At 67.5% G+C, this 111,638-nt stretch carries 103 protein-coding genes and 1 tRNA gene (1 of these 104 cut by a window edge); 59 read left to right on the forward strand and 45 right to left on the reverse strand.

The window, feature by feature from the left end; all coding sequences use genetic code 11:
- Positions 1–99: 99 nt before the first annotated feature.
- From BTE28158_RS05695 to BTE28158_RS05720, 6 genes are all read left to right on the forward strand, one after another.
- Positions 100–1,053 carry a choline ABC transporter substrate-binding protein gene (locus BTE28158_RS05695; RefSeq protein WP_059600224.1) on the forward strand — a complete coding sequence of 318 codons (954 nt, stop codon included), beginning with the start codon at positions 100–102 and terminating at the stop codon, positions 1,051–1,053.
- Between the two features lie 100 nt (positions 1,054–1,153).
- Positions 1,154–2,083 carry a 3-dehydrocarnitine:acetyl-CoA trimethylamine transferase CdhC gene (cdhC, locus tag BTE28158_RS05700; protein WP_124622092.1) on the forward strand — a complete coding sequence of 310 codons (930 nt, stop codon included), beginning with the start codon at positions 1,154–1,156 and terminating at the stop codon, positions 2,081–2,083.
- Positions 2,084–2,170: 87 nt separating this feature from the next.
- Positions 2,171–3,136, forward strand: coding sequence for an L-carnitine dehydrogenase (locus BTE28158_RS05705; protein WP_151047575.1), 966 nt, complete (start codon positions 2,171–2,173; stop codon positions 3,134–3,136).
- A gap of 6 nt (positions 3,137–3,142) precedes the next feature.
- Entirely contained in the window at positions 3,143–3,631 is a 489-nt protein-coding gene (locus BTE28158_RS05710) for a thioesterase family protein (protein ID WP_124622090.1), read from the forward strand.
- Positions 3,632–3,674: 43 nt separating this feature from the next.
- Positions 3,675–4,631 (forward strand): alpha/beta hydrolase, encoded by a 957-nt coding sequence (locus tag BTE28158_RS05715; RefSeq protein ID WP_151047573.1) that lies wholly within the window; start codon positions 3,675–3,677, stop codon positions 4,629–4,631.
- A gap of 22 nt (positions 4,632–4,653) precedes the next feature.
- On the forward strand, positions 4,654–5,850 hold the full coding sequence (locus BTE28158_RS05720; RefSeq protein ID WP_151047571.1) for a TauD/TfdA family dioxygenase: 1,197 nt from the start codon (positions 4,654–4,656) through the stop codon (positions 5,848–5,850).
- Positions 5,851–6,042: 192 nt separating this feature from the next.
- Here BTE28158_RS05720 and BTE28158_RS05725 read toward each other — a convergent pair whose 3' ends face one another.
- From BTE28158_RS05725 to BTE28158_RS05735, 3 genes are all read right to left on the reverse strand, one after another.
- Complete coding sequence (locus tag BTE28158_RS05725; protein WP_059600219.1) at positions 6,043–6,345, reverse strand: DUF4148 domain-containing protein; 303 nt, start codon at positions 6,343–6,345, stop codon at positions 6,043–6,045.
- Between the two features lie 211 nt (positions 6,346–6,556).
- The gene (locus BTE28158_RS05730; RefSeq protein WP_151047569.1) at positions 6,557–7,543 is read right to left on the reverse strand and encodes an oxidoreductase; all 987 of its coding nucleotides are present in this window, start codon (positions 7,541–7,543) and stop codon (positions 6,557–6,559) included.
- Positions 7,544–7,673: 130 nt separating this feature from the next.
- The gene (locus tag BTE28158_RS05735; RefSeq protein WP_044847789.1) at positions 7,674–7,964 is read right to left on the reverse strand and encodes a DUF3331 domain-containing protein; all 291 of its coding nucleotides are present in this window, start codon (positions 7,962–7,964) and stop codon (positions 7,674–7,676) included.
- A gap of 697 nt (positions 7,965–8,661) precedes the next feature.
- Between BTE28158_RS05735 and BTE28158_RS05740 the strand changes: the two genes are divergently transcribed.
- The 9 genes from BTE28158_RS05740 (at position 8,662) to BTE28158_RS05780 (ending at position 17,896) form a co-directional block, all read left to right on the forward strand.
- A complete protein-coding gene (locus BTE28158_RS05740; protein ID WP_059600218.1) occupies positions 8,662–9,426 on the forward strand; it encodes an SDR family oxidoreductase in 765 nt (254 codons plus the stop codon).
- Positions 9,427–9,464: 38 nt separating this feature from the next.
- Positions 9,465–10,307 (forward strand): ureidoglycolate lyase, encoded by an 843-nt coding sequence (locus tag BTE28158_RS05745; protein ID WP_151047567.1) that lies wholly within the window; start codon positions 9,465–9,467, stop codon positions 10,305–10,307.
- Between the two features lie 23 nt (positions 10,308–10,330).
- A complete protein-coding gene (locus BTE28158_RS05750) occupies positions 10,331–11,608 on the forward strand; it encodes an L-fuconate dehydratase (RefSeq protein WP_124622079.1) in 1,278 nt (425 codons plus the stop codon).
- A gap of 81 nt (positions 11,609–11,689) precedes the next feature.
- Positions 11,690–12,466: an SDR family oxidoreductase gene (locus BTE28158_RS05755; protein WP_151047565.1), complete on the forward strand. Its 777-nt coding sequence runs from the start codon at positions 11,690–11,692 to the stop codon at positions 12,464–12,466.
- A 12-nt stretch (positions 12,467–12,478) separates the two neighbouring features.
- The gene (locus BTE28158_RS05760; protein ID WP_151047563.1) at positions 12,479–14,038 is read left to right on the forward strand and encodes a sugar ABC transporter ATP-binding protein; all 1,560 of its coding nucleotides are present in this window, start codon (positions 12,479–12,481) and stop codon (positions 14,036–14,038) included.
- 30 nt (positions 14,039–14,068) lie between these two features.
- The gene (locus BTE28158_RS05765) at positions 14,069–15,106 is read left to right on the forward strand and encodes an ABC transporter permease (RefSeq protein ID WP_059685655.1); all 1,038 of its coding nucleotides are present in this window, start codon (positions 14,069–14,071) and stop codon (positions 15,104–15,106) included.
- A 76-nt stretch (positions 15,107–15,182) separates the two neighbouring features.
- Positions 15,183–16,124, forward strand: coding sequence for an ABC transporter substrate-binding protein (locus BTE28158_RS05770; protein WP_059600212.1), 942 nt, complete (start codon positions 15,183–15,185; stop codon positions 16,122–16,124).
- Positions 16,125–16,172: 48 nt separating this feature from the next.
- Complete coding sequence (locus BTE28158_RS05775) at positions 16,173–17,063, forward strand: L-fucono-1,5-lactonase (RefSeq protein WP_151047560.1); 891 nt, start codon at positions 16,173–16,175, stop codon at positions 17,061–17,063.
- A 71-nt stretch (positions 17,064–17,134) separates the two neighbouring features.
- Positions 17,135–17,896 carry a FadR/GntR family transcriptional regulator gene (locus tag BTE28158_RS05780; protein WP_124622074.1) on the forward strand — a complete coding sequence of 254 codons (762 nt, stop codon included), beginning with the start codon at positions 17,135–17,137 and terminating at the stop codon, positions 17,894–17,896.
- Between the two features lie 16 nt (positions 17,897–17,912).
- Here the strand turns inward: BTE28158_RS05780 and BTE28158_RS05785 are convergent, their stop codons facing one another.
- On the reverse strand, positions 17,913–19,154 hold the full coding sequence (locus BTE28158_RS05785; protein ID WP_124622072.1) for an NAD(P)/FAD-dependent oxidoreductase: 1,242 nt from the start codon (positions 19,152–19,154) through the stop codon (positions 17,913–17,915).
- Between the two features lie 608 nt (positions 19,155–19,762).
- Between BTE28158_RS05785 and yfiR the strand changes: the two genes are divergently transcribed.
- The 9 genes from yfiR (at position 19,763) to BTE28158_RS05830 (ending at position 28,850) form a co-directional block, all read left to right on the forward strand.
- Positions 19,763–20,470: a regulatory sequestration protein YfiR gene (gene yfiR / locus BTE28158_RS05790; RefSeq protein ID WP_151047557.1), complete on the forward strand. Its 708-nt coding sequence runs from the start codon at positions 19,763–19,765 to the stop codon at positions 20,468–20,470.
- Positions 20,467–21,735 carry a diguanylate cyclase DgcN/YfiN gene (gene dgcN / locus BTE28158_RS05795; RefSeq protein ID WP_151047554.1) on the forward strand — a complete coding sequence of 423 codons (1,269 nt, stop codon included), beginning with the start codon at positions 20,467–20,469 and terminating at the stop codon, positions 21,733–21,735. The genes yfiR and dgcN overlap by 4 nt, the downstream gene beginning before the upstream one ends.
- Before the next feature lie 84 nt (positions 21,736–21,819).
- Complete coding sequence (gene yfiB / locus BTE28158_RS05800) at positions 21,820–22,329, forward strand: outer membrane lipoprotein YfiB (RefSeq protein WP_151047552.1); 510 nt, start codon at positions 21,820–21,822, stop codon at positions 22,327–22,329.
- Between the two features lie 363 nt (positions 22,330–22,692).
- Positions 22,693–23,154, forward strand: coding sequence for a hypothetical protein (locus BTE28158_RS05805; protein ID WP_170296372.1), 462 nt, complete (start codon positions 22,693–22,695; stop codon positions 23,152–23,154).
- A gap of 722 nt (positions 23,155–23,876) precedes the next feature.
- Positions 23,877–24,995: a branched-chain amino acid ABC transporter substrate-binding protein gene (locus tag BTE28158_RS05810; protein WP_059534285.1), complete on the forward strand. Its 1,119-nt coding sequence runs from the start codon at positions 23,877–23,879 to the stop codon at positions 24,993–24,995.
- 174 nt (positions 24,996–25,169) lie between these two features.
- Positions 25,170–26,096 carry a high-affinity branched-chain amino acid ABC transporter permease LivH gene (gene livH, locus BTE28158_RS05815; RefSeq protein WP_124622061.1) on the forward strand — a complete coding sequence of 309 codons (927 nt, stop codon included), beginning with the start codon at positions 25,170–25,172 and terminating at the stop codon, positions 26,094–26,096.
- Between the two features lie 11 nt (positions 26,097–26,107).
- Positions 26,108–27,379 carry a high-affinity branched-chain amino acid ABC transporter permease LivM gene (locus BTE28158_RS05820; protein WP_059447699.1) on the forward strand — a complete coding sequence of 424 codons (1,272 nt, stop codon included), beginning with the start codon at positions 26,108–26,110 and terminating at the stop codon, positions 27,377–27,379.
- Positions 27,376–28,149: a high-affinity branched-chain amino acid ABC transporter ATP-binding protein LivG gene (livG, locus tag BTE28158_RS05825; RefSeq protein ID WP_059600203.1), complete on the forward strand. Its 774-nt coding sequence runs from the start codon at positions 27,376–27,378 to the stop codon at positions 28,147–28,149. Before BTE28158_RS05820 ends, livG begins: the two co-directional genes overlap by 4 nt.
- Entirely contained in the window at positions 28,149–28,850 is a 702-nt protein-coding gene (locus tag BTE28158_RS05830) for an ABC transporter ATP-binding protein (RefSeq protein ID WP_006484776.1), read from the forward strand. The genes livG and BTE28158_RS05830 overlap by 1 nt, the downstream gene beginning before the upstream one ends.
- 148 nt (positions 28,851–28,998) lie before the next feature.
- Here BTE28158_RS05830 and BTE28158_RS05835 read toward each other — a convergent pair whose 3' ends face one another.
- The 3 genes from BTE28158_RS05835 to BTE28158_RS05845 form a co-directional block, all read right to left on the reverse strand.
- Positions 28,999–29,406, reverse strand: a complete 408-nt coding sequence (locus BTE28158_RS05835) for a DUF2000 family protein (RefSeq protein WP_124622059.1) — start codon at positions 29,404–29,406, stop codon at positions 28,999–29,001.
- 44 nt (positions 29,407–29,450) lie between these two features.
- On the reverse strand, positions 29,451–30,308 hold the full coding sequence (locus tag BTE28158_RS05840) for an AraC family transcriptional regulator (RefSeq protein WP_151047548.1): 858 nt from the start codon (positions 30,306–30,308) through the stop codon (positions 29,451–29,453).
- Positions 30,309–30,462: 154 nt separating this feature from the next.
- A complete protein-coding gene (locus BTE28158_RS05845) occupies positions 30,463–31,440 on the reverse strand; it encodes an AraC family transcriptional regulator (RefSeq protein WP_151047546.1) in 978 nt (325 codons plus the stop codon).
- A 41-nt stretch (positions 31,441–31,481) separates the two neighbouring features.
- Between BTE28158_RS05845 and BTE28158_RS05850 the strand changes: the two genes are divergently transcribed.
- Entirely contained in the window at positions 31,482–32,231 is a 750-nt protein-coding gene (locus BTE28158_RS05850; RefSeq protein WP_151047543.1) for an SDR family oxidoreductase, read from the forward strand.
- A gap of 84 nt (positions 32,232–32,315) precedes the next feature.
- On the opposite strand, the gene BTE28158_RS05855 is transcribed toward BTE28158_RS05850, so the two are convergent.
- Complete coding sequence (locus BTE28158_RS05855; protein ID WP_151047541.1) at positions 32,316–33,617, reverse strand: aspartate aminotransferase family protein; 1,302 nt, start codon at positions 33,615–33,617, stop codon at positions 32,316–32,318.
- Positions 33,618–33,695: 78 nt separating this feature from the next.
- On the opposite strand from BTE28158_RS05855, the gene BTE28158_RS05860 reads away from it, so the two are divergent.
- Positions 33,696–34,580 carry a LysR family transcriptional regulator gene (locus tag BTE28158_RS05860; protein WP_174919742.1) on the forward strand — a complete coding sequence of 295 codons (885 nt, stop codon included), beginning with the start codon at positions 33,696–33,698 and terminating at the stop codon, positions 34,578–34,580.
- Positions 34,581–34,752: 172 nt separating this feature from the next.
- Here the strand turns inward: BTE28158_RS05860 and BTE28158_RS05865 are convergent.
- Positions 34,753–34,837: transfer RNA gene (locus BTE28158_RS05865), tRNA-Leu, on the reverse strand.
- 141 nt (positions 34,838–34,978) lie between these two features.
- Here BTE28158_RS05865 and BTE28158_RS05870 point away from each other — a divergent pair.
- Positions 34,979–36,301, forward strand: a complete 1,323-nt coding sequence (locus BTE28158_RS05870; RefSeq protein WP_151047537.1) for a leucine-rich repeat-containing protein kinase family protein — start codon at positions 34,979–34,981, stop codon at positions 36,299–36,301.
- Positions 36,302–36,345: 44 nt separating this feature from the next.
- On the opposite strand, the gene BTE28158_RS05875 is transcribed toward BTE28158_RS05870, so the two are convergent.
- The 8 genes from BTE28158_RS05875 to BTE28158_RS05910 form a co-directional block, all read right to left on the reverse strand.
- Positions 36,346–36,975, reverse strand: a complete 630-nt coding sequence (locus BTE28158_RS05875; protein ID WP_151047535.1) for a LysE family translocator — start codon at positions 36,973–36,975, stop codon at positions 36,346–36,348.
- A gap of 92 nt (positions 36,976–37,067) precedes the next feature.
- Positions 37,068–37,244: a hypothetical protein gene (locus BTE28158_RS05880; protein WP_170296371.1), complete on the reverse strand. Its 177-nt coding sequence runs from the start codon at positions 37,242–37,244 to the stop codon at positions 37,068–37,070.
- A gap of 32 nt (positions 37,245–37,276) precedes the next feature.
- Positions 37,277–37,723: a copper chaperone PCu(A)C gene (locus BTE28158_RS05885; RefSeq protein ID WP_059600194.1), complete on the reverse strand. Its 447-nt coding sequence runs from the start codon at positions 37,721–37,723 to the stop codon at positions 37,277–37,279.
- Between the two features lie 52 nt (positions 37,724–37,775).
- Positions 37,776–38,141 (reverse strand): copper homeostasis periplasmic binding protein CopC, encoded by a 366-nt coding sequence (gene copC / locus BTE28158_RS05890; RefSeq protein WP_151047533.1) that lies wholly within the window; start codon positions 38,139–38,141, stop codon positions 37,776–37,778.
- A 199-nt stretch (positions 38,142–38,340) separates the two neighbouring features.
- On the reverse strand, positions 38,341–38,718 hold the full coding sequence (locus BTE28158_RS05895) for a DUF2946 domain-containing protein (protein WP_151047530.1): 378 nt from the start codon (positions 38,716–38,718) through the stop codon (positions 38,341–38,343).
- 104 nt (positions 38,719–38,822) lie between these two features.
- Positions 38,823–39,317 (reverse strand): SRPBCC family protein, encoded by a 495-nt coding sequence (locus BTE28158_RS05900; protein WP_151047528.1) that lies wholly within the window; start codon positions 39,315–39,317, stop codon positions 38,823–38,825.
- Between the two features lie 56 nt (positions 39,318–39,373).
- A complete protein-coding gene (locus BTE28158_RS05905; protein WP_059527056.1) occupies positions 39,374–39,676 on the reverse strand; it encodes a 2Fe-2S iron-sulfur cluster-binding protein in 303 nt (100 codons plus the stop codon).
- A gap of 99 nt (positions 39,677–39,775) precedes the next feature.
- Positions 39,776–41,665, reverse strand: coding sequence for a sigma-54-dependent Fis family transcriptional regulator (locus BTE28158_RS05910; RefSeq protein WP_151047526.1), 1,890 nt, complete (start codon positions 41,663–41,665; stop codon positions 39,776–39,778).
- A 197-nt stretch (positions 41,666–41,862) separates the two neighbouring features.
- Here BTE28158_RS05910 and BTE28158_RS05915 point away from each other — a divergent pair, with 197 nt between their 5' ends.
- Together BTE28158_RS05915 and BTE28158_RS05920 are read left to right on the forward strand one after the other, a co-directional pair.
- On the forward strand, positions 41,863–42,138 hold the full coding sequence (locus BTE28158_RS05915) for a DUF2964 family protein (protein ID WP_239007203.1): 276 nt from the start codon (positions 41,863–41,865) through the stop codon (positions 42,136–42,138).
- Positions 42,139–42,379: 241 nt separating this feature from the next.
- Positions 42,380–42,667 carry a DUF1488 family protein gene (locus BTE28158_RS05920; protein WP_014898618.1) on the forward strand — a complete coding sequence of 96 codons (288 nt, stop codon included), beginning with the start codon at positions 42,380–42,382 and terminating at the stop codon, positions 42,665–42,667.
- Positions 42,668–42,819: 152 nt separating this feature from the next.
- Here the strand turns inward: BTE28158_RS05920 and BTE28158_RS05925 are convergent, their stop codons facing one another.
- Genes BTE28158_RS05925 through BTE28158_RS05935 form a run of 3 tightly spaced genes read right to left on the reverse strand, consistent with a single transcriptional unit; the run spans position 42,820 to position 44,557 of the window.
- Positions 42,820–43,683 (reverse strand): MBL fold metallo-hydrolase, encoded by an 864-nt coding sequence (locus BTE28158_RS05925; RefSeq protein WP_151047524.1) that lies wholly within the window; start codon positions 43,681–43,683, stop codon positions 42,820–42,822.
- Between the two features lie 3 nt (positions 43,684–43,686).
- Positions 43,687–44,013, reverse strand: a complete 327-nt coding sequence (locus BTE28158_RS05930) for a class III extradiol ring-cleavage dioxygenase family protein (RefSeq protein ID WP_059600188.1) — start codon at positions 44,011–44,013, stop codon at positions 43,687–43,689.
- A gap of 13 nt (positions 44,014–44,026) precedes the next feature.
- On the reverse strand, positions 44,027–44,557 hold the full coding sequence (locus BTE28158_RS05935; protein WP_151047522.1) for a sugar ABC transporter: 531 nt from the start codon (positions 44,555–44,557) through the stop codon (positions 44,027–44,029).
- A gap of 199 nt (positions 44,558–44,756) precedes the next feature.
- Here BTE28158_RS05935 and BTE28158_RS05940 point away from each other — a divergent pair, with 199 nt between their 5' ends.
- A complete protein-coding gene (locus tag BTE28158_RS05940; protein ID WP_151047609.1) occupies positions 44,757–45,608 on the forward strand; it encodes a LysR substrate-binding domain-containing protein in 852 nt (283 codons plus the stop codon).
- Between the two features lie 109 nt (positions 45,609–45,717).
- On the opposite strand, the gene BTE28158_RS05945 is transcribed toward BTE28158_RS05940, so the two are convergent.
- On the reverse strand, positions 45,718–47,019 hold the full coding sequence (locus BTE28158_RS05945) for an NCS2 family permease (RefSeq protein ID WP_059600185.1): 1,302 nt from the start codon (positions 47,017–47,019) through the stop codon (positions 45,718–45,720).
- Positions 47,020–47,780: 761 nt separating this feature from the next.
- Here BTE28158_RS05945 and BTE28158_RS05950 point away from each other — a divergent pair.
- Positions 47,781–48,059 carry a hypothetical protein gene (locus tag BTE28158_RS05950; protein WP_006480752.1) on the forward strand — a complete coding sequence of 93 codons (279 nt, stop codon included), beginning with the start codon at positions 47,781–47,783 and terminating at the stop codon, positions 48,057–48,059.
- A 173-nt stretch (positions 48,060–48,232) separates the two neighbouring features.
- Here the strand turns inward: BTE28158_RS05950 and BTE28158_RS05955 are convergent, their stop codons facing one another.
- From BTE28158_RS05955 to BTE28158_RS05975, 5 genes are all read right to left on the reverse strand, one after another.
- The gene (locus BTE28158_RS05955) at positions 48,233–48,607 is read right to left on the reverse strand and encodes a DUF2917 domain-containing protein (RefSeq protein WP_059600333.1); all 375 of its coding nucleotides are present in this window, start codon (positions 48,605–48,607) and stop codon (positions 48,233–48,235) included.
- Between the two features lie 251 nt (positions 48,608–48,858).
- Positions 48,859–49,146, reverse strand: a complete 288-nt coding sequence (locus tag BTE28158_RS05960; RefSeq protein WP_059600184.1) for a hypothetical protein — start codon at positions 49,144–49,146, stop codon at positions 48,859–48,861.
- Positions 49,147–49,234: 88 nt separating this feature from the next.
- Positions 49,235–50,140 (reverse strand): metal-dependent hydrolase, encoded by a 906-nt coding sequence (locus BTE28158_RS05965; RefSeq protein ID WP_059600183.1) that lies wholly within the window; start codon positions 50,138–50,140, stop codon positions 49,235–49,237.
- Positions 50,141–50,174: 34 nt separating this feature from the next.
- A complete protein-coding gene (locus BTE28158_RS05970; RefSeq protein WP_151047520.1) occupies positions 50,175–51,962 on the reverse strand; it encodes an SDR family oxidoreductase in 1,788 nt (595 codons plus the stop codon).
- Between the two features lie 49 nt (positions 51,963–52,011).
- Positions 52,012–52,890, reverse strand: coding sequence for a M24 family metallopeptidase (locus tag BTE28158_RS05975; RefSeq protein WP_124622029.1), 879 nt, complete (start codon positions 52,888–52,890; stop codon positions 52,012–52,014).
- Positions 52,891–53,361: 471 nt separating this feature from the next.
- On the opposite strand from BTE28158_RS05975, the gene BTE28158_RS05980 reads away from it, so the two are divergent.
- A complete protein-coding gene (locus tag BTE28158_RS05980; RefSeq protein ID WP_151047518.1) occupies positions 53,362–54,639 on the forward strand; it encodes an HAD family hydrolase in 1,278 nt (425 codons plus the stop codon).
- 99 nt (positions 54,640–54,738) lie between these two features.
- On the opposite strand, the gene BTE28158_RS05985 is transcribed toward BTE28158_RS05980, so the two are convergent.
- The 3 genes from BTE28158_RS05985 to BTE28158_RS05995 form a co-directional block, all read right to left on the reverse strand.
- The gene (locus tag BTE28158_RS05985; RefSeq protein ID WP_124622025.1) at positions 54,739–55,512 is read right to left on the reverse strand and encodes a slipin family protein; all 774 of its coding nucleotides are present in this window, start codon (positions 55,510–55,512) and stop codon (positions 54,739–54,741) included.
- Positions 55,509–57,065 carry an NfeD family protein gene (locus BTE28158_RS05990; protein ID WP_174919744.1) on the reverse strand — a complete coding sequence of 519 codons (1,557 nt, stop codon included), beginning with the start codon at positions 57,063–57,065 and terminating at the stop codon, positions 55,509–55,511. The genes BTE28158_RS05985 and BTE28158_RS05990 overlap by 4 nt, the downstream gene beginning before the upstream one ends.
- A 121-nt stretch (positions 57,066–57,186) precedes the next feature.
- Positions 57,187–58,221 carry an AraC family transcriptional regulator gene (locus BTE28158_RS05995; RefSeq protein ID WP_151050260.1) on the reverse strand — a complete coding sequence of 345 codons (1,035 nt, stop codon included), beginning with the start codon at positions 58,219–58,221 and terminating at the stop codon, positions 57,187–57,189.
- Between the two features lie 137 nt (positions 58,222–58,358).
- On the opposite strand from BTE28158_RS05995, the gene BTE28158_RS06000 reads away from it, so the two are divergent.
- The 6 genes from BTE28158_RS06000 (at position 58,359) to BTE28158_RS06025 (ending at position 65,919) form a co-directional block, all read left to right on the forward strand.
- On the forward strand, positions 58,359–59,492 hold the full coding sequence (locus BTE28158_RS06000) for an acyl-CoA dehydrogenase family protein (protein WP_124622021.1): 1,134 nt from the start codon (positions 58,359–58,361) through the stop codon (positions 59,490–59,492).
- Positions 59,493–59,730: 238 nt separating this feature from the next.
- On the forward strand, positions 59,731–61,437 hold the full coding sequence (locus BTE28158_RS06005) for an AMP-binding protein (protein WP_151050258.1): 1,707 nt from the start codon (positions 59,731–59,733) through the stop codon (positions 61,435–61,437).
- 107 nt (positions 61,438–61,544) lie between these two features.
- Entirely contained in the window at positions 61,545–63,074 is a 1,530-nt protein-coding gene (locus tag BTE28158_RS06010; protein ID WP_151050255.1) for a CoA-acylating methylmalonate-semialdehyde dehydrogenase, read from the forward strand.
- Positions 63,075–63,092: 18 nt separating this feature from the next.
- On the forward strand, positions 63,093–63,995 hold the full coding sequence (gene mmsB, locus BTE28158_RS06015; RefSeq protein ID WP_059600174.1) for a 3-hydroxyisobutyrate dehydrogenase: 903 nt from the start codon (positions 63,093–63,095) through the stop codon (positions 63,993–63,995).
- Positions 63,992–64,783: an enoyl-CoA hydratase gene (locus BTE28158_RS06020; RefSeq protein ID WP_151050254.1), complete on the forward strand. Its 792-nt coding sequence runs from the start codon at positions 63,992–63,994 to the stop codon at positions 64,781–64,783. Before mmsB ends, BTE28158_RS06020 begins: the two co-directional genes overlap by 4 nt.
- Positions 64,780–65,919 (forward strand): enoyl-CoA hydratase/isomerase family protein, encoded by a 1,140-nt coding sequence (locus BTE28158_RS06025; RefSeq protein ID WP_151050252.1) that lies wholly within the window; start codon positions 64,780–64,782, stop codon positions 65,917–65,919. Before BTE28158_RS06020 ends, BTE28158_RS06025 begins: the two co-directional genes overlap by 4 nt.
- A 71-nt stretch (positions 65,920–65,990) precedes the next feature.
- On the opposite strand, the gene BTE28158_RS06030 is transcribed toward BTE28158_RS06025, so the two are convergent.
- Positions 65,991–66,896 carry a LysR family transcriptional regulator gene (locus BTE28158_RS06030; protein ID WP_151050250.1) on the reverse strand — a complete coding sequence of 302 codons (906 nt, stop codon included), beginning with the start codon at positions 66,894–66,896 and terminating at the stop codon, positions 65,991–65,993.
- Between the two features lie 177 nt (positions 66,897–67,073).
- Between BTE28158_RS06030 and BTE28158_RS06035 the strand changes: the two genes are divergently transcribed.
- A complete protein-coding gene (locus tag BTE28158_RS06035; protein ID WP_151050248.1) occupies positions 67,074–68,627 on the forward strand; it encodes an MFS transporter in 1,554 nt (517 codons plus the stop codon).
- Positions 68,628–68,662: 35 nt separating this feature from the next.
- Here BTE28158_RS06035 and BTE28158_RS06040 read toward each other — a convergent pair whose 3' ends face one another.
- Entirely contained in the window at positions 68,663–69,244 is a 582-nt protein-coding gene (locus BTE28158_RS06040) for an HD domain-containing protein (RefSeq protein WP_151050246.1), read from the reverse strand.
- An 85-nt stretch (positions 69,245–69,329) separates the two neighbouring features.
- On the reverse strand, positions 69,330–69,887 hold the full coding sequence (locus BTE28158_RS06045; RefSeq protein ID WP_151050244.1) for a helix-turn-helix domain-containing protein: 558 nt from the start codon (positions 69,885–69,887) through the stop codon (positions 69,330–69,332).
- Positions 69,888–70,211: 324 nt separating this feature from the next.
- Between BTE28158_RS06045 and BTE28158_RS06050 the strand changes: the two genes are divergently transcribed.
- Positions 70,212–71,615, forward strand: a complete 1,404-nt coding sequence (locus BTE28158_RS06050) for an HdeD family acid-resistance protein (protein WP_151050242.1) — start codon at positions 70,212–70,214, stop codon at positions 71,613–71,615.
- A 426-nt stretch (positions 71,616–72,041) separates the two neighbouring features.
- Complete coding sequence (locus BTE28158_RS06055; RefSeq protein WP_124622007.1) at positions 72,042–72,773, forward strand: ribonuclease T2; 732 nt, start codon at positions 72,042–72,044, stop codon at positions 72,771–72,773.
- Positions 72,774–72,840: 67 nt separating this feature from the next.
- On the opposite strand, the gene BTE28158_RS06060 is transcribed toward BTE28158_RS06055, so the two are convergent.
- Both BTE28158_RS06060 and BTE28158_RS06065 read right to left on the reverse strand, forming a co-directional pair.
- On the reverse strand, positions 72,841–73,476 hold the full coding sequence (locus tag BTE28158_RS06060) for a cysteine hydrolase family protein (protein WP_151050240.1): 636 nt from the start codon (positions 73,474–73,476) through the stop codon (positions 72,841–72,843).
- A gap of 446 nt (positions 73,477–73,922) precedes the next feature.
- Positions 73,923–74,837, reverse strand: a complete 915-nt coding sequence (locus BTE28158_RS06065) for a glutaminase (RefSeq protein ID WP_059600329.1) — start codon at positions 74,835–74,837, stop codon at positions 73,923–73,925.
- A 224-nt stretch (positions 74,838–75,061) separates the two neighbouring features.
- On the opposite strand from BTE28158_RS06065, the gene BTE28158_RS06070 reads away from it, so the two are divergent.
- Together BTE28158_RS06070 and BTE28158_RS06075 are read left to right on the forward strand one after the other, a co-directional pair.
- Positions 75,062–75,772, forward strand: coding sequence for a response regulator (locus BTE28158_RS06070; RefSeq protein WP_059600168.1), 711 nt, complete (start codon positions 75,062–75,064; stop codon positions 75,770–75,772).
- 64 nt (positions 75,773–75,836) lie between these two features.
- Positions 75,837–76,967 (forward strand): ATP-binding protein, encoded by a 1,131-nt coding sequence (locus BTE28158_RS06075; protein ID WP_059600167.1) that lies wholly within the window; start codon positions 75,837–75,839, stop codon positions 76,965–76,967.
- Between the two features lie 6 nt (positions 76,968–76,973).
- Here BTE28158_RS06075 and BTE28158_RS06080 read toward each other — a convergent pair whose 3' ends face one another.
- Positions 76,974–79,394: a patatin-like phospholipase family protein gene (locus BTE28158_RS06080; protein ID WP_174919746.1), complete on the reverse strand. Its 2,421-nt coding sequence runs from the start codon at positions 79,392–79,394 to the stop codon at positions 76,974–76,976.
- A gap of 271 nt (positions 79,395–79,665) precedes the next feature.
- On the opposite strand from BTE28158_RS06080, the gene BTE28158_RS06085 reads away from it, so the two are divergent.
- The 5 genes from BTE28158_RS06085 (at position 79,666) to BTE28158_RS06105 (ending at position 90,513) form a co-directional block, all read left to right on the forward strand.
- Positions 79,666–80,700 carry a rod shape-determining protein gene (locus tag BTE28158_RS06085; RefSeq protein WP_151050948.1) on the forward strand — a complete coding sequence of 345 codons (1,035 nt, stop codon included), beginning with the start codon at positions 79,666–79,668 and terminating at the stop codon, positions 80,698–80,700.
- Positions 80,701–80,905: 205 nt separating this feature from the next.
- Positions 80,906–81,565: a YdcF family protein gene (locus BTE28158_RS06090; protein WP_151050950.1), complete on the forward strand. Its 660-nt coding sequence runs from the start codon at positions 80,906–80,908 to the stop codon at positions 81,563–81,565.
- Between the two features lie 623 nt (positions 81,566–82,188).
- The gene (locus tag BTE28158_RS06095) at positions 82,189–87,777 is read left to right on the forward strand and encodes an autotransporter domain-containing protein (RefSeq protein WP_151050952.1); all 5,589 of its coding nucleotides are present in this window, start codon (positions 82,189–82,191) and stop codon (positions 87,775–87,777) included.
- Between the two features lie 155 nt (positions 87,778–87,932).
- Positions 87,933–90,158, forward strand: coding sequence for an amylo-alpha-1,6-glucosidase (locus BTE28158_RS06100; protein WP_151050954.1), 2,226 nt, complete (start codon positions 87,933–87,935; stop codon positions 90,156–90,158).
- A 103-nt stretch (positions 90,159–90,261) separates the two neighbouring features.
- Positions 90,262–90,513, forward strand: a complete 252-nt coding sequence (locus BTE28158_RS06105) for a hypothetical protein (RefSeq protein ID WP_059600328.1) — start codon at positions 90,262–90,264, stop codon at positions 90,511–90,513.
- A 500-nt stretch (positions 90,514–91,013) separates the two neighbouring features.
- Here the strand turns inward: BTE28158_RS06105 and penR are convergent, their stop codons facing one another.
- On the reverse strand, positions 91,014–91,904 hold the full coding sequence (gene penR / locus BTE28158_RS06110; RefSeq protein ID WP_151050956.1) for a beta-lactamase transcriptional regulator PenR: 891 nt from the start codon (positions 91,902–91,904) through the stop codon (positions 91,014–91,016).
- A 116-nt stretch (positions 91,905–92,020) separates the two neighbouring features.
- Between penR and blaPEN-bcc the strand changes: the two genes are divergently transcribed.
- Positions 92,021–92,914, forward strand: a complete 894-nt coding sequence (blaPEN-bcc, locus tag BTE28158_RS06115) for a PEN family class A beta-lactamase, Bcc-type (protein ID WP_151050957.1) — start codon at positions 92,021–92,023, stop codon at positions 92,912–92,914.
- A gap of 503 nt (positions 92,915–93,417) precedes the next feature.
- Here the strand turns inward: blaPEN-bcc and BTE28158_RS06120 are convergent.
- The 5 genes from BTE28158_RS06120 to BTE28158_RS06140 all read right to left on the reverse strand — a co-directional run bounded on the left by BTE28158_RS06120 (position 93,418) and on the right by BTE28158_RS06140 (position 97,311).
- The gene (locus BTE28158_RS06120; RefSeq protein WP_044847905.1) at positions 93,418–93,618 is read right to left on the reverse strand and encodes a DUF805 domain-containing protein; all 201 of its coding nucleotides are present in this window, start codon (positions 93,616–93,618) and stop codon (positions 93,418–93,420) included.
- A gap of 526 nt (positions 93,619–94,144) precedes the next feature.
- Positions 94,145–94,513 carry an antibiotic biosynthesis monooxygenase family protein gene (locus tag BTE28158_RS06125; protein ID WP_151050959.1) on the reverse strand — a complete coding sequence of 123 codons (369 nt, stop codon included), beginning with the start codon at positions 94,511–94,513 and terminating at the stop codon, positions 94,145–94,147.
- A gap of 36 nt (positions 94,514–94,549) precedes the next feature.
- The gene (locus BTE28158_RS06130) at positions 94,550–94,996 is read right to left on the reverse strand and encodes a MarR family winged helix-turn-helix transcriptional regulator (RefSeq protein ID WP_151050963.1); all 447 of its coding nucleotides are present in this window, start codon (positions 94,994–94,996) and stop codon (positions 94,550–94,552) included.
- A 279-nt stretch (positions 94,997–95,275) separates the two neighbouring features.
- The gene (locus tag BTE28158_RS06135; protein WP_174919748.1) at positions 95,276–96,652 is read right to left on the reverse strand and encodes an ATP-binding protein; all 1,377 of its coding nucleotides are present in this window, start codon (positions 96,650–96,652) and stop codon (positions 95,276–95,278) included.
- Positions 96,649–97,311: a response regulator gene (locus BTE28158_RS06140; protein WP_059685844.1), complete on the reverse strand. Its 663-nt coding sequence runs from the start codon at positions 97,309–97,311 to the stop codon at positions 96,649–96,651. Before BTE28158_RS06140 ends, BTE28158_RS06135 begins: the two co-directional genes overlap by 4 nt.
- A 226-nt stretch (positions 97,312–97,537) precedes the next feature.
- On the opposite strand from BTE28158_RS06140, the gene BTE28158_RS06145 reads away from it, so the two are divergent.
- From BTE28158_RS06145 to BTE28158_RS06170, 6 genes are all read left to right on the forward strand, one after another.
- Positions 97,538–97,891 (forward strand): YgiW/YdeI family stress tolerance OB fold protein, encoded by a 354-nt coding sequence (locus BTE28158_RS06145; RefSeq protein ID WP_124621929.1) that lies wholly within the window; start codon positions 97,538–97,540, stop codon positions 97,889–97,891.
- 63 nt (positions 97,892–97,954) lie between these two features.
- Positions 97,955–98,815 carry a MurR/RpiR family transcriptional regulator gene (locus tag BTE28158_RS06150; RefSeq protein WP_151052200.1) on the forward strand — a complete coding sequence of 287 codons (861 nt, stop codon included), beginning with the start codon at positions 97,955–97,957 and terminating at the stop codon, positions 98,813–98,815.
- Between the two features lie 59 nt (positions 98,816–98,874).
- Positions 98,875–99,312 carry a GNAT family N-acetyltransferase gene (locus tag BTE28158_RS06155; protein WP_151052202.1) on the forward strand — a complete coding sequence of 146 codons (438 nt, stop codon included), beginning with the start codon at positions 98,875–98,877 and terminating at the stop codon, positions 99,310–99,312.
- Positions 99,313–99,431: 119 nt separating this feature from the next.
- Positions 99,432–100,292, forward strand: a complete 861-nt coding sequence (locus BTE28158_RS06160; protein WP_151052204.1) for an isocitrate lyase/PEP mutase family protein — start codon at positions 99,432–99,434, stop codon at positions 100,290–100,292.
- Positions 100,293–100,625: 333 nt separating this feature from the next.
- The gene (locus BTE28158_RS06165) at positions 100,626–100,892 is read left to right on the forward strand and encodes a YodC family protein (protein ID WP_059600151.1); all 267 of its coding nucleotides are present in this window, start codon (positions 100,626–100,628) and stop codon (positions 100,890–100,892) included.
- A 151-nt stretch (positions 100,893–101,043) separates the two neighbouring features.
- Positions 101,044–102,210, forward strand: coding sequence for a cytochrome P450 (locus BTE28158_RS06170; RefSeq protein WP_174919750.1), 1,167 nt, complete (start codon positions 101,044–101,046; stop codon positions 102,208–102,210).
- 28 nt (positions 102,211–102,238) lie between these two features.
- On the opposite strand, the gene BTE28158_RS06175 is transcribed toward BTE28158_RS06170, so the two are convergent.
- The gene (locus tag BTE28158_RS06175; protein ID WP_151049761.1) at positions 102,239–102,565 is read right to left on the reverse strand and encodes a superinfection immunity protein; all 327 of its coding nucleotides are present in this window, start codon (positions 102,563–102,565) and stop codon (positions 102,239–102,241) included.
- Between the two features lie 90 nt (positions 102,566–102,655).
- Positions 102,656–103,075 (reverse strand): rhodanese-like domain-containing protein, encoded by a 420-nt coding sequence (locus BTE28158_RS06180; RefSeq protein WP_151049763.1) that lies wholly within the window; start codon positions 103,073–103,075, stop codon positions 102,656–102,658.
- 111 nt (positions 103,076–103,186) lie between these two features.
- On the opposite strand from BTE28158_RS06180, the gene ftrA reads away from it, so the two are divergent.
- Both ftrA and BTE28158_RS06190 read left to right on the forward strand, forming a co-directional pair.
- Positions 103,187–104,161, forward strand: coding sequence for a transcriptional regulator FtrA (gene ftrA, locus BTE28158_RS06185; RefSeq protein WP_151049765.1), 975 nt, complete (start codon positions 103,187–103,189; stop codon positions 104,159–104,161).
- A gap of 172 nt (positions 104,162–104,333) precedes the next feature.
- Complete coding sequence (locus BTE28158_RS06190; RefSeq protein ID WP_151049767.1) at positions 104,334–105,059, forward strand: tetratricopeptide repeat protein; 726 nt, start codon at positions 104,334–104,336, stop codon at positions 105,057–105,059.
- A gap of 66 nt (positions 105,060–105,125) precedes the next feature.
- Here the strand turns inward: BTE28158_RS06190 and BTE28158_RS06195 are convergent, their stop codons facing one another.
- A complete protein-coding gene (locus BTE28158_RS06195; RefSeq protein ID WP_151049769.1) occupies positions 105,126–107,465 on the reverse strand; it encodes an Orn/Lys/Arg family decarboxylase in 2,340 nt (779 codons plus the stop codon).
- Positions 107,466–107,468: 3 nt separating this feature from the next.
- Positions 107,469–108,995 (reverse strand): arginine/agmatine antiporter, encoded by a 1,527-nt coding sequence (gene adiC, locus BTE28158_RS06200; protein WP_151049771.1) that lies wholly within the window; start codon positions 108,993–108,995, stop codon positions 107,469–107,471.
- A gap of 583 nt (positions 108,996–109,578) precedes the next feature.
- Between adiC and BTE28158_RS06205 the strand changes: the two genes are divergently transcribed.
- Positions 109,579–111,033: a M20 family metallopeptidase gene (locus BTE28158_RS06205; RefSeq protein WP_151049773.1), complete on the forward strand. Its 1,455-nt coding sequence runs from the start codon at positions 109,579–109,581 to the stop codon at positions 111,031–111,033.
- 75 nt (positions 111,034–111,108) lie between these two features.
- A protein-coding gene (locus tag BTE28158_RS06210; protein ID WP_124901204.1) for a malate/lactate/ureidoglycolate dehydrogenase crosses the window boundary here: on the forward strand, positions 111,109–111,638 show its 5' portion. 580 nt of this gene lie beyond the right edge of the window; the window shows 530 of its 1,110 coding nt (coding positions 1–530); the start codon lies at positions 111,109–111,111; its stop codon lies beyond the right edge, outside the window.

A 111,638-nucleotide genomic window follows, 5' to 3' on the forward strand; every position in this document is an offset into this window, starting at 1 on the left:
GTCTTTCGACCAATATGGCTCGTTACTTTTACTCCCACGATGCAGGCCGGGACGCACTCCGCGAACCCGTCGGACATCGGTCCAATCGGGAGAGAAACCATGAAGTCGACAAAGATCGCCGCGTTCGTCGCGGCCGTGCTGGCGACCGGCGCATTCGCGACCGCGGCGCACGCCGAAACGGATGCCGCGACCTGCCGCAACGTACGCTTCGCGGATATCGGCTGGACCGACATCACGTCCACCACGGCGCTCGCCTCGACCGTGTTCGAAGGGCTCGGCTACAAGCCGACGACGACAATCGCATCGGTGCCGATCTCGTTCGCCGGCCTGAAGAGCAAGCAGCTCGACATCTCGCTCGGCTACTGGTGGCCGGTGCAGCAAAAGCAGCTCCAGCCGTTCCTCGACAGCAAGTCGATCAACGTGGTCGAGCCGCCGAACCTGTCGGGTGCGAAGGCGACGCTCGCGGTGCCGAGCTACGCATACCAGGCCGGCCTGAAGAGTTTCGAGGACATCGCGAAGCACCGCGCGGAACTCGACGGCAAGATCTACGGGATCGAACCGGGCAGCAGCGCGAACGCGACGATCCAGAAGATGATCGACACGAATCAATACGGTCTCGGTGGCTTCAAGCTGGTCGAATCGAGCGAAGCCGGGATGCTCGTCACGGTCGAGCGCGCGATCCGCGAGAAGAAGTGGGTCGTGTTCCTGGGCTGGGAACCGCATCCGATGAACATCCAGATCAGCATGAACTACCTGTCCGGCGGCGATGCGAGTTTCGGCCCGAACTATGGCGAAGCGCGCGTGTACACGCTGACGGCGCCCGACTTCATCTCGCGCTGCCCCAACGCAGGCAAGCTCGTCGAGAACCTGCGCTTCACGACGCAGCTCGAGAACCAGCTGATGCAGTCGGTGATGAACAAGACGAAACCGGCGGACGCCGCGAAGGCATACCTGAAGAAGAATCCGCAGGTGCTCGATGCCTGGCTCGCCGGCGTCAAGACGTTCGACGGCAAGGACGGCCTGCCTGCCGTGAAGGCGTATCTCGGCCTGTAACGGCCCGTGCGCGCCGCAAGCGAGCGGCGCGCAGCGACAAATAATCTGCAGTACGACAGAAGTCGAGCGACACGAACCGAATCAAGCGAGGGCATTCAGCATGAACCACGAAGTCATCATCACCTGCGCGGTGACCGGCGCGGGCGATACGGTCGGCAAGCATCCGGCGATTCCGGTCACGCCGAAGGAAATCGCGGCCGCCGCGATCGAAGCGGCGAAGGCCGGCGCGACGGTTGCGCACTGCCACGTGCGCGATCCGCAGACGGGCCGCGGCAGCCGCGACCCGAACCTGTACCGCGAAGTGGTCGACCGGATCCGCTCGGCGGACGTCGACGTGATCATCAACCTGACGGCCGGCATGGGCGGCGATCTGGAGATCGGCCCGGGCGAGGACCCGATGCGCTTCGGCAAGGGCACCGATCTTGTCGGCGGCCTCACGCGCCTCGCGCACGTCGAGGAACTGCTGCCGGAAATCTGCACGCTCGATTGCGGCACGCTGAATTTCGGCGACGGCGACTACATCTACGTATCGACGCCCGCGCAACTGCGCGCCGGCGCGAAGCGCATCCAGGAACTCGGCGTGAAGCCGGAGCTGGAAATCTTCGATACGGGCCATCTGTGGTTCGCGAAGCAATTGCTGAAGGAAGGGCTGCTCGACGATCCGCCCCTGTTCCAGCTGTGCCTCGGCATTCCGTGGGGCGCGCCGGCCGACACCGGCACGATGAAGGCGATGGTCGACAACCTGCCGCCGGGCGCGCACTGGGCCGGCTTCGGGATCGGCCGCATGCAGATGCCGATGGTCGCGCAGGCGATGCTGCTCGGCGGTCACGTGCGCGTCGGCCTCGAAGACAACATCTGGCTCGATCGTGGCGTGCATGCGACCAACGGCACGCTCGTCGAGCGTGCACGGGAAATCGTCGAACGCCTCGGCGGCCGCGTGCTGACGCCGGCCGAAGGGCGTCGCAAGCTCGGCCTGCCGGCGCGCGGCGAGCGTCTGCTCGAACGCCGCGCGGTGACCGAATTCGCGTGAGCGTTCACGGCTGATTCCGATTCAATGCGGCGGCGCGCACGAGCGCGGTCGCCGTCCGATTTCCCTCGATTTGAAGGATGTGTTGACATGGCAGTGAAGACCGACATCAAGACGTTCGCCGCGATCGGCACCGGTGTGATCGGCAGCGGATGGATTTGCCGTGCGCTCGCGCACGGTCTCGACGTGGTCGTGTGGGACCCGGCGCCGGGCGCCGAGGCGCGGTTGCGCGCGAATGTCGCGAATGCCTGGCCTGCGCTCGAACGCGTCGGCCTCGCGCCGGGCGCCGATCCCGCGCGGCTGCGTTTCGAGTCGACGATCGAGGCCTGCGTCGCCGACGCGGACTTCATCCAGGAAAGCGCGCCCGAGCGCGAGGCGCTGAAGCTCGAACTCCACGAACAGATCAGCCGCGCGGCGAAGCCCGACGCGATCATCGCGTCATCGACATCGGGGCTGCTGCCGACCGACTTCTACGCGCGCGCGACGCATCGGGAGCGCTGCGTGGTCGGCCATCCGTTCAATCCGGTCTACCTGCTGCCGCTCGTCGAGGTGCTCGGCGGCGCGCGCACGTCGCCGGAAGCGGTCGAGGCGGCGATGGCGATCTATCGCAACCTCGGCATGCGGCCGCTGCACGTGCGCAAGGAGGTGCCGGGCTTCATCGCGGACCGGCTGCTCGAAGCGCTGTGGCGCGAGGCGCTCCATCTGGTCAACGAAGGCGTCGCGACGACTGGCGAGATCGACGATGCGATCCGTTTCGGCGCGGGCATCCGCTGGTCGTTCATGGGCACGTTCCTGACCTACACGCTGGCTGGCGGCGACGCAGGCATGCGACACTTCATGCAGCAGTTCGGCCCCGCGCTCGAACTGCCATGGACCAAGCTGGTCGCGCCGAAGCTGACCGACGAACTGATCGACAGCGTCGTCGAAGGCACGAGCGAGCAGCAGGGCACGCGCAGCATCAAGGAACTCGAACGCTATCGCGACGAGTGCATCACCGAGGTGCTGAAGGCGATCGCCGCGGTGAAGGCGCGGCACGGGATGCGATTCGAGGACTGAACGAACATGACCGGCGATACCCCGCTGACGATTTACCACGACGTCGTGCGGCCCGAGTGGGTCGACTACAACGGCCACCTGCGCGACGCGTTCTATCTGCTGATCTTCAGTTTCGCGACCGATGCGCTGCTCGACCGCATCGGCCTCGACGACGCCGTGCGTCGCGAGCGGTGCCGCTCGGTCTACACGCTCGAGGCGCACGTGAACTATCTGCAGGAGATCAAGGAAGGCACGCGCGTACGCGTTGACGCGCGGGTGTTCGCGCACGACGCGAAGCGGCTGCACCTGTATCTCGAGCTGTTCGCGGACGGTCATGACGGCGCGGTGTCGGCGAGCGAGCAGATGCTGCTGCACGTCGACACGCGCGACGGCGCGAAATCGGCGCCGTTCGACGACGACGTCGCCGCGCGCGTGGCCGAACTGCATGCGTTGCAGCGCGATTGCGCGGCGCCCGCGTATGCGGGCCGCGTGATCGGGCTGCCACCGCGTCGCTAGCATCGGCGTTCAACTTCCGACCGTCGACTGCGGAGCGCACACGATGCTCGAACCGGAAATCGCGGCATTCGTTGCGGCCGTCGACGCGTGGTATCCAGCCGACGCGGCGGCGCGCTCGCCCGTCGAGCAACGCCGCGTCTACGATCGCTTCGCGGCCGCGTGGACGCCCGCCGTACTGCCGGCCGGCGTCGTGCGGCAGGACGCCGTGTGGCATGCGCCGGACGGGCGCGCGATCGCACTACGGCGCTACGCGCCAGCGCGGGGCAAGCCGCGCGGCACCGTGCTGTTCTTTCATGGCGGCGGCTTCGTCGTCGGCTCGCTCGACAGTCACGCGCTGATCACGGCGCAACTGGCGGCCGACACGGGGCTTGCCGTGATCGCGGTCGACTACCGGCTCGCGCCCGAGCATCGTGCGCCGGCCGCGCTCGAGGATTGCCTGGCCGTCACGCGTGCCGCGCGCGACGCAGTCAACTGGCCGTTCGACTCGTGCGCACGACCGCTGACACTCGCGGGCGACAGCGCGGGCGGCAATCTCGCGGCGGCCGTCGCGACCGCGCTGCGCGACGCTGGCGAAGGCGGCATCGACGGGATCGCACTCGTATATCCGATGCTCGGCATCGAACCGCAATCGCCGGCGCGCGAAACGGAAGCGCGCGCGCCGATGCTGACGCTCGACGACGTCCATCGTTATCGCGCGCTGTACTGGGGCGATGCGGATGAAGCCGCATTGAACGACGATCCGCTGCTGCGTGCATCGGTGCCGCTCGCGGCGTCGCGCTTCGACGGGCTGCCGCCCGTGCTCGCTATCGGCGCTGAACACGATCCGCTGCGCGACGATGCACGCGTCTATGTCGAACGAATCCTTGCGGCCGGCGGCGCCGCGCGTTACTGGAGGGGAGAGGGGCTGGTGCACGGTTGCTGGCGCGCGCTCGGAACGAGCCCGCAGGCGGCGCGGATGCACCGGATGATCGGCGGGTTTCTGCTCGCACCACACGCGTAGCGGGCGTTTCCGGGAGACAACGATGCAGGCAGCGCAACACCGTATCGAGGACTGGCGGACCTATTCCGCCGACGCGGCCATTGCGGCGGCGACGATTGGCGATGGAGCGGTGAACGTCGAGTGGAGCGACACGCGACGATCGCCGTTTCACTTCGACTGGCTGCGCGACAACTGCGCGTGTTCCGCGTGCGTGCATGCGCTCACGCGCGAACAGGTGTTCGAGATCGCCGACGCGCGCGAGGATCTGTCGGCGCTCGCCGTGCATGTCGAAACCGACGGCGCGCTGCACGTCGAGTGGAACGACGGGCATCGCAGTACCTGGTCGCCGGGATGGTTGCGCGCGCATGCATACGACGATGCGTCGCGCGCGGAACGCCAGGCCGCGCACGGGCGGCACGTATGGGCCGGCGACGATGCGACGGCCATCGGGGTGTTCGCGTGGCGTGACGTGATGGAGGACGATGGCGCGTTGCACGCATGGCTCGCCGCGTTGCAGCGCACGGGGTTGACGCTCGTCGAGGGCGTGCCGGCCGAACGCGGCCGGGTCGACCAGATCGCGCGTCGTGTCGGTCTGATCCGCGAAAGCAATTTCGGTGTGCTGTTCGATGTCGAGTCGAAGCCGCGACCGGACAGCAATGCCTACACGTCGCTCAACCTGCCGCCGCACACCGACTTGCCGACGCGTGAATTGCAGCCGGGCGTGCAGTTCCTGCATTGCCTCGCGAACGACGCGACGGGCGGAGACAGCATTTTCCTCGACGGCTTTGCGCTCGCGGAAGCGCTGCGGCGCGACTATCCGGCCGATTTCGAACACCTTGCCTCGACGCCGTTCGAGTTCTGGAACAAGAGTGCGAACAGCGACTACCGCTGTTCGGCGCCGGTGATCGGCCTCGATGCACGCGGCAACGTGACGGAAGTGCGCGTCGCGAATTTCCTGCGCGGGCCACTCGATGCGCCGGCCGGCTCGGTCGCGGCCATCTACCGTGCGTACCGGCGCTTTCTCGGGCTCGCGCGCGAGCCACGTTTCCGGGTGCAGCGCCGGCTGCGGGCGGGCGACATGTGGGCGTTCGACAACCGGCGCGTGCTGCATGCGCGCACCGAGTTCGATCCGTCGACGGGCCGCCGGCATCTGCAGGGCTGCTACGTCGATCGCGACGAACTGCTGTCGCGCTGGCGCGTGCTGTCGCGTGCGGCGCCTGCGGCAGCCGCGGGGCGTTGACCGGCGCATACGGCATCGCCACGCATACCTCGCCGCGGAAAAAGCGCCCGGACGCAGCGCGCCCGGGCGAAGCCACCCGCTGCCGGGCGGCGGAGGTATGCGTTTCACAAAAAAAGACGAGCCCGCATCAGGGGCTCGTCCGGGTACAGCTTCGTCGCGCCGTGCGCGGTGCGCCCGTCAGGGCGCGTCGGCTTACTGGCCGAAGAAGATCGAGTCGCGAGCGTTCGACGACGCTGCGGCAACCGGGGCGCCCGAGTGGACGACCGGAGCCGGTTGCGCGCCGTAGCCGCTGGCGTCGGCACCATGAACACGCGCTTCCGCCGACTGGATGTCGTTCGGGTAATACGGGCTCGACACGCCCGGCTTGTAGCCGGCTTGTTCGAGCTGGACCAGTTCGTTGCGGACTTGTGCGCGGGTCACGGTGCTTTGTGCGAAAGCGCCGAACGAAGCGGACAGGGCGACAGCGGCAACGACTGCGGAAACGAGCGATTTCATGATGACCTCCGGTGTTTTATTGGGTTCGCTTGCGACACCATGTCTGCAGCGATTGACTAAATCTTAGTCACCGGGTGGTTGAGGGTAAACGCTGATTTTGACGATAGATTGTTTCCGGACTGGTAACAGTGGGCTGTCCAATCAGGCTTTCACCAAGCTTTCGTTTCTGTAAGTGTAATAAGTATGATGAATGTTGAGGTGAGGGCGCGATTCAACGTGTCTCGGCCGACGTGTCGAGCGGCGTGGCGGGCAGGCGACCCTCGGCCACGCCCGAGCTCAGGAAACGCACGCCCGTCGCGGCTTCGGAGGCCTCCCACAGCAGCGCGGCGGTCGCCACGTCGCGTGCCGCGCGCGGCACGCTTGCCGGTGCCGGCAGGCCGCGCGACTCGAACCAGCCGGACGGTCCGACGTACGAGCCGCCGGTGAGGTCGGGCGACGTCGCAGCGTGAATCGCGGGAAGCGCACCCTGGTCGGCCGGTTGCGCGAGATAACGGTTCGCCGCGCGCATCAGCGCGGCGCGCGTGGGCGAACGGTCCATCGCGGGGCCCGCGAACTGCAGATTGGTTGCCGCGTAGCCGGGATGCGCGGCGACGCTGATGCCCGCGAACGCCGCGCGCTGGAAGCGGCGCTGCAGTTCGATCGCGAACACGAGGTTGGCGAGCTTGCTGTCGCAGTAGGCGAGATAACGGTTGTAACGGTGTTCGGCCCGAAGGTCGTCGACGCGGATCCGGCCGCCGCGGTTCAAGCCGCTCGACATCGTCACGACCCGCGCGCGCCGCGCGGCGCGCAGCGCGGGCAGCAGATGGCCGGTCAACGCGAAATGGCCGAGGTGGTTGGTGCCGAACTGCATCTCGAAGCCGTCTTGCGTGTGCCGCAGCGGCAGGAACATCACGCCTGCGTTGTTGCAGAGGATGTCGACGCGGCCGTGGCGGTCGGAGACGTCGGCGGCGAAGCGCTGGATCGACGCGAGATCGGCGAGGTCGAGCGGATCGACTTCGACCCGTGCGGCGGGATGGAACCGACGGATCGCATCGGCGGCCTGCGCGGCGCGCGCGGCGTCACGGCAGCCCATTACGACGGTTGCGCCCTTGGCGGCCAGCGTTTCCGCGATGTGCCAGCCGAGCCCGCTGTTGGCGCCGGTCACGACCGCAACTTTGCCGCCTTGCGCCGGGACGTGGCGCGCGCTCCATGCGTGCATGTCTGCCTCCATCGGCGTGGCCGGTGCGCCACGACGCGTAATCGTTACATTGAATGCTGTAACGATAGTCCGCGCGGGCGGGGCAGACAAGCGGGGGAACTAGATCGGTGGTTCTAGGCCGGCTTGCGCGTTACCGGCTGCCGGCCAGGGCCAGCACTTCGGCGGCGGAGATCATCGCGGCCGCGTTCGCCGGTGCCGGGCGCTCGGCCGGGCGGAAGACTTCGTCGCCGCGCTGGATGACCTGGCGCGACAGCGCACAGGTGCCGGTGCGCTGCGCGAAGCGGCGGCGCCAGCGCTGTTCGCCGTAATGACAGCGGCCGGGCTCGACCCAGCGAACGACGAGCAGCGTATCGGAGCGTTCCAGAATTTCGACGTGGACGTCGGCGGGATCGAGCACAGGCAGGGATTTGGAGGCCTTCATTTGCCGTTTCCTAAAGCTCGTGCGGTTTCGGCCGTGGCAGTGGATGTCACTACCCGACGGCGATTCCGTAGCGGTTTCCATGAGTGGTGCGCTAAATGTAAGCGTCTGTGACCGGAAAAAACATCCTGTCTGGCTCAAATTACCTTTTGCCGATTCAGAAACAATCGACGCGCATTTTCTTGAAAAACCAACGACAAAAGCGTGTAAGACCAACGACAAAAGCGCCCCGGACGCGAACGCCCGGGGCGGAAAATCGGCCCGCGCCGCCGTGTCTGCTCGCTCAGTCACGTGGACACCGCGGGGGACGGAGGTGCCCGTCAGGGATCGGCGACGGGCGGGGTGCGGTGATCCGGGAAGCGCGGTCCGGCAACATCATGATCGCGCGCGCCCCCCGTTGACACCCTGACGGGAACATGACTTTTTTGTCAGTTTCGCCGCGACGGCGGCGCGACCCAGGCGCCCGTGGCCGGCGCAAACCCCCGCCGGTATTGGCTTTGCGGGACAGGTGGTTGGGCGCCGGAATCAGAACGAGACGGTCGCCGAAGTCCGGGGCACCGCCGCCGCCCCGATTCTGCCGTTCGGGAAAATACTGAATCCCGCGATCGTGACAAATCCGGAATCTGTCCTATGATTGGTTGGACCTTTGGTCCTTTGTGCCAATTAGTCGGCTCGACCGGCTTCTACAGGAGTGGTGCTCATGAGATTGCAGGGCAAGCGCGCGCTGGTGACGGCGGCCGGGCAGGGTATCGGCCGCGCGACCGCGCTGCGGTTCGCAAGCGAGGGGGCCGACGTGCTGGCGACCGACATCAACGAGGCTGCGCTCGCGCAACTCGCGGCCGACGCCGAACGCGCCGGCGGCAGGCTGGCCACGCGGCGGCTCGACGTGACCGATGCGGGCGACGTTTCGGCACTCGCCGCGCAGGCGCGCGCGTTCGACGTGCTCTTTAACTGCGCGGGGTTCGTGCACCACGGCTCGATCCTCGATTGCGACGATGCCGCGTGGGCGTTCTCGCTGAACCTCAACGTCACGTCGATGTACCGGCTGATCCGCGCGCTGCTGCCGGCGATGCTGGAAGCGGGCGGCGCGTCGATCATCAACATGGCATCGGCCGCGTCGAGCGTGAAGGGCGTGCCGAACCGCTTCGTGTACGGCACCACCAAGGCGGCCGTGATCGGCCTGACCAAGGCCGTCGCTGCCGATTTCGTCGAGCGGGGCATCCGCTGCAACGCGATCTGCCCGGGCACGATCGAGTCGCCGTCGCTGGAGCAGCGGATCGCGGACCAGGCGCGCACGCGCCAGGTGTCGACCGACGAGGTGCGCCAGGCGTTCGTCGCGCGCCAGCCGATCGGCCGCATCGGCACCGCGGAAGAAGTGGCCGCGCTCGCGCTGTACCTCGCGTCCGACGAAGCGTCGTTTACGACCGGCGCGATTCACCTGATCGATGGCGGCTGGTCGAACTGACCGCGTCTTCCTCTTCACCTTCCGTTTCCTCACACAACATGAAACTGCTGAGATTTGGCGACAAGCACCACGAAAAACCGGGCCTGCTCGATGCGCAGGGAAGGATTCGCGACCTGTCGGGCGTGATCGACGACATCGCAGGCGATGCGCTCACACCCGCGTCGCTCGCGCGGCTGCGTGACATCGACCCGTCCTCGCTGCCGCTCGTCGAAGGCTCGCCGCGGCTCGGCGCGTGCGTCGGCCGCGTCGGCAAGTTCATCTGCATCGGGCTCAACTATTCCGACCACGCGGCCGAATCCGGGATGGAAGTCCCGAAGGAGCCGGTCGTGTTCGGCAAATGGACGAGCGCGATCTCCGGGCCGAACGACGACGTCGAGATTCCGCGCGGCTCGGAGAAGACCGACTGGGAAGTCGAGCTCGGCGTGGTGATCGGCCAGGGTGGCCGCTACATCGACGAAACCGACGCGCTGTCGCACGTCGCCGGCTACTGCGTGGTGAACGACGTGTCGGAGCGCGAATACCAGCTCGAACGCGGCGGCACGTGGGACAAGGGCAAGGGCAACGACACGTTCGGCCCGCTCGGCCCGTGGCTCGTGACGGCCGACGAAGTCCCCGATCCGCACGCGCTGCGGTTGTGGCTCGAGGTGGACGGCCACCGCTACCAGAACGGCACGACCGCGACGATGGTGTTCCGGGTGCCGCACCTGATCAGCTATCTGAGCCGCTTCATGAGCCTGCAGCCGGGCGACGTGATCTCGACCGGCACGCCGCCGGGCGTCGGCCTCGGGCAGAAGCCGCCGGTCTATCTGCGCGCCGGGCAGGTGATCACGCTCGGCATCGACGGGCTCGGCGAGCAGCGCCAGCGCACCGTGCAGGCCTGATTTCCTTTTACGGACCGTTCGTCATGCCTATCATTCGATCGATGCGCGTCCTCGACGTGCGCTTCCCGACCTCGCAGCAGCTCGACGGCTCCGATGCGATGAATCCGGACCCCGATTATTCGGCCGCGTACGTCGTGCTGGAAACCGACCACGACGGGCTCGAAGGCCACGGGCTCACGTTCACCATCGGGCGCGGCAACGAAATCTGCTGCGCGGCGATCGACGCGATGCGTCACCTCGTCGTCGGCCTCGACCTCGACTGGATCCGCGAGGACATGGGCCGCTTCTGGCGGCACGTGACGTCGGACAGCCAGTTGCGCTGGATCGGCCCCGACAAGGGCGCGATCCATCTGGCGACGGGCGCCGTCGTCAACGCGGTGTGGGATTTGTGGGCGAAGTCGGTGGGCAAGCCGCTGTGGCGGCTCGTCGCGGACATGAGCCCCGAGGAGATCGTGCGCGCGATCGATTTCCGCTACCTGACCGACTGCCTGACGCAGGACGAGGCGCTCGACCTGCTGCGACGGCAGGCGCCGGGCAAGGCGGCGCGGATCGCGACGCTCGAGCGCGAAGGCTACCCGTGCTACACGACGTCGGCGGGCTGGCTCGGCTACAGCGACGACAAGCTGCGTCGGTTGTGCCGTGAGGCGGTGGACGCCGGTTTCGACTACGTGAAGCTGAAGGTGGGCGCGAACCTGGAGCACGACATCCGTCGCGTGACGATCGCGCGCGAGGTGATCGGCCCGGACCGCAAGCTGATGATCGACGCGAACCAGGTGTGGGAGGTGGACGAAGCGATCGACTGGGTGCGCGAGCTGGCGTTCGCGAAGCCGTGGTTCATCGAGGAGCCGACGAGCCCCGACGACGTCGAAGGGCATCGCAAGATCCGCGAGGCGATCGCGCCCGTGCAGGTCGCGACCGGCGAGATGTGCCAGAACCGCGTGCTGTTCAAGCAATTCATCGCGCGCGGCGCGATCGACATCGTGCAGATCGACGCGTGCCGGCTCGGCGGCGTCAACGAGATTCTCGCGGTGATGCTGCTGGCCGCGAAATACGGGCTGGCGGTGTGTCCGCACGCGGGCGGCGTCGGGCTGTGCGAATACGTGCAGCATCTGTCGATGATCGACTATGTGTGTATTGCCGGCACGAAGGAAGGGCGCGTGACCGAATACGTCGACCACCTGCACGAGCATTTCGTCGAGCCGTGCGTCGTGCGCGGCGCGGCCTACATGCCGCCGACGGCGCCCGGCTTCTCGATCGAGATGAAGCCCGAATCGCTGGAGCGGTATCGATTCCGCGGCTGAAGCACGCGGCACGCAGCACGACGACGCGCGATGCACCGCGCGCGGCCCGCGCGGCGACAACATGAACGACGGAGACGCGAAGTGGATTTGAATCTGCAAGACAAGATCGTGATCGTGACCGGCGGCGCATCGGGCATCGGCGCCGCGATCTCGATGCGGCTGGCCGGCGAAGGCGCGATTCCGGTGATATTCGCGCGCCACACGCCGGACGACGGCTTCTGGCGCGCCCTCACGCAGCAACAGCCGCGCGCCGCGTGCGTGTCCGTCGAACTGCAGGACGACGCGCAATGCCGCGACGCGGTCGCGCAAACCATCGCGCACTTCGGCCGCATCGACGGCCTCGTCAACAACGCGGGCATCAACGACAGCGTCGGGCTCGACGCCGGGTGCGACGCGTTCGTCGCATCGCTCCAACGCAACCTGATCCACTACTACGTGATGGCGCATTACTGCGTGCCGCACTTGAAGGCGACGCGCGGCGCGATCGTCAACATCTCGTCGAAGACGGCCGTCACCGGGCAGGGCAACACGAGCGGCTATTGCGCATCGAAGGGCGCGCAACTCGCGCTGACGCGCGAATGGGCCGTCGCATTGCGCGACGACGGCGTGCGCGTGAACGCCGTGATTCCGGCCGAGGTGATGACGCCGCTCTACCAGACCTGGATCGCCGGTTTCGACGACCCCGAAGCGAAGCTCGCGGAAATCGCCGGCAAGGTGCCGCTCGGCAAGCGCTTCACGACCGCCGACGAGATCGCCGACACGGCCGTGTTCCTGCTGTCGGCGCGCGCGTCGCACACGACGGGCCAGTGGCTGTTCGTCGACGGCGGCTATACGCATCTCGATCGCGCGATCGGCTGAGGCCATCGAGTCATGCAACCCGATCTGAACCCGACCGCCGCACCCGCCGCGCCCGCCGAACCCGCCGCGCTGATTGCGCTGACAGGCATCGGCAAGCGCTTCCCGGGCGTGCAGGCGCTCGACGATTGCCGGTTCGACCTGCATGCCGGCGAAGTCCACGCGCTGATGGGCGAGAACGGCGCCGGCAAGTCGACGTTGATGAAGATTCTCGCGGGTGTTTATCAGAAGGACGAAGGCGAGATCCGGATGGACGGCCGCGCGGTGGAGATCGACGATCCGCGCGCCGCGCAGGCGCTCGGCATCGGCATCATTCATCAGGAGCTGAACCTGATGAACCACCTGAGCGTCGCGCAGAACATCTTCATCGGGCGCGAGCCGCGCGGCCGCTTCGGCGTGTTCGTCGACGAGGACACGCTCAACCGCGACGCGGCCGCGATCTTTCAACGGATGCGGCTCGATCTCGATCCGCGCACGCCGGTCGGCAGGCTGACGGTCGCGAAGCAGCAGATGGTCGAGATCGCGAAGGCGCTGTCGTTCGACTCGCGCGTGCTGATCATGGACGAGCCGACCGCCGCGCTGAACAACGCGGAGATCGCCGAGCTGTTCCGCATCATCGGCGACCTGCGCGCGCACGGCGTCGGCATCGTCTACATCTCGCACAAGATGGACGAGCTGCGCCAGATCGCCGATCGCGTGACGGTGATGCGCGATGGCAAGTACGTCGCGACCGTGCCGATGGCGGACACGTCGATGGACGCGATCATCGCGATGATGGTCGGTCGCCAGCTCGATACGACGTTCCGCACGCCGCCCGATACCTCGGCCAACGACGTCGCGCTCGACGTGCGCGGGCTGTCGCGCGGCCGCGCGATCCGCGACGTCGGCTTCACGGTGCGGCGCGGCGAGATTCTCGGCTTCGCGGGGCTGATGGGTGCGGGCCGCACCGAGGTCGCGCGCGCGGTGTTCGGCGCGGACCCGGTCGACGCGGGCGAGATTCGCGTGCACGGCAAGACCGTGACGATCCGCACGCCGGCCGACGCGGTCGCGCACGGGATCGGTTATCTGTCGGAGGACCGCAAGCACTTCGGGCTCGCGCTCGGGATGGACGTGCAGAACAACATCGCGCTGTCGAGCATGCAGCGCTTCGTGCGCCGCGGCATGTTCCTCGATGCGCGCGGGATGCGGGACACCGCGCAGTCGTACGTGCGGCAGCTCGCGATCCGCACGCCGTCGGTCGCGCAGCCGGCGCGCCTCCTGTCGGGCGGCAACCAGCAGAAGATCGTGATCGCGAAGTGGCTGCTGCGCGACTGCGACATCCTGTTCTTCGACGAGCCGACGCGCGGCATCGACGTCGGCGCGAAAAGCGAGATCTACAAGCTGCTCGACGCGCTCGCCGCCGACGGCAAGGCGATCGTGATGATCTCGTCGGAGTTGCCCGAGGTGCTGCGCATGAGCCACCGGATTCTCGTGATGTGCGAAGGGCGCGTGACCGGCGAATTGCGCGCGGCCGACGCCACGCAGGAAAAGATCATGCAGCTCGCAACGCAGCGCGAGTCGACCGTTTTGTCCTGATTCGGACGCCGATTCATACGCCTACCGACCATGTCCAACGATACGCATCCCGTCCCGCCCCTGGCTTCCGGCGATACGCCGGCCGCCGCATCGAGCCTGAAGTCGCGCTTCTTCAACCCGGCCGCGCGGCAGAAGCTGCTCGCGTTCGCGAGCCTCGTGCTGCTGATCGTGTTCTTCAGCTTCGCGTCGTCGAACTTCCTCGAAGTCGACAACCTCGTGACGATCCTGCAGGCCACCGCCGTGAACGGCGTGCTGGCGGTCGCGTGTACCTACGTGATCATCTCGTCGGGCATCGACCTGTCGGTCGGCACCCTGATGACGTTCTGCGCGGTGATGGCCGGCGTCGTGCTGACGAACTGGGGCATGCCGCTGCCGCTCGGGATCCTGGCCGCGCTGTGCTTCGGCGCGTTGTCGGGCAGTGTGTCGGGTTTCGTGATCGCGAAGATGAAGGTGCCGCCGTTCATCGCGACGCTCGGGATGATGATGCTGCTCAAGGGGCTGTCGCTCGTGATCTCGGGCACGCGGCCGATCTACTTCAACGACACGCCGGGCTTCACGTCGATTGCGCAGGATTCGCTGATCGGCAGCCTGATTCCCGCGCTGCCGATTCCGAACGCGGTGCTGATCCTGTTCCTCGTCGCGGCCGGCGCATCGATCGTGCTGAACCGGACCATCTTCGGCCGCTACACGTTCGCGCTCGGCAGCAACGAGGAAGCGCTGCGGCTGTCCGGCGTGAACGTCGACGCGTGGAAGATCGCCGTCTATACGTTCAGCGGCGCGGTGTGCGGGATCGCCGGGCTCCTGATCGCGTCGCGGCTGAATTCCGCGCAGCCCGCGCTCGGACAGGGCTACGAGCTCGATGCGATCGCGGCCGTCGTGATCGGCGGCACGTCGCTGTCGGGCGGCGCGGGCAGCATCGTCGGCACCATCATCGGCGCGTTCATCATGAGCGTGCTGACCAACGGCCTGCGCATCATGTCGGTCGCGCAGGAATGGCAGACGGTCGTCACGGGCGTGATCATCATCCTCGCCGTCTACGTGGACATCCTGCGCCGGCGGCGCCGCTGACGCACGCACGAACACACATGTGCTTCACCGCCGGCCCGTCCGGCATTTCAGTCGATACCAACCAAGGAGACGCGAAGTGATCAGGAGCAAGGTGTTGAACGCGATCGTCGGACTGGCGTTCGCCGTTGGCGTGACGGCCGGCGCGCAGGCGCAGGAAACCTACATCCCGCTGATTTCGAAGGGCTTCCAGCATCAGTTCTGGCAGGCCGTGAAGGCGGGCGCGATGCAGGCAGCGAAGGACTACAAGGTGAAGGTGACGTTCGAAGGCCCCGAAACCGAGGCGATGGTCGACAAGCAGATCGACATGCTGTCCGCCGCGATCGCGAAGAAGCCGGCGGCGCTCGGCTTCGCGGCGCTCGACAGCAAGGCCGCGTTACCGCTCCTGAAGAAGGCGCAGGCCGAGAAGATCCCGGTCATCGCGTTCGACTCGGGCGTCGACAGCGACATCCCGGTGACGACCGCCGCGACCAACAACAAGGCCGCCGCCGCGCTCGCCGCAGACAAGCTCGCCGCGCTGATCGGCGACGAGGGCGAGGTGGCCGTGGTCGCGCACGACCAGACGAGCCGCACCGGCATCGATCGCCGCGACGGTTTTCTCGAACGGATGAAATCGGCGCACCCGAAGGTGCGGATCGTGACCGTGCAGTACGGCGAGGGCGACCAGCTGAAGTCGACCGAAGTGACGAAGTCGATCCTGCAGGCGTACCCGAAGCTCAAGGGCGTTTTCGGCACCAACGAAGGCTCGGCGATCGGCGTGGTGAACGGCGTGCGCGAGATGAAGCGCAAGGTCGTGATCATCGGCTACGATTCCGGCAAGCAGCAGAAGGATGCGATCCGCAGCGGGATCATGGCCGGCGCGATCACGCAGAATCCTGTCGGGATCGGCTACAAGACCGTCGAGGCGGCCGTGAAGGCGATCAAGGGCGAGAAGCTGCCGAAGGTCATCGATACCGGTTTCTACTGGTACGACAAGACCAACATCGACGACCCGAAAATCACGGCGGTGCTGTACGACTGAACGTGACGTGACCTGACACGGCGGACGACGGCGAAAGGCGAGGACACCATGAGCGCAGTGCGCATCGATTCTCATCAGCACTTCTGGCGTTACCGCGCGGCCGAATTTCCATGGATCGGCGCCGGAATGGGCGTGCTCGCCCGCGATTACATGCCCGACGCGCTGTGGCCGCAGATGCGTGCGCAGGCGTTCGGTGCGTCGATCGCGGTGCAGGCGCGCGTCGGACGCGACGAGACGGCATTCCTGCTCGATCTGGCCCGCGACGAAGCGCGCATCGCGGCGGTAGTCGGCTGGGAGGACCTCGGCGCGCCGGCGCTCGCCGAGCGTATCGCGGAATGGCGCAGCCCGAAGCTTCGCGGCTTTCGTCACCTGCTGCAGGACGAGGCCGACGTCGGCGCGTTCGTCGCGGATCCCGCGTTCAATCGCGGCGTCGCATGGCTGCAGGCGAACGGTTACGTGTACGACGTGCTCGTGTTCGAACGTCAGTTGCGCGACGTGCGCGCGTTCTGTGCGCGCAACGATGCGCACTGGCTCGTGCTGGATCACGCCGGCAAGCCCGCGCTTGCCGAGTTCGACCGCGACGACACCGCGCTCGCACGTTGGCGCGCGGCGTTGCGCGAACTGGGTGCGATGCCGCACGTCGTGTGCAAGCTGTCGGGGCTCGTGACCGAGACGGACTGGCGGCGCGGCCTGCGCGGGCAGGACATCCGCCACATCGAACTATGCCTGGATGCGGCGCTCGACGCGTTTGGCCCGCAGCGGCTGATGTTCGGTTCGGACTGGCCCGTGTGTCTGCTCGCGGCGTCGTACGACGAAGTGGCGTCGCTGGTCGAGCGCTGGGCACAAGCGCGGTTGTCGGCGGCCGAGCGCGACGCGTTGTGGGGCGGTACGGCCGCGCGGTGCTATGCGGTGCCGGACGATATGAAGCCCGGCATATAGAATAGGCGCGATCAGTCTGGTGCGGCATTCGTCAGACCGTCCGCAACGCAACCGCTTACCTGTATCAACGTATGTCCATCCAGCCGATTCAGAACCGCCGCCTCTACCAGCAGATCGCCGACAAGCTCAGCGCGATGATCGAGTCGGGCGACTTCCCGCCGGGCAGTTACCTCCCGCCCGAGCGCGAACTGGCCGAGCAGTTCGGCGTGTCGCGCACATCGGTGCGCGAGGCGTTGATCGCGCTCGAGGTGAACGGTCTCGTCAGCGTGCGTGTCGGCGACGGCGTGAAGGTGCGCCAACCCGAGGCGGCCACCGCACCGCAACCGCGGATCGACACGACGGTCGCGCCGTTCTCGATCGTCGAGGTCGATCCGGAGCTCGGTATCGCTGTCGACCTCGATACCGAAATCCCGCCGTTCGCGTTGTTGCAGGCGCGCCGGTTGATCGAGCCGGAAGCCGCGTCGCTCGCCGCGAAACACGGCTCGGACGCGCAGATCGAGGGGATTCACGAGGCGTTCCTGCGCAACCAGGAAGACAACCGTAGCGGGTCGCTCACGCATCCGGGCGATCGGCTGTTCCATATCCGTATCGCGGAAGCCAGCGACAACCCCGCGTATGCGCTGATGATCAAGCAACTGCTCGCGCACAAGTACGACCTGATGTTCCAGCGGCTGCAGTCGCTGTACATGCCGAACGACATGCCGCATCGCTCGGAGCTCGAACACCGCGCGATCCTCGATGCAATCCGCGCGCGCGACCCGGAGGCCGCGCGCCGCGCGATGGCCGAGCATCTCGACGAAGTGATCCGGATCTTCGGCCGCGCCCTCGACTGAGCGCGGGCGATCGGCATCAGAAGCGGTCGGCGCGGTAGGGCGTCGGATCGGTGAACGGCGTCTCGCCGGTCATCATCTCGGCCAGCAGGCGGCCGGAGACGGGGCCGAGCGTCAACCCGTGATGGTTGTGCCCGAACGAGAACCACATCCCGCGATGCGCCGGGGCGGGGCCGATCACCGGCCGCATGTCGGGCGTGCACGGCCGGAAGCCGAGCCACGGGTGCGGGTCGAGCCGCTCGCCGAAGCCGAACACCGGGCGCGCGACGCGTTCCGCGCGATCGAGCTGCACGCCCGTCGGCGGCAGGCCGCGCCGCGCGATCTCGACGCCGGTGGTCAGCCGCAGTCCGCGCCGCATCGGTGCGATCACGTAGCCGTATTCGCGATCGACGATCGGCGCCGACGGCGCGCCGCGTTCGGACGGCGCGTAGTGCATGTGGTAGCCGCGCTTCTCGCGCAGCGGAATCTTGTAGCCGAACTTGCCGAATACCGTGTCGGACCACGGGCCGAGCGCGACGACGACGGCCGGCGCGGCGATCTTGCCGTCGTCCGTCGTGACCTGCCAGCCGGGCGACAGCGCCTCCAGGCTCGCGGCATCGCCGGTGAGCAGCGTGCCGCCGCCCTGCACGAAGAGTTGCGCGTAGGTTTTGACGAGCGCGGACGGATCGACGACGCTTTTCGGATCGAGCCAGTGCAGCGCGCCGCAGAAGCCTGCAGCGAGGCTCGGCTCCCGTGCGCGAAGTGCCGCGGCATCGAGCGGTGTGATGCCGAGCCCGTGGCGGCGCGCGGTGAGTCCCGCATCGGCGACCGCGCGCTCGAACGCGGCGGGCGTGCGGAACGCTTCCATCCAGCCGCTGGCGCGCACCAGTTCCCCGGCGCCGGCGCGCGCGATCAGCGCGTCGTGCTCGACGATGCAGCGCTCGATCAGCGGCAGCATGTCGCGCGAGGCTGCCGCGTGACGCAGCGGCGCCGATTCCCACCAGAAACGCGCGAGCCACGGCGCGAACGCGGGCAGCGACGCGCTGTGCCAATAGAGATCGGTGGAGCGGTTGAGCGCATAGCGCATCAGCGTGAACGGGCTGCGCGGGAACGGATACGGTTCGATCGACGAGCGCTCGATCAGCCCCGCGTTGCCGAAGCTCGTGCCTTCGCCGGGCGCGCCGCGGTCGACGAGGGCAACCTTGCGGCCGCGATCCTGCAGGTGCAGCGCGGCGGAGACGCCGACGATGCCCGCGCCCAGAACGATTACGTCGAAGTCCATGAGGGAAGACGAGATAGACGGTTGATGATCGACACTCGGCGTCGGCGACGCGCGCTTCGGCCGGGTGCGCGGAACTGCAATCGAATGATCAGCAAGGATACTCGCGAACGCGGTGATGCGCGAATCGCGCTCCCTCGTCCGGCGCGATGGGGCATCTGGCGACGGGTTGCTTCGATCGAATTTGCCGACCGCTCGTCTGAGCCCGCCATGTCCGTGAAGGACGGGAACGGGTATGCGTTCCGGGGGCGAATGAAACGTCGTTGTGTCGAGCATCGCGTGAAGGATTCGTTGCGTCCGGCGACGGAATCGCGCGGCAACTTCCACTGGCGTCGCATCGTTGCGTGGGGAAACCAGTCTGGCGCACCCCTGCGGAACGTATGAAGTTTGACTCGCACGTTCGTCCTGTTCGCTGGCCAATCCTTCGGCGTCGCATCGCCACGAACAGCACCGATTCCGCATACTTTCCGACATGAATCGCGGGTGTATCCCACTGGTTTGGGATACGAATATTTACCTAAGATGGAAGCAATCGTGCGTGTGATACGGTGCCGGCACGCGCATGGCAGGAAGGGGCAGCGCCGGGAACGACTGCAGCAGATGTTTCCATCATGGATGCGAGTATGTGCGCGGCGGCCGAGAATCATGCGGCCGCATCGACGCCAGCGGGCGCGGCGGTAATCGCCGCGCGGAAGGCATCCGGCCGGTCCGGCCGAGTCGCCACGTTGCGCCACGCATGCATCGCAATCGTTTGCGCTCTGAGCGTCGCGCCCTCCGTTCTCGCCGGGGCGCCTGGCGATGCCGACGCGCCGATCGACACGGTGCGGCTCGTCGCCACCACGACACCCGTCAATCCCACCAGTCCCGCCTTTTCGTCACACGACTCCGCCGTGCGCCAGGTCGTGCTCGGCATCATCAGTTTCACGCGCTGGCCGACGACACCGGTTCGCCTGCATCTGTGCGTGACGGGCAGGTCAGACTACGCGGGCGACCTGACCGGCACGATACAGGCCGGCTCGACCGTGCTCGACGTGCAGCGGGTCCGCTTCGACGACCCCGCGCTCGGCGTCGCATGCGACGTCGTGTATCTCGGCGTGCTCGGAGACGATGAGCGAAAGCGGGTGAGGACCGCGCTGGTCGGCCGGCCGGTGCTGACCATCGCCGAACACGATCCGTCCTGCACCGCGGGCAGCATGTTCTGTCTCGCGGTCGAAGGCGAACGCGTCACGTTCGACATCAATCTCGACGCCGTCGCGCGCAGTGGCGTGCGCGTGCATCCGAACGTGCTCAATCTCGCGCGGCGGACGCTGACGCCATGACACGTTCGGGGCCCGCCATTTCGCCTTCACGTGTATCGCGCTCGACGCTGCAAAGCGTGTTGCGCCGCGCGCATTTGCGCCTTGCGTTCGTCGCGGTCGCGATGGCCGCCGTGTCGCTGATCGTCGTCGCCGTGATCGCGTTGCGCGCGTACGCCGGCAACAACCTGAACCTGCTGGCGCGCTCGCTCGGTTACACGGTCGAGGCAGCGCTCGTGTTCGGCGACCGTGTCGCGGCGAACGAGGCGATCGCGACGATCGCCAACGACGAGGACGTCGCGCAGGTGGTCGTCACCGATGGCAAAGGCCAGTTGTTCGCGACGTGGAAACTGCCCGCCGCAGGCCGGATCGCCCGTCTCGAGCGCGGCGTCGCCGCGCTGGCGCTTCCCGGGCCAGTGAGCGCCGCGGTGATGCACGACGGCGTCGTCATCGGCCAGGTCATCGTGCGTGGCCGGGGGCACCAGTTCTTCGGGTTCCTGATCGGTGGCATCGGCGGCATTCTCGGTTGTCTGGCAGTCAGCGTGATCGGCGCGTATGTCAGCTCCAAGCGTCTGTTGCGCAACATCGTTGCGCCGCTGCGCGCGCTGGCCGACGTCGCGCACGCCGCGCGCCGCGAGCGTGCGTTCGCGCGTCGCGTCGAGCCAGTGGCGATCGCCGAACTGAATCAGCTCGGCGACGACTTCAATGCATTGCTCGACGAATTCGAAGACTGGCAGAACACGCTGCGCGACGAAAACGCGTCGCTCGAACACAAGGCGACGCACGATGCGCTCACGGGGCTGCCCAACCGCGTGCAGTTCGAGTCGCGTCTGTCGGTTGCCCTCTGCGACGCCGTGGTGACGGGGCAGCGGGTTGCCGTCCTGTATCTCGACTGCGACCGCTTCAAGGAAATCAATGACGGTCTCGGCCACGATGCGGGCGACGCGGTGCTGATCGGCATCGCGGCGCGGTTGCGCGCGCAGGTGCGCGAGACCGATCTCGTCGCGCGGCTGGGCGGCGATGAATTCGCGGTGATGCTGACGGCGGTGCGCGATACGGACAGCGTGTGCCAGATCGCCGACGAGATTTTGTCCGGCATGGTGCCGTCGATCGAGCTGTCCGACGGGCGCATGGTGGCCACCATGATGAGTGCCGGTATTGCGCTGTATCCCGATCATGCGTCCGACGCGAGCGGCTTGCTGCGCGCGTCGGATGCCGCGATGTACCGCGCCAAGCGTGCGCGGCCGGGGTCGTGGCAGCTGGCGGAGGGCGTAGCGGGACGGGTTTGATGTCTGTCGTTTCGCGCCGTGGGCGAGGCCGCGGCGGCGGGATAATAAGCGCGCGCGAAGCGGGCGCGTACGAAGGGGGCGATCATGGATGACTCGTTGCCTGTGAGCATTGGGCGAATGTGCGTCGCGAGCGCGGTGCTTCTGTGCCTGCTGCTTGGCGGATGCAAGACGCCGCCGCTTCATCGGGGGCTCACGCAGACGCAGGTCACGGCGCTGAAGTCGGTCGGGTTCCAGGAGACCGAGCAGGGGTTCGAGTTCGGGTCGACGGGGCCGATTCTGTTCGATTTCGATCGGTATAACCTCAAGCCGGATGTCAGGCGGATCGTCGAGCGGATTGGCAGGACGTTGAGGTCGGCGGGGATCAACGGGGTGCGGGTGTACGGGTACTCCGACGAGGAGGGGGAGGCTGCCTACGATCTCGAGTTGTCCCGGCGGCGGGCAGAGGTGGTGGCGATCGAGCTTGTGGACGTCGGGCTGGACAGGAAGCGGATTGCGATCGTGGGGAAGGGGAAGAGCGATCCGGTGGGGGATAACCGGACGCCAGCCGGGAGAATGCAGAATCGGCGGGCGGCGATTGTGGTTTCGCCGAGGTGAGGCGGCTTTAGCGCGATGTCGCCGTTTGGCGATGCGCATCGTGCGCTTTGCGTGCGTGACCAGACTGAGATTGCGCAACTTGCTGTGTGAGGCCGCTGCCGATCGCCCCGTGCCTCACCAAGCAATATTGCAAGACGACCGCGACGTTCCCGCACCGCCGGTCGCCGTGCAATGCGAACCCGCGCCGTTGTCATAGAACGTCCGCGTCTCCGGCTGCGGCACTGACGGATCGTGCGGATTCGGCGCGCCGTGCGGACCGCGCGCGGCATCGAAAGGTCGCGTGGGCGCATACGAATTCCTGCCGCCAGGCGCGTGCGACCCGTTGGCCCTCAGATATTCATCCCAGTTCAGCGCACGCTGTTCGTGTCGTGGCAACGCGCGACCGAAGCTATCGCTGCCGCCCGCGCCGAGCGCGACGCGATTCGAGGGCCATACAGAATCGCCGGGCTCGCGTTCGACCGAAGGCTGCGGCTCGAGCGTATCGCCCGAAACCCGCAACGGCCGCGTATCAGGCGTATCGAACGGACTGCGTTCAATCGGCGCCGCGTACTTCGCGCGCCGCGTCGTGAGCGCCGCACGCGCATCATGCGCAGCCCCGGCCCGACGTTCCGAACGAAACACGTTGGCAGTGCCCGGACGATCGACCAGCGAATCGCGGCCCGAAGCGTCGGCAATGGAAACGGAAAGCGCACAAGCAAGCGCGGCGGCGGAAGAAAAACGGAGAGGATGATTCATCGGGATCCGAACCAGGTGACATGTATCGAGAAAAAACGGCAGATCACTGGCTGGCGGCTCGGCGACGTGTGGGTGTCGAAGCGGCCCTGAAGCAACTGCGAATCGCGGAGGGGGCGACTCGCAGGAAGGCTGGCTGGATTGCAGAAGCGAGCTCGAATTATTTCATAAAAATCACAAGCAGCTTTCGCTTCGCTGGTTGATGTCAGCAAAGAGAAGGATTGGCGGCACAGATGCATCGCCCCGACTCGGTGCGAGTCGACACAATCATCAGTTGATTGATCTTCGACGATCGGACCCCAAGCATCCAAAGAAGCAGGAAACGCGTGACACCAAATCGCCGAAACCCACACCCGGCAAGGAATCTGCCCACCAACTCACCCAAAATCGCAACCCAATTGCACCCACCGCAAACGTTCTCGGCCCATCTCGGTTGCTCCCGAATCGCCACCTCGCGCGAGCCAAGTTTCTCCGTGTTTTCCCTCATAGAAGCGGCATTTTTGACAGACGATTTAAAAACCCCCATATAATTTCGACTGCCTTGCCAACGGCTGTCGGACCATCCCTCCGAACTAGCGATTTGGCAAGCGGGGCAGGCGAAACGCTTGCGCAATGCAAGACGCATCACGATGTCTTTCCGAACCAGACGTCCCCGTTGGGGACTGCAAGAGCCGGGCCCCGCTACGCAACATCCATCCGCAGGTCCGTCTTCATGTGTCTCGGGCGTGTCCCATGTCCTCGCCCCGGGTGCTGTTCGATTGCGCAAGTCATGCCGCCTTTGCCCGTATGACTAAACAACATCGAGGAGCTCCCAGATGACGCTGTCCCGTCTTACGTCCATTTCCGCCGCCGCCGTGCTGTTCGCCGCCGGCGCCGCCGCCGCGCAAGCGGAAACCGTGAAGATCGCCATCGCTGGTCCGATGAGCGGCTCGGTCGCCCAGTACGGCGACATGGTGAAGGCCGGCGCGCTGACCGCGATCGAACAGATCAACGCGGCCGGCGGTGCGGGCGGCAACAAGTTCGAAGTCGTGCAGATGGACGACGCATGCGAACCGAAGCAGGCCGTCGCCGTCGCCAACAAGATCGTCAGCCAGAAGATCAAGTACGTGATCGGCCACGTGTGCTCGGGTTCGACGATCCCCGCATCCGACATCTACGAAAACGAAGGCATCGTGATGGTCACGCCGTCGGCCACCGCGCCGCAGCTGACGGAAGGCAAGAAGCGTCACTTCATCTTCCGCACGATCGGCCGTGACGACCAGCAAGGCCCGGCCGCCGCGCACTACATCATCAACAACGTGAAGCCGAAGAAGGTCGCCGTCCTGCACGACAAGCAGTCGTACGGCCAGGGCATCGCTTCGTCGGTGAAGAAGGACCTCGAAGCCGCGAAGATTCCGGTCGTCCTGTTCGAAGGCATCAACGCCGGCGATTCGGACTACTCGGCGATCATCACGAAGCTGAAGTCGCAAGGCGTCGATTTCGTCTACTTCGGCGGCTACCACCCGGAAATGGGCCTGCTGATGCGCCAGGCGCGCGAGCAGGGCGTGAAGGCCACGTTCATGGGGCCTGAAGGCGTGGGCAACAAGGACGTGACGGCGATCGCCGGCCCGGCTTCGGAAGGCATGCTGGTCACGCTGCCGGCCGACTTCTCGGCCGACCCGGCCAACGCGGCGCTGGTGAAGGCCTTCGCGGACAAGAAGCGCGACCCGAACGGCCCGTTCCAGATGCCGTCGTACGCAGCGGTGAAGATCATCGCCGACGCGATCGCAGGCGCGAAGACGACGGACCCGACGAAGGTCGCCGCGTACATGCACAAGACGACGTTCGACACGCCGATCGGCAAGGTCGCGTATGACGCACAGGGCGACCTGAAGGCGTTCAAGTTCGTCGTCTACACGTGGCACAAGGACGCGACGAAGACCGCCGCCAAGTAACAACGGAGTATCCGCCCCGCGCACCCGCTCTGCCCGTCACCCGGGCAGGGTGCGTGCGCATTTGGCCGTTGCGCGGCCAACGGGCGGCCCGAGACGACACCGTGCGTTGCGCGCGGCCGAACGCCGTGATCCGGCGACGGCACGCGACCCAGCGCCAACGGGAGCTTCCCGCACATGACTGACTTCTTTCCTCAATTCGCCCAGCAGCTGGTCAACGGCCTGACGCTGGGTGCGATCTATGCGCTGATCGCCATCGGCTACTCGATGGTCTACGGCATCATCGGCATGATCAACTTCGCCCACGGCGAGATCTACATGATCGGCGCGTACGTGGGCCTCGTGACCCTGACTGCCATCGGCATCTCCGCCGGCTATCCGCTGCCGCTCGTGCTCGGCGCCGCACTGATCGTGTCGGTGATCGTCACCGGCCTGTACGGCTTCGCGGTCGAGCGCGTCGCGTATCGGCCGCTGCGCGGCGGCCCGCGCCTCGTGCCGCTGATCTCCGCGATCGGCATGTCGATCTTCCTGCAGAACTACGTGCAGATCGGCCAGGGCGCGCGCGACGTGTCCGTGCCGATCCTGATCTCCGGCGCGTTCGACATCCATCTCGGCGGCGACTACGACGTGACGATTCCGTATGCGCGTCTCTTGATCGTCTGCGTGACGATCGTGCTGATGATCGCGCTGACGCTGTTCATCTCGCATTCGCGGATGGGCCGTGCCTGCCGCGCATGCGCTGAAGACATGAAGATGGCGAACCTGCTCGGCATCGACACGAACCGCGTGATCTCGTTCACGTTCGTGCTCGGCGCGATGCTGGCGGCCGTCGGCGGCGTGCTGATCGGGCTGACGATCGGCAAGCTGAATCCGTACATCGGCTTCGTCGCGGGCATCAAGGCGTTCACCGCCGCGGTGCTGGGCGGGATCGGCAGCATCCCGGGCGCGATGCTCGGCGGCGTGCTGCTGGGCCTTGCCGAAACCTTCGCCGCAGGCTACATGCCGGCCGAGTACAAGGACGTCGTCGCGTTCGGCCTGCTCGTGCTGATCCTGCTCTTCCGCCCGACCGGCCTGCTCGGCAAGTCGGACATCGAAAAGGTTTGAGGGAGACGCAGATGAGTCAAGTCATTTCCGTTCGCCGCCCGGCCGCCGACGCCTCGATCGGCCAGGCGCTGAAGAATGCCGCGGCCGCCGCGCTGCTGACGGCGATCCTCACGATTCCGGTGCTCGGCCTGCAGTTGAAGCTCGACGGCTATCAGGTGGTGCTCACGCCGCACTGGCGCCCGGTGTGGATCGCGGTCGCGGCCGTGTTCCTGTTCCAGTTGTTCAAGCCGTGGCTCGTGCGCGCGAAATCCGCGGTGAAGCTGCCGGCGATGCCCGCGATGGGCGCGCAGCAGCAGCGCGCGATCATCTGGGTGCTGCTCGCGGTCGGGCTCGTGTGGCCGTTCTTCGGTTCGCGCGGCGCCGTGGACGTCGCGACGCTCGCGCTGATCTACGTGATCCTCGGCCTCGGGCTGAACATCGTGGTCGGCTTCGCGGGGCTGCTCGATCTCGGCTATGTCGGGTTCTACGCGGTCGGCGGCTATACCTACGCGATGCTGAACCAGTATTTCGGGCTGTCGTTCTGGGAGTGCCTGCCGATTGCGGCGATCGCCTCGGCGACGTTCGGCTTCCTGCTCGGCTTCCCGGTGTTGCGTCTGCGCGGCGACTATCTCGCGATCGTCACGCTCGGCTTCGGCGAAATCATCCGCCTGCTCGCGAACAACCTGACGAGCCTCACGGGTGGCCCGGACGGCATCTCGAGCATTCCGAAGCCGACGGTGTTCGGCTTCGAGATGGCGCGCTCGGCGAGCGTCGAAGGCGCGAAGACCTTCCATGAACTGATCGGGCTGGAATACAGCGGCGAGCACATGGTGATCTTCCTGTACCTGATCGCGCTGGTACTGGTTGGCTTCACGCTGTTCGTGACGAGCCGCCTGATCCGCATGCCGATGGGGCGTGCGTGGGAAGCGCTGCGCGATGACGAGATCGCATGCCGTTCGCTGGGGCTGAACCCGACGCGCATCAAGCTGTCGGCGTTCACGCTCGGCGCGGCGTTCGCGGGCATCGGCGGCGCGTTCTTCGCCGCGCGTCAGGGCCTCGTGAATCCTGAATCGTTCACCTTCATCGAATCGGCGCTGATCCTCGCGATCGTCGTGCTCGGCGGGATGGGTTCGCAGCTCGGCGTGATTCTCGCGGCGATCCTGTTGACCGTGCTGCCGGAAGTCGCGCGCGGGTTCGCCGAGTACCGGATGTTGATCTTCGGTCTGGTGATGGTGTTGATGATGATGTGGCGTCCGCAGGGCCTGCTGCCCGCGAGCCGTCCCCACGTGGAGCTGCCGCAATGAGCGCGAATGCAGAACTGTTGAAGGTCGCCGGGCTGCAGATGCGCTTCGGCGGATTGCTCGCGGTGGACGGCATCGATTTCGACGTGCGCCGCAACGAGGTGTTCGCGATCATCGGGCCGAACGGTGCGGGCAAGACCACGGTGTTCAACTGCGTCGGCGGCTTCTACAAGCCGACCGGCGGCGACGTCGTGCTCGACGGCCACGCGATCGCCGGGCTGCCGAGCCACAAGATCGCGTTGAAGGGCCTGGTGCGCACGTTCCAGAACATCCGCCTGTTCAAGTCGCTGACGGTCGTCGAGAACCTGCTCGTCGCGCAGCATCGCAAGGTGAAGTCGGGGATGCTGCATGGCCTGTTCGCGACGCCCGCGTATCGCCGCGCCGAGAAGGAAGCGCTCGAACGCGCGGCCGTCTGGCTCGACCGGATGGGGCTGACGTCGGTCGCCAACCGGCAGGCGGGCACGCTGTCGTACGGGCACCAGCGGCGTCTCGAGATCGCGCGCTGCATGATCACCGAGCCGCGTCTGTTGATGCTGGACGAGCCGGCGGCCGGTCTCAACCCGCAGGAGAAGATCGAGTTGCAGCATCTGATCGACAAGCTGCGCCACGAGTTCGGCGTATCGGTGCTGCTGATCGAACACGACATGAGCCTCGTGATGGGCGTGTCGGACCGCATCCTCGTGATGGAGCACGGCCGGCCGATCGTGATCGGCACGCCGGAAGCGGTCCGCAACGACCCGCGCGTGATCAAGGCGTATCTGGGGGAAGAGTGATGCTGAAGCTGGAACAGGTCCATACGCACTACGGCGCGGTCGAGGCGCTCGCGGGCGTGTCGATCGAGGTGAACAAGGGCGAGATCGTCACGCTGATCGGCAGCAACGGCGCCGGCAAGACGACGCTGATGATGACCGTGTGCGGCACGCCGCGCGCATCGTCGGGCCGCGTGCTGTTCGAGGGCAACGACATCACCGCGATGTCGACGCACCAGATCATGCGGCAGGGGATGGCGATCTCGCCGGAAGGGCGGCGCGTGTTCCCGAGCCTGACGGTGCTCGAGAACCTGAAGATGGGCGGGTTCTTCGCGAGCCGTCATGAAATCGACGACGGCATCGAGCACGTCTTCAAGCTGTTTCCGCGCCTGAAGGAGCGCGCGGCGCAGCGGGCCGGCACGATGTCGGGCGGCGAGCAGCAGATGCTGGCGATCGGCCGTGCGCTGATGAGCAAGCCGCGCTTGCTGCTGCTCGACGAGCCGACGCTCGGCCTCGCGCCGCTCGTGATCGCGCAGATCTTCGACATCATCCGGACGATCCGCGACGAGGGCGTCACGGTGTTCCTGGTCGAGCAGAACGCGAACAAGGCGCTGGGCGTGGCCGATCGCGGCTACGTGCTCGAAACGGGGCGCGTGGTGCTGGCGGACACGGGCGCGAACCTGCTCGCGAACGACCGGATCAAGCAGGCGTATCTCGGCGGTTGATGGAGAAAGCCGCCGGCCTGCAACGGGCCGGCGGCGCAGCCCATCATCTTGCAAGAAAAATGTCGCCGGAATTGCTTCATTCGTCGCAGATTCGGCGACATGGGCCCAAACGCGAATCGAACGAAAACGACGGCGTTGCACGACCCGCTTACGCGTGCAACGCGAGCCCCTTCACCGCCTTGTCCACAGCCTTCTTCGGCCCGTGCAACGCGAGGCCGACCAAATCCAGATTCTCCGCATCCTCGGCGCGAAACACTGCGCGGTTGGCCGCATCGTGCCCGGTCGAAAACATCGCGCGCACGTACGGCACGATCCTCACGTCGCGCGACAGCGCATGCCGGTGCGCGGCCTGCAGGCCGTTCAGGTCGGCCGCGAATACCAGCATCGGCTGGCCGAACATGCGGCCGTAGCGGTTGCCCGCCGCATCCTCGTACGGTTCGCCGAGCGCGTCGGGCGCGCCGGCCGCGACGCCCGTCGCGAGAAATGCGACCACGTTGAGTTTCTGCCACGCCGCGAGATCGTCGCGCACGATCAGTGCCACTTTCGTATCGAACATGCTTGCTCCTCATTGGGGCACTCATGATCGGATGCCGCGTGCGATCAGTCTGGAACGTTTGTGCACATTTGCCGGTACGCGGCCGGCGTGATCCGGTACGCGCGGCGGAACCAGCGGCCCAGGTGGCTCTGGTCGGCGAAGCCGACATCGGCCGCGACCTGAGCGGGCGTGCGGCCGATCGCCAGCAGCCGGCGCGCGGCGCGCAGCCGCAAGCGCACCAGATACGCGTGCGGCGACGTGCCGAACGCGCGCTGAAACAGCCGGGTCAGCCGGAACCGGTCGATCCCGGCGACGCTGGCGAGTTCGTCGAGCCCGATGTTGCCGTCCATCCGCGCATGCAGCAGATCGCGCACGCGCGCGATCGCGGGCGGCACGACACCGCTTTCCAGCGCGATCGGGCCGCGCAGTTCGCCGCCGAGCCGCGTCAGCAGGCGGTCGAGCGTCTGGTCGCGCGCGAGCCTGCCTTCGTTGCCGTGGATCGCCAGAAACGCTTGCCGGATCGTGTCGACGAGCGTGGGATCGTCGACCAGCGTATGGCCGAAAGCGGCCTCGACGCCACCCATGCCAGGAAGATTCAGCCGGCGCGCCGCGCGCTCGACCCATGCTTGCGGCAGGTACAGCATGCCGTAGGTGAAGCCGCCTGCTTCGGGCGCATGGCCGTCGTGCATCGCGCCCGGCTCGATCAGGATCGCGCGGCCGGGCACGCTCGTATGCAGCGACCGGCGGCACTGGAATTGCTGCACGCCCTGTTCGGTGAAGCCGAGCAGCATGTCGTCGTGATCGTGTGCATCGTACGCATGGCCGTTGAAATGCGCGTGCAGGCTTTCGATGCCGGTTTCCTGATCGCGGCGCGCGACGAGCCAGTGGTCGGTCGTGCCGATGTCCTTTGCCGCTGTCGTCATCGAATGCCTCGCGCGTCGTTGTTGCGTGTCGGGCAGTGTACGCAGATCGCGTGATGCCGGTGGCAAACGCGGGCCGTTCGTCCGGCAATCGGGCGAGAAGCGGGGCGGGACCCCGGCGCGTGTCGCGACACGCGGCGTGGCGTGCATGCGCGGTTCATGCTTCGCTCGCCACCGCCTGCTCGTCACGCGCATATTGCGCCGGCGGCCGCCCGACATGCCGCGTGAACGCGACGCTGAAGGTGCTCGCGGAACTGTAGCCGACACGCCCCGCGATTTCGGCGATGCGGCCTTCGTTGCGGCGGAGCAGATCCTTTGCGAGCGCCATGCGCCACGTGAGCAGGTATTCCATCGGCGCGACGCCGACCGCGCGGCTGAAGCGTTCGAAGAACGTCGAGCGCGACAGCGCCGCTTCCTTCGCGAGTTCGACGACCGTCCACGGATAGGCGGGGCGCGCGTGCATGCCACGGATCGCGGCCGCCAGTCGATTGTCGGCGAGCCCGCGCACGAGGCCGGGCGACGCGTTCGTTTCGGTCGTGAACCGCAATGCCTCGATCAGCAGCACTTCCAGCAGGCGCGCCAGCACGATCTCGCGCGCGGGCCGCTGCGCGCGCGATTCGTCGCGCACCAGTTGCACGAGCGTGGTCAGCCGCGGTTCGCCGCGCACGTGCACGAATTGCGGCAGCAGCGACACCAGCAGCGCTGCGTCCGGCGAACCGAAGCTGCAGTTGCCGGCCATCATCCGCGTGTCGACCGGGTTGCCCGGATCGCCGATCCGGTATTCGCCGTTGTCGAGTGCGACCGGCGGCCCGGTTTCGACGCCCGGCGGCGGCGGTTCGAGGCTGGACATCGCGACGCCGTAGGCCGCCGGAATCAGCACGAAATCGCCGGGTAGCAGCTCGATCGGCGCGTGCCCGTCGATGGCGATCCGGCACCCGCCGTCGAGGATCGCGCAATAGAACGGCTCGCCGGCGACCGTGCGGTTGATCGACCACGGGCTCGCGCCGTGAACCGACTTGGAGTACCGCGCGCCTGGTTGCAGCAGCGTCACGACTTCGGTCAACGGGTCGATCATCGCCGGACTCTCGCAAAAGAAAATCGGATTTTCGATTGTAGCGAATACGGGTCCGGCCATCTATCGTACGGACACATGCCCAACACATCCCAGGAGTTCGCATGAAGACCGTACTGATCACCGGCTGTTCCTCCGGCTTCGGCCTCGAGATTGCCCGCCATTTCCTGGCCCGCGACTGGCAGGTCTTCGCGACGATGCGCACACCGCGCGAGGACGTGCTGCCGCCATCGGAACGCCTGCGCGTGCTGGCGCTCGACGTGACGAACACGGACAGCATCCGCGCCGCCATCGACGCGGCCGGCCCGATCGACGTGCTCGTCAATAACGCAGGCTTCGGCGCGGCCGCGCCGGCCGAGCTCACGCCGCTCGACACGGTGCGTGCGCTGTTCGAAACCAACACGATCGGCACGATTGCGGTGACGCAGGCCGTGCTGCCGCAGTTTCGCCGGCGTGGGGCCGGCGTGATCGTGAACGTCACGTCGAGCGTCACGCTGAAGGTGTTGCCGCTGGTCGGCGCATACCGAGCCAGCAAGGCGGCGGTCAATGCGTTCACCGAATCGATGGCGGTCGAACTCGAACCGTTCGGCGTGCGCGCGCATCTCGTGCTGCCGGGCCGTGCACCCGACACGCGTTTCGGCGACAACGCGCGTGCGCACATGCATGGCTTCGAACACGAGGCGTATGCGGAGTTCGCCGGAAAGGCCGTCGCGAGGATGCTCGATGCGTCGGGGCCGATCACCCATGCGCAGGATGTTGCCGAAGCCGTGTGGCGCGCGGCGACGGACCCGTCGAGCCCGATGCGCATTCCGGCCGGTGCCGATGCCGAAGCGTGGGCGGCCGAAACGCGCTGATCGATCGGGAATCCGTCGCGCCGGTCGCTCGAACCGGCGCGACGAATCGCACGATGCGGAGAAGGGCGTTACCGCGCGGCGGCGTTACAGCGCGCGTTCGATCGCCTGACCGAGCAGCGACAAGCCGAGATCGATCTCGTCCTCGCTGACCGTCAGCGGCGGCGCGATCCGGAACACGCCGCCCATGCCGGGCAACTGCACGATGTTCATGCTGAGCCCGAGGTTCATGCACTCGCGCGTGATCTTCGCGCCGAGGCCGTCCGCCGGCTCTTTCGTGCGGCGATCCTTGACGATCTCGACGCCGAGCAGCAGCCCGCGCCCGCGCACGTCGCCGATGCAGTCGAACCGCTCCATCAGGTCGAGCAGGCCGCGCCTGAGCCGGTCGCCCATCACGTTCGCGCGTGCGACGAGCCCGTCGCGCTGCACCACGTCGAGCACGCGCAGGCCGACGGCCGCGGGCAGCGGATCCGACACGTGCGTCGTATAGAACAGGTAGCCGAGTTCGTGCGCGCGTTCCTCGATCGCCGCGGACGTCACGATGGCCGCGAGCGGCAGCCCGGCGCCGAGCGTTTTCGACAGCGTCAGGATGTCGGGCGTCACGCCGTCGCGCTGGCACGCGAACATCGTGCCGGTGCGTCCGACGCCCGTCTGCGCCTCGTCGAGGATCAGCAGCATCCCGCGCGCCTCGCACTTGCGCTTGAGCGCCGCCATATAGCCGTCCGGCAGTTCGATGATCCCGCCCGAACTGAGGATCGGCTCCGCGATGAATGCCGCGAGGTTGCCGCTCGACTGGCGGTCGATCAGGTCGAACGCGTAGTCGAGTTCGGCAAGATAGTCGTACGCGCCGTTGCGCTCGAAGCGCGGCCGGTACGTGAATGGCGCCGGAATCGCGAATGAGCCGACGGCGGCCGGGCCGACACCCTTGCGGCCCGCGCTGTACGTGGCCGATGCGGCCGCGCCCGTCATCCCGTGCCACGACTGCGCGAAACCGACGATCTCGTACTTGCCGGTGACGAGCTTCGCCATCCGGATCGCCGCTTCGTTCGATTCCGCGCCGGTGCTGAGCAGCAGCGCGCGGTCGAGCCCGGGCGGCGTGATGTCGGCGAGGCGCGTCGCGAGATCGACGACGGGGCGCGACTGCATTCCGCTGAACAGGTGATCGAGCTTGCCCGCGTATTCGCCGATGACGGAGACGATCTCCGGATGGCAGTGGCCGAGCACCGCGCTCATCTGCCCCGACGTGAAATCGAGGATCGCGCGGCCGTCGGCGTCATAGACGAAGCTGCCCTTCGCGCGCTCGATGATCATCGGCTCGAACGTGCCGCCGTAGCGGACCAGGTGCTGCCTGGCGTTGCGCCAGAAGGTTGCGTCGTCGTTCAGGGACATCGGGCTTCTCCGGGCAAGGGGGCAGGGATCGCTTGCAGTCTAGGCGCGCGTCTGGTTTGATGGAAACGAATAGTTCTTATGCAAGGTAGAAAGGGGGCTAATACCTTGGGACGCTCGCTCGAAATCGACCTGCTGCGTTCGTTCGTCGTGATCGCCGAGGTGCGCGCGCTCAGCCGCGCGGCCGCGCGCGTCGGCCGGACGCAGTCCGCGCTCAGCCAGCAGATGAAGCGGCTCGAGGATATCGTCGACCAGCCGCTGTTCCAGCGCACTGGCCGCGGCGTGGTGCTGACGCATCCCGGCGAGCGGCTGCTCGTGCATGCGCAGCGCATCCTGCGGCAGCACGACGAGGCAATGGCCGACCTGTGCGGCACGGGGTTGACGGGGACGATCCGGTTCGGGTGCCCGGACGATTACGCGGAGGTGTTTCTGCCGCCGCTGCTGCGGCAGTTTTCGAGCCAGCATCCGCAGGCGATCGTCGAAATCGTATGCGGGCCGACGCCGCGGCTGCTCGAACAGCTCGAGAAACGCGCGGTCGATCTCGCGATGATTTCATTGCCGGACGATGGGGCGAACGACGACATCATTCGTCGCGAGCAACTGGTCTGGATCGGCTATCCGGGGCTGGAGCCCGCGCATTTCGATCCGCTGCCGCTCGCGCTGTCCGATCCCGATACGCTCGATCACATCGCGGCCTGCGACGCGCTGCATCGCGCCGGTCGCGATTACCGCGTCGCGTATGCGAGCAGCAGTCTCGCGGGGCTGATCGCGCTGGTGCGCTCGGGGCAGGCGTTCGCGGTGATGACGCAGACGGCCGTGCCGGCCGACCTGGCGATCGTCAACGGCGATCCGCGGTTGCCGCCGTTGCCGGCGGTGGGCATTACGCTGAGGTTCGACCGGAAACGGCCGTCGCATCTGACGGCGGCGTTCGCCGGGCATATTCGGGCCGTGTTGCCGATGCTGTGACGCGAAGTCGTCGCGCCGGAAACGCAGGCATCGACGCGGGATTCGAGGCGTCGACGTTTGTCGTCCATCTGACCGAGCGCTTCGTCCCGCATCGCCGAAGCAATAAAAAAACCCGCGAAGCCATGCGCTGTCGCGGGTTTTGCAAATGCACGAAACACGGAAAAACCGTATTTGGTGCCGACGGCGAGACTCGAACTCGCACAGCTTTCGCCACTACCCCCTCAAGATAGCGTGTCTACCAATTTCACCACGTCGGCACTGCAAGGGGCCGAATTGTAGCGTTACATCGCGCGTTTGTGAAGAGGGTGTGAAACGGCGAGCGGATGCGTGAAAGCGATCCCGGTAGAATTCGGACGATCGGTCCGACGACCATCGCTACTGCCATCCGCATTCTCCCCGTGACCACCACCCTCGAACAACTGCAGGCCGGCCAGCTGTCGGGCGCCCGGCAACTCAAGCTCGCGTGCGGGCTGACCGAATTTCCGCGCGAAATCCTCGATCTGGCCGACACGCTCGAAGTGCTCGACCTGTCCGGCAATGCGCTGTCGGCGCTGCCGGACGACCTGTCGCGGCTGCATCGGCTGCGCATCCTGTTCGCGTCCGGCAATCGCTTCACCGAATTTCCCGAGGTGCTCGGCACATGCGCCCAGCTCGACATGATCGGCTTCAAGGCGAACCGGATCCGCACGGTGCCGCGCGGATCGCTGCCGCGCGCGCTGCGCTGGCTGATCCTGACCGACAACGAAATCGGCGCGCTACCCGCCGAGATCGGCGACTGCTCGCGCTTGCAGAAGCTGATGCTCGCGGGCAACCGGCTGCGCACGTTGCCGCCCGAAATGGCCGCGTGCCGTGCGCTCGAACTGGTGCGGCTGTCGGCGAACCGGCTGGACGAACTGCCCGACTGGTTGCTGCGTCTGCCGCGTCTCGCGTGGCTCGCGTCCGCGGGCAATCCGTTCGGCACCGCGCCGGAAGCGGCGGCTTCGGCCGAGCCGGGTGTCGCGGATATCGACTGGACGTCGCTCGCCCTCGATCGGAAGCTCGGCGAAGGCGCATCGGGTGTCATTTATCGCGCGCAGTGGCGGGTGGACGGCCAAGCGCCGCGCGCGGTCGCGGTCAAGCTGTTCAAGGGGGCCGTGACGAGCGACGGGCTGCCCGATTGCGAAATGGCCGCGTGCCTGCACGCTGGGCGTCACCCGAACATGATTCCGGTGATCGGCAAGGTGCACGGCCATCCGGACGGCACGCACGGCCTCGTGATGGAACTGGTCGATCCGGCGCTGACGAACCTCGCCGAGCCGCCGAGCTTTGCGTCCTGCACGCGCGACGTCTATGCGGCCGATGAGCGATTCGCGCCGGCCGAGGCATCGCGGATCGCGCTCGGCATCGCGTCGGTGGCAGCGCATCTGCACGCGCGCGGCATCATGCACGGCGACCTGTACGCCCACAACATCCTGCACGACGGCAAGGGCGGCGCGCTGCTCGGCGATTTCGGCGCGGCGTCGGTCTACGACGTGAACGACCGCGTGCGCGCGGCGCGGCTCGAACGGCTGGAAGTCAGGGCGTTCGGCCATCTGCTCGGCGAGTTGCTGGCGCGATGCGAGCCGCGTGCGTGGGAAGGTTCGCACGTACTCGACGCGCTGTCCGCCGCCTGCCTGAACGAGGAGATCGACGCACGGCCGTCGTTCGGCGAGATTGCGGCCACGCTGGCCGTCAAGGGCTGACGGTTCCGATCACGCCGCGGCGCCGGCCGTCGCCGTGCGGACGCTTACGCCTGCCGTGCGGTCAGCAGCTTGATCCCGAGGCCAACGAACAGCAGCCCGCTGGCGCGCTTGGCCGCGCGTACCCACGGGCTGACGCCGATACCACGATGGAGCCGGCGCACGCCGAACGAATAGACGCTGTGCACGACGACGACGGTGCATGCGATCGTCACATACATCACGACGAACTGCATCGCGAGCGGGCGACCGTGTGCGATGAACTGCGGCATGAACGCCGACAGGAAGATCATCGTCTTCGGATTGCTGCCTGACACGAACAGCGCTTCGCGGAACAGCTTCCTGCGGTCGGGCTCGACGATCTCGGCCCGGCCGTCGGGCGAGCGTGCGTTGCGGTCGCCGCGCAGTTGCCGGACGCCCAGCAACATCAGGTACGCGGCGCCGACGACCTTCATCGCGATGAATAGCGGCGGCATCGCGGCCAGCACCGCGCCGACGCCGAGCGCGACGAGCATGACCACCGCGCCTTGTGCGACGAGGTTGCCCGCGATCGTCGCGGTGGTGCCGCGCGAGCCGTAGCGCACCGTGTTGCGGATGACGAGCAGCACGTTGGGGCCCGGCGACAGCGTCGTCGCGAGATAGGCGGCGGCAAACAGCATCCAGGTCTGAATGGACATGCGTTGCTCCGGGAGGGGGTTCCGGCGGTCGGGATGAAGCGATGATGCCACGCCAAAATGACGCGGACCGCCGCCGGAACCGGCGCGGCGCGTCAGCGTGTGTCGCGCACGCAGTATGCGGCGATCGACGACGGCGAATCGATCGCCGAAGGCCGCGTCATCCACGCGATCCATGCCGCCCATAACCCGCAGGCGATCAACACGGCGACGTTCAGCGGCGTCCGGTAGCGGACGATCAGGCTGGCCAGCGGCACGCGTTCCTTGCTCATGTGCGTCTCCTTCGGTCGATGCGGTTGCGGCGTTACTGGCCGGTGTAGGAGGGCGCCTTCGCGTCGCAGGTCACGGACACCGTCGCGCCGTCGGCGAAATGCAGCCGCAGCGGTACCTTCGCGCCGGGCGCGACGGGCTGGCGCGGTTCCTCCAGCATCACGTGATAGCCCTTCGGCCTGAACGTCACCGTGCCGTGCGCGGGCACGTCGACCGCTTCGACGTGAACCATTTTCGCGGTGCTGCCGGCCGTCTGCGTTTCGTGCATCATCGCCATCCCGAACGCGGGCGTATCGATGCCCGTGAGCGTGACGGGCTTGTCGCCGTCGTTCTTCAGCGTGAAATAACCGGACGACGGCACCGTCGCCGGCATCGTACGGATCCAGCATGCATCGGCCTGAACGGCCGATGCGGCGAACGTGGCGGGCGCCTGCAGCGCCAGCAATGCGAACAGCAGGCTGGTCGGAATCGAGCGTTTCATCGAGTGTGTTCCTGATCGGGTAGGGAAGATCGCCACGCGGGCATCGTGTGCGTTACTTCAGCGTGAACGTGTAGTGGCCCTGCGTGCGATGCCCGTCGGTCGCCACTGCAACCCAAGCGACCGTGTACGTGCCCGGCGTCAGGTTCGCCAGCTCCACATGCATCCGCTTCCGGTTGCCGGCGTCGATGGCGGCTTTCCCGTCGACGACCGACTGTCCATGGCTGTCGGTGACGGCGATCGAACTGAATGCGGGTTCGAGCGTTTCGCTGAAGTCGATCGTGACCGCGTGCGGCGCGCTCGACAGCGTGGCGTCGGCGGCGGGTTGCAGGTTTTTCGGGTGTGCGTGCGCGTGAGCGGCCTGTGCGACGACGAAGCCGAGTGCGACGAGTGCGCCGCGGACGAAAGCAGTGGTTTTCATGACGGGATGATCCGGTTGGAAATGACAAGGAGAACGATGCATTCGACGAATGGTCGCGCGGGCGAGCGCACGCACGGCACGATGCCTCGAGCAATACGGTCGAACATGAGATCGTCCTTCGAAACGTGACACGGCATGCACGCGCGGCGCGCGTGCTCACGGCGTGATGCGCGAGGGCATCACGCGCGGTGACGACGAATCAGGACGCGAACGGCGGGGCGCGTGGTTGCGCGGCCGTGAGCGGCAGCGTGCGGCGCAGGCTTTCGAAGCGGGTTGCTTCGCGATGCTGGAGCGGGTGGAAGTTGGCCGCGAACGTCAGTTCGGGCGCGGGCAGGGCGGGTGTATGGGCGAGCAGGCTGCAATAGCCGCAAGCCTGCAGATGGGCCTGCAGGCTTTTCGACGACGCATCGCCGGCATGGTTGCCGCCCGCCGGCCCGGCCGTGCAGTAACCGGCAAGGAGCGAGTCGACGCGGTCTTGCGTTGTCAGCGCCTGCGAGATCGTCGGCGCGAGCGTTGTCATCAGGATGGCGAGCATCCCGATCAGACTGACGATCTTCCGGAAACGACGGCTCAGCATGCGATGCGCGGGGCGGGGTATGAACGGCGATGGAGCGGATTATGCCACGCACCCGCCGCGAGGGCATGCGGGCACGCGGATACCGGGCATGACGCGCGGCACGCTTACGCGTGCTTCGCGAGATATTTCGTGATCAGCGTCATCTGCGCGGCCCAGCCTTGATCGTTCATCTCGCGAGCCTTTGCGCGGCGCGCTTCGATCAACTGGTCGAAGCCCGTTTCGGTGATCGTCAGCAGCGTGCCGCCGTTCGCTTCGGCGAGTGAGAACGTGACGAGCGTCATCGGCTCGGACGCGTAATCGAAGTTCGGATCGATCGCGAACGGGTGCCAGTGAAAGGAGAATCGGTGCATCGGCTCGACGCGATCGACGACGATCTCGAACACGGTGCCGGCATACGGCTCCTGTGCCCGGGCGACGTCGTCGTCGACGCGCGTCGGCGTGATGCGGCCGAACAGCGGCCGGTCGGCGACGAACGGCCCGTCGAACGTCACGCCGAACCAGATGCCGAATTCCCCGGCATTGCTGACGGCTTCCCAGACGCGCGCCAGCGGCGCGGTGAGCAAGGCTTGTTTCTCGATGCGATCGGTGGACTGGGTCATCACGTTCTCCAGGCGGGCATCCTAGCTGCGGGACGGCGCACGCGCGCTCGCCGCGTTCAGTCGATCATCACCGCGTCGGGCACGTCGAGCACGACATCCGAGGTCGCTACGGCCACGCACGGCAGCGTATAGCCGTCGGCCTTTTCCTCGCGGCTCAGACCCGGCCATTCGATCGTATAGCGTACGCTGCCGCTGACGATCCTGCACAGGCAGCTTCGGCACGTGCCGTTGCGGCACGAGCGCGGCAGCCTGACGTGCGCGAACGCGGCGGCCTCGAGCAGCGTCAGCGAATCCGGGGCGTCGAACGTCGCGCCGAGCGGCTCGATGCGTACGAGAGGCGGGTGGTCGGGATCGGTCATGGGGCGAAGCGGGTGCCGGCGCGGCGGCAAGGCAAGGCAAGCGGCAAGCATACCCGAAGGCGGCGCGGCCGGCGCCCGTCGGGCAGCCGGCCCGGGACGTCAGTGTCGGCGCAGGTAGCGGTACACGGTATTGCGCGCGAGCCCAAGCTCCCGCGCGGCGGCCGATACGTTGCCGCCGTGCCGCGCGAGCACCGCGTCGATCACCGCGGCCTGGTGGCTCTGCAGTGTCGTCGCTTCGCGCGTGTCGGCCGGTGCGGCCTGTGCCGCCGGTGTGTCGTCGCAGTCGAGCCAGAAATCGTCGGGCAGGTGCGCGAGCGTGATTTCGGCTTCGTCTTCGGCGAGCATGCCGGCCGTGCGCAGCACGTTGGTCATTTGCCGCAGGTTGCCGGGCCAGCGGTGCCGCATGAACGCGTCGAGCACGTCGGTCGCGAGGCGGCTCGGCATCGGCTCGCTGCGACCGAGCCGCGCGAGGATCCGCTCGACCAGTGCCGGCAGGTCGGTGCGCGCGGCGAGCGGCGGCAGTGTGACTGCGAGCCCGTTGATCCGGTAGAACAGGTCTTCGCGGAACGTGCCTTCGGCGATCATCGCACGCAGGTCGCGGTGGGTCGCGCAGACCACGCGCACGTCGACCGGCACCGCGCGTGCGCCGCCGAGCGGCATCACCGCGCGCTCCTGCAGCACGCGCATGAGCCTGACCTGCTGCGCGAGCGGCATGTCGCCGATTTCGTCGAGAAACAGCGTGCCGCCGTCGGCCTGCGCGATCTTGCCGGGGCTGCCGCGCTTGCGCGCACCGGTGAAGGCGCCGTCCTCGTAACCGAACAGTTCGGCCTCGATCAGCGAATCCGGCAGTGCCGCGCAGTTGACCGCGACGAACGGGCCGTCCGCGCGCGGCGATGCCTGGTGCAGCGCACGCGCGAGCCATTCCTTGCCGGTGCCGGTCTGGCCGAGGATCAGCAACGGCAGATCGCGTCCACGAATCTTCGCGACGCGTTCGAGCACGGCGGCCATCCGCGCATCGCCGGTGTCGAGCGTCGCGAACGTGATCGCGTCGGGGTCCGGAGCCCGCATGCGCACGGCGGGCGCGGGCGGCGTGACGGCGACGGCCGTCTTGTGCGCTTCCGCGAATTCGCAGCGTGCGAGCACGCGCACACCGGTCGACAGCGTGAGGCTGAACGGCGCGCCGGGTGCGCGGGCTGCCTGCTGCGCGAGCTGGCCGAAGTGCATGCCGAACAGCGCATCGCAGCCTTGATGCTGCAACGCATCGAAGGTCGCGCCGAGCTGGAATTGCGCGCTGCGGTTCGCGGCGATCAGCCCGCCGTCGGGGCCGAATGCGACGAGGCCGGCGAACAGCGAGTCGACGCAGTCCTCGTGGGCATGGAAGCGCAGCCGCAGTGCTTCCGCGCACTGGTTCGCGAACAGATGGTTCTCGATCAGCTGCGCGGACATCCGCACGAGCGCGAGCGTATGGGAGCTGAAGCCGCGCGGATCGCCGCTCACGTCGAGCGTGCCGAGCGTGCGGCCGAACGAGTCGATGATCGGCGCACACGAGCAGGTGAGGATATGGTTCGCGCGCAGGAAGTGCTCGGACCCGTGCACGGCGACCGCCTGGCCCGATGCGAGCGCGGTGCCGATCGCATTGGTGCCGCGTGCGCCTTCGGCCCACGACACGCCGGTGCACAGCGCGACGCGGTTCGCCTTTTCGATGAAGTCCGCGTCGCCGATGCTGTGCAGGATCACGCCGTCGGCGTCGGTGAGCAGCACGAGGCTTTGCGTGTCGGCGATCTGCGCGTGGAGGTTCTCCATCACCGGGCGCGCGTGTGCGAACAATGCGTGGTTCGTGTCGAGCAGTTCGCGCAGCGCGAGCCGCGACAGCGGCGAGAAATCGGGTTGCTCGTTGGCGCGCAGGCCGATCGCGGTCGAACGGGCATGCGCCTGCGCGAGCAGGTCGTTGCGGCCCGCGGTGGCGGGCAGCACGAAAGATTGAGGCATGTCTTGTCTCCTGTCGGCCCCAGTTGGCGCTTCAGCGCTTACTGGGGCTCCATGCTTCGCGGTCGCCCCGCCTTGACGCTGTGCGCCGCACCATCCGCCACCCGGGCCGCCGCTATCGATATCGCCTCATCATACAAGCGCCGCACGCGTTGTGCGACTGCGTACAAAAACCCCTTGCTTTTAAGCGCCCGCATGCAATGATGAAAGTGGAACGCGCACGCGCCGTGTTCCGCATCGCAACATGCATGCGACGTGACATGCATCCGTTCGGGAGACGCATCATGGTTCGGACGGAACTGAGAGTCGTGCTGGCGGCCATCGCCACCTTCATCATGCTGGGCGGCATCGCCGTCGCGATCCACGGTCTGTTGTTCGACCTGAGCGACGCGGTGCAATACGGGGCGGCCGCGATCGCGGTAGGCGCCACGACCGCCGCGATCGCACTGAACATCTGGCCCACCGATCCCCACTGACGCCACCCGGCAAACGGTGCCGGATGTCGCGCTGGTCTGATGAAAATACGCGTCGGAACGCCGCACATCGCAAAATTTGCCTCCTGCGCGAAACCGTCTAAAGTGGAATGCAACCGGCATGCGGTGTCCGCGCCATACCCCGTGGATCCTGCCTCTGCCGGCGAGCCCGCGTAAATTTTCGTCCGGCCGGTAGCGGACGATGGACGCGGTCATTTGCTTTCTACCGGACAAGGCGGCTCCCATGCAGATTCATTTCACGAATGAGAAGCCCGAATATTCGGGGCGCGACCTGATGCTTGGTTTCACGGCGCTGGTCAATGGCGAGCGCGTTCAATGTCAGATCACCGCCGAGGCGCTGGAGGATCATTTCGGTGCGGCATCGCCGCGCTTCGAGGACATGGTCGGTGCGTACGATCAGCACCGCGAGCGTATCGAGGCGGCCGCACGGCGGTTGCTGTCCGAGACGCGCGCGCAATGCGTGACGCTGCGCAGCGGCTACGTGCGCTTCTACGAAGCGAACTGGCGCTGAGCCGGGCGACCGGGCAGCGACGGAGCGGGCGCCGGATACCGGCGCCCGTGTCATATCGGCGCATGCTCGTCCGGTAGCGCGCTCGCCCGGAGCGGTGCGTGGCACGATTCGAGCATCGTGCGGCGCACTGGCGTGCGCGCGTTCCGTTTCGCTCAATCCGCCCCGCCAAGCACATACGCGCCGCCGGTTGCGCCATTCGTGCGCGCGATGCGTGCGAAGCCCGTGTCGGCGAGGTGCATGCCCGCAATCAGCAAGTTATCCGAAGCGACTTCGGCGAGCGTGGCCGCGCGCGTCGATGATGCCTGCGACGGATCGTGATCGAACGCGATCGACACGTCGGGGCGCGCAACCTGAATCGGCGCGAAATGCACGAGATCGCCCCAGATCAGCAGGCGCTCGCCGCGCGATTCGACGCGATAGCCGGTGTGGCCGGGCGTGTGCCCCGGCAGCGGGACCGCGACGATACCGGGCAGCACGTCGCCTGCCTCGATGGTGCGTAGATGCGCGCGATACACGTCGAACGTGCGCCGCGCGATCCGGAAATTGACGCGTGCGCGCTCGTTTGCCCGCTCGTACATGGCGTCGTCCAGCCAGAACGCACGTTCCCGTTCGTGAATGAGCACTTCCGCTTGCGGAAAGGCCGGATGTCCGTCCGTGTCGAGGAGGCCGCCGATGTGATCCGGATGCGCGTGCGTCAGCAGGACCGTGTCGATGTCGCGTGCATCGATGCCGGCTTGCGACAGCGACGGACGCAGCAGGCCGCCCCAGTTCCGGATGCCGCCGGCGCCGGTGTCGACGAGCACGGTCCGCCCGTTCCCGCGTATCACGTAGCAGTTGATGTTGACGTCGGACGGCGCGTGTATGCCGGCCCGGTGCATGATGCCGGTCGCGTCGTCGACGTCGATGTTCGACAGCAGGTCGAGGCCGGCCGTCAGCGTGCCGTCGCTGATCGCGATCACTGTGAAATCGCCGATCTGGCGACGCGGGAAGGAAGGGAGTTGAACAGGCGTGCTCACGGGTCAATGTCGGGCGTGAAGGTGGGTGGTGTCGTGGCCGAAGCAGCGGATGCGTGCGACGAATCCGGTGTGGCGAAGAATCTCGCGATCCAGTTCGGTCATGAACCGGTCCATCAGTTCAGGGGTGCGAAATGACGAGGTGCGAAAGCGGATCTCCGCGCTGACCGGATGTCCGCAGCCGTGCCGGACCGGGATGTACGCGACGTGGACCGTGCCGGGTGCGGCGCTCAGCACGTCGGTGCAGAGCCTCTCGCAGGCCGACGACAACGCGTCGAGCGCCGTGCTGGCCGGCATGCTCGCCTCGGGAATCAAGATCGTGACGCTGGGCATGGTCGGGCTCCGGTCAGCGTGCGGTTGCCGACGTCGGTGTGCTGACGAGTGGGTCACCCATCGGTGCATAGAGCCGGATCGCGGCATCGGACCCGAGCCGAGCCTGATCGTGCGTGAGGACGGCCAGCCAGCGCGCGGCCGGCCGCCGATCCAGCGCGACCGCATGCATGGCCGTGGCTGCGATCGCTGCTCGCGCGAACGGGGTGGGGTCGTCGCAAACGGCCAGCCATTGATGGCCGGAGACGGCCGGCGCGGGGGCCGCGCAGTCGTAGACGTTGCGGCGCCACTCGACGATGTGGGGCTGCCAGCACGCGAAATTGCCGCCGCCCTTGTCGCGATACTCGGCCGACGTCAGCACGTCCGGGCCGTCGATCGTATGCAGCGCGAGATAGACGGGGCCGTCGCCGCCGAGTGCGCGAAAGCGTTGCGACGTGCGGAAGCCGGATACGGAGATGAGCGCCGGCAGTTTGACGCGGCTGTAGAAGTCGTTCCACTCGGCTTCGACGGCGGGCTCGGCGATGCTGCATTCAACGGCATAGATCATGGTTTCTCCACGGGGGCGAGCGGCCTTCGGGGCCGATGGCTGCTCGACGGGTTGAGTTTTTGTCATGATAATGAGCCGATGGACGGCAGAAAAACGATGATTCGTCACCGTTCAATGACATTTGATCAAGCCATGACCGACGGCGGTCGGACCGGGAGCAATCGTGACGCGACGCAGGATTCCGAGCAATTCGGCATTGATGGCATTCGAGGCCGCGGCGCGGCATGGAAGCTTCGCGCGCGCCGCCGACGAACTGGCGTTGACGGAAGGCGCGATCAGCCGGCAGATCGGCCGGCTGGAGACGTTCCTGGGTGTCGCGCTGTTCGAGCGGGTCGGCAACCGCGTGCGGTTGGCGCCGAACGGCGTGCGCTACGCGGCGCAGGTTCGCGAAGTGCTGGACCGGCTCGAGCGCGACAGCCAGTACATGATGGGGCAGCCCGGTGACGGCGGCGGCGTCGATATCGCCGTGACGCCGACATTCGCGACGCGCTGGCTGATTCCGCGGCTCAAGGGATTCCAGACGCAGCATCCGAACATCACGGTGCATTTCGCCGATCGCGCGGAGCCGTTCGTGCTGGCCGGCAGCGGTTTCGATGCGGCGATTCACTTCGAGCATCCGGCCTGGGCCGGCATGCACACGTACCGGTTGTGCGAGGAGGTGCTGGTGCCGGTCTGCCATCCGTCGCTGCTCGCGGCCGGGCAGCCGGACGTATTGCTGGGCACGCTGCCGCGCCTGCACAAGCGCCAGACGCCTGATGCGTGGTCGGCGTACGTGCAGGAGACGGGGCTGCCGGTGAACAATCCGGCCGCCGGCGCACGCTACGATCTTTACTCGATGCTGATCGCGGCGGCGCTCGCCGGGCTCGGCGTCGCGCTGGTACCGCGCCTTTATGTCGACGCCGAGATCGCGCAAGGGTTGCTCGCGGCGCCCTGGCCCGACGGGCGGGGCGTGGTCAAGCGCTTCTGTCTCGTGTTGCCCGAGGCGCTGGAACTGGGCGAGGGGCCGTTGCAGACCTTCGCGCGCTGGGTGCTCCGGCAGGCGGAGGCTTGACCGGCGCTCGCTTGCGCCACCCCGCGTAGCCGAAACGAGAACAAAACGGAAACGCCACCCGAAGGTGGCGTTTTCGTTTCATCTTGCAGCGCACAGGGGCGCGCGTGCGTCACTCGCTGCCGAGATAGAAGAAGCGGAACAGGAACACGGCCGCGATGATCCACACGATCGGCTTGACCGTGCGGGCCTGGCCCGTCAGCAGCTTCAGGCCGCCGTATGCGATGAAGCCGAACGCGACGCCGTTCGCGATCGAGTAAGTGAACGGCATCAGCAGCGCGGTCAGCGCGGCCGGCACGGCTTCGGTCGCATCGTCCCACGGCACCTCGACCATCTCGCGCAGCATCAGGCACGACACGTACAGCAGTGCCGGTGCCGTGGCGTAGGCCGGCACGACGCCGGCGAGCGGCGCGATGAACAGGCACGCGAGGAACAGCACGGCGACGGTGATTGCCGTCACGCCCGTGCGGCCGCCGGCCTGCACGCCCGACGCGCTTTCGATGTACGCGGTGGTCGACGACGTGCCGAGCAGCGAGCCCGCGACGATCGCGGTGCTGTCGGCAAGCAACGCCTTGTTCAGGCGGTTCATCTTGCCCTCGACGAGCAGGCCCGCGCGGTTCGCGACGCCCATCAGCGTGCCGGTCGCGTCGAACAGTTCGACGAGGAAGAACACGAGGATCACGTTGATGATGCCGGTCGACAGCGCGGCGCCGATGTCGAGCTTGAACAGCGTCGCGTCGATCGACGGCGGCGCGGAGAACACGCCGTGGAACTGGTTGTCGCCGAAGAAGAACGACAGGATCGTGACGCCGATGATGCCGATCAGGATCGCGCCGCGCACGCGCAGGTGGTCGAGCGTGACGATCGTGAAGAAGCCGATGATCGCGAGGATCGTATCGTGCTTGTGCAGGTCGCCGAGCGTGACGAGCGTGGCGGGGTTGCCGACGATCACTCCCGAGGTCTTCAGCGAGATGATGCCGAGGAACAGGCCGATGCCGGCGGTGATCGAGATGCGCAGCGATTTCGGAATGCCGTTGACGATCGCCTCGCGCACGCGGAACAGCGTGACGAGCAGGAACAGGCAGCCGGAGATGAACACCGCGCCGAGCGCGGCCTGCCACGTGAAGCCCATCCCCTTGACGACCGTGTACGCGAAATATGCGTTCAGGCCCATGCCGGGCGCGCAGGCGATCGGGTAGTTCGCGTACAGCCCCATGATCATCGACGCCAGCGCAGCGACGAGGCAGGTCGCGACGAACACGGATTCCTTGGGCATGCCGGCATCGCCGAGGATCGCGGGGTTGACGAAGATGATGTAGGCCATCGTCAGGAACGTGGTGACGCCCGCGAGTATTTCGGTGCGGAAGTCGGTGCCGGCTTCGTCGAAGCCGAAATACCGCTTGATGGATTCCATGAAGGCGTTTCTCCGGTCGGGTTGTCGTGTTGCTTGTTGTTCGTGCCGAATTGTTGTAAGGCAGCGCGAGGCCGGCGTACTGTAACCAGCCACTATTGCGACGCTATCGGCGGATTGTAATAGCGCGGATAGCTCGGACGATATAGTTGCGGGGCACGATCGGCAGCGTTCGCGCGAACGGCTGGACAGGCCGGCCGCGCGAGGAAGGCGCGCATTTTACCGGTTCGGACGAGGCGGGCAGGTAGAAACGATGGAAACGATTCGACGACGGGCGGGCCGTGTCGGCCGATGCGGACGCAACGGCATGATCGACATGCGGGGGGCTGCCGCAACGCGACGGCATGCGACTGCAATGGCACGCCCGCACGAGGGGCGAACGCAGGACGGACGCAATACGTGCGCGAGCGCGCGCATGACCGGCGCGGGTGCGCGGCGGCATGCAGCAGCCATTCGTCAGTCCAGGCGGTTGCAGATATCGGCCTATCCTGCGCCGAAGCCGTCGCGTCCGCAACTGTCATTTCGCGGTGCGAGCCCGACTGTGGTTTCTGTGTAAAAGATTGCAAGACGTCATCGCGTTAACCGGCAAGTGTTTCTAGGATAGATACACCGCGCGCACACGCCGGCCAGATGTTGCCGACGCGGGGGAGTCGCAGTCCGTGCAGGCCGGGCGGTGAAGCGCGGTGACGGTCGTTGCGCATTCGGGCAGGCGCGACCGGTTGCGATTGCCCGATGCGGGTTCGCCCGTCATCACGGAGGTCAGCATGTTGAACTGGATCAGCCGTTGGGCGATGCGGCACGCCCCCACGCCGGAAAAAACCGCTGCATCGATGCTCGTGACGGCGCGCATGGAACTGTTCGCAGCCGAACAGCGCGTCATCGATGCGAAATTACAGGCGGATTACTGGCGTACGCGGGTGTCATTTCTCGAGGAGGTGCAAAAGCAAGGCATCGACCCGTGGGTGACCTCGCAGGCGGCGCAACGCCCCGACCTCGATTCCACGCCTCGCAGCACGGGCCCGCGTCTCGCCGCCAGCACCTGATGCACGTGATGCATGTGAGGGTTGCGCACGGCGCGCGATCGCACGCGGCACGCACGTGCGTGCCGCGTCATTCGATGCGCACCCGCGACGCGTTGCGTCGCGGGTGCGTCCGTTTCCGCATACGGTGATTCCGCGCGTTCCGGCATCCCCGCCGCGCGCGTGAGCGCGCATCGTCAATCCCGTCTTCGCCATCGTCCGGCGAGCAAACGTTGCATTCGCGCGAGCGTGCGCCTCAGCCGTTCGCCGCGCCTCACGTACGCCGTCGTGATCGACGCTTCGGCCGGCCGGTCGTCATCGGTGCCGAGCCAGATGCGATCGCCGCGCGCGATGCGCAGCACGTCGCCGGGTTGTACCCAGTAGTCGTCGACGCTCGGCGGCCGCGTGATCCACAGCGGTGCGCCGTGCGCGCGAATTTCCGCATCGCTTGGCGCGCGCCAGGTCAGTGTCGTGCGCGGCGCGACCGCGAAGCGGATCACGACGGTCGGTAACGCGATCGCACCGACGCGGCGCGAATCGGGACGGTCGAACAACGGGCTTGCCTGGTCCATCGTCTGCTCCATTCGTTGAGCCGGACGGATGACGCGCACCAGAACAAAAAGGCCTCATCCGTTTCCGGTGAGGCCTTGTGTGACATGCGGTACTGCTCGGATGCTAACGCACAAGCGCCTCCCGTGATCCATTCTTTCGAATGTTCACCGGGCAATGATTCGCGATGGCGATGAGCTTGAACGTAGGCATGCGAACGAGTTTGTCGATGTCGTACGGCGTTGTCAACGACTATTTTCGAGATTTGCGACGATCACGCGTCGCGCTGGGCGAGGCCGTTGACGAGCAGTTCGGACAACAGGCCGGTCATCCCGTTCGGATGGGTGGCGGCGCGTGCCTTCAGCTGTTCGACGAGTTCGGCGTTCAGCTTGCACGCGAACGGCACGAGACCCTGTTCCTGGTCGAGCTTGCGCTGCGCGCGGCGGTCGAGCTTCGCTGCGTCCTCGGCAGCCTTGCCGAAGCGGGCGGAGCTGGACTGCTTCATCGCGTGCGTCAGCTTGAGCGCCTTGTTCTTTTCTAGATCGGTTTTCTTCATGGCCATCGCGGCACCTCCGGGAAATGAAGCCGCGATTGTACGCATTTCGGCCGGCGCCCCGCCGAAACCGTCGCGAACCCGCTTGCGGACCCGGTCATGCGCCCTTCGTCGTGCCCCAGTTGCCGCCATGCGCGGCCGCTTGCGCGGCCGGCGAGCGCGCCAGATACGCAAGCGCCTGCTCGGTCGAGCCTTCGTGGTGCGGCGTATAGCCCGGCTTGAAATAGCGCAACGCCGCGCCGATCACTTTCCAGAACGACGGCAGGTGCCCGCGTCGAGAACCCTTCCACCACGACAGCACGAAACCCGGGTAGCGGCCGGCGGCGGGATCTCGCCGGTACATGAATTTCGCGCCGCTCGTGATGAAGTAGAGCAACAGCACGATCACGAACGCCATGTGCACGCAGCGCTCCGGATAGTTGCCGCCCATGTGGTTGTAGATGTCGAACGCGACGGTCCGGTGTTCGACTTCCTCCGCGCCGTGCCAGCGCAGCAGGTCGACCATCGTCGGGTCGGCACGGCCTTCGTCGAGCCCGTGCGCATTGAGCACCCAGTTGCCGAGATAGCCGAAGAAATGTTCGAGCGATGCGATCACCGCGAGCTGCTGACGCAGCCAGAAACGCGTATGGCCGATCTTCAGCCCGAACGGCGCTTCGCCCAGCACGCGCGTAAACAGCCAGTTCAGCTTCTGCGTGAACGGCTTCGTGTCGATCCCGTGCCGGTCGTAGTAATGCTTGAGCACGCCGCCGTGCGAGCGCGAATGCACGGCTTCCTGGCGCAGGAAGCCTTCGGCTTCGTCGCGCAGGCGCGCATCGGTGATGTTCGGCAGTGCCTTGTTGTACACGCGGCAGAACCACAGTTCGCCCTCCGGGAACAGCAGGTTCAGCGTGTTGATGATGTGCGTGCTGCCCGGGTCGTTTGGCACCCAGGTGATCGGCGTGTCGCTGAAGTCGAACTTCACGTGCCGGGCCTTGATCTTGTGATAGTCGGCGGTAGAGGTCATCTGTGTCTCCGTTTCCGTGCGGCGCGCCGCGCCGTCAATGCGATGCCATGCTGACGCGGGCAAGCACCCGCCCGAGCCACGGCATGAAGCGGCCGACGAAGCGCAGCGCGTGCGCCTCGGTGCCGACGGCCACGACCGGCCGGTTGCGCAGCACGCCGTCGACCATCGCCTGCGCGACGGTTTCCGGCTTCAGGCCGCGCATCTGGTACAGCTTCGTCGCGCGTTTGCGCAGCCGCGCCTCGTCCTGTGCGCTGGCGCCCGCGTATTGCGTCGACGCCATGATTCCGGTTTCCGCGAAGCCGGGGCAGACGGCCGTCACGCCGATGCCTTTTTCCGCGAGTTCCGCGCGCATGCATTCGCTGAGCATCAGCACGGCGGCCTTCGTCGTCGCGTACGCGGGCAGGTCGCGCGACGGCCCGAACGCGGCGGCCGACGCGGTGTTGACGATGTGGCCGCCCGTGCCGCGCGCGGCCATCTGCTGCGCGAACAGCCGCGAGCCGTGGATCACGCCCCACAGGTTCACGTGCAGGATGCGCTCCCAGTGCCGCTCGCTGGTGTCGAGAATGCCGCCGGCCATGCCGATGCCCGCGTTGTTGATCACGACGTCGGCGCCGCCGAGTTCGCTGCCGACCCATGCTGCGAGCGCTTCCATCTCGTCGGCGGAGCCGACGTCCACGCGTTTTGCATGCGCCTGCGCGCCGGTGAGTCCGAGCAGCAGGGCGGTGCGCTCGGCGCTCGCGAGATCGATGTCGCACGCGACGACGGTCGCGCCTTCACGGGCAAATGCGAGTGCCGCGCAGCGGCCGATGCCGCTGCCCGCGCCGGTGACGACCGCGACCTTGCCGCTGAAGCGGCCGCTGGTCGCGCGGCGGCGTGCGTTCGCGAGCGCGGGCGGCTCGTCGCCCGATTCGACCGCGTCGATCAACTGTTCGGCGAGGTCCGCGAAGCGCGCGGGATCGGCGAGCGGCAGCCAGTGGCCGGCCGCGACTTCGCGGCGGTAGTACTGCGGCACCCAGCGCGACAGGTTCTCGGACAGCGCCGGGCTCACGTACTTGTCGCCGAGCGGCACGATCGTCTGCACCGGCGCGTGCGCGTAGCGCTCGCGCGGCGCGAACAGGCAGCGGATGAAGTTCGCGCGATAGAGGCGTACGCCGCGCGCGCCGTCGTCGGCCTGCGTCGCGCGCGGCGTGGCGGGGGTCTTCTCGACCCGGCGCAGCAGGCCCGGCCATGCGCGGCCGAGCCACAGCTGCCAGCCGAGCTCGGGGATGAACGGCAGATGGAACAGATACACGTACCACGAGCGCACGAGCTGCCCGCCGAGCCTGGCTAACGACGTGGGCGTCGGATGCAGCACGCGTTCGCGCAGCCAGAAGCCGACGTGGTCGAGGCACGGCCCCGAGCACGACGTGTACGACGCGATGCGGCCGGCGAGCCGCGGATCCGTGACGAACTCCCAGCCCTGGATCGAGCCCCAGTCGTGCGCGATCAGGTGCACCGCGCGGCCGGGGCAGAGCGCGTCGATCACCGCGATGAAGTCGTCGGTCAGCTTCGCGAGGTGGTAGTCGGCCGTGCGCTTGGGCGCGCCGGACAGGCCCGCGCCGCGCACGTCGTAGGCGATCACGTAGTGCTTGCGCGCGAGCAGCGGCGCGACCTGCTGCCAGACGCTGCTGTCGTCGGGGTAGCCGTGCACGAGCACGACCGGCGAGCGGGCCGGGTCGCCCCAGGTCCTGACCGCGAGCGTCAGGTCGCCGGAGGCGACGGCCGTCTCGCTGTGAACCGATTCGAACAGGGCCAGCGGCGCTTCATCGGAAAGAGGCTGCATCGTGAGTCCGTCGTTCAGGGATTCGGGAAGAGGGCGAGACGCGTGCGTGTCAGGCGACGGCCTGCATGCGTTCGGCCTGGCGGCGCTGCCGACGGCGCACGTGCGGCAGGTCGTCGTCGAGCCAGTACGCGTCGTCGTCGGTGATCACCAGCAGTTCCTCGAATTTCGCGCCGACGCCGGCGAAGCCGAGATGCGGCTCCACGGCCCACAGGCCCGGCACCGGCGCGTGTTCGGAGCGGCGGTCGATCGACCACAGCGGCGACCAGCCTTGCTGCTTCGCCGCGCGGCCCTGGTCGAGCAGCAGGTTGCGCGTCGCGTTCAGCCCGAAGCGCGCGACGAAGCGCGGTGTCGACAGCTTGTGGATCTTCGCGACGCGATGCGCGAGCACCTTGAACGGATACGCCTTGTGGCGCGGCTCGACGCCCTGGCGGCGGCACAGCGCGTCCACTGCCTGCGCGACCTCGGCCATCGGGCGGCGCTCCTTCACGAGCCGCACGATCATGTCGCGATGGTCCATCAGGTCGTCCTGCAACTGTTCAAGGATGGGGTTGTGGCCGAGGCAGTGCGCGTAGCCGACGTCGGCCACGATGCCGTCGAGCACCGGCGCGACGTCGAGGATCACGGGCATGTCGGTCTCGAGCTGGCGGTTGCTCGGGAAGAACGCGAGGTTGAAGCCGCCCATGTGCTTCAGGCCGGAGAAACCTTCGAACGCGGTGCGGTCGCCGAACCACGCGAACGGCTTGTGCAGCCAGTCGTGCACGCCGTTGTCGCGCAGCCATTCGGTCAGCAGGCGCGCGGCTTCCTTCTCGGTGATGCCGGGATAGAGCATCGCGCCGACGGTCTCGACGCAGCGATAGGCAAGCTGCTGGACCGCGCGGAATTGCGGCAGCTCGTCGAGATGGACTTCCGGCAGCGGATGGTCGGGCATGAGGCGTCTCCATGTGTCGGCCCGCGTTCGCGCTTCGGCGACGCGGGGCCTGTTCAAGGCTGGGGCGCTGATCCGGAATCCATTCGCCGGTGATCCAGGGCGAATTATTCAGCCAGCATTTAATGTGTCATTGATCGATGTAAAGATCATAGCCGGTTCGACGTGGCGCGGAGGTGAGGGCTTCTCCTAATGAAGGCCGAAATGGAGGGGAAGCTCTAGGTTTCCGGCGGTCGGGGCCGGATGGCTGTCGCCGCGCGCGTGTCCCGTGCGGGGGAGCCGGCCGGCGTGCGCCCCGCGCGGTGCCGACGCAGGCCCGGCATGTCGCACCGGATCAACTCCCCGTCGTGTCGTGGCGAGACGCTGTCAAATTGCCGAAATAATTTCGTCACATCATTCGCCCCCGATTCGAAGCCTTTCCGGCTTCGCGGGGCTATGACCCAAGCCGATTCGACAATTCCACGGAGAGAGACCATGCAACGCCGCAAGTTCATGAACACCCTTGCCGCGGCGGCCGCTGCGACGCCGCTGATGCTCAAGGCCGGCATGGCCGGCGCGAAGAGCGCAACCGCGCCGGACGCGCTGGACCCGGGCCGCTGGTCGCCGTTCAACGCCGCGCGCCTGCAGGCGGTGCTCGACCAGCATGGCGTCGCGAGCGCGCGCTACGACGGAAAGCGCCGCCCGTATGCGGTATTCGACTGGGACAACACGTGCATCATGAACGACTGCGAAGAGGCGTTGCTGATGTACCAGATCAACCATCTGCAGTACAAACTGACACCGGACGAGTTCGTCGATGTGATGTGGAAGGACGTGCCGAAGGGCGCGTTCATGAAGGACTACACGACCGTCGACGGCAAGCCGGTGACGATGGAGGATCTCGCCGCCGACGTCGAGTCCGACTACCGCTGGCTCCATGCGAACTACAAGGGCCTCGGCGGCGACAAGAGCCTCGACGAGATTCGCGAGACCGACCAGTTCAAGGACTTTCGCGCGAAGCTGTACTTCATGTACGACGCGATCTGCGACACGCATCCGCTCGAAGTCGGCTACAAGTGGATCATCTACTTCTACAAGAACATGACGACCGCCGAGCTGCAGGCGATGGCGGAAGCGTCGAACAACTACGGTATCGGCGACGCGCTGCGCAAGGTCCGTTACGAAAGCCCGAAGGCGCTGCCTGGCAAGGCCGGCGTGGTGGCCGACACGCATTTCCATGGCATCCGCATTCACGAGGAAATCCGCGCGGTGATGCATACGCTGCGTGCGAATGGCATCGACGTGTACGTGAGCACCGCGTCGCTCGACGATGTCGTGCGCGTATTCGCCGGCAATCCGAACTATGGCTACGGCGTGGCGCCCGAGAACGTGATCGGCCTGCGGCTCGACATGCAGGACGGCAAATACACGAGCACCTATCCGGCCGGCTGGCATTTCAACTGGGGGCCCGGCAAGACGGTGGGCATCCGCAACGTCCTCGCATCGAAGAAAGGCTACGGCCCGCTGCTGGTGTTCGGCGACAGCGACGGCGACGCATGGATGCTGCGCGACTTCAAGGACACCGCGGCCGGTGTGATCGTCAACCGGATGAAGAAGGGCGAGATCGGCGCGGACAGCAAGCTCGCGGCCGAACAGATCGGCAACCGGGACGCCCGCTTCCTGCTGCAGGGCCGCGACGAGCACACGGGCCTGATGATTCCGGACGAGAAGTCGATCAAGTACGGCAAGACCGACCGCAAGCTGCTGGCCTGACGCGGGCCGGGCGCCGGGCCACCGCGGCCTGGCGCCCGTCGGCATCGGCATCGGCTGCGGCTGCGGCTGCGTCGTCGTGCGGGCCGGCGCCCGCGCGACTCAATGCTCGCGCGGCGGGCCCAACCGGTCCAGCAGCGCCCCCAGCAGATCGATCGGCAGCGGAAACACGATCGTCGAGTTCTTGTCCGCCGCGATCGTCGTCAGCGTCTGCAGATAGCGCAGCTGCATCGCCTGCGGCTCCTGCGCGAGCCGCTGCGCGGCCTGCAGCAGTTTCTCCGACGCCTGCAGCTCGCCCTCCGCATGAATCACCTTCGCGCGCCGTTCGCGCTCGGCCTCGGCCTGCCGCGCGATCGCGCGCACCATCGTCTCGTTCAGGTCGACGTGCTTGATCTCGACCGTCGACACCTTGATCCCCCACGCATCCGTTTGCGCGTCGAGCGTCTTCTGGATGTCGGCGTTCAGCTGCTCGCGCTCGGCCAGCAGCGCATCGAGCTCGTGCTTGCCCAGCACCGAGCGCAGTGTCGTCTGCGAGAGCTGGCTCGTCGCGTCGAAGAAGCGCGCGACCTGGATCACGGCCTTCTCCGGATCGACGACGCGGAAATACACGACCGCATTCACCTTCACCGACACGTTGTCGCGCGTGATCACGTCCTGCGGCGGCACGTCGAACACGACGGTGCGCAGGTCGATCCGCACGACCTGCTGGACGATCGGGATGATCAGCACGAGCCCCGGCCCCTTTACTTTCCAGAAGCGGCCGAGCATGAACACCACGCCGCGCTCGTACTCGCGAAAGATGCGGATCGACGATGCGACGAGCACCACGACGAAGACGATCAGGACGCTGCTGAAGCCAAACGTGTAGCCCATCATGACGGTGCTCCCTGGTGTTGTTGTTCGTGTGCCGGCACGTCGTAGAGCGGTGCGACCGTGAGCGTCAGCCCCTGGCGGCCGGTGACGCGCACGCGGCAGCCCGCGGCGAGCGGCACGCTGCTCGCGACGCGCCAGCGCTCGCCATGCACGCGCGCCCAGCCCGCGGCCGATGGTGCGGGGCCGGCCGCGCCGTGCGGCTGGTCGGCCTGCAAACCGTCGTCGAGCACTTCGCCGATGCTGCCGACCATCGCCTCGGCGCCCGTCACGACCGGCTGCCGCCGCGCGCGCAGCGCGACGCTCGACACGCCCGCGACGAGCAGCCCGCCGCCGAGCGCGAGGCTCCCGATCACGGGCCACGGAATACCGTAGCCGGGCACGTCGGTATCGATCAGCATCAATGCGCCGATGGTGAACGACACGATTCCGCCGAAACCGAGCACGCCGAAGGTCGGCAGGAACGCCTCGGCGACGAGGCAGCCGAGCCCGAGCAGCACGAGCCCGAGGCCCGCATAGCTGATCGGCAGCAATTGCATCGCGAACAGCCCGATCAGCAGGCAGATGGTGCCGGCGACGCCCGGCAGCACGAACCCGGGATTCGCGAATTCGAAGAAGAGACCGTAGATGCCGATCGTCAGCAGGATCAGCGCGACGTTCGGATCGGCAATGATCGACAGGAAGCGGCTGCGCCAGTCGGGCGCGAGCACGACGAGCGGCGCATGCGCGGTCGCGACGTGCAGCGTGCCGGCCGTCGTCGTCACGGTGCGACCGTCGACTTGGCGCGCGAGGTCGGCCGGGTCCTGCGCGATCAGGTCGACGACATGCTGCGCGCGCGCCTCGGTCGCGGACAGGCTCAATGCCTCGCGCACCGCGCGCTCGGCCCATGCGGCATTGCGTCCGCGCAACTGCGCGAGGCCGCGGATGTACGCGGCGGCGTCCTGGGTCGCCTTGCGGATCTCGGTCGACTGCGTATCGTTCGGCAGCTCGGCCGGCGTCGCGGATGCACCGGCAGCACCCGATGCCCCGGCTGGCGGCGCCCGGGGCGCGCCTGGCGTCCCCGGCGCGCCACCGCCGATCCCGAACTGCACCGGCGACGCCGCGCCGAGATTGGTGCCGGGCGCCATCGCGGCGATGTGGCTCGCGTAGACGATATAGGTACCGGCGCTCGCGGCCCGTGCGCCACCCGGCGCGACGAACGCGGCGACCGGCACCGGCGAGCCGAGGATCGCCTTGATGATCTGCCGCATCGACGTGTCGAGCCCGCCGGGCGTATCGAGTTGCAGGATCGCGAGCGGCGCGTGCTCGCGCGCCGCGCGCTCGAGCGAGCGGACGATGAAGTCGGCGCTGGCCGGCCCGATCGCGCCGTTGACCGGAATCACGAATACCGGCGGCGCGGCCGCGGGTGCGGCGGCGGGGGGCGGGGCGGCAACCGCCGCGCACACGACGAGCAGCGCCGCGAACAGCGCGGCGCGCGCGACCCGCGCGGACAGCGGGTGACGGGGACGGCCGCCGGGCGATGCAGGTGCCGGCGGCGGCCCATGACGGTGAATGCGCATCGGGGCGTCCGGGTGGCGCGCAGCCGCACGCCGTCCGGCTCGCGTAAAGGGCGTTGGCCCGATGATTGAAGATTAGGCGGTTTCGGCGGAAAGCGCGAAGGTGGGGCGGCGCGCCGCTGATTCAGCCGGCGCCGCCGCCGCGCGCGAGCGCTTCTTTCCGGTATTCGGCCGGGCTGCGCCCGCTCCATTTGCGAAACGCGCGGTAGAACGCGCTCGGTTCCGCGAAACCGGTGGCCGCCGCGACGTCGGCGATGGTTCGCGACGGATCGGCCAGCGCCTCGAACGCGAGGTCGCGCCGCAGCGTGTCCTTGATCGACTGGTACGCGTGGCCTTCCTGGTGCAGCTTGCGGCGCAGCGTCGCCTCGGCCACGTGCAGCCGCGCGGCCATCCCGTCGGCGCCGGGCCACGCGGCGGGCGGCATGCCGCGCAGCACCGTGCGCACGCGTTGCGCGAGCGCGTTCGGGTTGCGGTACTTGACGATGAAGCTGGCCGGCGCGTTGCGCAGGAACGTTTTCAGCGTCCTGGCGTTCTGCACCACCGGCAGCGTTGCGAATTCGGGATCGAAATCGACATACGAATCGGGCTGGTTGAACCGCATGTCGTCGCACAGCATCGACGGGTATTCGTGGTCGGCCGGCGGCGTGTCGCAACGGAAGCTCGCGTGGAGCAGCGGGATGCGTCGCCCGATCAACCAGCAGGTGAGCCCGTACACGATGATGAAATAGGTCGCGTACGTGAACATCGCGGGCGTCGCGGTGCCGTTGCGGTGCACAAAACGCAGCCGCACGCGCTGCGGGTTGGCGTCGAGCTCCGCGTGCAGGTCGTCGAGCACGCAGTGCATGAAATTCACCGCGCGCGCCATCGCGTGCAGCCCGTCCTTCGCGGACAGCGCAGCCTGGCTCATCGCGATGAAGCTGCCGTTGCGCATCGGGTGGCGATCCTGCCCGAAAAACTCGTCGTCGAGCGCGCGCGCGATGGCGTTCCACAGCGCCCCGTATTGCTGCGCGGACACCCGCGCACGCGGCTGCGCGAGCAGCGCGGGCGCGATGCCGGCTTGCGCGAGCAGCGGCTCGGCCGCGACGCCGCGCCGGGTGGCGAGCGCGACGCTGTAGGCGACGAGGCTGATCGCGACGGTTCCCTTGTCTTCCTGCTTCATCGAAGCCGCCGGTATGGCAAAAACGCTCAGTGTAAATGAGCGGCGCGAGCATCGAACAGTCGCGCGCGCTTGCCTACACTTGTTGCATCGAAACGAAAGGTCGGTCGCCGCACGCGGCCGCAGGAGACAGCAGCGCCATGGACGAGCTTTACACCGAAGACCAGCGGATGATCCGCGACGCCGCGCGTGCTTTTGCCACCGAGGTGCTGGCACCGAACGCCGCGCAGTGGGACCACGACGCGCACCTGCCCGACGCCGTTGTGGCGCAGCTCGGCGAACTCGGCCTGCTCGGGATGATCGTGCCGCAGGAGCTGGGCGGCGCGTACACGGATTACGTCGCCTACGCGCTGGCGATAGAGGAAATCGCCGCCGGCGATGCCGCGTGCGCGACGCTGATGAGCGTGCACAACTCGGTCGGCTGCGGGCCGATCCTCGGTTTCGGTACGCCCGCGCAGAAGGATCGCTGGCTGGCCGAGATGGCGGCGGGCCGCATCATCGGTGCGTTCTGCCTGACCGAGCCGCAGGCCGGCTCCGAGGCGAACAATTTGCGTACGCGGGCCGAACTGCGCGACGGCAAGTGGGTGCTGAACGGCGCGAAGCAGTTCGTGACCAACGGCCAGCGCGCCGGGGTCGCGATCGTTTTTGCCATGACCGACCCGGAAGCCGGCAAGCGCGGCATTTCCGCGTTCCTGGTGCCGACCGACACGCCGGGCTTCATCGTCGGCAAACCGGAAAAGAAGATGGGCATCCGCGCATCCGACACATGCCCGATCACGTTCGAGAACTGCGCGATTCCGGAAGAAAACCTGCTCGGCAATCGCGGCGAAGGGCTGAAGATCGCGCTGTCGAACCTGGAAGGCGGGCGCATCGGCATTGCCGCGCAGGCGCTCGGCATCGCGCGCGCCGCGTTCGACAAGGCGCGCCGCTATGCGCGCGAGCGCGTGCAGTTCGGCAAGCCGATCGCCGAGCATCAGGCGATCCAGCAGAAGCTGGCCGACATGGCCACGCAGATCAACGCGGCGCGCCTGCTCGTGCATCACGCGGCAAAGCTGCGCACGGCGGGGCTGCCGTGCCTGTCCGAAGCATCGCAGGCGAAGCTGTTCGCGTCCGAGATGGCCGAGCGCGTGTGTTCGGACGCGATCCAGATCCACGGCGGTTACGGCTACCTCGTCGATTACGAAGTCGAGCGTCACTATCGCGACGCGCGCATCACGCAGATCTACGAGGGCACCAGCGAAGTGCAGCGGATGGTGATCGCGCGAGAGCTTTGAGTCCTGAATCGCGACGCGCGCTCCACCGACAAGCACGCGAAGAACCAGACAGGCAGGCAAACAGGCAGGGCACGAAGGCAGCGCGGCAAACGCGGCACGCAACGACGTGACCGTGCGCCGCGCGACACGGAACCGGGCATGCGCTGCAGCACATGCACTGGACCGACCGCACGAGGCATGGGATGAGAGCAAGCGTTGATGCGCCGACTCTCGTCGACAGGAGACAGGAGACGACACGATGACGGTACAGGCATTCCTGGACGCACGCGACTTTCTGCTGCGCCATCGCACCGACTACGAAACCGCGTACCGCGATTTCGAATGGCCGGTGCTCGATGCGTTCAACTGGGCGCTCGACTACTTCGACCCGATGGCGCGCGGCAACGACAAGCCCGCGCTGTGGATCGTCGACGCGGCAACCGGCACGGGCGACCCGTATTCGTTCGCGCAGATGTCCGAGCGCTCGTCGCGGGTCGCGAACTGGCTGCGCGGCATCGGCGTCGTGCGCGGCGACCGGATCCTGCTGATGCTGCCGAACCGTGTCGAGCTGTGGGACGCGATGCTCGCCGCGATGAAGCTCGGCGCGATCGTGTTGCCCGCGACCACGCAACTGTCGGCCGTCGACGTGCGCGATCGCGTGCAGATCGGCGGCGCGAAATACGCGATCGTCGACGAGAACGAAACCGCGAAATTCGAACAGGCCGATCTCGGCCTCAAGCAGAAGATCGTCGCCGGCGCGCCGCGCGCGGGCTGGCTCGCGATGAACGACGGCTACGCGGCGAGCGCCGCGTTCGAGCCCGACGCCATCACGCACGCGAACGATCCGATGCTGCTGTACTTCACGTCGGGCACCACCTCGAAGCCGAAGCTCGTCGAGCATACGCACCGCACCTATCCGGTCGGGCACCTGTCGACGATGTACTGGGTCGGCCTGCAGCCGGGCGACATTCACTGGAACATCAGCTCGCCGGGCTGGGCGAAGCATGCGTGGAGCTGCTTCTTCGCGCCATGGAATGCACAGGCGTGCGTGTTCGCGTTCAACTACGCGCGCTTCGAGCCGAAGGTCGTGCTCGACGCGCTCGTCAAATACCAGGTGACCACGCTGTGCGCGCCGCCGACGGTGTGGCGCATGCTCGTGCAGCAGCCGCTCGCGTCGTTCGACGTGAAGCTGCGCGAGATCGTCGGCGCCGGCGAGCCGCTGAATCCCGAGATCATCGAGCGCGTGAAGAAGGCATGGGGCATCACGATTCGCGACGGCTACGGCCAGACCGAGACGACCTGCCTGATCGGCAACACACCGGGCCAGCCCGTCGTCGCCGGTTCGATGGGGCGCCCGCTGCCCGGCTACCGGATCGCGCTGCTCGACCCGGACGGCGCGCCCGTCAGCGAAGGCGAGGTCGCGCTGCCGATCGGCGCGGCCGTGACGCGCCCGGTCGGCCTGATGAACGGCTATGCGAACAATCCGGACGCGACGGCCCACGCGATGCGCGACGGCCATTACCGCACGTCGGACATCGCGATGCGCGGCGACGACGGCTACTACGTGTACATCGGCCGCGCGGACGACGTGTTCAAGTCGTCCGACTACCGGCTGAGCCCGTTCGAACTCGAAAGCGTGCTGATCGAGCATCCGGCGATCGCGGAAGCTGCCGTCGTGCCGAGCCCGGACCCGGTGCGGCTGTCGGTGCCGAAGACCTTCATCACGCTGCGCCAGGGGTATGAGGAAAGTCCCGCGCTCGCGCTGGAGATCTTCCGCTTCTCGCGCGAGAAACTCGCGCCGTACAAGCGCATCCGGCGCCTGCAGTTCGCGGAGCTGCCGAAGACCATTTCGGGGAAGATCCGCCGCGTCGAGCTGCGCCGCCGCGAGATCGAGCGTGGCGACGATGCGACCACGCGGATGCCCGGCGAATACTGGGAAGAAGATTTCGCCGCCGAACTGAAATGACCTGCCGTGGGCCGCGTGCCGCATGTCGCGGCCGTCGCCCGCGGCACCGATTGAACCGGCCGCGCGTTGCATGACGCGACACGGCCCACTGCAAGGAGAGTGCATCGATGAACGCGAATCCGACGCCCCGCACGGGGCAAGACGTGCCGACGGTCAAGCTGCTGATCGACGGCGCCTTCGTCGAGTCCACCACGAGCGAGTGGCGCGACATCGTCAACCCGGCGACGCAGCAGGTCCTCGCGCGCGTGCCGTTCGCGACCGTCGCGGAAGTCGACGCGGCCGTGCAGGCCGCGCACGCCGCGTATGCGACGTGGAAGAACACGCCGATTTCCGCGCGCATGCGCATCATGCTGAAGTTCCAGGATCTGGTGCGCGCGAACCTGCAGCGCATCGCGAAAACGCTGACGGCCGAGCAGGGCAAGACGCTGCCCGACGCCGAAGGCGACATCTTCCGCGGCCTCGAAGTGGTCGAGCACGCGTGCTCCGTCGGCACGCTGCAGCTCGGCGAATTCGCGGAGAACGTCGCGGGCGGTGTCGACACCTACACGCTGCGCCAGCCGCTCGGCGTGTGCGCGGGCATCACGCCGTTCAACTTCCCCGCGATGATTCCGCTGTGGATGTTCCCGATGGCGATCGTATGCGGCAACACGTTCGTGCTGAAGCCGTCGGAGCAGGATCCGATGTCGACGATGGCGCTCGTCGAACTGGCGATCGAGGCCGGCGTGCCGAAGGGCGTGCTGAACGTCGTGCACGGCGGCAAGGAAGTGGTCGACGCGATCTGCACGCATCCGCTCGTGAAGGCGATCTCGTTCGTCGGCTCGACCGCCGTCGGCACGCACGTGTACAACCTCGGCAGCCAGCACGGCAAGCGCGTGCAGTCGATGATGGGCGCGAAGAACCACGCGATCATGCTGCCCGACGCGAACCGCGAGCAGGCGATCAACGCGCTGGTCGGCGCCGGCTTCGGCGCGGCCGGCCAGCGCTGCATGGCGACCTCCGTCGCGGTGCTGGTCGGCAACGCGCGCGAGTGGCTGCCGGACATCGTCGCGAAGGCGAAGCAGCTGAAGGTCAACGCGGGCTCGGAAGCGGGCACCGACGTCGGGCCGGTGGTGTCGCGCGGCGCGAAGGCGCGCATCCTGTCGCTGATCGACACGGGCATCAAGGAAGGCGCGAAGCTCGAACTCGACGGCCGCGACGTGAAGGTCGCCGGCTTCGAGGAAGGCAACTTCATCGGGCCGACGATCTTCTCCGGCGTGAAGACCGACATGACGATCTACACGCATGAAATCTTCGGGCCGGTGCTGGTCGTGATGGAAGTCGACACGCTCGACGAAGCGATCGCGCTCGTCAATGCGAACCCGATGGGTAACGGCGTGGGCATCTTCACGCAGAGCGGCGCGGCCGCGCGCAAGTTCCAGAGCGAGATCGACGTCGGCCAGGTCGGCATCAACATCCCGATTCCGGTGCCCGTGCCGTTCTTCAGCTTCACGGGCTCGCGCGGCTCGAAGCTCGGCGATCTCGGCCCGTACGGCAAGCAGGTCGTGCAGTTCTATACGCAGACGAAGACGGTCACCGCGCGCTGGTTCGACGACGACACGACGGCCGGCCCGGTGAACACGACGATCCGGCTGCATTGAGCCGGGGAGGACACGAACATGAAGATCGGATTTATCGGATTGGGCCACATGGGTGGGCCGATGGCGCTGAACCTCCTGAAGGCCGGCCATGAAGTGCACGCGTTCGACCTGAGCGCCGACGCATTGCGCGCGCTGCAGGACGCCGGCGCGCAGGTGGCCGGGTCGCCGCGCGAAGCCGCATCGGGCGCGACCTTCGTCATCACGATGCTGCCGGCCGCGCCGCACGTGCGCTCGGTGCTCGCCGGCGAGAACGGCGTGCTGGCCGGCCTCGGCGCCGGCGCGACCGTGATCGATTCGAGCACGATCGATCCGGCGAGCGCGCAGGCGTTCGGCGCGCTCGTGCGCGAGCGCGGCGGCGCGTTCGTCGATGCACCCGTGTCGGGCGGCACCGGCGGCGCGGCGGCAGGCACCTTGACCTTCATGGTCGGCGGCAGCGACGCCGATTTCGAGCGCGTGAAGCCCGTGCTCGCCGGCATGGGCAAGAACATCGTCCATTGCGGCGCGACGGGGATGGGGCAGGTCGCGAAGGTATGCAACAACCTCGTGCTCGGCATCTCGATGGCGGCCGTGTCGGAGGCGATGTCGCTCGGCGTCGCGCTCGGCATCGACCCGAAGGTGCTGGCCGGGATCGTCAACACGTCGACGGGCCGTTGCTGGAGCTCGGACACCTACAACCCGTATCCGGGCGTGATCGACACCGCGCCGTCGTCGCGCGGCTACAGCGGCGGCTTCGGCACCGACCTGATGCTGAAGGATCTCGGCCTCGCGAACGACGCCGCGAAGCAGGCGCGCCAGCCCGTCTATCTCGGCGCGCTCGCGCAGCAGCTGTACCAGACGATGAGCAGCCGCGGCGACGGGCAACTCGATTTCTCGGCGGTGATCCGCCTGTACCAACCGGCCACGAAGAAGGACGCCTCATGATCGAACTGGACTACGCCGACGACGGCGCGATCGCGTGCGCGACGCTCAAGCGTCCGCCCGCGAACGCATTTACCGCCGACGGGCTGCGGCAACTGCAGGAAACCGTCGCCGAACTGAACGCGAACCCGCGCGTGCGCGCGCTGGTGATCACCGGCGACGGCCCGAAGTTCTTCAGCGCAGGCGCCGACCTGAACACGTTCGCCGACGGTGACCGCGCGGTCGCGCGCGCGATGGCCGCGCGCTTTGGCGCGGCGTTCGAGGCGCTGCATGACGCGCGTGTCGTGACGATCGCGGCGATCAACGGCTATGCGATGGGCGGCGGCCTCGAATGCGCACTCGCGTGCGACCTGCGGATCGCGGAGACGCACGCGCAGATGGCGCTGCCCGAACCGTCAGTCGGCCTGCTGCCGTGCGGGCTCGGCACGCAGACACTGCCCTGGCTCGTCGGCGAGGGCTGGGCGAAGAAGATCATCCTGGCCGGCACGCGCGTCGACGCGGCAACGGCGCTCAGGATCGGCCTCGTCGAGGACGTGGTCGAAAGCGGCGCGGCACGCGATGCGGCGCTGGCGCTCGCGCGCAACGTCGCGCGGCAGAGCCCGCACGCGATTGCATACAGCAAGGAACTGATCGGCCTCGCGCGCCGCGGCGTGCCGCGCAGCGCGGCGCTCGCGGTCGAGCGCGAACGCTTCGTCGACCTGTTCGACACGAACGATCCGCGCGAAGGCGTGGCCGCGTTTCTCGGCAAGCGCGCGCCGCACTGGCATACCGATGGAGAGCCGCAACGATGAGCACGCCGGTCAAGACTCATGACAGCGTCGCGCAACCCGCGCCGGAGGTGCTGTTCCGCGTGGTGAACCGCGTGGCGCTCGTTACGCTGAACCGGCCGGCCGCGCTCAATGCGTTGTCCTATTCGATGATCGGCGAGCTGGCCGCACACCTCGAACGCTGCCGCACCGATGACCAGATCGTCGCGGTCGTGCTGCGCGGCGCGGGCGAGAAGGGCTTCTGCGCGGGCGGCGACGTGCGCGCGCTGCACCGGATGGTCGCGCAGCGCGAGACGTGGCTGCCGTTCTTCGTCGACGAATACCGGCTCGACTACGCGATCCATGCGTTCCCGAAGCCGGTCGTCGCGCTGATGGACGGCGTGACGATGGGCGGCGGAATGGGGCTTGCGCAAGGGGCGGCGCTGCGCGTCGCGACCGAGCGCAGCAAGATCGCGATGCCGGAGACGCGCATCGGCCTCGTGCCGGACGTCGGCGCGACGCATTTCCTGTCGCGCATGCCGGTCGAACTCGAGCTGTACGTGGGGTTGACGGGCGCGATGCTGTCGGGTGCCGACGCGCTGACCGCGAAGCTCGCCGACCTGTGCGTGCCGTCGTCGTGGCTCGATACGTTCGAGACGCGCATCGAAAGCGTCAAATGGGACGGCGACGTGCTGACGGCGCTGCGCAAGGTGTTCGAGCCGCCGTGCAACGTCGTGCCGCATTCGGCGCTCGACAGCCAGATGGCGTGGATCGTTCGTCACTTCGACAAGCGCTCGACCGTCGAGCGGATCGTCGCGACGCTGAAGCAGGAGCTTGAACGCGACGAGCTGGCGCGCGAGCATCGTCAATGGCTGCAGGCGACGCTCGACGCACTCACCGGCCATTCGCCGACGATGCTGTGCGTGACGCGCGAAGCGCTGCTGCGCGGCCGTCAGATGACGCTCGCCGAGTCGTTCCGGATGGAGCTCGGCATCGTGGCGCGCGCGATCGAGGAGGGCGACTTCTGCGAAGGCGTGCGCGCGCACCTCGTCGACAAGGATCGCAAGCCGCGCTGGGCGCCGGCGTCGCTCGTCGAACTGCGCGCCGAACGCGTGCGGCATTTCCTGACGTCGCCGTGGAAACTGTTCGCACATCCGCTCGCCGATCTTGGCGCGGCGTGAGGTGACGTGATGCACCGACGCGCCTGTGCGGCGCGTCGGTTTCAACCCATTTCCTTTCTGCGCTTCTGCGCTCAGCGCTCGATCATCGGCGGCACCGCCTGCACGAGCGCGTCGATCACGCAGCGCGTCTTGCGCGGCAGGTAGCGCGTTTTCGGCCAGATCGCGTGGATGTCGCCTTCGCAGACGAAACAGCGGTCGAGCACGACGACCATTTCTCCGCGCTTCACGTAATGATCGAGCAGCCAGCTCGGCAGCCATGCGATTCCGAACCCCGAGGCGCCTGCCGCCGCGATTGCCTGCACGTCGTCGAAACTGAGCTGATGCGGCATGTCGATGCGCACCCTCGAGCCGTCCGGCGCGCGCAGGTCCCACGGCTGCGCGACGCCCGAGCGTGAATACGCGATCGTCCGGTGGTTCCTGAGGTCGTCGAGCGATTGCGGCATTCCGTAGCGCGCGAGATACGACGGCGCCGCGCCGAGGCTTCCGTATTGCGTGCCGAGCCGCCGCACCGCGAGGCTTGTGCTGTCCGCGAGCTGGCCGATTCGTACCGCGAGGTCGATCCCTTCCTCGACCAGATCGACGAAACGGTCGGTGATCGACACGTCGATCCGCAGGTGCGGATAGGTGCGCGCGAGATCGAGCACGATCGGCGTCACGCAGTGATGCCCGAATGCGAGCGGCACGCTCAGCCGCAGCTTGCCGCGCGCTTCGTTGCGGCCGCAATCGAGATCGGCTTCGGCCGCTTCCAGCTCCGCGAGCGCGCGCACGCAGCGGTCGTAGTACGCCTGGCCGTCGTCGGTCAGGCTCTGGCTGCGGGTCGTGCGCTGCAGCAGCCGCGCGCCGAGCCGCTTCTCGAGCCGCGCGATCGCCTTGCCGACCGCCGAGCGCGTCATGTCGAGCCGTTCCGCGGCGAGCGCGAAGCTGCCGGATTCCACGACCTGGACGAAGGTCGTTACGCCGTCGAGTCTGTCAGTCATGGCGGGTTGGATCGATTGCGTCCTGTGATTCCCTGGTTCGTGGAAATAGGCGCGTCAATGGGGAGCGAAATTCTCACTATAGTACCGATTCCCGTTCAGCGTGCGTCGCCGGCCGCGCGCGGCGAACCCTTCTCACTGGAGGCGCGCGGCCCGTTGCCGGGCCGGCGCGCAATACGCATGACGCTATCCGACTCCCGCAGGAATGCGGTCGCGCTCGCGGCCGTCTGTCTCACGTCGCTGATGTTCGGCCTCGAGATCTCGAGCGTGCCGGTGATCCTGCCGACGCTCGAACACGTGCTGCACGGCGACTTCAACGGTATGCAGTGGATCATGAACGCGTACACGATCGCGTGCACGACGGTGCTGATGGCGGCCGGCACGCTTGCGGACCGGTTCGGCCGCAAGCGCGTGTACGTGATCGGCACCGTGCTGTTCGGTGCGACGTCGTTGCTGTGCGGGCTCGCGCCGACCGTGCCGGTGCTGGTCGCGGGCCGGCTGCTGCAGGGCGCGAGCGGCGGCGCGATGCTGATCTGCCAGATCGCGGTGCTGTCGCACCAATTCCGCGAAGGGCGCGAGCGCGGCCGCGCGTTCGGGATCTGGGGGATCGTGTTCGGGATCGGTCTCGGCTTCGGGCCGCTCGTCGGCGGCGCGATCGTCGCGCTGGCGAGCTGGCCGTGGGTGTTTCTCGTGCATGCGCCGCTCGCGGCCGTCGCGCTCGTGCTGATCGGCGGCGCGGTGCGGGAGTCGCGCGATCCGCACGCGGGCACGCTCGACGTCGCGGGCATCGTCACGCTGTCGCTTGCCGTGCTCGGTCTCGCGTTCTACATCACGCAGAGCGCGGAGCTGGGGCTCACGACTGCGGCCGGGCTCGGCGTGCTCGGTGCGACCGTGCTCGCGCTGGCCGGCTTCTTCATCGCGGAGCGCACGAGCGCGCGGCCGATGTTCGACTTCTCCGTGTTCCGGATTCGCGCGTTCACCGGCGCGATCTTCGGCTCGATGGGGATGAACTTCAGCTTCTGGCCGTTCATGATCTACCTGCCGATCTGGTTCCAGGTCGCGCTCGGCTACGACAGCGTGACGGCCGGCCTCGCGCTGCTCGCATACACGCTGCCGACGCTGGTCGCGCCGCCGTTCGGCGAGCGGCTCGCGCTGCGCTACGGGCCTGGTGTCGTGATTCCGGGTGGCCTGTTTACGATCTCGGCCGGCTTCGCGCTGATGCGGATCGGCAGCGGCGTCGAGCATGCCAGCTGGCTCACGATGCTGCCAGGCTGCGTGATCGCCGGCATCGGGCTCGGGCTCACCAACACGCCGGTCACGAACACGACGACGGGCGCGGTGCCGAGCTCGCGCGCCGGGATGGCGTCAGGCATCGACATGAGCGCGCGGATGATCTCGCTCGCGCTGAACATCGCGACGATGGGCTTCGTGCTGGTTGCGGGGATCGTCGCGAGCCTGAAGGCGGGCGTCGCGGGGGCGGGCGTCGCGGGGGCGGTCGATGCGGGGACGCTGCGCATGCTGGCGCAGCAGATCGCGTCGGGCCGCACCGATGGGCTGCAGGCGATCGCGCCGGCGCTCGCAAAGGCCGACCCGACAGGGGCGGCGCTGCACGCGGCGCTCCTGCACGGGTTCGGCTGGGTGATGGTGTATGGCGCGGCTGGCGTGGCCGTGCTCGCGATCGCGAGCGCGGTGGCGTTCGCGCCGGCAAGGCGCGGGGCGGCGGTGTGTGATTGATGCACGCAGTATCGCGAGCGGCCGGTTCCGCGCGCTTACGCGCCGTTGCCGCGAGCGTCGATCCGGCGTTGCGTGTCCGCGTCGACGATCGCGCGGATCGTGCTGAATAACGGCACCGCGTCGGTGTAGCGCCGGCCGTAGCCGAGATTGAACGCGTAGTCGAAATCCGGCGGATTGCTGCCCTGGTTGTGCTGGAGGATCGTTTCGAGCTTGTCGAGTGCCTTCGCGGCGCGCGCTTCCGGTGATGCCGCCGCCTCGTATTCGTCCCACAGTGCGACGATTTCGTCGCGCAGCACGGGATCGAGCCCGGCCGTCAGCGTCAGCAGGTCGTCGCGTTCGTGTGTGTGCTTGTCCGGATGCGCGGCCTGCTCGATCGCAGGGATGTCGCCGTGCAGCGCTTCGCCGAGATCGTGGACGACGCACAGCTTCAGCAGCTTCGTCGTGTCGACGTCGGGTAGCGCATCGGCAAACACGAGCGCCATCAGGCACAGCCGCCAGCTGTGTTCGGCCGTGCTTTCGGCGCGCCCGGTCGACGTATGACCGCTGCGCAGCACGTCTTTCAGGCGTTCGGCTTCGCGCAGGAAATCGAGCCGCGCGTGGATCGTGTCGAGGTTCATGGCAGGGAAGTGCTTGATTCGAGCCCTCAAGCGTACGTCGCGCGCACGCGATGCGTCCACGCATGAAATATGCGCGCCGCGCTTGCTACAACGTTTCGACGAGCCGCGCGGCGGAGCCGTCCGACAGCGTCATCCGTGTCCATCGGCAGGTGCTGCCGCGGATCGGCACGACGCGCGATGCATTTGCGCCAGTCGCGAATTCGACGCTCGGCGGCCCCGCGCGATCGTGCCAGCCAAGCGGGTCGAGCGCGGCTTCCATGCGGACGATTTCCGGCGTCGCGTAGCGCCACAGCGATGTGCCGAGCAACGTCGGCAGCGGCCGCGAGAACTCGGCCGCGCGCGATGGCGAGCAGGCGAGCAGGCGGTGCGTGAGGTCGCACACGAGATGCATGCGGGCCGTGCTGCTCGCGATCAGCCGGGCGAGTGCGTGGTCGCCCGCTGAATCCAGGCGCGCGGCAAGCAGCCGCTCGGCCATCGCGCGCTCGTCGGGCGACATCTGCTGGATGCCGGCTTCCCAGCGCGAAATCGTCGATTGCGCGACGCCGAACAACTCGGCCGCGTGGCTCTGCTTCACGCGATGCAGCGCGCGCCAACGCTTGAGTTGCGGGCCGAGCGGCGGGGTGTGAAGCGGTGAGGCGGGCATGTTCGTGCTCCGTTCGGGATGCGGGCCGCGCTGGCGCCGCGTTGCGAAATGGATCAGTAGGCCGTTGTTCCGGGGATGCCTGGATCACGACGAGCTTGACGTCGGGCGTCAGGACTCACCGGAATTGTTTTCGCCAGGCTTTCAACCGGCTCCTCCATATCTTATTATTCGGCGAAAGCGGAGCGCGCCGGCTGTCATTGTTCATGTTGAAACATGATGCGCCGGTCAGCTCTGGCTTCCGACTTCCGCATCGCACGAATGCGCGGTCGGCACGACGCGGGACACGTGGCCAGCGCGTATCCCGAAAAATCATACGAGGGCGCCATGGTACGACTGGTCTTGCTGCTGCTGGGCATCGAATATCTGCGAACGCGCTCGCGCGGGCTGACCGTGCTGGGCTGGCTGTGGGTCGTCGCGGGCGTCGGCATCTTCGTCGACGCGCTCGACGGTGCGCTGCATTTTCCGATCGAACTGTTCGCCTGGCTGTTCCTGATCGAGGGGCTCGCGACGCTCGCGGTGGCTGGCAGCGGCGTCGGCGGGCAGCGCATCCTGCGCTACGTGAAGGGCATCGCGGTCGTCGTGGCCGCCGGGCTCGTGTTCGCGGGCCATCATCACGGCCACTTCCTTTTGTCGATGATCTTCGGCACGCTGTTCCTCGTCGACGGGCTGCTGCAGTGCACGTCCGCATGGATGGTGCGTTACCGGCGCTGGAACGTTGCATTCGCGTGGGGCGTCGTCGAGATCCTGCTGGCTGTCTTCTTCTATCAGCCGTATCCAACCCACTATGTGGGTACCGTGCCGTACTGCCTCGGCCTGCTGCTGATGTTTGGCGGGATGCACATGCTGAGCCTTGCCGCGCGCGTGCGGCGGCTGACGCGCAATCCCGCGTTCGTCACATCGCCGGCGCCGTCGATCGTGCCCGACATCGACGCGGCGCCCGACATCCCGCGCTTCACGCAATCGGAATGGGACGGCCCGCCGGCCGACCACGAGCACGCGCTGACCGTGCACGTGTGGACGCCGACCGGCACGTCGAAGGCCGAAGCCCAGCGCTATCCGGTGATCGACCGCTACATCGCGGCGGTGGACGTCAACGGCGTGATCTCCACTGGCCATGCGGCGCTGGAGTCGCCCGAGGGCATCTACATCAGCCTCTATCCGGCGGTGGAAATCGATCGTTCTCCGGACGAATTCACGCGGATTCTGCGCGCGACGCGCGAGAACGACGTGCCGGGCCTGTTCCAGCCCGACTATGCGACCGAGTCGAAAGCGTGGTGTCCGTCGACCGTGCGCGTGCGGATCCGCAATTACGATCCGGCGAAGCTGGCCGCATTCTGGTCGTCGTATCGGCAGACCGTCACGTACAACCTCACGCACCGCAACTGCTCGAGCACCGTCTCGAACGCGCTCGAAGCGGCACTCGACGGCGCGGTGTGGCGGCTCAGGGGCACGCGTGCCGGGTGGGGCGCATTCATCCGGCTGCTGCTCACGCCCGAGCTGTGGGTCGCCGCGCAGATCCGCAAGCGTGCGGTGACGATGGCCTGGACGCCCGGCCTCACGCTCGACTATGCGCGCGCGCTCAGCATGCTCGCCGATCCGCGGCCGTTCGCGTGGTGGAAGGTCGCGCGCTCGGCCGTGAAGGCGATCATGGCGTCGCGCCGCGCATGGCGAGCGCAGGACAGCGCGGCACTGTCACCGGGTGAATCGGAAGCCGCGTCGGTGAAATAATCGCGCGGCGCCGGACGAGGGCCGGGCGCGACAGGCGCCGCCGCCGGACGATCCGGCGTCGTGGCCCGCTATCGGAACTTGCCTGGCGAACAACAATGAACGCCACGAGCGCATTCCGCATCCTGATTCCCGTGTGAAGCTTCGCCCGTTCCTGATCTCGACGCGGTATGGCTTGTCTGGCCGGGTGGCCGTCATCCTGGGGATGCTCCGTTGCAGGATGATGATGGCGACAGGGCAGGCCGGCGTCGCAGGCGCAAGAAGGTGAGCGTCGGGATCGGTGCCGCCGATAACGGGCTCGGCGTTGCGCGACGAATTCCTTCGTCAACCTTCATATTGATGCCACGTTGCGCGGACAACAATCGCGGGCAGACATTCGACAATCTTGCGGCGCATCCCGCGACCGCAAGCCTTTTCCGAGGAAACGCCATGCTCAAGACGCTCGCCCGCGCCGCGGCCGCACTCGCCGTCGCATCCGCCTCGCTGCACGCCGTCGCGCAGACCAGCTACGACTACCTGTTGCTCGCTGCTTCGTGGGAGCCCGGCTTCTGCGCGTCGCACGACACGCCGGAGTGTACGAACCTCGCCGGCACGTACGCGGCGACGAGCCTGTCGCTGCACGGCCTGTGGCCGAACAGGTACGACGGCAACCAGCCGTTCTACTGCGGCGTGCCGCAGAGCGACGTCGATCTCGACAACGCGCACCAGTGGTGCAGCATGGATGCGTATCCGGTCAGCACCGCGACGCGCAACACGCTGTCAACCTACATGCCGGGCGTGGCGTCGTGCCTTGACAAGCACGAATGGTTCAAGCATGGCACCTGCTCGAATTCGGCATCGCCGGACGCATACTGGAACGAGGCGGCCGGCATGGTCAGCCGGCTCGGCAACACGTCGTTCAACGCGTTCCTGCAGGCGAACGCGGGCAAGACCGTGACGCGCAACCAGCTGCTGTCCGCGTTCGAAGGCGCGTTCGGGAGCAATACGCGCAGCGCGGTGTCGCTGAAGTGCACGAAGACCAACGGCGTCAGCTATTTCACGGAAGCGTGGATCGCGGTCAAGACGAATGCGACCACGCAGTTTCCGAGCGCGGCCTCGCTCGTGACGGACGGGAATACGCAGGGGACGTGCCCGACGTCGGGCGTGTATATCGCGAAGTAACGCGCGAAGTTGCGCGGGATGCGCCGGTCGGAAGCGTTCCGGCCGGCGTGGCGCGGGTGTTGCACGTCTATGCGAGCAGCAGCAGTGCGTCGGCGAGCGACAGCACTGTCGTGCGCGTCTCGAACGCCGTCGCGAACAGATGCTCGTGCACGACCTGATCCGGATCGTAGCAGCAGTCCTTCACCGTATACAGCCGGAAATCCGCATCGCTTGCGTGCGCAACCGACGACAGCACGACGCCGGTCGACGCAATTCCGACGAGGATCAGCGTGTCGATGCCCTGCGCGACGAGCCGTGACTGCAGGTCGGTGCGGAAGAACACGCTCGCGCGATGCGCGACGGTCAGCGGCTCGTGGTCCAGCCGTCCGAGTTCCGGGCATGGGCCGTCGTCGACGAAGAGGCCGAGCTGCTTGATCCCTTGGCCGTTCTTGTTGCGTGGACTGACCTCCGGATAGCCCGGGGTGAAACGGAGATTGGCGAAACACACGTGGACGCCGCCCGCCCGGGCTGCATCGCACAGCTTGCGCGTGTTGGCGAGCAGGGTAGGGGCGACCGATGGAAAGAGACCGAGAATGTCGGTCTGGTAGTGCATCACGACCAGTGCGGTTTTTGCCGGCACGATCGGCGGAATCGGTGTGTGCGTGCGGCCTTCCGCGTGTGCGTGGCGAGTCGTTGCGAGATCTGAAGCGTGTTCCGGTTGCATGACTGATGCTCTCCCATGAGTCATTTCGGTGTCTCAGAAAATCGATCGCTCGTTATACGTCGTCAACCATTCCGATGCAAGCGTGCCGGAACTCGGTCAATACGGTCAGCGGTGCCGGCACGTGGACTCACACGCCGACCAGCTTCATCGAGTTCATTCCTTTTTCGAAACTGAGGATCTTGATGACGCGCCTGAAGTTATAGGCACAGGATGTGCAAGCTCATTTCAGTCGCGACGCGACCAATATTACGGTCTTCGCCTTCGACAAAACGCCCCATCGTCGCCTCTCATCGGAACGGGTTGACTCAGCCTGGGTGATCGAACGCGTTTTTACGCAACCTCGGTCGATTGCTGCCGATAGCCGAATTCCCCGTTGAGCGCGCCGGCACGAGCCGATATTCACCTGCCGCCGTCGTGCCTGCCGACGCGCGCCCAACCTCGCACCTTCAAAAAATCGACCTTCCCGTATAAGTCGTCAACCATTCCAGCGCCAGCGTCCCCGCCAGCGAGTTCCCGTTCGCATCGAGCCCCGGCGCCCATACGCACACGGCCATGTCACCCGGCAGCACCGCGACGATCCCGCCGCCGACACCGCTCTTGGCAGGCAAGCCGACGCGATAAACGAAGTCGCCCGCCGCGTCGTAGGTGCCACAGGTCAACATCAGCGCCGACAACCGCTTCGCCGAACTCGCATCGACGACCCGCTCGCCAGTGACGGGCGCGACTCCGCCGTTCGCGAGAAACAGCGCCGCTTGCGCAAGCTCGACGCAGTTCATCGTGATCGCACACTGGCGGCAATACGCGTCCACCACCGTGTCGGGCGGCATCTGCATGTTCCCGAAGCTCGCCATGAAATGCGCCATCGCGCGGTTGCGTTCCGCGTGCTGCAGTTCCGAGAGCGCGACGCGCGAATCGTAGTCGAGGTCGGTCGCGCCGATCAGCCGCCGCACGAACTCGACGAGCGCCGTCTCGGCCTTGACGAAGCGGCGGCACAGCACGTCGGTGACGACCAGCGCGCCGGCGTTGATGAACGGGTTGCGCGGCTTGCCGCGCTCGCTTTCGAGCTGAACGAGCGAATTGAACGCGGTGCCGGACGGCTCGCGGCCGACCCGCTCCCACAGCGCATCGCCCAGCAGCTGGAACGCGAGCGTGCAAGCGAACAGCTTCGAGATGCTCTGGATCGAGAAGCGCTCCTGCGCGTCGCCGACGGTGTAAACGTTTCCGTCCAGCGTCACGACGGCCATCCCGAACTTGTCGGCGGGCACTTTAGCGAGCTCGGGAATGTAGTCGGCGACACGTCCCTGGCCGATCCAGGGGGCGAGTTCGGCATGGATGCGTTCGAGGATCGACTGGTAATTCATCGTGTGTGAGGCAGGGCGGGCGCGCGGCCCGGTTTTCGGAGAGCCCGTATGGAACCGTTTCGGCGCCGATTCGTCAAGCGCGGCGACCATCGCGCCCTTATTCTCCAGATCTTCAAACGGGCAATCGGTGGGCGCAGTATCATGCGGTACGTTTCGACCGATGGCCGGCAGCCGGCGCAGGCCTGCCGCCGCCGCGGTTTCCCCGTACGATCCGACCGTTGCCCATGTCTTTTCGCATCCTGCTCGTCGAAGACGACACCCGCCTGTCCACACTGATCGCCGGCTACCTGCGCAAGAACGACTATGAAGTCGACACTGTGCTGCACGGTGACGCCGCCGTCCCGGCGATCCTGTCCACGCGCCCGGATCTCGTCATTCTCGACGTGAACCTGCCGGGCAAGGACGGCTTCGAGATCTGCCGCGAGGCGCGCAAGGCGTACGACGGCGTGATCATCATGGTGACGGCGCGCGACGAGCCGTTCGACGAACTGCTCGGCCTCGAATTCGGCGCCGACGACTACGTGCACAAGCCGGTCGAGCCGCGCATCCTGCTCGCGCGGATCAAGGCGCAACTGCGCCGCGTCCCCGCGCGCGCGGCCGAGGGTGCCGCGCCGCAGCCGGAGCGCTACACGTTCGGCCAGTTCTCGATCGACCGCACCGACCGTTCGGTCGTGCTGCCGGGCGGCGGCTCGCCGGACCTCACGTCGGCCGAGTTCGACCTGCTGTGGGTGCTGGTGTGCCATGCGGGAGAAGTCGTCAGCCGTGACGACCTGATGCTGCAGCTGCGCGGCGTCGAGTTCGACGGTCTCGACCGCACGATCGACGGGCGCATCTCGAAGCTGCGCCGCAAGCTGCATGACGATGCGGGCAACCCGCAGCGGATCAAGACGATCCGCAGCAAGGGTTACCAGTTCAGCAAGCATGCGTGGGAATGACGCCGGCCCGGCACGACGCCGTCGGCCGCCGCATCCTCGCATCGCACGATAGCCGGAAGCCGCGATGATCCGACGCACCCGTTCGCACCCCGATGCAGCGCCGCTTTCGGCGCCGCGCTATGTCAGATGGCGCTGGCTGCATTTCCGCCGCGCGTGGACCGACACGCGCGCCGACCGCATTCCGAGCTGGTCGCGCCTGTACGTGCGGACCTACCTGCATCTGCTCGGCCTCGTGCTGCTGACCGCGCTCGTGCCGGCGCTCGCGCTGTGCGTCGTGCTGTCGCCGGAAGTCGTGTGGCACGCGTTCGACGCGCTGCCGGGCGACATCTGGATCGTGCTGGCGTTCGTGTTCGCAGCGCCCGCGCTCGCCGCATATCGGTGGATGCGGCCGGTCTGGTCGGATCTCGTGATGGTGCGCGAGCGCGCGATCGACTTCACCGGCGGCCGCTTCAACACGCGCGCGCGGGAGTCGCACAGCGTGATCATCGGCCCGCTCGCGCGCACGCTGAATGCGCTCGCGATGCGCATGGAGCGGCTGATCGCGGCGCAGCGCGACCTGACGAACGGGATCTCGCACGAGCTGCGCACGCCGCTCGCGCGCGTGCGCTTCGCGCTCGAGATGCTGCGCGAACCGGGCTCCGCCGCCGAATACCACGGTGCGCTGGAGAGCATCGCGCAGGACGTGACCGAGCTCGAGGAGCTGATCGACATGAGCCTCACGTATGCGCGGCTCGAATACAGCTCGCTGCAGTCGAACCTCGAACTGACCGCGCCGGTCGCGTGGTTCGAGCACCAGGTCAGCGACGCGCAGCTGCTGTATCCGGAGCGTGCGATCGAGTCGCGCATCGCGATCGCGTCGGACCTGCGCGTGAAGATGGACCGGCGGCTGATGTCGTACGCGATGCGCAACCTGCTGCGCAACGCGAGCAAATATGCGGCGTCGCGGATCGTCGTCGGGATCGCGCTCGAGCACGGCAACATCGCGATCTTCGTCGAGGACGACGGCCCGGGCGTGCCGGAGAGCGAGCGCGAGCGGATCTTCGACGCGTTCGTGCGCCTCGACCGCCGCACCGGCGGCTACGGGCTCGGCCTCGCGATCACGCGGCAGGTGCTCCACGCGCACAACGGCCGGATCGCGGTAGTGGATCCGGTCGAACTCGGCGGCGCGCGTTTCGAGATCAGCTGGCCGATCTGAGCGCCGTCAGTACGTGCGGCCGAGCTGCAGGTAGATGTTGCGCCGGCCGCCCGGCGCGAGCGCGACACCCATGTACAGCGGACCGAATGCGGTCGACAGGCTCGTGAAGAACGTGTAGCTCTGCTTGAGCGTGCCGCCGCCGACCTTCACGCCGCTCGTCCACACATTGCCGACTTCCGCGCTGGCGCCGACCGACAGCGCCTTGATCGGGGACGCGTTGAACGTCATCAGCTGGTTCATGTACGTCACGTTACCGTACGCGAGTTCATTGCCGGTCAGCTGGTCGGCCGCATACGCGGCCAGATGCTGGAACCCGCCGAGCGTGAAGTTGAACGCGTTGATCAGGTTGGTGCCGCCGATGCTCTTGCCGCCCTCGATCGTTGCGCTGACGCTGTGCCGGCCGAACTGCTGCGCGATCATCGCCTTGCCGTAGAGCTCGGTGTAAGGCGTGTTCGACGTATCGGCGAGGTCCTCCGCGGACTGGCTGTTGTGCGACCACAGCGACCGTTCGACACGGAATTCGCCGTAGTAGCCGCGGCGCGGGAACATCGGATCGTCGAGCTGATCGATGACGAGCCGCGCCCGCGCGGTCAGCGCCTGCGACGTGAAGCTCGGCCATATCAGCGTCGAGCTGCCGTCATCGAACGGGAACGGCAGGTTGTAGTTCGGCGAGCCGTGCCCGGTCGCGTAGCCGATACCCATCCGGAAGTCGCCGAGCCGGGCGATCGGCAGGCCGAAGTCGAGCCCGGTGCGCGCCGTCTGCATCAAGTACTGATTCAGCTTCACCTCGCCGCTGTTGTCGTACAGGTTCACGTAGCGGCGCTGATATTCCGCGTAGGGCGAAATGTACAAGCCGTATGCGGCCGGCAACGGCTGGCGCAATTCGACGCGCGCCGACTGCAGATCGCTGCCGATCGTCGTGTCCGCGCGGAACTCGAGGCCCGATTCGGTGAGCCACGGCCGCCGGTAGCCGATGTGCAGGCGGAAGCCGCCCTCGTCGGTCGAGCTGCTCGACATCCCGACGCCGAACAGCAGGAAATTCGGCCCCCAGTATTTCTCCCGCGCATCGATCTCGAGCACATTCTCGTCGCCGTGGCTCACGATCTGCTGCGTCACGCTCTCGAAATTGCCGCCGGTCGTCAGCCCGAGCAGGTCCTGGCTGACGGTCGCCGGATCGTAGGTGTCGCCCGGTTTCACGTGCAGCGCGTCGCTGACGACGCGCTTCGGCACGCCGCCGGTCGTCTTGATCTCGACCCGCGTGATGCGGATCGGCGGCGGCAGCGGCTGCGCATGCGCGGACCGGTAGGCCGCGTACTGTTCCGGCGTGAGCGCGAAGTGCCTGAGCCGCGGGAGCGCCGCGGTCGCGGCGGCCGCGCCGGCGGCGATCGCCTGCTTCGCGTTCTGGAAATCGGTGAACGCGAGCGCGCCGAGGTCGGGCGTGAGCAGCACATCCTGCGCGGCGAGTTGCTTGCGCTGCAACGTCACGTTCTGGCGGATCAGGATGCCGACCATCTGCTGCATCACGTCGGCCGGCGACGCGAGCGCGTCGAGCGGGCGCAGCGGCGAGCCGATGTCGACGGCGATCACGACCTTCGCACCCATCTGCCGCGCGGTGTCGACCGGCAGGTTGCTCACGAGGCCGCCGTCGACGAGCGCGCGGCCGTTGATCTCGGCCGGTGCGAACAGGCCGGGCATCGCCATGCTCGCGCGGATCGCGAGCGGCAGCGAGCCGCGGTCCAGCACGACCATCTGGCCCGTCTGCAGATCGGTTGCGACCGCGCGATACGGGATCGGCAACTGGTCGAACGGCTGATTGGTCGGCACGGCGGCCGTCCAGTTCGCGAGCAGCGCTTGCAGCCGGTTGCCCTGCACGAGGCCGACCGGCGCCTTCACGCCTTTCTTGCCGAAGCCCAGTGTAAGGCTGTTGATGTACAGTCGCTCGTCCTCGCGGCTGCTTTGCGGCAGGTCCGCGCGGTCGGTCACGTCGAACGCGATGTCGGCCAGGTTCACCTCCGACAGCTGCTTCTGCATCTCGTCGGCGGCCATTCCGCTCGCATACAGGCCGCCGACCACGGCGCCCATGCTGGTGCCGGCGATGCAATCGATCGGAATGCGGTTCTCCTCGAGCACTTTCAGCACGCCCAGGTGGGCGTACCCGCGGGCGCCGCCGCCGGACAGCACGAGGCCGATCGCCGGCCGGCCGGCCGGACCGCCGTCGGCGTTGCAGGTCGGCGCGGGCCTGGCGGTGGGGGCGGCGGCCGTCGTGGGGGCGGCGGCCGGCGCGGCGGAAGTGGCCGCCGTCGCGGTGCCGGGGGCGGTGTCGGCTGCCGGCAAGGGCTGCGCGGCAACGGTGCAGCACCAGAGCGCAACGAGCGTTGCGCCCAGTTGGCGCACCCCGAGCCAGCGGGGAAAAGCGGTCGCTGTCATGGAGGAATACCTGGCGTGATCGGGCGTCGGACGCCTGCCGGGAGCAGGCAAGACCGAGAGATTACCGTGTTTTACAAGCGCGACGCGAGAGGCCGATGCGTAGCCGCGGACCTGCCGAAACACACATTCGGCAATCTCGTCGCGAAAAAATCATCGGAATTGTCTAAAGTACCGGAACGATTTGCCGCTAAGTCCATGATGGGGCGGTAAAAGCGCGCCGCGGAGACGCGGCCTGGCCGTTTGGGCCGGTTTGTTCAAAAAAAGGCTTGATATGTCGACACCGCTGTTCGGAAAGTTGTTTGCGCAACCCGTTGCGATCGACCCTGGAACGGCGAGTACGCGGATTTATACGCACGAGCGCGGCGTGGTGCTGAACCAGCCGTCGGTCGTCTGCTTTCGCAAGGGCGGCGCGATGGACGCGCGACCGACGCTCGAAGCGGTCGGCGAGCGCGCGAAGGCACTGCTCGGCCGTGAGCCGGGGCATCTGGAGGCCGTGCGGCCCATGCGGCACGGCGTGATCGCCGATGCGCACGCCGCCGAGCAGATGATCCGCCGCTTCATCGACATGTCGCGCACGCGTTCGCGTTTCGGACGCCGCGTCGAGGTCACGCTGTGCGTGCCGTCGGACGCGACGGCGGTCGAGCGCCGCGCGATCCGCGAGGCCGCGTTCGCGGCCGGTGTATCGGACGTCGAACTGATCGAGGAAGCGCTCGCCGCCGGGCTCGGCGCGGGCCTGCCGGTGACCGAGCCGGTCGGCTCGATGGTGATCGATATCGGTGGCGGGACGACCGAAGTTGCCGTGATCGCGCTCGGCGGCATCGTCTACCGCGAGGCGATCCGCGTGGGCGGCAACCAGTTCGACGCGGCGATCGTCAACCACGTGCGCAACCTGTACGGCGTGCTGCTCGGCGAGCAGACCGCCGAGCGCGTGAAGAATACGATCGGCTCGGCAACCAGCGCGGTGCCGCGCACGTCGACGCGCGCGATCGGGCGCGGCGTCGCGGACGGCCTGCCGCGGTCGATCGAGTTGTCCAACCACGACGTGGCGGACGCACTGGCCGCACCGCTCAAGCAGGTGATCGGCGCGGTGAAGTCGGTGCTGGAAAATGCGCCGGCCGAACTCCTGACCGACATCGCGCATCGCGGCGTGGTGCTCACGGGCGGCGGCGCGCTGCTCGCGGACCTCGAACGCCTGCTGCGCGACGAGACCGGACTGACTGCGCGGATCGCCGACGAGCCGGCCACCTGCGCGGTGCGCGGCGCGGGGGAGGCGAAGGGGCGGCTCGCGACGTGTCCGATGGATTGACGCCGGCCGGGCCGGCGCATTGGCGTTCCTTGCCGGCCTTTCGAACCCCGAATTTCCTGCATGCCGAACATCGTCCGGGTTCTCCGGACACGCTCGGCACGTCGTGTCGACCTCGTTACCTGGACAGGCGCGAGCGCGCCGTGGCAGCATGCCGGGCCGTGTGCCGTGCAAACCGGCGGCACACTTCTCCAGGAGTCCGATACCTTTGAACCAGCGTTTCAAGCGGGGCCGTGCGGCCCGGATCGGCCGTGTCCTGGCCGCGTTCGCGTGTTTGTGGATTGTCGCGGCCGTTGTGCTCGTCGGAACCGGGATGCGGATGCCGAGCGAGCCGGCCGACGTCGCGGTGATCTTCGGCAATGCGCTCGACGACGGCGGTGCGCCGAAACCGGTGCTCGCGGCGCGGCTCGATGTCGGCGTGCGCTGTTATCGCACCGGGCAGTGCCCGGCGTTCCTCGTCAGCGGCGCGATCGACGGCCCCGGGCTGAACGAGGCGACCGCGATGCGCGACTATCTGGTCGCGCGCGGCGTGCCGGCCGACCGGATCGCCGTCGACGACCAGGGCGACAACACGCTCGCGACCGCGCAGCACGCGCGCGCGTACATGAAGGCGCACCGGATGTCGCGCGTGCTGATCGTCAGCCAGTATTACCACCTCGCGCGGGCGCGCCTCGCGTTCGAGCGGGTCGGCATCGCGCCCGCGAACATTTTCGCCGCGTATCCGCACAGCTTCCAGTGGCGGGATATCTATTCGAGCTGGCGGGAAGTGCCCGCGTACGCGATCTATGCGCTGCGCCTGTGGCTCGATCCCGATGCACGGCCCATGTCGTTCCGGCCGATGCTTTATCTGATGAGCCTGTTTTCATAACACGGCGTGCCGGCCGGGATTCGGTCGATTTTGCGGCTTTCATTTTCATTTCCAAATGCCGCCTTTGCATGGGCCGGATCCGAAACCGCCGGGAAGCATGTTGAAAATCGGCGATTTCAATTTGGCAAATGAAATGGATCCGGATTATCGAACCGACTGCCGCAGCCGCCACTTATATTGCACCGCGAAAATCAGCCGCCTATGAAGTATCGGCATTTTCACGGATCGAGCTCCGTCGGCAGCTTCGCGCCGGATTTGACGGGGTGACCGGGAGATCCGTGGAAACCCGTCACTTTGCGCATTTCTTCAAGTAAAAAATACGCATTCTATTGACCCTTCTCAGATAACCAAACATCGACTGGAAAACCATGTTTTTTTGATATAGCCTTGTCTGACAAAAGCAGGGGCGGTAATCAAATCAACCAGAAAGTCGCTGCATAAAAACAAGGGTCACGATCATGGCATCCGGTTAGTTTTGCATCCTCAAACGAGAATCGATTAACCAATAATTCATCCACGAATAAACCGACGTCGTTCCGCGACCGCCGGAGGGCACGCTTGCGTCCCGGATTTTCCGCTGTCGCCGGTCCGATTCAGCGTCCATGCCGATCACGAGGGGAAGCATGAACATTGCGCATTCGAAGAAGAGCGGGGAGCCGTTTCCGAGATTCCTGTTGCCGACGGGGGTTTTTCTGGCATTGTCCGGCGCGGGCATCGTTCCCGCGTACGCGACCTGCAGCACGGCAGGCACCACGGTGACCTGCTCGGGCGTCGCGAATCCGCTGGCGCCGAGCTATGCAAACAGCGCCAACAACCTGAACGTCACAGTCAATCCCGGCGCGAGCGTCGGCGTGCTGCTGGGCGTCGGCGGCACCGCGATGTCGCTGACCGGCAGCGGCGTCACGCTGACCAACAACGGCACGATCGATCCTTCGGTGCTCGGCTCGGGGCTCGGCGTGCTGTCGAGTGGCACGGTGGTCGGCAATGCGTCGGCGAGCACCACGACCGTCACCAACAACGGCACGATGATGGGCTCGACCGGCGTCGCGATCAGCGGCGTGACGGGCATGGCGCTGTCGGTCCAGAACGGCACGGGCGGCGTCTCCAGCATCACGAACACCGGCGTGATCGGCTCCACGCCGCTGGCCGGTGCGACGCTGTCCGGCGCGGACGCGCCCGTGGTTGCCGCTTACGGTGGCGGCCAGGTCAACATGTCGAACAGCGGAACGATCACCGGGCGCGTGTCGCTCGGCTCGAGCGGCACGCCCGGGCTCGGCAACACGTTCGTCAACTCCGGCACGATCAACGGCGGCGTGTCGATGGGCGCCAACAGCACGAACACGTTCACCGCGGTCACCGGCTCGTCGGTCAATACGGCGGGCGGCACGGGCGGCGCGTTCAACATCACGGTCGGCCCCTTCACGCTCGGCGTCGCGGCGACCGGCGTCGTCGACGGCGGCGCGGGCGGCAACAACACGCTGATGCTGCAGCAGGGCGCTACGGCGAACGGCACGATCGCGGTCAACAATTACATCAACTTCAATCATCTCGACGTCACGAGCGGCAACTGGACCATCAACGGCGCGTCGACCGCGCAGGACGCGACACTCGCGGGCGGCGTCGCAATCATCAACGACAACGCGTCGCTCGGCACGGGCACCGTCACGGCCACTGGCGGCGCGCTGCAGGCGGGCACGGCCGGGCTGAACGTCGCCAACAACGTGGATCTCGGCGCGGGCGGGCTGACGGTGCAGGGCGCGACCGGGCTCACGCTGTCGGGCACGGTGACGGGTAGCGGCACACTGACGAAGAACGACGGCGGCACGCTGACGATGTCGGGTGCGAGCACGTATACGGGGGGCACGAACCTGAACGGCGGCGGCCTGGTGGTCGGCAGCAACACGGCGCTCGGCGCGGGCGCGCTGAACGTCAACGCGTCGGCGTCGCTCGACGCGAGCACGAACGTGACGCTCGGCAACGCGGTCAATCTCGCCACCGGCACGACGCTGACGGTCGGTGGCAGCAACGCGCTTGCGCTGTCCGGCGCGATCGCCGGCGCCGGCGGCCTCGTGAAGGACGGCGCGGCGACGCTGACGCTGAACGGCACGAACACGTACACGGGCGACACGACGATCAACGCCGGCACGCTCGCGCTCGGTACGGGCGGCAGCCTCGCGGCGACCGGCACGGTGAACCTGACCGGCGCGGGCGCGACGTTCGACCTGAGCGGCGCGTCGGGCGCACGGACGATCGGCGCGCTGGCGGGAGCGGCCGGCACGAACGTGAACCTGGGCAGCACTTCGCTGACGCTCAACGGCACCATCAATGCGACCTACGCGGGCACGATCGGCGGCGCGGGCAGCGTGACGCTGTCGGGCCCCGGAACGCAATCGCTGACCGGCACGAACGTCTACACCGGCGGCACGAACCTGAACGGCGGCAACCTGGCCGTCGGCAGCAACACGGCGCTGGGCTTGGGCGCGGTGAACGTCAACGGCTCGTCGACGCTCGATGCGACCGCCAACGTGTCGCTCGCGAACGGCATCAACGTTGCCACGGGCACGACGCTGACACTGGTCGGCAGCACCGATCTCGGGCTCGGCGGCACGATCTCAGGCGGCGGCGGGCTCGTGAAGAACGGCGCGGCGACGCTGACGCTGAACGCCGCGAACAACTACACGGGCGGCACGACGCTGAACGCCGGCGTCCTCGCGCTCGGCAATGCCGCGGCCCTCGGTTCCGGCACGCTGACCGTCGGCGGCGCGGCGACGCTCGATGCGATCACGAACCTGTCGATCGGCAACGCGATCGATCTCGGCGCGAGCACGGCGCTCACACTGGGCGGCAGCAATGCACTCGTGCTGGGCGGCGTGATCTCCGGCACGGGTGCGCTCGTGAAGGCCGGCGCGGCGACCACGACGCTGACGGGCGCGAACACGTATACAGGCGGCACGACGATCAACGCCGGCACACTGGCGATCGGCGCGGGCGGCAGCCTGGCGGCGACCGGCGCGATGAATCTCGCGAACGCGGGCGCGGCGCTCGACCTGAGCGCTGCGACGGTGCCGCAGTCGATCGGCGCGCTGGACGGTGTGGCGGGCACGAACGTGAATCTCGGCGCCAATACGCTGACGCTGGGCGGGACGGCCGGCGGCACGTTCAGCGGTGCGATCGGCGGCACCGGCAGCCTGACGCTGGCCGGCACCGGCACGCAGACGCTGAACGGCGCAAGCACCTATTCGGGCGGCACGAACCTCAGCAGTGGCAGCCTGGTGCTCGGCAACGCCGCGGCACTCGGCACCGGCGCGCTGAACGTCGGCGGTGCGGCCACGCTCGATACGAACGCGAACCTGTCGGTCACCAACGCAGGCGATCTCGGCGCGGGCGCAACGCTGACGCTCGGCGGCAGCAACGCGCTCGGATTGAGCGGCGCGATCTCCGGCACGGGCGCGCTCGTGAAGAACGGCGCGGCGACCACGACGCTGACGGGCGCGAACACCTATACGGGCGGCACGACGATCAATGCGGGCACGCTGGCGATCGGTGCGGGCGGCAGCCTGGCGGCGACCGGCGCGATGAATCTCGCGAACGTGGGCGCGACGCTCGATCTGAGCAGTGCGTCGGGTGCGCAAACGCTCGGCGCGCTGTCGGGCGTGAGCGGCACGAACGTGAATCTCGGCGCCAACGCGCTGACGCTGGGCGGGACGGGCAGCGGCACGTTCAGCGGGGCGATCGGCGGGACCGGCAGCCTGACGCTGGCGGGCACCGGCACGCAGACGCTGAACGGCGCGAGCACCTATTCGGGCGGCACGAGCCTCAACAGTGGCGGCCTGGTGCTCGGCAACGCATCGGCACTCGGTACCGGCGCGCTGAACGTCGGCGGTGCGGCCACGCTCGATACGAACGCAAACCTGTCGATGACGAATGCGGTCGCTCTCGGCACGAGCGCGACGCTGACGCTCGGCGGCAGCAATGCGCTCGGATTGAGCGGCGCGATCTCCGGCACGGGTGCGCTCGTGAAGAACGGCGCGGCGACCACGACGCTGACGGGCGCGAACACGTACACCGGCGGCACGACGATCAACGCGGGCACGCTGGCGCTCGGGGCGGGCGGCAGCCTGGCGGCAGCCGGCACGGTGAACCTCGCCGGCACCGGCGCGACGCTCGACCTGAGCGGCGCGTCGGGTGCGCAAACGCTCGGTGCGCTGTCGGGCGTGGCCGGCAGCAACGTGAGTCTCGGCGGCAACGCGCTGACGTTGGGCGGAACCGCCAGCGGCGCGTTCGGCGGGGTGATCGGCGGCACCGGCGGCCTGACGGTCGCGGGCACCGGCATTCAGACGCTGACCGGCAGCAACACGTACACGGGCGGCACGACGATCGCGGCGGGCGGCACGCTTCAGCTCGGCAACGGCGGCACGTCCGGCAGCGTGGTCGGCAACGTCGTCGACAACGGCGCGCTGATCTTCAACCAGTCCGCCAGCGTGACGCTCGCGAGCGTGCTGTCCGGCACCGGCTCGCTGACCCAGGCCGGCAGCGGACAGCTGACGCTGACTGGCACCAGTACGCTGAGCGGCCCCACCACCGTCGCCGCGGGCACGCTCGCCGTCGACGGTTCGCTCGGCCAGTCGACCGTGACCGTGCAGAACGGCGCGACGCTGACGGGCACCGGCACGGTCGGCGGCCTCGTCGTGCAGAGCGGCGCGTTCGCGGCCGTGTCGCAGCCGGGCGCGGCGCTGAACGTCGCCGGCAACGTCACGTTCCAGCCGGGCTCGACGCTGCTGGTCGCGGTCACGCCGCAGCAGGCGGGCAGCGTCGCGGCGAGCGGCACGGCCACGCTGAACGGCGGCACCGTGCAGGTGCTCGCGAACCAGGCCAGCTACCAGCCGACCACGAAGTACGCGATCCTCAGCGCGTCGTCGGGCGTGCAGGGCACGTTCAGTCAGGTGAATTCGAACTACGCGTTCCTGATGCCGACGCTCAGCTACGATCCGGACCACGTGTACCTGCAACTGGTCGCGAACGGCACGTCGCTGACCGATGTCGCGACGACGCCGAACCAGCGCGCGGTCGCGACCGCGATCGGTGCGCTCGGTGCGGGCAACCCGCTGTACGACACGGTGCTGACGACCGATGCGGCCACCGCGCGCCGGGCGTACGGGATGCTCGACGGCGAACTGCAGGCGAGCCTGAAGAGCATGCTGCTGCTCGACAGCCGCTACGTGCGCGATGCCGTGACCGATCGCGTGCGCCAGGGCCTCGCGCCCGGATCGGGGCCGCTCGCGGCGCTGTCGTCGGGCGGCGCCGCGCTGTGCGGCGACAACACGGCCGGTGTCACCGACCCGACGTTGCCGCCGGAACGCCGGATCGGCTCGCGGGCCGGCTGCCATGGCGGCACGCCTTATCAGCCGGTTGTCTGGGGGCAGGCATTCGGCGGCCGCAGCAGGCTCGCGGGCGACGGCAACACGTCGGCGATCAACCGCAGCATGACGGGCTTCATCGCCGGTGCCGACATGGCGCTCAACGACAAGTGGCGTGCCGGCCTGGCCGCCGGGGTCACGCACAGCTCGCTCGACAACGACCTGAGTTCGTCGGCGTCGGTCAACAGCTACTACCTGTCGCTGTACGGCGGCGCGCAGTACGGTGCGCTCGGCGTGCGCGGCGGCGCGTCGTACACGTGGTATCGGATCAACAGCGACCGCTATCCGGGCTTCGCGGGCTTCTCCGACCACGATTCGGCCGGCTACAACGCGAATTCCGCGCAGGTGTTCGGCGAAGTCGGCTACGCGCTGCCGGTCGGGCCGGTCGCGCTCGAACCGTTCGCGGGTCTTGCCTACGTGAACCTGCATACCGACGGCTATACGGAAAGCGGCGGTGCGGCCGCGCTGCGGGCCGGCGGCCAGACGACCCACGTCGGTTTCTCGACGCTCGGCGTGCGTGCCGCGTCGCAGTTCGGCACGTTCACCGCGCGCGGGACGGTCGGCTGGCGGCACGCGTTCGGCAACGTGCAGCCGTCGTCGGCGTTCACCTTCGCGAACGGCGGTACGTCGTTCCAGGTATCGGGCGTGCCGATTGCTCGCGACAGCGCGGTGCTCGAAGCGGGCATCGACGCGACCATCACGAAGCGCCTGACGCTCGGCCTCACGTTCAGCGGCCAGTACGGCAGCGGCGTGCGTGACAACGCGGTGCTCGGCAACATCCTGTGGAAGTTCTGACCGTCGCCTGATGTGCCTGTGCGCGGCCCGATGCGGCGGCGGCAACGCCGCGGGGGCCGCGTCTTTTTCGTCGCTGCGCGCCCCCCCGGTTCTGGCCTATCCTGTGCGAAACACGCGACGCGCACCGCGCGTTGCGCCTCGACACAGGAGCATCGATGCCGAATCACGCCGAAGCCACCACGACGCAGGCGCCGCAAGTCGCGCCGGTTCCCCCGACCCAGGCGACGGGCCCCGCGTTCATCGCGCCCGAAGCCGATCCGCAGGCACTCGCACGCAACAACCAGTACGTATTGAAATCCGGCGACGCATTCGTGGTCAGCGATGCGCTCGGCGACATCGGCGGCCATGACGACGGCCTGTTCGTCGACGACATGCGCGTGCTGTCGACATGGCGTTTGACCTTCGGCGGCCGTGCGCCGTCGCTGCTGTCGGGCGCGACGAGCGCGGACAACGCGTCGTTTACCGCACACCTGACGAACCGCCCGCTGCCGCCGCTCGGCGGCCGCGAGACGCCCGAGGGCGTGATCCACATCGAACGGATGCGCGTGCTCGCGGGCGACGTGCTGCACGAAGCGCTGACGCTGACGAACTACGGCGCGAGCGAGGCCGAGGTGCCGCTGTCGCTGTCGTTCGCGGCGGATTTCAAGGACATGTTCGAAGTGCGCGGCACGCAGCGTCCGAAGCGCGGCACGGTAGCCGCGCCGCGCGTCGACGCCGGTGCGGTGCGGCTGCGTTACGACGGCCTCGACAAGGTCGAGCGCAACGTGACCGTGCATTTCTCGCCGGCACCCGACGCTCTCTCGGTCGATCGCGCAGATTACACGCTGACGATCGCCGCGCAGGCGTGCGTGTCGATCTACCTGACCGTCGACGCGACGCTCGGCCCCGCGCGCGACGGGGAAGGCCCGGGATGCGGCCGCGTCGCGCTGCGCACCGCGCTCGTCGGCGTGCATCGCGAGATGCGTTCGCGGCGCGAGGCGATGGCGCGCGTGAACACCAGCAATCCGCTGTTCGACGCATGGCTCGACCGGTCGCTCGCCGATCTCGGGCTGCTCACGACGCAGCTCGACACCGGGCCGTATCCGTATGCGGGCATTCCATGGTTCTCGACGCCGTTCGGCCGCGACGCGGTGATCACGTCGCTGCAGATGCTGTGGCTGCAGCCGTCGCTCGCGCGCGGCGTGCTGCGCTTTCTCGCGGAGCACCAGGCGCGCGAGACGTCCGCGTTCCGCGATGCGGAGCCCGGCAAGATCATGCACGAATTCCGCCGCAGCGAGATGGCTGCGACGGGCGAGGTGCCGTTCGCGCTGTATTACGGTGGCGTCGATACGACCCCGCTGTTCCTCGTGCTCGCGGGGGCGTACGTCGAACACACCGGCGACGATGCGCTGATCGACGAGCTGTGGCCCGCGCTCGAGCGCGCCGCGCAGTGGGTGATCGACAAGTGCGACCGCAATCCGTACGGGCTGCTCGATTACCAGCGCACGTCGGAGCGCGGCCTCGCGAACCAGGGCTGGAAGGATAGCCACGATTCGGTGTTCCACGCGGACGGCCGCTTCCCCGACGGCCCGATCGCGCTCGTCGAAGTTCAGGCGTATGCGTGCGCGGCGCTCGATGCGATGTCGATGTGCTCGCACCGGCGCGGACACGCGGCTGACGCGACGCGCTACGCGTTGCGCGCGAAGACGCTGCGCGACCAGGTCGAGGCACTGTTCTGGATGCCGGAGTCCGAGTTCTACGGGATCGCGCTCGACGGTCACGGTGACTTGTGCCGCGTGCTGGCGTCGAACGCGGGCCATCTGCTCGCGTTCGGACTGCCCGACGCCGGGCGCGGCGCGGCGGTCGCCAGCGTGCTCGGCTCGACGCTGTTCCAGACGGGTTGGGGCATTCGCACGCTCGCGGCCGGCCAGCCGCGCTTCAATCCGATGGCCTATCACAACGGTTCGGTGTGGCCGCACGACAATGCGCTGATCGCGCGCGGACTCGCGCGCTACGGCGACAAGACGGCCGCGGTGAACCTGCTGCGCGCGCTGTTCGAAGCCGCGGTCAGCTTCGAGATGCGGCTGCCGGAGCTGTTCTGCGGGTTCCCGCGCCGGCGCGGCGAGCCGCCGACGGCGTATCCGGTCGCGTGCCTGCCGCAGGCGTGGGCGGCCGGTGCGCCGTTCATGATGCTGCAGGCGTGTCTCGGCGTGAGCGTCGACGCGGCGCGCCACGAAGTGCGTGTCGAACGCCCGGCGCTGCCTGAAGGCGTCGACTGGCTGCGCATCGACGAACTGCGGGTCGGCGACGAGACCGTATCGCTGACGTTCCGGCGCGTCGACGGCCAGGTGTTCGCGGCGGCCGCGCAGCCGGGGCGGGTGAAGGTGGTCGCGGTGCTGTAACGATGCGGCAGCCTGCACGGACGTTGCGCGATGTCGCGCCACGTCCGCGCGCAGCGGCATAGAATCGTGACATGACCCTTGAACGATGGCGGAGGCACCTACGATGACGACCGATAAACGGCCCGACGACGGCGAGCAGAAGCTCGAGAATCTGGAAGCGGCGGTCGACCACCTGCACAAGTCGATCGAGTCGCAGAGCATCGCGGCTGGCGCGGCGAAGGGCATCCTGTTCAGCCTGATCGAAACGCTCGGCGCGCTGATCGGCGATCCCGACCTGCCCGAACATGCGCGCTCCGGATACGAGGCGCTGCGCGACAAGGCGAGCGAATTGCGCAGCGGGCTCGACCGGCATTGATGAACCGGCAGCGCCGGCGTCGGCCGCACGGCCTGCGCCAGTGCTGCACAATCCTGCGCGGCGCGCACAAAACCCCGTGCGTTCAATGAGTTAGCCGGCCGGTGCGCAGGATATCCACAAGCTTGCCAACACAATCTGTGGAGAACCGTCCGGCCCCCGTGCCGGTGCGCAGGGTGCGCGCCGCGAGGTCGAAAACGATGCCGCGTCATTGACCTGTCTGGCCCGATCTACTGAATCCCCTTTTGTATCAGGATGTTACGCGTCACATTGGTGGAATATCCACAGGCTTGCCAACAAAATCTGTGGATAAGTCTGACGTGATTGCTTCCTGATGGTTGAGGATCCGCCGCGCGGCGGCCGTTGCGTTCAACCTCCAGGCAGCACGGGCTGCCCGATACGTGCATCGGCGCGGTAATTCGTGCGCGATCAACGGGTTAGGCCCCGGGTACCCAGGATATCCACATCCTTGCCAACAAAATCTGTGGACAAGCAGGGCCTCATCATTCGACCGGCGCCGCGTCGGCCGCTTCCGCAACGATCCAGTCGCGAAACAGCGTCATTGCAGGCGTGAGCGGCTTCGACTTCAGCGACGTGAGCCAGTAGCCGCCGGTGCGCACGTCGATGTCGAGCGGCCGCGCGAGCTGGCCGAGCTGCAGTTCGCGCGCGAACATGCAGGCCGGCGCGAGCGCGATGCCCGCGCCCTGCATCGCGGCCTCGACCATCAGTCGCGACGAATCGAACACCGGCCCGTTCACTGGCCAGGGTTCGAGCTGCGCGGCGTCGAACCAGCCGAGCCATTCGTCGGTGCGGTACGAGCGCAGCAGCGTTTCGTTCGCGAGATCCGTCGGCCGTGCGAGGCGCCGCGCGATCTCCGGCGCGCACAGCGCGGTGAGCGGTGCGTCAAGCAGCCGCTCGTTGCGCGTCGCCGGCCAGTTGCCTTCCCCGAAGCGGATCGCGAAATCGAGGCCCTCGGCCGCGAGGTCGACGACGTTGTTGTTGGTCCGCAGCCGCAGCTCGAGGAACGGGTGCGTGTCGCCGAAGCGCTTCAGCCGTGGCATTAGCCAGCCTATGGCAAAGGTGCCGACCGCGCCGAGCGTCAGCACCTCGTGGAAGCGTCCGCCCTCGAATTGCTTGAGCACGGTCTCGATCCGGCTGAATGCGTCGCTGAGCACCGGCAGCAGCGCGCGCCCTTCGTCGGTGAGCCCGAGGCCGCGCGGCAACCGCGTGAACAGCGCGCAGCCGAGCCGCTCCTCGAGCGAGCGCACCTGCTGGCTCACGGCAGCCTGGGTCACGCTCAGCTCGAGGCCGGCACGCGTGAAGTTCAGGTGGCGCGCCGACGATTCGAATGCGCGCAACGCATTGAGCGGAAGATGAGGGCGGAGCTTAGTCATAAGAATTTCTTGTGTCAGCGCTCAATTATCGTTGCTTGTCAGGCAACCGTAAAGTCACGATAGTGCTGTCTCGCCGGCCGGCCGTTCCGCATCCATTCCACCACGAGAGACACGACATGACCTACTCATCGCAACGTCGAACCCTGTTGCTGGCCGCCGCGACGGCGCCGCTCGTCCTGACCGTCGCCGCGTGCGCGTCACCGCCGGCCGCGGGGCAGGACGTTTCGTCCGCGACGTCGTTTGCCGCGCTCGAGCGCGCCGCGGGCGGCCGTCTCGGCGTGTGCGCGATCGACACCGCGAGCGGCCGGCACGCGCGGCATCGCGCGGACGAACGCTTCCCGTTCTGCAGCACGTTCAAGGCGATGTTGAGCGCGGCGGTGCTCGCGCAGAGCGTCGAGCACCCGGGGCTGCTGCAGCAGCGCGTGACGATCGCGCAGTCCGATCTCGTGAACTACTCACCGGTGTCGGGCAAGCACGTCAGCACCGGGATGACCGTCGCCGAGTTGTGCGAGGCGGCGATCCAGTACAGCGACAACTCGGCCGCGAACCTGGCGATGAAGCTGATCGGCGGGCCGGCGGCGGTGACCGCGTATGCACGCTCGATCGGCGACGACACGTTCCGGCTCGATCGCTGGGAGACCGAACTGAATACCGCGTTGCCGGGCGACCTGCGCGACACGACGACGCCCGACGCGATGGCCGCAAGCATGCGCGTGCTTACGCTCGGCGACGCGCTGCCGCCCGCGCAGCGTGCGCAGCTCGTCGCGTGGCTGCGCGGCAACAAGGTCGGCGACAAGCGGATTCGCGCGGGCGTGCCGGCCGGGTGGCAGGTGGCCGACAAGACCGGCACCGGCGACTACGGGACGACGAACGATGCGGGCGTGATCTGGCCGCCGTCGCGCGCGCCGATCGTGCTCGTCGTGTACTACACGCAGGCGCGTGCCGATGCGAAGGCGAAGGACGACGTGATCGCGGCCGCCGCGCGCATCGCGGTCGCGACGTTCGCCTGAGCGGGCGGCGCGGCGTGCGTTCATCGATGGCTGGACGAAGCGATGGAGGCACGCCGTGCCGCAGGCGTGACCGGCACGTCGAAACGTTGTGCGATCAACGACTTAGGTCACGCATGCTCAGGATATCCACATCCTTGCCAACAAAAATTGTGGACAAGCCCGCGAGCGGTCTCGTTCGTCGCGCAGCGGGCACGGCGCTCGCGTGCCGCAGGCCTGCCTGCACGGTTTGAAGCGGCACGGACAAAACCTTTCGGATCAAGCGCTTGTGCGTGGTATGCGCAGGCTATCCACACCGTTGCCAACACAATCTGTGGACAAGCGGTGTGGCGCGCGCGACATGCGGTCCGTCGCATCGCATGACGATGCGCGAACGGCACGTTGCCGGCCGCGTGACGCATTCGAAGCGACGGGGACAAAGTCTTTCGGATCAAGCGCTTGATCGCGGTATGCGCAGGCTATCCACATGCTTGCCAACACAATCTGTGGACAAGCCCGCTTGATGTTCAGCCATGCCGATCGTCGACCGAGGGCCAGCGCGCGAATGCGAAAACCCACAACATGATGAAGTTCAGGACCGGGACGAACATCGTCAGGATCCACCAGCCTGAATGCCCGGTACGCCGAACGATCCGGACATACGGATAGACGACGATCGCGACGAGCACGAGCGAGACGATCAACTGCCCTGCGGTGAAGTGTTCCATGGCCTTCCTCGGATGATGTGTCGTTGTACGATGCGGGCCGAACGGCCCGCACGCCGCGTGCGGCTCGTGTGATCCTGACGCGTCGCATGCACGCACGTCAAGCCGCGTTCAGGGCGCGCCGTTGCGCCGGATCGTCCGATTGCGCGCATGAGCGGACCGCGCGCTGCCGCAACGGTGGCGCAGCGCATGAATCATTGGCCGATCAACGGGTTAGGCGATGCATGCGCAGGATATCCACAAGCTTGCCAACATTTTCTGTGGGTAAGTGGCGCGACGGTCGCGCCGTGTATCGAACGCGCATCGACGTGGCAGCGTGATGCGAAGTGCGGCGAACCGGCGCGTGTGACGGCGCGGCGTGCGCCGCGTCTGCATCACGCGTGCCAAAGTCCGTCGGATCAAGGGCTTAGCGTCGCGGTGCGCAGGATATCCACAAGCTTGCCAACATTTTCTGTGGAGAAGTCCGCGTGGCGATCGCGCGGCGCGGCACCGCGTGCAAACCGTGCGTCGCACCGGCTCGCGTATCGGCTCACGCGGTACACACGCCTGCCACGGCGACTTTCTGGAACAGGTGCGGGCTCGCGACGGCGGACGACGGATAAGCCGACAGTTTCGCGACGAACGCCGGATGCGTGAAGGCCGCGCGAAACGCGTCGGTCGATTCCCAGATCGCGTAGTTGAAGTAAGTCGGACTGTCGCCGAGTGCGCGATGAAGCTGGGTCGAAATGAATCCGGGCTGCTGTTTCATGAACTCGGCGTCGTCCTTCCACACGGCCAGGAAATCCGCTTCGTCGGCCGGATCCAGCGTGAAGACGTTGACGAGGACGACGGGTTGCGCGTCGATGCCGAGCTGTTGCTGGATCGGAAAGGCCGGGTCCATCGGTTTGAAACGAGGCATGGAGCACTCCTGCAAGTAATTGCGGCGATGGCGCGATCACGCCTGCCCGTTCGGCGCATGAGCGCCGGACATCGTCGACAGCACGCGAATCGCCGCATCGAGATCGGCCGAACTGAATTGACCGGCGATGTCGCGGACATGCTGCTGCCATTGCCCGACCACCGCCTGGTAGGCCGCTGTACCGCGCGGGGTCAGCGCGTACAACGGAGAGCGCTTGTGCGTCGGGTTCGGCAGCGGTTGCACCAGCCCTTCTTCCACGAGCACGTTGATCTGTTTCAGGACGGCCTGCCGCGTGATGCCCATGGCGTCGGCGATCTGCGGGACGTTCGGGGCTTCCGGCGCCATCGAGATGGCGCCCAGCACCTGCCAGCGCGCGCTGGTCAGGCCGTGCGGTGCGGCAAAGGTATTGCCCCATTCGATCAACAGGCCGTTCAGGCGGAAGACGGACAGCGCGACGGCAGTCAGCTTGGCGGGTTTCGTCATGGTCGGGATGTGCGATAAATTGACAACCCATTTACGTAATGGGTAATTGGTTGTCAATCTTGCCGTGGATCGCCACGGCCGGACGGGCGTGCCGGGCGTGGCAGGAGAGGGGATCGGTGCGCGATGTCGCGTCCGGACGTGGGGTGTGCGGCGCGGTTTGGCGCATTCGCTGCGCACGACCGACAAACCGTTTCGGATCAATCGCTTGTCGTCGTTAGCGGCCGGTTGTCCACAAGCTTGCCAACACAATCTGTGGAAAAGCCACCCGTCGGGCGAGCGTCAGGCCGGCACGGGAAAACGCACCGTCACGGTCAGCCCGCGCCCGCCTTGCGTCGTGCCGAGCGCGACCGTCGCGCGATGCTGTTCGGCGATCCGCTTGACGATCGACAGGCCGAGCCCGCTGCCCGACGACGTGGCAGCCTGCGCGCCTTCGCCGCGATAGAAGCGCTCCCATACGTCCTTGCGCTCGGCTTCCGGAATGCCGGGGCCGTCGTCGGCGACTTCGAGCACGGGCGTCGCGCCGTCGAGGCGCGCGGACACATCGACGCGCGCGCCGTCGCCCGCATAGCGGATCGCGTTGTCGACGAGGTTGTTCAGCAGCACGCGCAACGTGTCCATGTTGCCCGTGGCCATCACCGGCGACGCCACGATCGCGCCGAGGTCGATCCGGTGCGCATCCGCGACGCGCGTGCGGTCGGCGACCACCGAGCGGCACAGCGCGGCGAGATCGACGCTCGCGGATGCCGCGGCGGACGCCTGCGCGTCCGGTTCGAGGCGCGCGAGTGTCAGCAACTGCTCGGCGAGGTGGCCGAGGCGTGTCGTGCCGGCCTGGATCTGCGCGAGGATCTGCTCGCGCTCGTCGGCCGTCGACGCGCGCCGCAGCAATTGCGACTGGATCGACAGCCCCATGATCGGCGTGCGCAACTCGTGCGCGGCATCGGCGATGAAGTGCCGCTGCAGCGTGAACGAGCGGTCGAGCCGCGCGAGCAGGTCGTTGATCGCTTCGGCGAGCGGGCGGACCTCGTTCGGCATCGACGCGACGTCGACGGGTTCGAGATTGTTCGCATTCCTGCGCTTAAGGCCGGATGCGATCGTGCGCAGCGGCCGAAGCCCCGCGCCGATGCCGAACCACAGCCCGATCGCGAGTACGGGCAGCATCGAGAACACCGGCCACAGCAGGTGCACCGCGATGCCCGCGATCGCTTCCCAGCGCGCATGGCGCGCCTGCGCGAGCCGGATCGTCGTGCCGCCGCGTTCGGTCACGTAGGTGCGCCACGGCTGGCCGCCGACGTCGACGCTCCCGATGCCCGTCTGCGCGGGCGGCGGCAGCTCGGACTTGCGATCGGTCGAGTAAACCAGCGTGCCGTTGCGCCAGACCTGCAGCAGCACCGCGTCGGGATCGCTGGCCTCGAATTCGTGCTTGCCGTCGCCGTGATTGCGGAACGACAGTTCGCCGTCCGGGCCGACGACGATCTGCTTCGACATGCTGCGCATCTGGTCGTCGAGGAGATCGTCGAGCTCGCGCAGCGCGCCCCAGTAGGTGCCCGCACTCGCGACCAGCCCGATCACGCACGCGGCCGGCAGCAGCCACATCAACAGGCGCCGCCGCAGCGATGCGCTGCGCCAGCGCGCGATCGCGTGTTGCAGACGCGTCATGCGCCGTCACCGATCCGGTAGCCGACGCCGCGCACCGTGCGGATCATGTCGTGGCCGAGTTTCTTGCGCAGGTTGTGGATGTGCACCTGCACCGCGTTGCTCTCGATTTCCTCGCCCCAGCTGTACAGCCGTTCCTCGAACTGTTCGCGCGAGATCACCGCGCCGGGGTCGCGCATCAGTTCTTGCAGCAGCACGAATTCCTTCGGCGACAGCGTCACTTCGTCGTCGTTGAGCCACACCAGGTGCTTGACGGGATCGAGGCGCAGCGGGCCGATGGCGAGCGTCGTCTGCGCGCGCCCCGCGTGGCGGCGGTTGACCGCGCGAATGCGCGCGAGCAGTTCCTCGAGCACGAACGGCTTGACGAGGTAGTCGTCGGCGCCGCTGTCGAGGCCTGCGATGCGGTCCGGCACGCCGTCGCGCGCGGTGATGATGATCGCGGGCAGGGTTTCGTCGCGGCGGCGCAGCGACGCGAGCACCGACAGGCCGTCACGGTTCGGCAGCCCGAGATCGAGCAGCAGCAGGCCGTAGCCGGTCGAGCGCAGCGCGAGCGTCGCGGCGTCGCCGTCCTTGACCCAGTCGACCGCGAAGCCTTCCTGTTTGAGGCCCTGTTCGAGCCCGCTGCCGATCAGCGGATCGTCCTCGACGAGCAGTACGCGCATGGATTCGTGTCTGTTGGCGGGCGTGGCGCCCGGGGTTCCCATGATAAGCGCAGGTGCCTTAGGCCGAGCTTAAACACGGGCGCTTCCGTGCGTTCGCGCACCGAAACGCCGCGACGGCATGCCGCGGGGGACGACCTTCAGGTTTGCTTAATCTTACGCTCCGTAATCTCGGGCCGTCGCGTTCAACGGGAGCGCGACGTACTCGAATAACTGGAGGAACGAGATCATGAAACACCTGACGAGAATCCTGGCGGTCGCGCTTGCCGTGCTGCCCGCCGCCGTCTACGCGGAATACACGGGGCCGTCCACGCTGACCACGACGACCGTGAAGGAACTGCTCGCGAACGGCAAGGACGACCAGCACGTGCAACTCCAGGGGCGCATCGTCAAGCATACCGGCGGCGAGGACTACGAGTTCGCCGATGCAACCGGCACGATCCGCGTCGAGATCGACAAAAAGCTGTGGGCGGCCGGCCAGCCCGTCAGCGACAAGAGCGAAGTGAAGCTGACCGGCGAGTTCGAGCGCAAGTGGTCGGGCAAGGTGAAGGTCGACGCCGATCACGTCGAAGTGCTGCGCTGACCGGTGCACCGGTGCAGACGGGGCCGGTGATACCATGGACGATCGGTTCCCGTTCTCACCAAGATGGCTGCCAATTTCGATGAACTCGCGTCCCTGATCCGGGCGCAATTTTCCGAACTGAGCCCGCAATTCCAGGCGGGCGCTGCATTTCTGCTCGATCATCCCGACGAGGTTGCCACCTCGTCGATGCGCAAGGTCGCGCAGCGCGCGCAGGTTCAACCCGCGTCGCTCGTGCGGCTCGCGCAGCAATTCGGTTTCCCCGGCTGGAACGAGCTGCGCGACCTGTGCGTCGCGCGCGTGCGCACGCGTCCCGAGCCGCTCACGCAGCGAGCGCGTTCGCTCGTGCGGCCCGACGCGAAGGCGTCGCTCGCGCACGACCTGCTTGCCGCGCAGCAGCACAATCTCGCCGCCACCTCCGCCCAGAACGAGCACGCGCTCGCCGACGCCGCGAAGCTGATCCGCAAGGCGTCGCACGTGCACGTCGCGGGGTTCCGGTCGTGCTATCCGGTCGCGTTCGGATTCGTGTACGGCTACCGGCTGTTCCGGCCGACCGTGTCGTTGCTCAACGGCGTCGCCGGCTCGCTCGAGATGGAGCTGCGCACGATCGCGAAGCAGAGCGTGACGGTGATCATCAGTTTCGCGCCGTATTCCGCGGAAGCGACGCGTGTCGCGCAGGCGGCGAAGGCGCAGGGCAGCAAGATCGTCGCGATCACCGACAGCGCGGTGTCGCCGATCGCGCTGCATGCGGACGCGCAGCTGATCTTCACGCACGACAGCCCGTCGTTCTTTCCGTCGCTGGTCGCCGCGCATGCGATGGCCGAGGCGCTGGTCGCGCAGTTGCTGGCGCTGGAAGGCAGCGATGCGATCACGGCGCTCGAGCGCACGGAAGCGGAACTGCATGCGAAGGGCGCCTACGTGGTGTAGTCGCGCGCGGGTCCGGCCGTCTTGCCATCTCCCGTTTTCTTCCTGATTCGACGTAACCGATGACGCTCACCTACGACGTGACCGACGCCGGCGACGCGAACGTCCGCAAGCAGATCGCGGCGCCGCTCGTCCGGTTCAACGAAAGCCAGGCCGGCCCGATCGATTTCCGGCCGCTGGCCGTGCGCGTGACCGACGCCGACGGCACGGTCGTGGGCGGCCTGTGGGGCAGCACGGCGTTCGGCTGGCTGCATGTCGACCTGCTCGTCGTGCCCGAGGCGGCGCGCGGCCAGGGGGCCGGCTCGCGCATCATGGATCTCGCCGAGGCGGAAGCCGTCGCACGCGGCTGTCACGGCGCGTGGCTCGACACGTTCGACTTTCAGGCGCGGCCGTTCTACGAGAAGCGCGGCTATGTCCGTTTCGGCGAGCTGCCGGATTACCCGACCGGGCATGCGCGCATTTTCCTGACGAAGACGCTCGGTCCCCGCGCGGCGGCGTGACCGGCGGCACACCGCGCCGCGCGCGAGGCCCCGGCATCCACATCGATATTTCAGCGCGCCCTAAACCGTCGCGGTACCGCGCGCGCGTATGCTGACGTCTCCATTCCGAGGAGACTTCGATGTCCGATTCCAACGTGCAGTTTCGCCAAGCCGAAACCTTCCGCGCGCTGCACGCGCGGCCCGGCGCCTTCATCATCCCGAACCCGTGGGATGCCGGTTCCGCCCGGCTGCTCGCGATGGCCGGCTTCGAAGCGCTTGCCACCACGAGCGCCGGCTTCGCCTTTTCGCGAGGGCGGCCCGACAACGCGATCGATCGCGACGAAATGCTCGACCACATCGCCGAGATCGTCGCCGCGGGCGGCCTGCCGGTCAGCGCCGATCTCGAGAACGGCTTCGGCGACGCGCCTGACACGGTCGCCGAGACGATTCGCCTGGCGGCCGACGCCGGCGCGGTGGGCGGCTCGATCGAGGATGCGACCGGCCGTGCCGATGCGCCGATCTACCCGCACCACGAGGCGGTCGAGCGCATCGCGGCGGCGGTCGACGCGGCGCGCTCGCTGCGGTTTCCGTTCACGCTGACCGCGCGCTGCGAAAACTACCTGCACGGCCGCTCCGACCTTGCCGACACGATCGCGCGGCTGGTCGCGTACCGCGACGCGGGCGCCGACGTGCTCTACGCACCCGGCGTGACCGATCCCGACGAGATCGCGGCGGTCACGCGCGCGGTCGGCGCGCCGGTCAACGTCGTGATGGGGCTGCAGGGCGGGTTGCTGAGCCGCGAGGCGCTCGCGGCGCTCGGCGTGAAGCGCGTCAGCGTCGGCGGCGCGCTGGCGCGGGCCGCATTCGGCGCGTTCCTGCGCGCTGCAACGGAAATGGCGCGCGACGGCACGTTCACGTTTACGCAAGCGGCGGTGCCGGGACGCGACCTCAATCGCTGGTTTTCGGCGCCGGACAATTCGCCCGTGCGGTTCGAACAATGAGCGCCGATAAAACGTGGGAACGTTTCCAGCCGGAAACCGATTGACAGTAATCAATCGAAACCACCGCCGATTTGAAGTTCGATGACGGCGCGAAATTCATCGTTTATTCTCTGCACTCCGGTTGTTTGACCATAATCGGCGCGCAAGCCGCGCCGATTATGGTGTCAGAAGCCCGCCGCGCGAATCGGTGCCGCGTAGTGTTGCGATTTTCAGGTCGATGTTTTCGGGTATTCGGGAGTTGCCGGTTATTTATTGGATTGGTAATCTGCCGCGTATCCGAATGACCTGTCAGCGGGCCGCCGGAAAATGAATATATAAAAAATCGAGAGAGCGATGAAAATCCGAGAAAATCACAGCAACGGCTTTCGCGTCGGCGATGTCGTGACGCTGAAAACCGGTGGGCCGCGCATGACCGTCACCTATGCCGGGCCGGTCGTGTTCGACGATGCCGACTGGCTGATCTGCCAGTGGTTCGACGACGGCGGCCGCTTCCGGCAGGAAATGTTTCATCACGAAACGGTGGTGCCCGAACCGCGTGCGATTTCCGCCGGGCGAGTCCGCCTGCGCATGCAGGCGCACCGCTACCGGTCGGCAGCCTGACGCCACGTCCGTCACGGCGCCGCGTCGCTTGCCGCCCGTGGGTTGCTGCGTCGCAGCACTCCGCGGTGCCGGCATGAGCATGAGCGCGACATCCGCGACATTTCACGTCAACCTGAAACATGCGGCGGCCCGGCGCGCCGATACTGCACGCATGAACCCGACCAATCCGATTGCCGCGGTCACGCACCGCGATCCCTATCCTTACTACTCGACGCTCGTCGACGGGCCGCCGCTCGCGTTCGACGCCTCGCTCGGCCTGTGGGTCGCGAGCCGGGCGGCGAGCGTGACGGCCGTGCTCGGTCACCCGGCGTGCCGCGTCAGGCCGCTCGACGCGCCGGTACCGCCCGCATTGCGTGGGACGACGGCGGGCGCGCTGTTCGGCGAACTGGTGCGCATGAACGACGGCGCATTGCGGCACGACGTGCCGAAGCAGGCGCTGCGCGCGGCGTTCGCGCCGATCGACGTCGACGCGTTGCGCGAGCGGGCCGCGCAACTCGCCGGCGGCCGGTTGCGCATGCCGCACGACGCCGATGCACTGAACGCGTGGTGCCTGACGGTGCCCGTTTGCGCGGTCGCCGATCTGCTCGGCTTCGACGACACGCAGCTCGACGATATCGCCGCGCTGGTCGTCGACTTCGTCGCCGCGCTGTCGCCGCTGTCGGACGACGTGGCACTGGCCCGCGCGAGCGAGGCCGCGCGGCAACTGCTCGACCGGATGACGGAGCGTGTCGCGCGCACACACGCGCAGGACGGCTCATGGGTCGCGGCGATTCAGCAAGCGGCCGGTGCCGCGGGTTGGCACGCGAGCGGCGCGCTCGTCGCGAATCTCGTCGGGTTGCTGTCGCAGACGTGCGAGGCGACGGCCGCGTGGCTCGGCAATGTGCTGGTCGCGTGGGACGCAACCGGTGCCGAGCGCACGCTGCCGGATGCCGCGATGCTCGAGGCATTCGTCGCCGAGGTCGGCCGATTCGATTCGCCGGTGCAGAACACGCGCCGCTTCGTCGCGTCGCGCACGACGATCGAAGGCGTGACCGTCGATGCCGGTGCGGCCATCCTGGTCGTGCTCGCGGCGGCGAACCGCGATCCGGCCGTGCACCGCGAGCCGGACCGGTTGCTGCCGGGCCGCGCGCCGGGGCCGAACTTCGGGTTCGGCACGGGGCCGCACGGCTGCCCGGGCGAGCGGATCGCGCGGGCGGTGACGGCGGGGGCGTTCGGGGCGTGGCTGCGCGCGGGCGGTGAGGCGCCGCGCGAGAGGCTGGTGTGGGACTACCGGGCCTCGACCAACGTCAGGATGCCGAAGTTCGGCACGGCGAGGTAAGGCAAAGTAAAGGGAACAGCGGGACTGCCTAGCGGCAACCTTGCTTCTCGGCCCATTGCTCCTGGGCGGCGACGCGGCGCTGCACGCGTTCGACGAGGCCGGTCGAGAAAGTCCGCATGCTGATGCCGCGGCGCTTCGCGAGGATGGCTTGCGCGACGTCGGTTTGCGGGTTCGGCTGGCATGCCCAGTAGAGCGTCATCAGCCAGCCGATGCCCGTCCACGCGAACAGCGCGTTGAACATTGCGATCGTCAGCCTGTCGTTCCGCCCGCGCCGGTCGGCGACGATGGCTGGAAGAAAATAGAGCGCGATCGCCGCGACCGAGCCGGCCATCTGAATCAGGACTGCGTGTTCCATGTTGCTGCTCCATCCGAACTGCAATGTGGCCGATTGTCGCGCTTTTTCCGTTCGTGTGCCGGCAATTGATTGTTGCGTTTTTAATGACGATCAGCGCGCGGCGACGTCCTCCGGTTGCACTTCGTTGCACAACGCGAAACCTTCGTCGAGCCAGCCGGTGACTCCGCCGATCATCAGCTTCACCGGGCGGCCCAGGCGCGCGAGCCGGATCGCCGCGCGCGCGGCACCGTTGCAGTGCGGGCCGGCGCAGTAGACGACGAACAGCGTGTCGGCCGGGTGGTCGGCGAGCTTGCCGGCGACGATCTTGCGGTGCGGCAGGTTGCGCGCGCCGGGCACGTGGCCGGCGGCAAACTCCTCCGGACCCCGGACGTCGAGCAGCACGAAATCGGGCGAGCCGGACGCAAGCGCGTCGTGCACGTCCCAGCAATCGGTCTCGAAGCTCAGCGAGGCTTCGAAGTGCGCGAGGGCGGCGGCGCTGTCGGCGGCGGGGACGTCGGTGACGTAAGACATGAAACGCGCTCCTGAAAGACGGCGCGGAATGCGCCGGGATGAAGGGCAGTATCGCGGTTCGGCGGCCATCGCGGCAGTGGCGCGATCGACAAGTTCCGGTAACATCGCGCCATGCACAATCATCTCGTCGTCGCGCTCGCCTACGATCGCCTCTGCACCTTCGAATTCGGCTGCGTGGTCGAACTGTTCGCGCTCGAACGCCCGGAACTCGGCGTCGACTGGTATCGCTTCGCCGTCTGCGCGAGCGAGCCGGGCCCCGTGCGCGCGGCGGGCGGCATCACGGTCGCCGCGCCGTACCGGCTCGCGATGCTCGATCGCGCGGACACCATCGTGATTCCCGGCTGGCGCGATCCGGACGAACCGCCGCCGGAACCGCTGCTGAAGAAGCTGCGTGCCGCGCATCGCCGCGGCGCGCGGCTCTGTTCGATCTGCTCGGGCGTGTTCGTGCTCGCGGCGGCTGGCGTGCTCGACGGGCTCACCGTCACGACGCACTGGCGCTACGCCGAGCGCCTGCAGGCGCGCTATCCGGCGCTGCGCGTGAATCCCGACGCGCTGTACGTCGACGAAGGGCAGATCGTCACGTCGGCCGGCTCGGCGGCGGGGCTCGACATGCTGCTGCATCTCGTGCGCCGCGACCACGGCGGCGCGATTGCGAACCGGGTCGCGCAGCGCCTCGTGCTGCCGCCGCATCGCGACGGCGGCCAGGCGCAGTTCGTGCCGCGACCGGTCGCCCCGGGCGGCAGCGACCGGCTCGCGAAGCTGATCGACTGGATGCGCGCGCATGCGGCCGAGCCGCACACGCTCGCGTCGCTGGCCGCGCAGGCGGCGATGAGCACGCGCACGCTGCAGCGGCAGTTCGCGGACGCGACGGGGATGTCGCCGCTCGCGTGGCTGATCCGCGAGCGCGTGAACGTCGCGAAGGACATGCTCGAAGCGCATCCCGGGATGTCGCTCGCGCAGATTGCCGCGCGCGCGGGGTTCGGTTCCGAGGAGTCGTTGCGCCGGCACTTCCGGCGCGTCGCGGCGACGAGCCCTGCCGCGTACCGGCGCGGGATGGATCGCGGCGTGAGGCCCGCGGACGCGTGAGCGTCGCGCCTTGCTTCGCCACACCAGCGCCCGGCCGCCGTTCACTTCCTGCTGACTTCGAGCGCGCGTAAGATGGCGGTCGCCGTGCGGCGATCCGGTTCACGCGCGCCGCGCTTCGTGCGCCGCTGCAACCAGCCGCCATTCATCCATCACAACGACAAGGACAATCGCCATGGGCCTGCTGGGAAAGCTATTCGGAAAGAAACCGCGTGATGAAGCGTCGACGCCCGCGCCGTCCGCGAACGACGCACCCGACGCATCCGAAGGCGCGGACGATCAGAACGGCCCCGACATCGCGCCCGAGCTCGCGCCCGCGCTGAAGGCATTCCAGGCCGGCCGGCACGACGCCGCGATCGCGGCCGCCGCGCCGCACGCGGAGCGACTGGCCGATGCGGCGCGCCTGTGCGCGCTGTCGTACTCGGCGATGGAGCGTTATCCGGAAGCGTTTCCGTACTGGCTTGCGCTGTTCGACCGCGAGCCGAGCGCGCACAACGCGGTGCAGCTCGCGACGACGTCGGTGATGTGCGGCGAAGTGGAGCGCGGCGAGGCGTGGATGCAAAAGGCCGCCGAGATCAATCACGACACGCACGAGCAGTCCGACGTCGCCGCGCGCGTGAACTTCATTTCCGCGCTGATGCAAAGCGGCCACCTGCGCGAGGCGTTGCCGCATCTCGCGTGGGTGCGCGACGTGTACGGCCACGTGCGCATCACCGATTCGACCTTCCTCTACATGCGCGGCATTCCGTTCTTTTCGTCGTTCCTCGAGAACAGTCTCGACATCCTGAAGGCCACGCAGCCGGCCGATGCGATCGCGCCGTGGTACGGCGAACTGAAGGGCAAGCTCGACGAAGAAGGCGAAGCGCAGCTCGCCGAGTGGGTCGGTCGCTTGCCGGCATGACCGGCGAGTCGTCACGCGTCGCGACGCCGGCCGCGTTCTGCCGGCGCGGCGTCGCGGCGCGCATGCTCAGCGCGTGTTGGTGTCGCGCGCGGTTTTCTTGATGCACGCGATCCGGTACACGCCGTCCTCGACTTCGACGCCATGCGTGTCGTGCGTGAAGCCGGGGAAGCGCAGGTCGTATTGCTCGAGCGCCTTCAGGTAGCCGAGCAGCGGGCCGTCGGCGGGCCCTGCGTTCTCGCCGGGCATCAGCAGCGGAATGCCGGGCGGATAGGGCACGACGCCTGTCGCGACGGTGCGGCCTTCCATCTCCGACAGCTCCAGCATCTCGATGTCGTTGTGCACGAGATGCTCGAACGCCTCGGCCGGGCTGAAGTCGGGCTGCGGCAGCGTCGAGAAGCCGCGCGACATCATCTCGGTCGTCTTCAGGTCGCTCATCGCGCTGAACATCAGGTCGCACAGATCGCGCAGGCCGAGCTTGCCGTAGCGGTCCGGATAGCGCGCGACGAGTTCCGGCAGCGCCTGTTCGAGCGGCGCGTTCGCGTCGTAGTCGCGCTTGAAGTCGAGCAGCGTGTTGACGAGCGTGCCCCACTTGCCCTTCGTCACGCCGATCGAGAACAGGAACAGGATCGTGAAGTCGGTCGTCTTCTCGACGACGATCCCGTGACGGTCCAGATACGCGGTGACGACCGACGCCGGAATGCCGACCGGCATCAGCCCGCCGTGCGGCGCGACGCCCGGCGTGACGATCGACACCTTGATCGGATCGAGCATGCAGTAGTCGTCCTCGATCTCGCCGAAGCCGTGCCACGTCTCGCCCGGATGCAGCACCCAGCACGACGGATCGGTGGCGAGCAGCGTTTCGTCCGCTTCATGGAACGGCACGCGCCGGCCCGTCTTGCGATCGACCACGGTGTCCGGCTGCCAGCCGTTGAAGAACCAGTCGTCGCTCTCCTCGCATTCCGCATGCAGCCGCGCGAGCATCCGGCGGAACGACACGGCCTCGCGGATCGCGTCGGTCGTCAGCGCCTCGCCGCCGGGGCCGTCCATCATCGCGGCGCTCACGTCGTTCGACGCGATGATCGCGTAGTTCGGCGACGTCGACGCATGCATCATGTATGCCTCGTTGAAGCGTGCATGCTCGATCGGATTGCGGCCGTCGCGGACGTGGATGAACGACGCCTGCGACAGCGCGGCGAGCAGCTTGTGCGTCGACTGCGTCGCGAACACGGTCGGCTTGCTTGCGTCGTGCTGCGACGGATCGCCGTGCATCGCGTGACGATCGCGGTAGATCGGGTTGAAGCGCGCGTAGCCGTACCACGCTTCATCGAAATGCAATCGGTCGACGCTCTGGCCGAGCAGTTCCTCGACGCGCGCGACGTTGTAGCAGAGGCCGTCGTACGTCGAGTTCGTGATCAGTGCATGCACCGGCGTCGGATCGATGCCGTCACGCCCGCGCACCAGCGGGTTCGCGTCGATCGCGAGGCGCACGGCGGCGGCCGTGAGCCGTTCCGGCATGATCGGCCCGATGATCCCGTAATGGTTGCGTGACGGGATCAGGTAGGTCGGAATCGCGCCGGACATCGTCATCGCGTGCTCGGCCGACTTGTGGCAGTTGCGGTCGCACAGCGCGACCTGGTTGCGCGTGACGCTCGCCATCAGGATCACGCGGTTCGACATCGACGAGCCGTTCGTCACGTGATACGTGCGGTGCGCGCCGAACACGCGCGCCGCGTAGCGTTCGCTTTCGCCGATCGGACCGGAGTGGTCGAGCAGCGAGCCGAGTTCGCCGACCGAGATCGACAGGTCCGAGCGGAACAGCGCCTCGCCGAAGAATTCGAAGTACGCGCGGCCGACCGGCGATTTCAGGAACGCGGTGCCGCCCGTATGGCCCGGCGTGTGCCACGAGTATTCGTACACGCGCGAGAACTGCGCGAGCGCGCGGAACATCGGCGGCAGCACGGTTTCGCGGTAGCGTTCGATCGCGGCGACGATCCGCCCGCCGATGAACGCGGTGGTGTCCTCCAGCATCCAGATGAAGTCGTCGGCCTTGCGCATCGCGTCGACGGGAATCGCGGCTGCGCTCGCGCGGCTCGCGAGCAGGAACACCGGCACCGTCGCATTGCGCGCGCGCATCGCGTCGAGCACGGCCTGGGCGGGCGCATGGGCGGGATCGTTGCCGAGCTCCCAGTTGAGCAGCAGGCACTGGATCGCGGGATCGGCGTCGACCACCGCGCGCGCGTCGTCGGCGGAGGTCGCGATCACGACGTCGACGAGCCGCGTGCGCAATTCTTCGACGAGCGCGGTGGCCGCGCGTCCGGTGGCCGTGCGTTCGTCGATGTCGTGCTGCACGAGCAACGCCTTCATGCCGAGGCGACGGAACGCCGGTTGGGTCAAGGAAGCGGTCATGGGTCATTCCCCCGTTTGCTGGGTTGCCTGGACGCCCGCGGCCGGCGAGCGTGCGTGAAGGATGTCGGCCGTGTGTCGGCCCACGGAGATCCAGAAGGTCGCGACGAGCGCGGCGATGGTGATGCCGAGCGCGAGGTAGCGCACCCAGCGCGGCGAGCGGCCGCCCGGATGGATGTGGGTTTCCTCGATTTCGCGCTGACGGTTGATCGACAGCTCGTAGAACACGATCGTCGCGATCACGAAGATCAGCGACCAGCGCGTCTGCTGGCCGTCGGAGCCGACCATCGCCCACAGCGCGTAGACGGCGCCGATCAGGCCGACGATCGTGTAGAAGGTGAACTGGTGCGACGGCATCTTGCCGTAGCCGAGCACCTTGATCGCGATGCACGAGTAGATGTATGGCAGGAGCGTCATGATCACGGCGATCGACGCGATCTTGCCGAACTGCTCGCTCGCGCTCGGCGACATCGTCGCGAGCACCTGCACCGACATGATGATCGCGACGATCGCAAGGCCGGCCGACGGCACGTTCTTCGAGTTGACGCGGGCAAACACGCCGGCGAACAGACCGTCGTCGGCCGCGGCCTTCGCGGTCTGGCCGACCAGCAGCGTCCAGCCCGCGAGCGAGCCGAGGCAGCCGAGCGCCGCGCAGATCGCGACCGCGTTCGCGGCGGTGTCGCCGAGCGCGAGGCGCGCGGCATCCGCGAACGGCGCGCTCGACGCGAGCAGTGCCTTGTTCGGGATCATCCCCATGATCACGGTCGAGCTGAGCACGTAGCAGACGGCCGCGAGCACGACGCCGCCGACGGTCGCGATCGGCACGTTGCGCGACGGGTTTTCGACGACACCGGCCGACACCGACGCGCTCTCGACGCCGATGAACGCCCACAGCGTGAAGTTCAAGGTCGCGCCGATCGCGCCGAAGCTGCTCGTACCCGACACGTTCCAGCCGGCGAAGTACACGTCCTTGCTGAACCAGAACCAGCCGAACACGGCCATCCCGAGGATCGGCACGAGCGCGAAGATCGTCGTGACCGACTGCACGCGGCCGACCACGTTCGGTCCGAGAATGTTCGCGTAGGTGAACAACCAGATCACGAAGATCTGCGCGAGCGCGAATACCAGCGGGTCGCGCAGCATCGGGAAGAAGTGCGTGAGATAGCCGAGGCCGGCGACCGCCAGGCCGACGTTGCCGAGCACGTTCGCGAGCCAGTAGATCAGATTGGTCTGGTAGCCGATGTACGGGCCGAACGACTTGCGCGCATACGCATACGGGCCGCCGGCGGCCGGGTCGATTGCCGCGAGCTTCGCGAACACCAGCGCGAGCGACACGGCGCCGACGACGGTGATCAGCCAGCCGAAGATCGCGATGCCGCCGGTGGCGGCGAGGTTCGCGGGCAGCATGAAGACGCCGGAGCCCATCATGTTGCCCGCAACCATCAGCGTGGCGGGGATGACGCCGATTTTCGGCGTGGCGGTCGCGGCTGGCGCGACGGTGGAGCGGGAGGGGGACGAGCTGGCATCGGACATGCGAGGCTCCTTGAATGATCGTGATGCGGTTGAGGTGGCGCGGCCCGGCGCCCGTCGACGATTCCGGAATGGTCCGTCGTTTTATTGAACGACAGCATCTTATCTCTTAATTGAATTCGAGTAAGAGTAAACGATGTAATTTAATATCTTGAATATTGATGATCATCATTGATGAAGATGAAATGTCATGATGCGACCCGATGGGGGCGCATGGCCCCGCGCGGCGGGCTTGAGCCGGCCCCGGTCATGTTCGCGGGCGAGATGTCGTGAAAATCGAACGGATAATTGTTTTTTGCCGAACTGGTTAATTCAATTTATGGGCTGAATGACTCGGAAAGTCTTGATCGAATTGGTCGGTTATTATCGAGTACTCGAAATGCGCTCGCCGTCGCCCGTGATTGTTTTAACCGAACGGTGATTCCGATGACGATACCGCCTTCCCGCAGGCCGTTTGAGCGGGCGCGCCAGGCGCTGCGGGAAACGGGCCCGAACGGGCCCCTGAATACGGCCACGGAAAGCGCCCTGGGGCGGGGGCATCGGCGTATCATCCGGTTTTTCGTCAGCCCTATCCAGGCACCCCACCATGACCTCCGTCGACACTACCCCCGTCCTCGACCATGACAAGCTCGTTACCTTCGTCGAGCGCAAGTGGAACGATGAAATTCTCCACGCACTGACCGACTACATCGCGATCCCGGCGAAGAGCCCCGCGTTCGACCCCGACTGGGCGAAGCGCGGGTATCTCGAGCGGGTCGTCACCGATGCCGCGCAGTGGGCCGAACGCCAGCCGGTGAAAGGCCTGAAGCTCGAGATCGTGCGCTTGCCCGGCCGCACGCCGGTGATCTTCTTCGAAACGCCTGCGACGCGCTCGGGCAGCACCGACACGATCCTGCTGTACGGCCACCTCGACAAGCAGCCCGAATTCGACGGCTGGCGCGCGGACCTCGGCCCGTGGACACCGAAGTACGAGAACGGCAAGCTGTACGGCCGCGGCGGCGCGGACGACGGCTATGCGATCTACGCGAGCCTCGCGGCGCTCGGCGCGCTCGACGAGCAGGGCGTCGAACGGCCGCGCTGCGTCGGCCTGATCGAGACCTGCGAGGAGTCGGGCAGCTACGACCTGCTGCCGTACGTCGACGCGCTGCGCGACCGGCTCGGCCAGGTGTCGCTCGTCGTGTGCCTCGATTCGGGCGCGGGCAACTACGACCAGATGTGGCTCACGACGTCGCTGCGCGGGCTGGTGTCCGGCGACCTGCAGGTCGAGGTGCTCGAGGAAGGCGTGCACTCCGGCGTCTTCGGCGGCATCGCGCCGTCGAGCTTCCGCGTGATGCGCCAGCTGTTCGAGCGCCTGGAAGATGCGAAGAACGGCAACTTGTTGCCGGGCGTGTTCCATTGCGAGATTCCCGACAGCCGCGTACGCGAAGCCGACACGGCCGCCGCGATCCTCGGCGACGCCGTGTGGAAGGGGCTGCCGTGGGCATGCGGCGCGGACGGCAAGCCGGTGCTGCCGACCACGACCGATCCGCGCGAGGCGCTGCTGAATTCGACGTGGCGTCCGTCGCTGTCCGTGACGGGCGCGGCCGGTCTGCCGGCGCTCGCCGACGCGGGCAACGTGCTGCGTCCGCGCACCGCGTTCAAGCTGTCGCTGCGCCTGCCGCCGCTCGTCGACGCCGCACAGGCCGTGCAGCAGCTGAAGGAACTGCTCGAACTCGATCCGCCGTACAACGCGAAGGTCACGTTCAAGCCGGACGCGGGCGCCGCGACCGGCTGGAGCGCGCCGGATCTCGCGCCGTGGCTCGCGTCGTCGCTCGACGCCGCGTCGCGTCGCCACTTCGGCGCGGACTGCGCGTACATGGGTCTCGGCGGCACGATCCCGCTGATGAACGTGCTGCAGGCCGGCTTCCCGTCCGCGCAGTTCATGGTGTGCGGCGTGCTCGGGCCGAAGTCGAATGCGCACGGCCCGAACGAGTTCCTGCACGTGCCGTACGCGAAGAAGCTGACCGCGGCGGTGGCGGACGTGATCGCGTCCTCGCGCTGAGCGTTCGCGCTGCCCGACCCGAACGGATTCGACCGGATTCACCCGGATTCACCCCGACCTCACGGAGCCTTGCCGATGACCGCGCTGCCGACTTCCGATACCGACCCGCTGAGCATGCGCGCCGAACCGCTGCATGCATTCGTCGCGGCACTCTGGGAGCGGGCCGGCAGCAGCGAGCGCGAGGCGCGGCTCGTTGCCGATCATCTGGTCGGTGCCAATCTGGCGGGTCACGATTCGCACGGGATCGGGATGATCCCGAACTACGTGGCGTCGTGGCGGGAAGGGCAGCTGCAATTGAACGGGCACGCGTCGATCGTTCGCGACGGCGGCGCGGTACTGACGATCGACGGCGGGCGCGGCTTCGGCCAGGTGATCGCGTTCGAGGCGATGGTCGAAGGGATCGAGCGCGCGCGACGCATGGGCATCTGCGCGATCGGGCTGCGCGACGTCCATCACCTCGGCCGCATCGGGCACTGGGCCGAGCAGTGCGCGCGCTCGGGGCTCGTATCGTTCCATTTCGTCAACGTGCCGGGCGACCTGCTCGTCGCGCCGCTGCACGGCACCGATCCGCGTTTCGGCACGAATCCGTTCTGCGCCGCGTATCC

Source organism: Burkholderia diffusa (genome assembly GCF_902499115.1).
Taxonomy (GTDB): domain Bacteria; phylum Pseudomonadota; class Gammaproteobacteria; order Burkholderiales; family Burkholderiaceae; genus Burkholderia; species Burkholderia diffusa.

Excerpts from the sequence above, each read along its gene's own strand:
- BTE28158_RS05695 (WP_059600224.1), top strand. The coding sequence starts at position 100 with ATGAAGTCGACAAAGATCGCCGCGTTCGTCGCGGCCGTGCTGGCGACC.
- cdhC (WP_124622092.1), top strand. The coding sequence starts at position 1,154 with ATGAACCACGAAGTCATCATCACCTGCGCGGTGACCGGCGCGGGCGAT.
- BTE28158_RS05705 (WP_151047575.1), top strand. The coding sequence starts at position 2,171 with ATGGCAGTGAAGACCGACATCAAGACGTTCGCCGCGATCGGCACCGGT.
- BTE28158_RS05710 (WP_124622090.1), top strand. The coding sequence starts at position 3,143 with ATGACCGGCGATACCCCGCTGACGATTTACCACGACGTCGTGCGGCCC.
- BTE28158_RS05715 (WP_151047573.1), top strand. The coding sequence starts at position 3,675 with ATGCTCGAACCGGAAATCGCGGCATTCGTTGCGGCCGTCGACGCGTGG.
- BTE28158_RS05720 (WP_151047571.1), top strand. The coding sequence starts at position 4,654 with ATGCAGGCAGCGCAACACCGTATCGAGGACTGGCGGACCTATTCCGCC.
- BTE28158_RS05725 (WP_059600219.1), bottom strand. The coding sequence starts at position 6,345 with ATGAAATCGCTCGTTTCCGCAGTCGTTGCCGCTGTCGCCCTGTCCGCT.
- BTE28158_RS05730 (WP_151047569.1), bottom strand. The coding sequence starts at position 7,543 with ATGCACGCATGGAGCGCGCGCCACGTCCCGGCGCAAGGCGGCAAAGTT.
- BTE28158_RS05735 (WP_044847789.1), bottom strand. The coding sequence starts at position 7,964 with ATGAAGGCCTCCAAATCCCTGCCTGTGCTCGATCCCGCCGACGTCCAC.
- BTE28158_RS05740 (WP_059600218.1), top strand. The coding sequence starts at position 8,662 with ATGAGATTGCAGGGCAAGCGCGCGCTGGTGACGGCGGCCGGGCAGGGT.
- BTE28158_RS05745 (WP_151047567.1), top strand. The coding sequence starts at position 9,465 with ATGAAACTGCTGAGATTTGGCGACAAGCACCACGAAAAACCGGGCCTG.
- BTE28158_RS05750 (WP_124622079.1), top strand. The coding sequence starts at position 10,331 with ATGCCTATCATTCGATCGATGCGCGTCCTCGACGTGCGCTTCCCGACC.
- BTE28158_RS05760 (WP_151047563.1), top strand. The coding sequence starts at position 12,479 with ATGCAACCCGATCTGAACCCGACCGCCGCACCCGCCGCGCCCGCCGAA.
- BTE28158_RS05765 (WP_059685655.1), top strand. The coding sequence starts at position 14,069 with ATGTCCAACGATACGCATCCCGTCCCGCCCCTGGCTTCCGGCGATACG.
- BTE28158_RS05775 (WP_151047560.1), top strand. The coding sequence starts at position 16,173 with ATGAGCGCAGTGCGCATCGATTCTCATCAGCACTTCTGGCGTTACCGC.
- BTE28158_RS05780 (WP_124622074.1), top strand. The coding sequence starts at position 17,135 with ATGTCCATCCAGCCGATTCAGAACCGCCGCCTCTACCAGCAGATCGCC.
- BTE28158_RS05785 (WP_124622072.1), bottom strand. The coding sequence starts at position 19,154 with ATGGACTTCGACGTAATCGTTCTGGGCGCGGGCATCGTCGGCGTCTCC.
- yfiR (WP_151047557.1), top strand. The coding sequence starts at position 19,763 with ATGGATGCGAGTATGTGCGCGGCGGCCGAGAATCATGCGGCCGCATCG.
- dgcN (WP_151047554.1), top strand. The coding sequence starts at position 20,467 with ATGACACGTTCGGGGCCCGCCATTTCGCCTTCACGTGTATCGCGCTCG.
- yfiB (WP_151047552.1), top strand. The coding sequence starts at position 21,820 with ATGGATGACTCGTTGCCTGTGAGCATTGGGCGAATGTGCGTCGCGAGC.
- BTE28158_RS05810 (WP_059534285.1), top strand. The coding sequence starts at position 23,877 with ATGACGCTGTCCCGTCTTACGTCCATTTCCGCCGCCGCCGTGCTGTTC.
- livH (WP_124622061.1), top strand. The coding sequence starts at position 25,170 with ATGACTGACTTCTTTCCTCAATTCGCCCAGCAGCTGGTCAACGGCCTG.
- BTE28158_RS05820 (WP_059447699.1), top strand. The coding sequence starts at position 26,108 with ATGAGTCAAGTCATTTCCGTTCGCCGCCCGGCCGCCGACGCCTCGATC.
- livG (WP_059600203.1), top strand. The coding sequence starts at position 27,376 with ATGAGCGCGAATGCAGAACTGTTGAAGGTCGCCGGGCTGCAGATGCGC.
- BTE28158_RS05830 (WP_006484776.1), top strand. The coding sequence starts at position 28,149 with ATGCTGAAGCTGGAACAGGTCCATACGCACTACGGCGCGGTCGAGGCG.
- BTE28158_RS05835 (WP_124622059.1), bottom strand. The coding sequence starts at position 29,406 with ATGTTCGATACGAAAGTGGCACTGATCGTGCGCGACGATCTCGCGGCG.
- BTE28158_RS05840 (WP_151047548.1), bottom strand. The coding sequence starts at position 30,308 with ATGACGACAGCGGCAAAGGACATCGGCACGACCGACCACTGGCTCGTC.
- BTE28158_RS05845 (WP_151047546.1), bottom strand. The coding sequence starts at position 31,440 with ATGGCCGGACCCGTATTCGCTACAATCGAAAATCCGATTTTCTTTTGC.
- BTE28158_RS05850 (WP_151047543.1), top strand. The coding sequence starts at position 31,482 with ATGAAGACCGTACTGATCACCGGCTGTTCCTCCGGCTTCGGCCTCGAG.
- BTE28158_RS05855 (WP_151047541.1), bottom strand. The coding sequence starts at position 33,617 with ATGTCCCTGAACGACGACGCAACCTTCTGGCGCAACGCCAGGCAGCAC.
- BTE28158_RS05860 (WP_174919742.1), top strand. The coding sequence starts at position 33,696 with ATGCAAGGTAGAAAGGGGGCTAATACCTTGGGACGCTCGCTCGAAATC.
- BTE28158_RS05875 (WP_151047535.1), bottom strand. The coding sequence starts at position 36,975 with ATGTCCATTCAGACCTGGATGCTGTTTGCCGCCGCCTATCTCGCGACG.
- BTE28158_RS05880 (WP_170296371.1), bottom strand. The coding sequence starts at position 37,244 with ATGAGCAAGGAACGCGTGCCGCTGGCCAGCCTGATCGTCCGCTACCGG.
- BTE28158_RS05885 (WP_059600194.1), bottom strand. The coding sequence starts at position 37,723 with ATGAAACGCTCGATTCCGACCAGCCTGCTGTTCGCATTGCTGGCGCTG.
- copC (WP_151047533.1), bottom strand. The coding sequence starts at position 38,141 with ATGAAAACCACTGCTTTCGTCCGCGGCGCACTCGTCGCACTCGGCTTC.
- BTE28158_RS05895 (WP_151047530.1), bottom strand. The coding sequence starts at position 38,718 with ATGCTGAGCCGTCGTTTCCGGAAGATCGTCAGTCTGATCGGGATGCTC.
- BTE28158_RS05900 (WP_151047528.1), bottom strand. The coding sequence starts at position 39,317 with ATGACCCAGTCCACCGATCGCATCGAGAAACAAGCCTTGCTCACCGCG.
- BTE28158_RS05905 (WP_059527056.1), bottom strand. The coding sequence starts at position 39,676 with ATGACCGATCCCGACCACCCGCCTCTCGTACGCATCGAGCCGCTCGGC.
- BTE28158_RS05910 (WP_151047526.1), bottom strand. The coding sequence starts at position 41,665 with ATGCCTCAATCTTTCGTGCTGCCCGCCACCGCGGGCCGCAACGACCTG.
- BTE28158_RS05915 (WP_239007203.1), top strand. The coding sequence starts at position 41,863 with ATGATGAAAGTGGAACGCGCACGCGCCGTGTTCCGCATCGCAACATGC.
- BTE28158_RS05920 (WP_014898618.1), top strand. The coding sequence starts at position 42,380 with ATGCAGATTCATTTCACGAATGAGAAGCCCGAATATTCGGGGCGCGAC.
- BTE28158_RS05930 (WP_059600188.1), bottom strand. The coding sequence starts at position 44,013 with ATGCCCAGCGTCACGATCTTGATTCCCGAGGCGAGCATGCCGGCCAGC.
- BTE28158_RS05935 (WP_151047522.1), bottom strand. The coding sequence starts at position 44,557 with ATGATCTATGCCGTTGAATGCAGCATCGCCGAGCCCGCCGTCGAAGCC.
- BTE28158_RS05940 (WP_151047609.1), top strand. The coding sequence starts at position 44,757 with ATGGCATTCGAGGCCGCGGCGCGGCATGGAAGCTTCGCGCGCGCCGCC.
- BTE28158_RS05945 (WP_059600185.1), bottom strand. The coding sequence starts at position 47,019 with ATGGAATCCATCAAGCGGTATTTCGGCTTCGACGAAGCCGGCACCGAC.
- BTE28158_RS05950 (WP_006480752.1), top strand. The coding sequence starts at position 47,781 with ATGTTGAACTGGATCAGCCGTTGGGCGATGCGGCACGCCCCCACGCCG.
- BTE28158_RS05955 (WP_059600333.1), bottom strand. The coding sequence starts at position 48,607 with ATGGACCAGGCAAGCCCGTTGTTCGACCGTCCCGATTCGCGCCGCGTC.
- BTE28158_RS05960 (WP_059600184.1), bottom strand. The coding sequence starts at position 49,146 with ATGGCCATGAAGAAAACCGATCTAGAAAAGAACAAGGCGCTCAAGCTG.
- BTE28158_RS05965 (WP_059600183.1), bottom strand. The coding sequence starts at position 50,140 with ATGACCTCTACCGCCGACTATCACAAGATCAAGGCCCGGCACGTGAAG.
- BTE28158_RS05970 (WP_151047520.1), bottom strand. The coding sequence starts at position 51,962 with ATGCAGCCTCTTTCCGATGAAGCGCCGCTGGCCCTGTTCGAATCGGTT.
- BTE28158_RS05975 (WP_124622029.1), bottom strand. The coding sequence starts at position 52,890 with ATGCCCGACCATCCGCTGCCGGAAGTCCATCTCGACGAGCTGCCGCAA.
- BTE28158_RS05980 (WP_151047518.1), top strand. The coding sequence starts at position 53,362 with ATGCAACGCCGCAAGTTCATGAACACCCTTGCCGCGGCGGCCGCTGCG.
- BTE28158_RS05985 (WP_124622025.1), bottom strand. The coding sequence starts at position 55,512 with ATGATGGGCTACACGTTTGGCTTCAGCAGCGTCCTGATCGTCTTCGTC.
- BTE28158_RS05990 (WP_174919744.1), bottom strand. The coding sequence starts at position 57,065 with ATGCGCATTCACCGTCATGGGCCGCCGCCGGCACCTGCATCGCCCGGC.
- BTE28158_RS05995 (WP_151050260.1), bottom strand. The coding sequence starts at position 58,221 with ATGAAGCAGGAAGACAAGGGAACCGTCGCGATCAGCCTCGTCGCCTAC.
- BTE28158_RS06000 (WP_124622021.1), top strand. The coding sequence starts at position 58,359 with ATGGACGAGCTTTACACCGAAGACCAGCGGATGATCCGCGACGCCGCG.
- BTE28158_RS06005 (WP_151050258.1), top strand. The coding sequence starts at position 59,731 with ATGACGGTACAGGCATTCCTGGACGCACGCGACTTTCTGCTGCGCCAT.
- BTE28158_RS06010 (WP_151050255.1), top strand. The coding sequence starts at position 61,545 with ATGAACGCGAATCCGACGCCCCGCACGGGGCAAGACGTGCCGACGGTC.
- mmsB (WP_059600174.1), top strand. The coding sequence starts at position 63,093 with ATGAAGATCGGATTTATCGGATTGGGCCACATGGGTGGGCCGATGGCG.
- BTE28158_RS06020 (WP_151050254.1), top strand. The coding sequence starts at position 63,992 with ATGATCGAACTGGACTACGCCGACGACGGCGCGATCGCGTGCGCGACG.
- BTE28158_RS06025 (WP_151050252.1), top strand. The coding sequence starts at position 64,780 with ATGAGCACGCCGGTCAAGACTCATGACAGCGTCGCGCAACCCGCGCCG.
- BTE28158_RS06030 (WP_151050250.1), bottom strand. The coding sequence starts at position 66,896 with ATGACTGACAGACTCGACGGCGTAACGACCTTCGTCCAGGTCGTGGAA.
- BTE28158_RS06035 (WP_151050248.1), top strand. The coding sequence starts at position 67,074 with ATGACGCTATCCGACTCCCGCAGGAATGCGGTCGCGCTCGCGGCCGTC.
- BTE28158_RS06040 (WP_151050246.1), bottom strand. The coding sequence starts at position 69,244 with ATGAACCTCGACACGATCCACGCGCGGCTCGATTTCCTGCGCGAAGCC.
- BTE28158_RS06045 (WP_151050244.1), bottom strand. The coding sequence starts at position 69,887 with ATGCCCGCCTCACCGCTTCACACCCCGCCGCTCGGCCCGCAACTCAAG.
- BTE28158_RS06050 (WP_151050242.1), top strand. The coding sequence starts at position 70,212 with ATGGTACGACTGGTCTTGCTGCTGCTGGGCATCGAATATCTGCGAACG.
- BTE28158_RS06055 (WP_124622007.1), top strand. The coding sequence starts at position 72,042 with ATGCTCAAGACGCTCGCCCGCGCCGCGGCCGCACTCGCCGTCGCATCC.
- BTE28158_RS06060 (WP_151050240.1), bottom strand. The coding sequence starts at position 73,476 with ATGCAACCGGAACACGCTTCAGATCTCGCAACGACTCGCCACGCACAC.
- BTE28158_RS06065 (WP_059600329.1), bottom strand. The coding sequence starts at position 74,837 with ATGAATTACCAGTCGATCCTCGAACGCATCCATGCCGAACTCGCCCCC.
- BTE28158_RS06070 (WP_059600168.1), top strand. The coding sequence starts at position 75,062 with ATGTCTTTTCGCATCCTGCTCGTCGAAGACGACACCCGCCTGTCCACA.
- BTE28158_RS06075 (WP_059600167.1), top strand. The coding sequence starts at position 75,837 with ATGATCCGACGCACCCGTTCGCACCCCGATGCAGCGCCGCTTTCGGCG.
- BTE28158_RS06080 (WP_174919746.1), bottom strand. The coding sequence starts at position 79,394 with ATGACAGCGACCGCTTTTCCCCGCTGGCTCGGGGTGCGCCAACTGGGC.
- BTE28158_RS06085 (WP_151050948.1), top strand. The coding sequence starts at position 79,666 with ATGTCGACACCGCTGTTCGGAAAGTTGTTTGCGCAACCCGTTGCGATC.
- BTE28158_RS06095 (WP_151050952.1), top strand. The coding sequence starts at position 82,189 with ATGAACATTGCGCATTCGAAGAAGAGCGGGGAGCCGTTTCCGAGATTC.
- BTE28158_RS06100 (WP_151050954.1), top strand. The coding sequence starts at position 87,933 with ATGCCGAATCACGCCGAAGCCACCACGACGCAGGCGCCGCAAGTCGCG.
- BTE28158_RS06105 (WP_059600328.1), top strand. The coding sequence starts at position 90,262 with ATGACGACCGATAAACGGCCCGACGACGGCGAGCAGAAGCTCGAGAAT.
- penR (WP_151050956.1), bottom strand. The coding sequence starts at position 91,904 with ATGACTAAGCTCCGCCCTCATCTTCCGCTCAATGCGTTGCGCGCATTC.
- blaPEN-bcc (WP_151050957.1), top strand. The coding sequence starts at position 92,021 with ATGACCTACTCATCGCAACGTCGAACCCTGTTGCTGGCCGCCGCGACG.
- BTE28158_RS06120 (WP_044847905.1), bottom strand. The coding sequence starts at position 93,618 with ATGGAACACTTCACCGCAGGGCAGTTGATCGTCTCGCTCGTGCTCGTC.
- BTE28158_RS06125 (WP_151050959.1), bottom strand. The coding sequence starts at position 94,513 with ATGCCTCGTTTCAAACCGATGGACCCGGCCTTTCCGATCCAGCAACAG.
- BTE28158_RS06130 (WP_151050963.1), bottom strand. The coding sequence starts at position 94,996 with ATGACGAAACCCGCCAAGCTGACTGCCGTCGCGCTGTCCGTCTTCCGC.
- BTE28158_RS06135 (WP_174919748.1), bottom strand. The coding sequence starts at position 96,652 with ATGACGCGTCTGCAACACGCGATCGCGCGCTGGCGCAGCGCATCGCTG.
- BTE28158_RS06140 (WP_059685844.1), bottom strand. The coding sequence starts at position 97,311 with ATGCGCGTACTGCTCGTCGAGGACGATCCGCTGATCGGCAGCGGGCTC.
- BTE28158_RS06145 (WP_124621929.1), top strand. The coding sequence starts at position 97,538 with ATGAAACACCTGACGAGAATCCTGGCGGTCGCGCTTGCCGTGCTGCCC.
- BTE28158_RS06150 (WP_151052200.1), top strand. The coding sequence starts at position 97,955 with ATGGCTGCCAATTTCGATGAACTCGCGTCCCTGATCCGGGCGCAATTT.
- BTE28158_RS06155 (WP_151052202.1), top strand. The coding sequence starts at position 98,875 with ATGACGCTCACCTACGACGTGACCGACGCCGGCGACGCGAACGTCCGC.
- BTE28158_RS06160 (WP_151052204.1), top strand. The coding sequence starts at position 99,432 with ATGTCCGATTCCAACGTGCAGTTTCGCCAAGCCGAAACCTTCCGCGCG.
- BTE28158_RS06165 (WP_059600151.1), top strand. The coding sequence starts at position 100,626 with ATGAAAATCCGAGAAAATCACAGCAACGGCTTTCGCGTCGGCGATGTC.
- BTE28158_RS06170 (WP_174919750.1), top strand. The coding sequence starts at position 101,044 with ATGAACCCGACCAATCCGATTGCCGCGGTCACGCACCGCGATCCCTAT.
- BTE28158_RS06175 (WP_151049761.1), bottom strand. The coding sequence starts at position 102,565 with ATGGAACACGCAGTCCTGATTCAGATGGCCGGCTCGGTCGCGGCGATC.
- BTE28158_RS06180 (WP_151049763.1), bottom strand. The coding sequence starts at position 103,075 with ATGTCTTACGTCACCGACGTCCCCGCCGCCGACAGCGCCGCCGCCCTC.
- ftrA (WP_151049765.1), top strand. The coding sequence starts at position 103,187 with ATGCACAATCATCTCGTCGTCGCGCTCGCCTACGATCGCCTCTGCACC.
- BTE28158_RS06190 (WP_151049767.1), top strand. The coding sequence starts at position 104,334 with ATGGGCCTGCTGGGAAAGCTATTCGGAAAGAAACCGCGTGATGAAGCG.
- BTE28158_RS06195 (WP_151049769.1), bottom strand. The coding sequence starts at position 107,465 with ATGACCGCTTCCTTGACCCAACCGGCGTTCCGTCGCCTCGGCATGAAG.
- adiC (WP_151049771.1), bottom strand. The coding sequence starts at position 108,995 with ATGTCCGATGCCAGCTCGTCCCCCTCCCGCTCCACCGTCGCGCCAGCC.
- BTE28158_RS06205 (WP_151049773.1), top strand. The coding sequence starts at position 109,579 with ATGACCTCCGTCGACACTACCCCCGTCCTCGACCATGACAAGCTCGTT.